General features: G+C 62.3%; 98 protein-coding genes and 3 pseudogenes (2 of these 101 only partly in view). 63 read left to right on the top strand and 38 right to left on the bottom strand.

Annotation, left to right across the window (positions count from 1 at the left end; all coding sequences use genetic code 11):
- Positions 1 to 239: the 3' portion of a DoxX family protein gene (locus FJW03_RS15710; RefSeq protein WP_210240598.1), read on the top strand. The gene continues 202 nt to the left of window position 1, outside the view; only the last 239 of its 441 coding nucleotides appear in the window; the start codon falls outside the window, past its left edge; the stop codon is at positions 237 to 239.
- A 60-nt stretch (positions 240 to 299) separates the two neighbouring features.
- Here the strand turns inward: FJW03_RS15710 and FJW03_RS15705 are convergent, their stop codons facing one another.
- Positions 300 to 1,295, bottom strand: a complete 996-nt coding sequence (locus tag FJW03_RS15705; RefSeq protein ID WP_140764265.1) for a LysR family transcriptional regulator — start codon at positions 1,293 to 1,295, stop codon at positions 300 to 302.
- A 152-nt stretch (positions 1,296 to 1,447) separates the two neighbouring features.
- Between FJW03_RS15705 and FJW03_RS30380 the strand changes: the two are divergent.
- Positions 1,448 to 1,774, top strand: a pseudogene (locus FJW03_RS30380) (NAD(P)-binding domain-containing protein); the annotation flags it as partial.
- Between the two features lie 110 nt (positions 1,775 to 1,884).
- Here the strand turns inward: FJW03_RS30380 and FJW03_RS15695 are convergent.
- On the bottom strand, positions 1,885 to 2,838 hold the full coding sequence (locus FJW03_RS15695) for an alpha/beta hydrolase (protein ID WP_140764262.1): 954 nt from the start codon (positions 2,836 to 2,838) through the stop codon (positions 1,885 to 1,887).
- Positions 2,839 to 3,208: 370 nt separating this feature from the next.
- Here FJW03_RS15695 and FJW03_RS15690 point away from each other — a divergent pair, with 370 nt between their 5' ends.
- The 4 genes from FJW03_RS15690 to FJW03_RS15675 all read left to right on the top strand — a co-directional run bounded on the left by FJW03_RS15690 (position 3,209) and on the right by FJW03_RS15675 (position 8,118).
- Positions 3,209 to 3,982, top strand: a complete 774-nt coding sequence (locus tag FJW03_RS15690) for an SDR family NAD(P)-dependent oxidoreductase (RefSeq protein ID WP_140764106.1) — start codon at positions 3,209 to 3,211, stop codon at positions 3,980 to 3,982.
- A 488-nt stretch (positions 3,983 to 4,470) separates the two neighbouring features.
- Positions 4,471 to 5,685 (top strand): glycosyltransferase family protein, encoded by a 1,215-nt coding sequence (locus FJW03_RS15685; protein WP_140693720.1) that lies wholly within the window; start codon positions 4,471 to 4,473, stop codon positions 5,683 to 5,685.
- A 1-nt stretch (position 5,686) separates the two neighbouring features.
- Positions 5,687 to 6,931, top strand: coding sequence for a glycosyltransferase (locus tag FJW03_RS15680; RefSeq protein WP_140764103.1), 1,245 nt, complete (start codon positions 5,687 to 5,689; stop codon positions 6,929 to 6,931).
- Positions 6,913 to 8,118, top strand: a complete 1,206-nt coding sequence (locus tag FJW03_RS15675; RefSeq protein WP_140764078.1) for a glycosyltransferase family protein — start codon at positions 6,913 to 6,915, stop codon at positions 8,116 to 8,118. Before FJW03_RS15680 ends, FJW03_RS15675 begins: the two co-directional genes overlap by 19 nt.
- Before the next feature lie 93 nt (positions 8,119 to 8,211).
- Here FJW03_RS15675 and FJW03_RS15670 read toward each other — a convergent pair whose 3' ends face one another.
- A complete protein-coding gene (locus FJW03_RS15670; protein ID WP_413466386.1) occupies positions 8,212 to 8,886 on the bottom strand; it encodes a class I SAM-dependent methyltransferase in 675 nt (224 codons plus the stop codon).
- Positions 8,887 to 9,153: 267 nt separating this feature from the next.
- Between FJW03_RS15670 and FJW03_RS15665 the strand changes: the two genes are divergently transcribed.
- The 3 genes from FJW03_RS15665 to FJW03_RS15655 all read left to right on the top strand — a co-directional run bounded on the left by FJW03_RS15665 (position 9,154) and on the right by FJW03_RS15655 (position 13,431).
- A complete protein-coding gene (locus tag FJW03_RS15665) occupies positions 9,154 to 11,868 on the top strand; it encodes an ABC transporter transmembrane domain-containing protein (protein ID WP_140764075.1) in 2,715 nt (904 codons plus the stop codon).
- Between the two features lie 183 nt (positions 11,869 to 12,051).
- Positions 12,052 to 12,501, top strand: a complete 450-nt coding sequence (locus FJW03_RS15660; RefSeq protein ID WP_140610391.1) for a cyclic nucleotide-binding domain-containing protein — start codon at positions 12,052 to 12,054, stop codon at positions 12,499 to 12,501.
- Positions 12,502 to 12,576: 75 nt separating this feature from the next.
- Positions 12,577 to 13,431, top strand: a complete 855-nt coding sequence (locus tag FJW03_RS15655; protein ID WP_140610392.1) for an MBL fold metallo-hydrolase — start codon at positions 12,577 to 12,579, stop codon at positions 13,429 to 13,431.
- A gap of 1 nt (position 13,432) precedes the next feature.
- Here the strand turns inward: FJW03_RS15655 and FJW03_RS15650 are convergent, their stop codons facing one another.
- Both FJW03_RS15650 and FJW03_RS15645 read right to left on the bottom strand, forming a co-directional pair.
- Positions 13,433 to 14,197: a polysaccharide deacetylase family protein gene (locus FJW03_RS15650; protein WP_140764072.1), complete on the bottom strand. Its 765-nt coding sequence runs from the start codon at positions 14,195 to 14,197 to the stop codon at positions 13,433 to 13,435.
- Positions 14,194 to 15,282: a glycosyltransferase family 4 protein gene (locus tag FJW03_RS15645; protein WP_140610394.1), complete on the bottom strand. Its 1,089-nt coding sequence runs from the start codon at positions 15,280 to 15,282 to the stop codon at positions 14,194 to 14,196. Before FJW03_RS15645 ends, FJW03_RS15650 begins: the two co-directional genes overlap by 4 nt.
- Positions 15,283 to 15,374: 92 nt before the next feature.
- Here FJW03_RS15645 and FJW03_RS15640 point away from each other — a divergent pair, with 92 nt between their 5' ends.
- The 8 genes from FJW03_RS15640 (at position 15,375) to FJW03_RS15605 (ending at position 26,434) form a co-directional block, all read left to right on the top strand.
- Positions 15,375 to 16,535, top strand: coding sequence for a DUF3095 domain-containing protein (locus FJW03_RS15640; RefSeq protein ID WP_140764256.1), 1,161 nt, complete (start codon positions 15,375 to 15,377; stop codon positions 16,533 to 16,535).
- A gap of 133 nt (positions 16,536 to 16,668) precedes the next feature.
- Positions 16,669 to 18,012, top strand: coding sequence for a nucleotide sugar dehydrogenase (locus FJW03_RS15635; protein ID WP_140764069.1), 1,344 nt, complete (start codon positions 16,669 to 16,671; stop codon positions 18,010 to 18,012).
- A gap of 262 nt (positions 18,013 to 18,274) precedes the next feature.
- Entirely contained in the window at positions 18,275 to 19,615 is a 1,341-nt protein-coding gene (locus tag FJW03_RS15630) for an adenylate/guanylate cyclase domain-containing protein (RefSeq protein ID WP_140610396.1), read from the top strand.
- Between the two features lie 157 nt (positions 19,616 to 19,772).
- A complete protein-coding gene (locus FJW03_RS15625) occupies positions 19,773 to 21,668 on the top strand; it encodes an ABC transporter ATP-binding protein (RefSeq protein ID WP_140764066.1) in 1,896 nt (631 codons plus the stop codon).
- 26 nt (positions 21,669 to 21,694) lie between these two features.
- Positions 21,695 to 23,563: an ABC transporter substrate-binding protein gene (locus FJW03_RS15620; protein ID WP_413466384.1), complete on the top strand. Its 1,869-nt coding sequence runs from the start codon at positions 21,695 to 21,697 to the stop codon at positions 23,561 to 23,563.
- A 2-nt stretch (positions 23,564 to 23,565) separates the two neighbouring features.
- A complete protein-coding gene (locus tag FJW03_RS15615) occupies positions 23,566 to 24,564 on the top strand; it encodes an ABC transporter permease (RefSeq protein ID WP_140610399.1) in 999 nt (332 codons plus the stop codon).
- Positions 24,561 to 25,742, top strand: coding sequence for an ABC transporter permease (locus FJW03_RS15610; protein ID WP_140693745.1), 1,182 nt, complete (start codon positions 24,561 to 24,563; stop codon positions 25,740 to 25,742). The genes FJW03_RS15615 and FJW03_RS15610 overlap by 4 nt, the downstream gene beginning before the upstream one ends.
- 212 nt (positions 25,743 to 25,954) lie before the next feature.
- The gene (locus FJW03_RS15605) at positions 25,955 to 26,434 is read left to right on the top strand and encodes a class I SAM-dependent methyltransferase (RefSeq protein WP_140610401.1); all 480 of its coding nucleotides are present in this window, start codon (positions 25,955 to 25,957) and stop codon (positions 26,432 to 26,434) included.
- A 21-nt stretch (positions 26,435 to 26,455) separates the two neighbouring features.
- On the opposite strand, the gene FJW03_RS15600 is transcribed toward FJW03_RS15605, so the two are convergent.
- On the bottom strand, positions 26,456 to 27,871 hold the full coding sequence (locus FJW03_RS15600; RefSeq protein WP_140610402.1) for an adenylate/guanylate cyclase domain-containing protein: 1,416 nt from the start codon (positions 27,869 to 27,871) through the stop codon (positions 26,456 to 26,458).
- A gap of 305 nt (positions 27,872 to 28,176) precedes the next feature.
- Between FJW03_RS15600 and FJW03_RS15595 the strand changes: the two genes are divergently transcribed.
- Both FJW03_RS15595 and FJW03_RS15590 read left to right on the top strand, forming a co-directional pair.
- The gene (locus tag FJW03_RS15595) at positions 28,177 to 28,701 is read left to right on the top strand and encodes a GNAT family N-acetyltransferase (protein WP_140764063.1); all 525 of its coding nucleotides are present in this window, start codon (positions 28,177 to 28,179) and stop codon (positions 28,699 to 28,701) included.
- Positions 28,702 to 28,751: 50 nt separating this feature from the next.
- Positions 28,752 to 30,155 (top strand): hypothetical protein, encoded by a 1,404-nt coding sequence (locus FJW03_RS15590; protein ID WP_140764060.1) that lies wholly within the window; start codon positions 28,752 to 28,754, stop codon positions 30,153 to 30,155.
- A gap of 9 nt (positions 30,156 to 30,164) precedes the next feature.
- Here the strand turns inward: FJW03_RS15590 and FJW03_RS15585 are convergent, their stop codons facing one another.
- Positions 30,165 to 31,937, bottom strand: coding sequence for an adenylate/guanylate cyclase domain-containing protein (locus FJW03_RS15585; protein WP_140764057.1), 1,773 nt, complete (start codon positions 31,935 to 31,937; stop codon positions 30,165 to 30,167).
- 240 nt (positions 31,938 to 32,177) lie between these two features.
- Between FJW03_RS15585 and FJW03_RS15580 the strand changes: the two genes are divergently transcribed.
- Both FJW03_RS15580 and FJW03_RS15575 read left to right on the top strand, forming a co-directional pair.
- Positions 32,178 to 35,477 (top strand): ATP-binding protein, encoded by a 3,300-nt coding sequence (locus tag FJW03_RS15580; RefSeq protein ID WP_140764054.1) that lies wholly within the window; start codon positions 32,178 to 32,180, stop codon positions 35,475 to 35,477.
- Positions 35,478 to 35,496: 19 nt separating this feature from the next.
- Positions 35,497 to 36,177: a redoxin domain-containing protein gene (locus FJW03_RS15575; protein WP_140764052.1), complete on the top strand. Its 681-nt coding sequence runs from the start codon at positions 35,497 to 35,499 to the stop codon at positions 36,175 to 36,177.
- An 82-nt stretch (positions 36,178 to 36,259) separates the two neighbouring features.
- On the opposite strand, the pseudogene FJW03_RS15570 reads toward FJW03_RS15575, so the two are convergent.
- From FJW03_RS15570 to FJW03_RS15550, 5 genes and pseudogenes are all read right to left on the bottom strand, one after another.
- Positions 36,260 to 36,727 (bottom strand): annotated as a pseudogene (locus FJW03_RS15570) (polysaccharide deacetylase family protein); the annotation flags it as partial.
- Between the two features lie 175 nt (positions 36,728 to 36,902).
- The gene (locus FJW03_RS15565) at positions 36,903 to 37,247 is read right to left on the bottom strand and encodes a hypothetical protein (protein WP_140764049.1); all 345 of its coding nucleotides are present in this window, start codon (positions 37,245 to 37,247) and stop codon (positions 36,903 to 36,905) included.
- A gap of 27 nt (positions 37,248 to 37,274) precedes the next feature.
- On the bottom strand, positions 37,275 to 38,246 hold the full coding sequence (locus FJW03_RS15560; protein WP_140764046.1) for an SDR family oxidoreductase: 972 nt from the start codon (positions 38,244 to 38,246) through the stop codon (positions 37,275 to 37,277).
- A 125-nt stretch (positions 38,247 to 38,371) separates the two neighbouring features.
- The gene (locus tag FJW03_RS15555) at positions 38,372 to 39,499 is read right to left on the bottom strand and encodes an NAD(P)/FAD-dependent oxidoreductase (protein WP_140764043.1); all 1,128 of its coding nucleotides are present in this window, start codon (positions 39,497 to 39,499) and stop codon (positions 38,372 to 38,374) included.
- 63 nt (positions 39,500 to 39,562) lie between these two features.
- On the bottom strand, positions 39,563 to 40,564 hold the full coding sequence (locus tag FJW03_RS15550; RefSeq protein WP_140764040.1) for an SIS domain-containing protein: 1,002 nt from the start codon (positions 40,562 to 40,564) through the stop codon (positions 39,563 to 39,565).
- A gap of 99 nt (positions 40,565 to 40,663) precedes the next feature.
- On the opposite strand from FJW03_RS15550, the gene FJW03_RS15545 reads away from it, so the two are divergent.
- The 8 genes from FJW03_RS15545 to FJW03_RS15510 all read left to right on the top strand — a co-directional run bounded on the left by FJW03_RS15545 (position 40,664) and on the right by FJW03_RS15510 (position 47,431).
- Complete coding sequence (locus FJW03_RS15545; RefSeq protein ID WP_140764037.1) at positions 40,664 to 41,527, top strand: PfkB family carbohydrate kinase; 864 nt, start codon at positions 40,664 to 40,666, stop codon at positions 41,525 to 41,527.
- A gap of 158 nt (positions 41,528 to 41,685) precedes the next feature.
- Entirely contained in the window at positions 41,686 to 42,522 is an 837-nt protein-coding gene (locus FJW03_RS15540; protein ID WP_140764034.1) for an ABC transporter substrate-binding protein, read from the top strand.
- Between the two features lie 77 nt (positions 42,523 to 42,599).
- Positions 42,600 to 44,129, top strand: coding sequence for an amino acid ABC transporter permease/ATP-binding protein (locus tag FJW03_RS30240; protein ID WP_140764253.1), 1,530 nt, complete (start codon positions 42,600 to 42,602; stop codon positions 44,127 to 44,129).
- Positions 44,130 to 44,241: 112 nt separating this feature from the next.
- Positions 44,242 to 45,342, top strand: a complete 1,101-nt coding sequence (locus tag FJW03_RS15525; RefSeq protein ID WP_140764032.1) for a LacI family DNA-binding transcriptional regulator — start codon at positions 44,242 to 44,244, stop codon at positions 45,340 to 45,342.
- Positions 45,343 to 45,367: 25 nt separating this feature from the next.
- Positions 45,368 to 45,727 (top strand): MBL fold metallo-hydrolase, encoded by a 360-nt coding sequence (locus tag FJW03_RS30375; protein WP_413466382.1) that lies wholly within the window; start codon positions 45,368 to 45,370, stop codon positions 45,725 to 45,727.
- Positions 45,724 to 45,873 (top strand): hypothetical protein, encoded by a 150-nt coding sequence (locus tag FJW03_RS30370; protein WP_413466381.1) that lies wholly within the window; start codon positions 45,724 to 45,726, stop codon positions 45,871 to 45,873. Before FJW03_RS30375 ends, FJW03_RS30370 begins: the two co-directional genes overlap by 4 nt.
- An 86-nt stretch (positions 45,874 to 45,959) precedes the next feature.
- Positions 45,960 to 47,138: a pyridoxamine--pyruvate transaminase gene (ppaT, locus tag FJW03_RS15515; RefSeq protein ID WP_140764029.1), complete on the top strand. Its 1,179-nt coding sequence runs from the start codon at positions 45,960 to 45,962 to the stop codon at positions 47,136 to 47,138.
- Positions 47,139 to 47,173: 35 nt separating this feature from the next.
- Positions 47,174 to 47,431, top strand: coding sequence for an SDR family NAD(P)-dependent oxidoreductase (locus FJW03_RS15510; protein ID WP_281407040.1), 258 nt, complete (start codon positions 47,174 to 47,176; stop codon positions 47,429 to 47,431).
- Positions 47,432 to 47,434: 3 nt separating this feature from the next.
- Here FJW03_RS15510 and FJW03_RS15505 read toward each other — a convergent pair whose 3' ends face one another.
- From FJW03_RS15505 to FJW03_RS15485, 5 genes are all read right to left on the bottom strand, one after another.
- Positions 47,435 to 48,355, bottom strand: a complete 921-nt coding sequence (locus tag FJW03_RS15505; RefSeq protein ID WP_140764026.1) for an ABC transporter permease — start codon at positions 48,353 to 48,355, stop codon at positions 47,435 to 47,437.
- Between the two features lie 31 nt (positions 48,356 to 48,386).
- On the bottom strand, positions 48,387 to 49,481 hold the full coding sequence (locus FJW03_RS15500) for an ABC transporter permease (protein ID WP_140764023.1): 1,095 nt from the start codon (positions 49,479 to 49,481) through the stop codon (positions 48,387 to 48,389).
- On the bottom strand, positions 49,465 to 51,012 hold the full coding sequence (locus FJW03_RS15495; RefSeq protein WP_140764020.1) for an ABC transporter ATP-binding protein: 1,548 nt from the start codon (positions 51,010 to 51,012) through the stop codon (positions 49,465 to 49,467). The genes FJW03_RS15500 and FJW03_RS15495 overlap by 17 nt, the downstream gene beginning before the upstream one ends.
- Before the next feature lie 97 nt (positions 51,013 to 51,109).
- A complete protein-coding gene (locus FJW03_RS15490; protein ID WP_140610418.1) occupies positions 51,110 to 52,204 on the bottom strand; it encodes a BMP family ABC transporter substrate-binding protein in 1,095 nt (364 codons plus the stop codon).
- Positions 52,201 to 53,037: a GntR family transcriptional regulator gene (locus tag FJW03_RS15485; RefSeq protein WP_140764017.1), complete on the bottom strand. Its 837-nt coding sequence runs from the start codon at positions 53,035 to 53,037 to the stop codon at positions 52,201 to 52,203. The genes FJW03_RS15490 and FJW03_RS15485 overlap by 4 nt, the downstream gene beginning before the upstream one ends.
- 251 nt (positions 53,038 to 53,288) lie before the next feature.
- On the opposite strand from FJW03_RS15485, the gene FJW03_RS15480 reads away from it, so the two are divergent.
- From FJW03_RS15480 to FJW03_RS15460, 5 genes are read left to right on the top strand one after another with little or no spacing between them, the layout of a single operon-like run.
- Entirely contained in the window at positions 53,289 to 54,146 is an 858-nt protein-coding gene (locus FJW03_RS15480; protein WP_140764014.1) for an aromatic ring-hydroxylating oxygenase subunit alpha, read from the top strand.
- A gap of 30 nt (positions 54,147 to 54,176) precedes the next feature.
- A complete protein-coding gene (locus tag FJW03_RS15475; protein ID WP_140764011.1) occupies positions 54,177 to 55,067 on the top strand; it encodes an aromatic ring-hydroxylating oxygenase subunit alpha in 891 nt (296 codons plus the stop codon).
- Positions 55,068 to 55,091: 24 nt separating this feature from the next.
- Positions 55,092 to 56,858, top strand: a complete 1,767-nt coding sequence (locus FJW03_RS15470) for a 2Fe-2S iron-sulfur cluster-binding protein (RefSeq protein ID WP_140764008.1) — start codon at positions 55,092 to 55,094, stop codon at positions 56,856 to 56,858.
- 8 nt (positions 56,859 to 56,866) lie between these two features.
- Positions 56,867 to 57,517: a glutathione S-transferase family protein gene (locus tag FJW03_RS15465; RefSeq protein WP_140764005.1), complete on the top strand. Its 651-nt coding sequence runs from the start codon at positions 56,867 to 56,869 to the stop codon at positions 57,515 to 57,517.
- A gap of 57 nt (positions 57,518 to 57,574) precedes the next feature.
- Positions 57,575 to 58,702 (top strand): S-(hydroxymethyl)glutathione dehydrogenase/class III alcohol dehydrogenase, encoded by a 1,128-nt coding sequence (locus FJW03_RS15460; RefSeq protein WP_140693774.1) that lies wholly within the window; start codon positions 57,575 to 57,577, stop codon positions 58,700 to 58,702.
- A 230-nt stretch (positions 58,703 to 58,932) separates the two neighbouring features.
- Here FJW03_RS15460 and FJW03_RS15455 read toward each other — a convergent pair whose 3' ends face one another.
- Together FJW03_RS15455 and FJW03_RS15450 are read right to left on the bottom strand one after the other, a co-directional pair.
- Complete coding sequence (locus FJW03_RS15455) at positions 58,933 to 60,531, bottom strand: DHA2 family efflux MFS transporter permease subunit (RefSeq protein WP_140766266.1); 1,599 nt, start codon at positions 60,529 to 60,531, stop codon at positions 58,933 to 58,935.
- Complete coding sequence (locus FJW03_RS15450) at positions 60,528 to 61,691, bottom strand: HlyD family secretion protein (RefSeq protein ID WP_226890363.1); 1,164 nt, start codon at positions 61,689 to 61,691, stop codon at positions 60,528 to 60,530. Before FJW03_RS15450 ends, FJW03_RS15455 begins: the two co-directional genes overlap by 4 nt.
- Positions 61,692 to 62,134: 443 nt before the next feature.
- On the opposite strand from FJW03_RS15450, the gene FJW03_RS15445 reads away from it, so the two are divergent.
- From FJW03_RS15445 to FJW03_RS15435, 3 genes are read left to right on the top strand one after another with little or no spacing between them, the layout of a single operon-like run.
- Entirely contained in the window at positions 62,135 to 62,767 is a 633-nt protein-coding gene (locus FJW03_RS15445; RefSeq protein WP_140766264.1) for a (2Fe-2S)-binding protein, read from the top strand.
- A gap of 1 nt (position 62,768) precedes the next feature.
- Positions 62,769 to 63,791: an FAD binding domain-containing protein gene (locus FJW03_RS15440; RefSeq protein WP_140766263.1), complete on the top strand. Its 1,023-nt coding sequence runs from the start codon at positions 62,769 to 62,771 to the stop codon at positions 63,789 to 63,791.
- 2 nt (positions 63,792 to 63,793) lie between these two features.
- The gene (locus FJW03_RS15435; RefSeq protein ID WP_140766262.1) at positions 63,794 to 66,073 is read left to right on the top strand and encodes a xanthine dehydrogenase family protein molybdopterin-binding subunit; all 2,280 of its coding nucleotides are present in this window, start codon (positions 63,794 to 63,796) and stop codon (positions 66,071 to 66,073) included.
- 67 nt (positions 66,074 to 66,140) lie between these two features.
- Here the strand turns inward: FJW03_RS15435 and FJW03_RS15430 are convergent, their stop codons facing one another.
- The 3 genes from FJW03_RS15430 to FJW03_RS15420 all read right to left on the bottom strand — a co-directional run bounded on the left by FJW03_RS15430 (position 66,141) and on the right by FJW03_RS15420 (position 70,211).
- On the bottom strand, positions 66,141 to 67,853 hold the full coding sequence (locus FJW03_RS15430) for an HAD family hydrolase (RefSeq protein WP_140766261.1): 1,713 nt from the start codon (positions 67,851 to 67,853) through the stop codon (positions 66,141 to 66,143).
- 253 nt (positions 67,854 to 68,106) lie between these two features.
- On the bottom strand, positions 68,107 to 69,057 hold the full coding sequence (locus tag FJW03_RS15425; RefSeq protein ID WP_226890362.1) for a DUF5996 family protein: 951 nt from the start codon (positions 69,055 to 69,057) through the stop codon (positions 68,107 to 68,109).
- Positions 69,058 to 69,320: 263 nt separating this feature from the next.
- Positions 69,321 to 70,211, bottom strand: coding sequence for a LysR family transcriptional regulator (locus tag FJW03_RS15420; RefSeq protein ID WP_140766274.1), 891 nt, complete (start codon positions 70,209 to 70,211; stop codon positions 69,321 to 69,323).
- A 111-nt stretch (positions 70,212 to 70,322) separates the two neighbouring features.
- Here FJW03_RS15420 and FJW03_RS15415 point away from each other — a divergent pair, with 111 nt between their 5' ends.
- Both FJW03_RS15415 and FJW03_RS15410 read left to right on the top strand, forming a co-directional pair.
- On the top strand, positions 70,323 to 71,069 hold the full coding sequence (locus FJW03_RS15415; protein ID WP_140766260.1) for an SDR family NAD(P)-dependent oxidoreductase: 747 nt from the start codon (positions 70,323 to 70,325) through the stop codon (positions 71,067 to 71,069).
- Between the two features lie 108 nt (positions 71,070 to 71,177).
- Positions 71,178 to 72,587, top strand: coding sequence for a mercuric reductase (locus FJW03_RS15410; RefSeq protein ID WP_140766259.1), 1,410 nt, complete (start codon positions 71,178 to 71,180; stop codon positions 72,585 to 72,587).
- A gap of 429 nt (positions 72,588 to 73,016) precedes the next feature.
- On the opposite strand, the gene FJW03_RS15405 is transcribed toward FJW03_RS15410, so the two are convergent.
- Together FJW03_RS15405 and FJW03_RS15400 are read right to left on the bottom strand one after the other, a co-directional pair.
- Positions 73,017 to 74,345 carry an aspartate aminotransferase family protein gene (locus FJW03_RS15405; RefSeq protein WP_140766258.1) on the bottom strand — a complete coding sequence of 443 codons (1,329 nt, stop codon included), beginning with the start codon at positions 74,343 to 74,345 and terminating at the stop codon, positions 73,017 to 73,019.
- 97 nt (positions 74,346 to 74,442) lie between these two features.
- On the bottom strand, positions 74,443 to 75,438 hold the full coding sequence (locus tag FJW03_RS15400) for a LysR family transcriptional regulator (RefSeq protein ID WP_181173318.1): 996 nt from the start codon (positions 75,436 to 75,438) through the stop codon (positions 74,443 to 74,445).
- A 103-nt stretch (positions 75,439 to 75,541) separates the two neighbouring features.
- On the opposite strand from FJW03_RS15400, the gene FJW03_RS15395 reads away from it, so the two are divergent.
- The 7 genes from FJW03_RS15395 to fghA all read left to right on the top strand — a co-directional run bounded on the left by FJW03_RS15395 (position 75,542) and on the right by fghA (position 86,918).
- The gene (locus FJW03_RS15395; RefSeq protein WP_140766256.1) at positions 75,542 to 77,998 is read left to right on the top strand and encodes a GcvT family protein; all 2,457 of its coding nucleotides are present in this window, start codon (positions 75,542 to 75,544) and stop codon (positions 77,996 to 77,998) included.
- A complete protein-coding gene (locus FJW03_RS15390; protein WP_140766255.1) occupies positions 77,995 to 80,460 on the top strand; it encodes a GcvT family protein in 2,466 nt (821 codons plus the stop codon). Before FJW03_RS15395 ends, FJW03_RS15390 begins: the two co-directional genes overlap by 4 nt.
- A 14-nt stretch (positions 80,461 to 80,474) precedes the next feature.
- Positions 80,475 to 82,037, top strand: a complete 1,563-nt coding sequence (locus FJW03_RS15385; RefSeq protein ID WP_140766254.1) for a trimethylamine methyltransferase family protein — start codon at positions 80,475 to 80,477, stop codon at positions 82,035 to 82,037.
- A gap of 243 nt (positions 82,038 to 82,280) precedes the next feature.
- Complete coding sequence (locus tag FJW03_RS15380; RefSeq protein WP_181165668.1) at positions 82,281 to 83,246, top strand: glycine betaine ABC transporter substrate-binding protein; 966 nt, start codon at positions 82,281 to 82,283, stop codon at positions 83,244 to 83,246.
- Positions 83,247 to 83,343: 97 nt separating this feature from the next.
- Positions 83,344 to 84,378 carry a quaternary amine ABC transporter ATP-binding protein gene (locus tag FJW03_RS15375; protein WP_140766273.1) on the top strand — a complete coding sequence of 345 codons (1,035 nt, stop codon included), beginning with the start codon at positions 83,344 to 83,346 and terminating at the stop codon, positions 84,376 to 84,378.
- The gene (locus tag FJW03_RS15370; RefSeq protein WP_210240609.1) at positions 84,375 to 85,904 is read left to right on the top strand and encodes an ABC transporter permease; all 1,530 of its coding nucleotides are present in this window, start codon (positions 84,375 to 84,377) and stop codon (positions 85,902 to 85,904) included. Before FJW03_RS15375 ends, FJW03_RS15370 begins: the two co-directional genes overlap by 4 nt.
- Before the next feature lie 171 nt (positions 85,905 to 86,075).
- Entirely contained in the window at positions 86,076 to 86,918 is an 843-nt protein-coding gene (fghA, locus tag FJW03_RS15365) for an S-formylglutathione hydrolase (protein WP_140766271.1), read from the top strand.
- Between the two features lie 30 nt (positions 86,919 to 86,948).
- Here fghA and FJW03_RS15360 read toward each other — a convergent pair whose 3' ends face one another.
- On the bottom strand, positions 86,949 to 88,271 hold the full coding sequence (locus FJW03_RS15360) for an MFS transporter (RefSeq protein WP_140766253.1): 1,323 nt from the start codon (positions 88,269 to 88,271) through the stop codon (positions 86,949 to 86,951).
- Positions 88,272 to 88,470: 199 nt separating this feature from the next.
- On the opposite strand from FJW03_RS15360, the gene cyoA reads away from it, so the two are divergent.
- The 8 genes from cyoA (at position 88,471) to FJW03_RS15320 (ending at position 96,771) form a co-directional block, all read left to right on the top strand.
- A complete protein-coding gene (gene cyoA / locus FJW03_RS15355; RefSeq protein ID WP_140766252.1) occupies positions 88,471 to 89,652 on the top strand; it encodes a ubiquinol oxidase subunit II in 1,182 nt (393 codons plus the stop codon).
- A gap of 10 nt (positions 89,653 to 89,662) precedes the next feature.
- Positions 89,663 to 91,666 carry a cytochrome o ubiquinol oxidase subunit I gene (gene cyoB, locus FJW03_RS15350; RefSeq protein ID WP_140766251.1) on the top strand — a complete coding sequence of 668 codons (2,004 nt, stop codon included), beginning with the start codon at positions 89,663 to 89,665 and terminating at the stop codon, positions 91,664 to 91,666.
- 2 nt (positions 91,667 to 91,668) lie between these two features.
- Complete coding sequence (gene cyoC / locus FJW03_RS15345) at positions 91,669 to 92,295, top strand: cytochrome o ubiquinol oxidase subunit III (protein WP_140766250.1); 627 nt, start codon at positions 91,669 to 91,671, stop codon at positions 92,293 to 92,295.
- Positions 92,292 to 92,669 (top strand): cytochrome o ubiquinol oxidase subunit IV, encoded by a 378-nt coding sequence (gene cyoD, locus FJW03_RS15340; protein WP_140766249.1) that lies wholly within the window; start codon positions 92,292 to 92,294, stop codon positions 92,667 to 92,669. The genes cyoC and cyoD overlap by 4 nt, the downstream gene beginning before the upstream one ends.
- Entirely contained in the window at positions 92,666 to 93,487 is an 822-nt protein-coding gene (locus tag FJW03_RS15335) for an SURF1 family protein (protein WP_140766248.1), read from the top strand. The genes cyoD and FJW03_RS15335 overlap by 4 nt, the downstream gene beginning before the upstream one ends.
- On the top strand, positions 93,484 to 94,836 hold the full coding sequence (locus FJW03_RS15330; protein ID WP_140766247.1) for an ATP-binding protein: 1,353 nt from the start codon (positions 93,484 to 93,486) through the stop codon (positions 94,834 to 94,836). The genes FJW03_RS15335 and FJW03_RS15330 overlap by 4 nt, the downstream gene beginning before the upstream one ends.
- Complete coding sequence (locus FJW03_RS15325) at positions 94,826 to 95,362, top strand: response regulator transcription factor (RefSeq protein ID WP_181173317.1); 537 nt, start codon at positions 94,826 to 94,828, stop codon at positions 95,360 to 95,362. The genes FJW03_RS15330 and FJW03_RS15325 overlap by 11 nt, the downstream gene beginning before the upstream one ends.
- A 134-nt stretch (positions 95,363 to 95,496) precedes the next feature.
- Complete coding sequence (locus tag FJW03_RS15320) at positions 95,497 to 96,771, top strand: DUF763 domain-containing protein (protein WP_140766270.1); 1,275 nt, start codon at positions 95,497 to 95,499, stop codon at positions 96,769 to 96,771.
- A gap of 22 nt (positions 96,772 to 96,793) precedes the next feature.
- On the opposite strand, the gene FJW03_RS15315 is transcribed toward FJW03_RS15320, so the two are convergent.
- On the bottom strand, positions 96,794 to 96,982 hold the full coding sequence (locus FJW03_RS15315) for a KTSC domain-containing protein (protein WP_319022890.1): 189 nt from the start codon (positions 96,980 to 96,982) through the stop codon (positions 96,794 to 96,796).
- 141 nt (positions 96,983 to 97,123) lie between these two features.
- Here FJW03_RS15315 and FJW03_RS15310 point away from each other — a divergent pair, with 141 nt between their 5' ends.
- A complete protein-coding gene (locus tag FJW03_RS15310) occupies positions 97,124 to 97,732 on the top strand; it encodes an alpha-ketoglutarate-dependent dioxygenase AlkB (RefSeq protein ID WP_140766246.1) in 609 nt (202 codons plus the stop codon).
- Between the two features lie 66 nt (positions 97,733 to 97,798).
- Here the strand turns inward: FJW03_RS15310 and FJW03_RS15305 are convergent, their stop codons facing one another.
- Positions 97,799 to 98,584 (bottom strand): SDR family NAD(P)-dependent oxidoreductase, encoded by a 786-nt coding sequence (locus tag FJW03_RS15305; RefSeq protein WP_140766245.1) that lies wholly within the window; start codon positions 98,582 to 98,584, stop codon positions 97,799 to 97,801.
- Positions 98,585 to 98,685: 101 nt separating this feature from the next.
- Here FJW03_RS15305 and uxuA point away from each other — a divergent pair, with 101 nt between their 5' ends.
- The 3 genes from uxuA to FJW03_RS30055 all read left to right on the top strand — a co-directional run bounded on the left by uxuA (position 98,686) and on the right by FJW03_RS30055 (position 101,643).
- On the top strand, positions 98,686 to 99,870 hold the full coding sequence (uxuA, locus tag FJW03_RS15300; protein WP_140610946.1) for a mannonate dehydratase: 1,185 nt from the start codon (positions 98,686 to 98,688) through the stop codon (positions 99,868 to 99,870).
- A gap of 260 nt (positions 99,871 to 100,130) precedes the next feature.
- Positions 100,131 to 101,477 (top strand): NAD(P)/FAD-dependent oxidoreductase, encoded by a 1,347-nt coding sequence (locus tag FJW03_RS15295; RefSeq protein WP_140766244.1) that lies wholly within the window; start codon positions 100,131 to 100,133, stop codon positions 101,475 to 101,477.
- A gap of 37 nt (positions 101,478 to 101,514) precedes the next feature.
- On the top strand, positions 101,515 to 101,643 hold the full coding sequence (locus FJW03_RS30055; RefSeq protein WP_264296472.1) for a hypothetical protein: 129 nt from the start codon (positions 101,515 to 101,517) through the stop codon (positions 101,641 to 101,643).
- A gap of 119 nt (positions 101,644 to 101,762) precedes the next feature.
- On the opposite strand, the gene FJW03_RS15290 is transcribed toward FJW03_RS30055, so the two are convergent.
- Complete coding sequence (locus FJW03_RS15290) at positions 101,763 to 101,969, bottom strand: hypothetical protein (protein WP_140766243.1); 207 nt, start codon at positions 101,967 to 101,969, stop codon at positions 101,763 to 101,765.
- Positions 101,970 to 102,013: 44 nt separating this feature from the next.
- Here FJW03_RS15290 and FJW03_RS15285 point away from each other — a divergent pair, with 44 nt between their 5' ends.
- Complete coding sequence (locus FJW03_RS15285) at positions 102,014 to 102,703, top strand: SDR family NAD(P)-dependent oxidoreductase (RefSeq protein WP_140610943.1); 690 nt, start codon at positions 102,014 to 102,016, stop codon at positions 102,701 to 102,703.
- A 398-nt stretch (positions 102,704 to 103,101) separates the two neighbouring features.
- Positions 103,102 to 103,353: a DUF768 domain-containing protein gene (locus FJW03_RS30365; RefSeq protein WP_140766268.1), complete on the top strand. Its 252-nt coding sequence runs from the start codon at positions 103,102 to 103,104 to the stop codon at positions 103,351 to 103,353.
- 52 nt (positions 103,354 to 103,405) lie between these two features.
- Here the strand turns inward: FJW03_RS30365 and FJW03_RS15275 are convergent, their stop codons facing one another.
- From FJW03_RS15275 to FJW03_RS15265, 3 genes are all read right to left on the bottom strand, one after another.
- Positions 103,406 to 104,524 (bottom strand): P1 family peptidase, encoded by a 1,119-nt coding sequence (locus tag FJW03_RS15275; RefSeq protein WP_140766242.1) that lies wholly within the window; start codon positions 104,522 to 104,524, stop codon positions 103,406 to 103,408.
- Positions 104,525 to 104,642: 118 nt separating this feature from the next.
- Positions 104,643 to 106,274 (bottom strand): exodeoxyribonuclease VII large subunit, encoded by a 1,632-nt coding sequence (xseA, locus tag FJW03_RS15270; RefSeq protein ID WP_140766241.1) that lies wholly within the window; start codon positions 106,272 to 106,274, stop codon positions 104,643 to 104,645.
- 82 nt (positions 106,275 to 106,356) lie between these two features.
- Entirely contained in the window at positions 106,357 to 107,313 is a 957-nt protein-coding gene (locus FJW03_RS15265) for a LysR substrate-binding domain-containing protein (protein ID WP_140766240.1), read from the bottom strand.
- Positions 107,314 to 107,490: 177 nt separating this feature from the next.
- On the opposite strand from FJW03_RS15265, the gene FJW03_RS15260 reads away from it, so the two are divergent.
- On the top strand, positions 107,491 to 107,781 hold the full coding sequence (locus FJW03_RS15260) for a DUF1127 domain-containing protein (RefSeq protein WP_140766239.1): 291 nt from the start codon (positions 107,491 to 107,493) through the stop codon (positions 107,779 to 107,781).
- Positions 107,782 to 107,957: 176 nt separating this feature from the next.
- Here FJW03_RS15260 and FJW03_RS15255 read toward each other — a convergent pair whose 3' ends face one another.
- The 4 genes and pseudogenes from FJW03_RS15255 to FJW03_RS15240 all read right to left on the bottom strand — a co-directional run bounded on the left by FJW03_RS15255 (position 107,958) and on the right by FJW03_RS15240 (position 111,969).
- Positions 107,958 to 108,950 carry a DUF937 domain-containing protein gene (locus tag FJW03_RS15255; RefSeq protein ID WP_140766238.1) on the bottom strand — a complete coding sequence of 331 codons (993 nt, stop codon included), beginning with the start codon at positions 108,948 to 108,950 and terminating at the stop codon, positions 107,958 to 107,960.
- A 90-nt stretch (positions 108,951 to 109,040) separates the two neighbouring features.
- Entirely contained in the window at positions 109,041 to 110,414 is a 1,374-nt protein-coding gene (locus FJW03_RS15250; protein ID WP_140766237.1) for a glutamate--cysteine ligase, read from the bottom strand.
- A 142-nt stretch (positions 110,415 to 110,556) separates the two neighbouring features.
- Complete coding sequence (locus FJW03_RS15245) at positions 110,557 to 111,291, bottom strand: 16S rRNA (uracil(1498)-N(3))-methyltransferase (RefSeq protein WP_140766236.1); 735 nt, start codon at positions 111,289 to 111,291, stop codon at positions 110,557 to 110,559.
- A 31-nt stretch (positions 111,292 to 111,322) separates the two neighbouring features.
- Positions 111,323 to 111,969: pseudogene (locus FJW03_RS15240) on the bottom strand (hypothetical protein).
- A gap of 88 nt (positions 111,970 to 112,057) precedes the next feature.
- On the opposite strand from FJW03_RS15240, the gene FJW03_RS15235 reads away from it, so the two are divergent.
- Both FJW03_RS15235 and FJW03_RS30050 read left to right on the top strand, forming a co-directional pair.
- Positions 112,058 to 112,756, top strand: coding sequence for a type 1 glutamine amidotransferase (locus FJW03_RS15235; protein ID WP_140610935.1), 699 nt, complete (start codon positions 112,058 to 112,060; stop codon positions 112,754 to 112,756).
- Positions 112,757 to 113,048: 292 nt separating this feature from the next.
- The gene (locus FJW03_RS30050; RefSeq protein ID WP_264296538.1) at positions 113,049 to 113,180 is read left to right on the top strand and encodes a hypothetical protein; all 132 of its coding nucleotides are present in this window, start codon (positions 113,049 to 113,051) and stop codon (positions 113,178 to 113,180) included.
- A gap of 37 nt (positions 113,181 to 113,217) precedes the next feature.
- On the opposite strand, the gene FJW03_RS15230 is transcribed toward FJW03_RS30050, so the two are convergent.
- The 3 genes from FJW03_RS15230 to FJW03_RS15220 all read right to left on the bottom strand — a co-directional run.
- The gene (locus FJW03_RS15230; protein ID WP_140610980.1) at positions 113,218 to 113,988 is read right to left on the bottom strand and encodes a metallophosphoesterase; all 771 of its coding nucleotides are present in this window, start codon (positions 113,986 to 113,988) and stop codon (positions 113,218 to 113,220) included.
- 62 nt (positions 113,989 to 114,050) lie between these two features.
- Positions 114,051 to 115,187, bottom strand: a complete 1,137-nt coding sequence (locus FJW03_RS15225; protein ID WP_140610933.1) for an alpha-hydroxy acid oxidase — start codon at positions 115,185 to 115,187, stop codon at positions 114,051 to 114,053.
- Positions 115,188 to 115,213: 26 nt separating this feature from the next.
- On the bottom strand, positions 115,214 to 115,343 hold the end of the coding sequence (locus tag FJW03_RS15220) for a FadR/GntR family transcriptional regulator (protein ID WP_140766235.1). Its footprint extends 674 nt past the window's final position; the window shows 130 of its 804 coding nt (coding positions 675–804); its start codon lies beyond the right edge, outside the window; the stop codon is at positions 115,214 to 115,216.

Raw genomic sequence — 115,343 nt, 5'->3', positions numbered from 1 at the left:
CGATAGGGATCGTCATAGAGACAGTCGTGGCGGTGGCATTTTTGGTCGGCTACCGCACGCGCATGATGGCCGCGATTATTGTAGTCTATTGCTTCGCCACCGCCATCTTCTTCCATAACGCCTGGTCTGATGTGAATCAGTTGATGCATTTTTGGAAAAACATGACCATGGCTGGCGGTTTGATGCAGGTCATAGCTTTCGGCGCGGGCCGCTATAGCCTCGATGCATTTCGCAGCTAGAAGTCTGGCGACGCGACCGGTTTCGCCGAACTCAATCGAGGCGAGCCACCTTTGAGGAGGCTAGTCACTGCATCCCATGTCGTCGCCAGTATGCTCGTGTCGTAAAACGATGGGAGCGGCGGCGTCAGTCGATGCAAAGGCCGGCAGAGTACCACCATTCATGCCGTGCGATTGGCGCATGAACTGATTGATCAGGAACGACGCCGCGGGGCCAGGAGGCATGTCCGTTCGGTGAATCGCAAAGAAGCGATAATGGCCGCCTTTGAAATCCGGCATGTCCAGCAGCACGAGCCTGCCGCATGCGAGATCTTCAACGATCATCGGCTCTGGCATCGTACCCCAGCCAATGCCTTCGCGAAGCAGCATATGTTTGGTGGCAAGATCCGCTACACGCCAAGTGTGGGTGCCGATGACGCCGAGATCCGAACCTGCGGTCAGCGGCGAGCGATCGGTAAGGACCAACTGAACATGATGGCGCCCGGCGCCGAGTGCGTTGACGCCCAGTGCCAGCGGATGAGAGGGCGCGGCGACCGGAACAAGGTGAACACAGCCGACACCGATGCGCTCAAGGCCGTCGATTTCGACGTCGGGAGGGCCGCGAACGCCGATCATCGAAGTCCGATCGAGGACGAGTTGGGTCACAGCGCCAAGAGCCTCGGCTCTCAGCCGGAGCGGGACCGTGGGGAACTCATCGTGGAAGTTCCTCAGGGCTTCAACCACGCGGGCCGCGGGTAGCATCACGTCGAGGGCGACGTGAACTTCTGATTCGATGCCTTGATGAAGGCCCTTGGCCTTCGCGCGTAATCGATTGAAGCCCAATGCCACGTCGCGGGCCGCCGTCAGCAACGCGCGGCCATCGCTGGTGAGTTGGGGGCGGCGGGTGGAATCTCGCTCGAAGAGCATGACGCCCAGTTGCGCCTCCAGATTGGTGATTGTGTAACTGATGACGGACGTCGCCCGGTTTAGCTGCCGCGCTGCTCCGGCGAAACTGCCCACGTCGACAACCGCGAGAAACACCCGCAATTGGTCGAAAGTAGGCGTCCCCGGATCAGACATGTCGATTTCCTCCCAACGCACGAATGAGCATTTGCTAATCAATCGGGCAAATACTCGCATTTTGGCGTACAGAGTCAACCGGGCCTGGTTTGCAGGGTCCATAACAAAGCTCGATGAAATGACGAAATGACGCAAGCAATGTCGGGTCCGGCGCGATTGGCCGCGCCCTCGCAATTCAGTTCGCCAAGCACCGAATCGAGGTCATGCTGGCCAACAGCCGCCGCCCCTCCACCCTGACGGATTTGGCCGGTAAATTAGGCACGAGCGTCAGGCCAGTTGCAGCGAGCGAGGCGATTTCCGCGGGCGTAATCTTGGCCATTCCGTTTGGGGCAATTCCGCTTGTCACGCAGGGCGGGACTGCGAACGGCGTCGACTGGAGTGGGCGATTGGATCGAGGCCAGCAACGCGGTCGCGAGGTGCCAGCGTTCAAGCCCGCTGACCTACCTCGGGGACGCCTCTGTCCTCGACATCCTGGTTGAAGGGGGCGGCACCTCCCCCAGGCGGTCCCAGTAACGAGCGGGCTGTGACCGTCTGGGAGTTGGTCCTCGTCTCCCAGCCAGCTGGGAGAATATGCAAAGGCAATATGGACTTACCCGAAACGGGAATTCCATCGATTCAGGGCCGCGCGCCGATCAAGACGGAATTGGCGTCCGAGTGCCGTCTCGCCCATTAAGTCAAACCCGTGAACGGCCCCGGGATAGACATGGCATTCTACGGATACTCCCGCTCGCGAAGCGCGCATGACGAAGTTCACACCCTCTTCAAGGAAGAGATCCAGGGCGCCGATGGCCAGGAACAGAGGCGGGAAGCGGTCAAGACTTCTGGTCAGGCTCGGAGAAAAATAGCCCACCCGATCGTCATCTGCCGAATAGGCTCCTTTCATAGCCGACCACCCGAAGCGATTGTCTTGCGCTGTCCAGACAAATCCGCCGGTCGTCGGATTGGGCTGAACGTCTTGGTCGGACCCCGTCCGGCAATCAAGCATCGGATAGATCAGCATGGCGCCTGCCGGTAGAAACTCCTTTCGATCGCGTGCCAGAAGCGTCGTCGCTGCGGCCAGTCCCCCGCCAGCGCTGTCTCCCATGATAGTGATCCGTCGCGGGTCCACGCCGAGCGAAGCTGAATTTTCGAAGAGCCAGTGAAGCCCGGCATAGCAATCCTCGATCGGGCCGGGGAATGGCGTCTCTGGTGCCAGCCTGTACTCCACCGACACCACAACCACCGTATTCTCTATCGCCATTTGCCAATTCAGACCGTCGATCGAGGCTGCGGAACCTAAGACATAACCGCCGCCATGAATGTTCAGGATTGCTGGCTTTTGTCCCGCACTAGGCGGCGCATAAATGCGCAGTTGAACAGGAGGCGCTCCGTTCATGTCCGCGGTGACAGCGAGCCGAGGCTGCTCGAGCGCCATGCCCTGTTGCTCGAAGTACTGTTGCGCGGTTGCTCGCGCGTCTGCGAGACTGGCGGCGCTAAGACCGACGCTGGGCCCATTTGCGAGAAACGGACGCAGTTCAGGGTCAACCAGACTCTCTCCGTTCATGTTCAAAAAACCTCTCACTAAGAGGCGCAATGGTAACGTCGCCAATCGCTTCAGCCAGCCCGATAGCATCGAACGCCGTGTTCCATGCTTCCGGCATGTGAGTTGCTTCGCCTTCGAATTCCTGCGGCCGCAGCGGCGAAATCGAGCGACCGACCACCTTTGAACCGCAGATGGGACGGGATTCGCCGCTTCGCTACATGCCTACCGGATAGAACGTCGTCATCGACGGAATCTGGCTGGCATGGGAGGCCTCATCCAAGTCAGTGTCGATCAAGATCCGGCAGCCGAAAGGTAAGATCAGAGGATAGGTAACGGGCGGTTTCGTGTGACCTTTGCTGACCGTTCCAGATCGCAGTCGAGGGATTTGACCATGATGGATGATTTCGATGGCAAAGTGGTCTTGGTGACCGGTGCAGGCTCAGGCATCGGACGCGAAGCGGCGTTGGAGTTTGCTGCTCGTGGCGGCTTTGTTTTTGGCGCGGACCTGAACGAGCAAGGCCTTGCAGAGACCCGGCGCCTTATCTTGGGGGCAGGCGGCAGAGCGGAAGTCGGCCGCGTCGATGTATCCTCGGAGGATGATGTTTCGGCCTTTGTCGCGCGCATCGATGCTGAAGCGGGCCGTCTGGACGCCGCTTTCAACAATGCAGGAATTACCGGTGGCGCGCACCGGATCGAGGATTATCCCACGGATGACTTCGACCGCGTTCTACGGATCAACCTCCGAAGCGTCTTTCTCTGCATGAAGCATGAGCTACCGCTGCTGAAGCGGAGCGGCGGCGGTGTCATCTGCAATACGGCTTCGGTCGCCGCGCTTACCGGCCCCGGCGGAATGTGCGCCTACGCAGCATCAAAACACGGCATTCATGGGCTGACACGAGTCGCGGCGATGGAGAACGCCGCACATGGAATTCGCGTGAATGCCCTCGCGCCGGGTTGGACCGAGACGCCGATGGTCATCACCGCAAGTGCTCAGAATCCATCCTTCGCTGCGCAGACGACCAACGCGATTCCCGCCAAGCGAGGCGGTAAGCCAAGCGAAATCGCACAAGCCGCCGTTTGGTTATGCTCAAGTGCGTCAAGCTACGTATTCGGGCAAATGTTGATCGTTGATGGAGGCATGACCATCGGTGGATTCGAGTTCTAATCTCGAAACTTTGCTCCTCCGAGAAGTACACCAAATGTGGAGACTGGATGATGCGCCTAGATGTCTGCAAACACTGTCTCTCGGTTGAGCCGGAGGGCATGACAGACCTGTCTCGGGGATTCTCACAGGTGAGGTAAGCCGGGGCATCTTCATGTTGACCAACAGCCATTATCAGTCGCTTCTCATAACGACGGGCGGAGGCGCCGTTTTGGTGGACGCCCCGAGCCGCTTGTTCAGGACATCGAGCCCGCCGCAAGTGACGTGACGGACGAGCCGATAAGACATTGATCTACTCTCACGGGCGCCAGTCGGCGCAGTGCGCATAGGAGGCGATGAGTTCGCGGATGCGAGGCGATCTGCGTTTTTTGGGTAATACAAATTGAAAATTTCGCCCTCATGTTTCACAACAGGCCGGTAGACCGGGGATGGTTTTGCAGCCCGCGGGTCGCTCACGGTCCTCGAGGCGAGAATTCTAGAGACGTTCAACAATGACCCAGCACGCACAAAACGCTCGAATTCTCATGTACAGCCACGATACGTTCGGGCTCGGCCACTTGCAGCGCTGCCGAACGATCGCGCATTCGCTGGTCGAGGATTTCCGCGGACTTCAGGTGCTTATCATTTCGGGTGCGACTATCGCCGGCGCCTTCGACTACCGCGCCCGTGTCGACTTCGTGAAGATCCCCAGCGTCATCAAACTCCGCAACGGCGAATACACCTCGCTGGAAAAGGATATCGATCTGCATGAGACGCTAAGGATGCGCCAGTCGATCATCCGCCACACAGCCGAGACCTTCCGACCGGACATCTTCATCGTCGACAAGGAACCGCTCGGCCTGCGCGGCGAGATCGAGGACACGCTGTCCTACCTCAAGACGCGGGGCACCACGCTCGTGCTTGGCCTGCGCGAGGTGATGGATGCGCCGCATCTGCTCGAGGCGGAGTGGGCGCGCAGGGATGTGATGCGCAAGATAGGCCTGTTCTACGACAAGGTCTGGGCCTATGGTCCGCCGGATTTCTATGATCCGCTGACCGGCCTGGATGTGCCGCCGGCTGTCAGGGCAAAAATGAGCTTCGTCGGTTTCCTGCAGCGGAGCCTGCCGCGGAACGAGTTGCCCGGCCACCGGCCCGAGGGCGACTATATCCTCGTGACCACCGGTGGCGGTGGTGACGGCGCCGAACTGATCCACGACGTCATCGATGCCTACCAGCAGGATCCGCAATTGCAGCACAGGGCGCTGATCGTGCTTGGCCCCTACATGCCGGCGCGCAAGCGCAACAAACTGCTCAAGAAGGGGGCCAGGATCCCCTACATCAAGATCATCGAGTTCGACAACCGCATGGAAGACTTGATTGCCGGTGCCAAGGCGGTGGTGGCGATGGGCGGTTACAACACCTATTGCGAGATCCTGTCTTTCGACAAGCCGGCGCTGATCGTGCCGCGCGTCGAGCCCCGTGAAGAACAACTGATCCGCGCTCGGCGCGCGGCCGAACTCGGCCTGATCGAGATGCTCTTGCCGGAAGAAGCCAAGGATTCCCAGCGATTTGCCGATGCACTGATGGTGCTGCCGGAGCGGCCCCGCCCATCACAGAGCAATCCGCATCTGACGCTGGAGGGGCTGCCTCATATTTCCGCAATCGTCGCGGAACTGCTCGACCGGCGGGCCGGCCATCACCTTTCGGTCATTGAAGGAATGAACTGAGTTGCGATATCGCAAGATCGTCGTGGTTCTGAAGGGCTATCCGCGGCTGTCTGAAACCTTCATCGCGCAGGAACTGCTCGGTCTGGAGCGTGCGGGGTTCGACCTGACACTCGTCGCGCTCAGGCGACCGACCGACGCAAAACGCCACCCCGTGCATGACGAGATCAAAGCGCCCGTCCATTATCTGCCGGAATATCTGCATGAAGAGCCACTGCGTGTGGCCCGCTCGCTGTTCGCCCATCTGCTGCGGCCGGGCTTCTGGCGCGCGCTCCGATCGCTGGCCACCGATATCCGCCACGACTTTACGCGCAACCGCGCGCGCCGCTTCGGGCAAGCGCTTGTGCTGGCGGCCGAATGGCCGAAAGACGCGGAATGGTTGCATGCCCATTTCGCGCACACGCCGGCATCGGTGACGCGCTATGCCAGCCAGCTTCGTAGCCTGCCTTGGAGCTGCTCAGCCCATGCCAAGGACATCTGGACTTCGGCGGACTGGGATCTGGCTGGCAAGCTTTCCTCGGCGCGCTGGACGGTCACCTGCACGAAAACCGGTTTCGACCGTCTGAAAGAACTCGCCAACGGCAAATCGTCCGTGCATCTGAGCTACCATGGGCTCGACCTTGATCGCTTCGGCAGTTTCGGCGAAGCGCGAAAACGGTATGACGGCTCGGCGCCGGACGAACCGGTCATCATTCTGAGTGTCGGGCGCGCCGTTGAAAAGAAAGGTTACGACACCTTGCTGGAGGCTCTTGCTCTCTTGCCTGGCGATTTGTCGTGGCGTTTCGAGCATATCGGCAACGGCGAGGAACTGGAACGGCTCAGGGCGCTGTCGCAGAAGCTCGGACTGGATGGTCGGGTCTCCTGGAAAGGCGCGCTTGCGCAGGAGGAGGTGCTCGAGCACTACCGCCGTGCCAACATCTTCGCCCTGGCTTGCAGGATCACCGCAAACGGCGACCGGGACGGTCTGCCGAACGTTCTGGTGGAGGCGGCCAGCCAGGGGCTTGCCTGCGTGTCGACCGATATTTCCGGCGTGCCGGAGCTTTTATCGCCTGACGAAACCGGGCTGCTGGTTCCGACGGAAGATCCAATTGCCCTGGCAAAGGCGCTGGAGCGCCTGATCCGTGATCCCGTGCTGCGCGCCCGGCTCGGCGACGCCGCGGAGCGGCGCGTGCGCGGCAATTTCGATCATATGGCCAGCATTGGACAGCTCAAGGAACTGTTCGAGCGTGAGTGGCGGGCCGCCGATTGAAGCGCGTCTTCCTTTATGTCCAGCACCTGCTCGGTATCGGCCATCTCGCGCGCTCCAGCCGCATCGCGGCGGCTCTGGTCGATGACGGGTTCGACGTAACCGTCGTGACTGGCGGAGCGCCGATCGCGGGGTTTCCGGGACCGGGGATAAAATCTGTAACCCTGCCACCTGTCACCTCCGGTGATAAAGGATTTTCCGGACTGGTCGACCTGCAGGGCAAACCCATCGACGATGATCTCAAGAAGCGGCGTTCAGAGATGCTGCTGCAGGCATTCCGGGATTGCAGGCCTGATATCGTCATTGTCGAGGCGTTTCCCTTTGGACGCCGTCAGATGCGTTTCGAACTCTTGCCGCTGATCGAGGCCATCGACGCGACGTCGCCCAGACCGTTGCTGGCGACGTCGGTCCGAGACATCCTTCAGGAGCGCGTCAAGCCTGGCCGAAACGAGGAGACAGTCGATCTCGTCAACAGCCATTTCGACCTTGTCATGGTCCACGGCGATCCGGCTTTCGCAACCCTCGACAAGACATTTCCGCTGGCTGGGGCGATCAGGGCCGAAGTGGCTTACACAGGGCTCGTCGCCGCGCCGCCGTCGCCCGCGGCCTCCGAGCGCTTCGATATTGTGGTGTCGGTTGGCGGCGGGGCTGCCGGAAAGAGCCTTGTCAGATCCACCGTCGCAGCGGCGCGGAATGCCGAGAACGGTTGGAAATGGTGTTTGATCACCGGCCCAAACCTGCCGAAAGATGAATTTGACGCGATCGCACGCGATGTCACGCCGGACCTGTCCATCTTCCGGTTCCGCGAGGATTTCGCCAGCCTGCTAACCGGCGCCCGCCTGTCAGTCTCGCAGGCGGGTTACAACACGGTCTGCGATGTCCTGCGCGCGGGTTGTCGCTCCCTGCTCGTTCCGTTTGCAGCCGGCGGTGAAACCGAGCAAACGGTTCGCGCCCTGATGCTCGAAGAACTCGGCCTTGCGAGGGTGCTGATGGAAAAGGACCTAACGCCCGAAGGTTTGGCGCAAGCGATCGAACAGGCGCTCTTGGCACCGACGCCAACCGCGCATCGTCTCGATCTCGAAGGCGCGCGTCACTCGGCGCAAATCCTGCGCGAGCGGTATCGAACATGGTCCCTGAAAATGGAGCCTGGTTTCGGAAAAGTACACGATGAAACAGGCGATTGGTCCTGACGCGCGTCGCGTGAGATTCGTGCGACGTGCCTCAAGTGCTTGTTTTTATGCGGGTCGTCCCAAAACCGCCACGCACTTTTGGGCGAAATGCATTTAAACCGTTCCAATCAGCATGAAGCGCGTATAATTTTTTGTCGGTAGTTCGCCCGAGAACCTGATCTCCCGCAGTGCTGCCATTGCTTCGAAGGCTGCAAGTGAAGCCACGCAGTTGATGTGCGTAGGCTCACTGAAATAGTCGTTGGATTGCAGCAGCACATTCGTGCCCCGCGGAAGCAGATCAAGCCAGGCGCGCAGGTCGGCTATGTGTTCGCAACTCGTATTGACGATCAGGTCGGAGCGCCCGGCCGCATAGTCGAGGGCGTACATATCCGCCGTCAACGCCTGGAAACGGTCGCCGGCATCCCGGTTGAGGGTCCGGGCGACCGAGGCCACTTCGGAATCGATGTCGATGCTATCGACCGCCGCGATGTCGAAACGGGCGTCGTTGAAAAGCATTGCCGGCAGTATGCCGTACCATCCACCCACGACCCATACGCGCCCAAACCGGCCACCGCAGCTTTCGAATAGCCTGTCGAGCGCCCACATCTTGCAGGCGACCTGCTTGTGGTTGAAGGCGTTGGCGATATCGGCGTTCGGATGCTTGGTGATGACGCGCGCCAGCCCTGCCACGAGAGGGTGGTTGACATAGGCGGCAATCCCCCGCGTGAGGTCCAGGGCCTGCTCGTGCCCGTCCATGCCGGCATTGCGTGGTTGCGTGACATCCATCATAGTTGTCTTCTATGTTGGGATTTGGGGCGACACAACGCAATCTTGCCTCCAGTAATGCTGTTTGGTTCGCGGACGTGACTGTGCCGCAAGCCGCTTCGCCCTTGGCCGGTGCCGGAGAGAGCCTGTTGCATCTGTTCGGACCATCGGCGTCCGCCGGCGGCAGGACAATCCCCGGGCCTCGCTTGGCGGCAAAGACATCGCCGATAACGCCGCTCGCCAACAGGTGCTTTTACATCCGTCCGTCCAACTGAAGGCCCACAGTCGCATATGGAACCCAGCCTAGCCCGCTATATCTGGACGCACACCAAGAAGCAGCAGGTCTGGATATTGATCATCGTCCTGCTTTCGATGATCCCGTATTTCATGTCCTTTGACTTGCCGAAGCTGATCGTCAACGGCCCGATCCAAGGTCGCGGCTTCGAGCAACCGGGCGCGACACGGTCATTCATGAGGCTACATTATAACCTGCCGTTCATTGGCGACGTTCAGTTCTTCTCCGGTTTTCAGCTCGACCGCAAGGAGACGCTGTTTGCCCTGAGCCTCGTGTTCCTCCTTCTGGTCATCATCAACGGCCTGTTCAAACTTTACATCAACACCTACAAGGGCCGCCTCGGCGAACGCATGCTGCGGCGTATCCGCTTCGATCTGGTCGATCTCGTGCTGCGGTTTCCGCCGCGTTACTTCAAGCGGGTGAAATCCGCCGAAGTGGCGACCATGGTGAAGGACGAGGTGGAGCCGCTGGGCGGCTTCATCGGCGACGCCTTCCTGCAGCCGGTACTGCTGGGCGGCCAGGCACTGACGGCCATGCTGTTCATCATGGTCCAGAACGCCTGGCTCGGAATGATAGCGGTCGTGATCGTGGTGATCCAGATAGTGCTCATCCCGCGAATGCGGCGGCGGCTGATCGTGCTCGGGCGCCGGCGACAGCTGACGGCGCGTGCGCTTTCGGGCCGGGTAGGCGAAATCGTCGACGGCATCGGCGCGGTTCATATCCACGACACATCAAACTACGAGCGCGCCGACATCGCTGCCCGGCTTGGGCTTATCTTCAAGATACGCTTCGATCTTTACCAATGGAAATTCATGGTGAAGTTCCTCAACAATATTCTCGCGCAGTTCACGCCCTTTCTGTTCTACATGATCGGCGGATATCTGGTGATCGAGGGGCGGCTGGATGTCGGCCAGCTCGTGGCGGTGATCAGCGCCTACAAGGACCTGCCCGGACCGATGAAGGAACTGATCGACTGGGATCAGGACCGGCAGGATGTCCAGGTCAAGTATCAGCAGGTCGTTGAACAGTTCACCGTCGAGGGTGTCATTGCGCCGAGAATCGAGGCATTGACGATCGAAGATCCACCTCCGATGACCAGCCCGCTGTCGGCGGTCAGTCTGTCCATGGCGGACGATGGCGGTGCAATGCTCCTCGACCGTATCTCGCTCCAGATCAACCCGGGTGAGACGGTGGCGCTGGTCAGTACCGCAACGGGTGGGGCGGAGGCGCTGGCAGAAGCCTTTGCGCGGCTGGACTGGCCGGACGGCGGAAGGGTCGCTTCGGGCGCCGACGACCTGCTTGAACTCCCCGAAGCGGTGACCGGCAGGCGCATGTCCTATGCCTCGTCGGATGTTTTTCTGTTCCAGGCAAGCCTCCGCGACAACCTGCTCTACGGGTTGAAGCATGCGCCGCTGACATCGGTGACCTATGACGGTACCGCGGCCGACCAGCGCCGCTGGGATGTCGAGGAAGCGCGCCGGTCGGGCAATCCGGATATCGATATCCACAGCGACTGGATCGACTATGCTTCCGCCGGCGCCGCCGGCCCGCACGACCTCTTTGAACCCGTGCGCCGGGTGCTCGACGCGGTTGTTCTGTCGCGCGACATTCTGGATCTTGGCTTGCGCTCTTCGGCCGACCTCACGCGTCACAAGGGGTTTGCCGGGCGGATCGTGGAACTGCGTGCGACGTTGCGAACCCGGCTGGAACGCGAAGGCCTGAGCGGCCTGGTGGTTCCTTTCGAACCGGGCGCCTACAACAAGGAAGCAACGATCGGTCAAAACCTGCTCTTCGGCGCCGCCGCCGGCCCCGAACTGGCCGACCGGGCTCTTGCGGCCAATCCGTATTTCGCTTCCGTGCTGAGGCAAGCCGGCCTCGACCGCACACTCTACGAAATGGGCATGGAGATCGCCGAGCAGGCGATCGAACTGTTTGCCGACCTGCCGCCCGATCACCAATTCTTCCAGCAGCTCGCCTTCATGAGCGCCGAAGAGATACCCGCCTACGAAACCTTGCTGCAACGGCTCAAGAACCGTCCCTATGAGACGGTTTCGGAGGCCGACCGCGCCATGATCGTCACACTGAGCTTTGCCTATATCGAGCCCCGGCACCGCTTCGGCCTGCTGAGCGACGAGCTGATGAGCAAGATCGTCGCCGCGCGCAACCTGTTCTATGAAAACCTGCCGCCCGAGTTGCAAAATGCGGTCGAACGGTACGATCCTGCCAAATACATTGCCGCGGCTACCGTCATGGACAATGTCCTGTTCGGCCGTGTGGGCAACAATCATCCCGACGCGCCGGACCGCATACGCTCCATCGTCTATGACATTCTTGACGAACTGGGACTTTATGCCGAACTTTTGAATGTCGGCCTGGACTTCAACGTCGGCTCCGGCGGCAGGCGTCTGACCAGTGGCCAGCGACAAAAGCTCGACGTTGCCCGGGCCCTGCTCAAGCGTCCCGATTATCTTATTCTCAACCGGCCGCTGTCGGCGCTCGACCAGCGTGTGCAGGACAAGGTGCTGCGAAACGTGATCGAGGAAGCCAGACGCGACGGCCGTTCGCCGGCAATCGTGTGCGTCGTGACGAATCCGGCAATGGCAACGATGTTCGATCGCGTCGTCGTGTTCGACTCGGGTCGTTTGGTGGAAGACGGAACTCACGAGACACTTTTGGCAGGGAACGGTATTTTCAAGGAGCTGCTGTCATAGAGCATTTGCACATTCATATCGTTCCGCCGGTGGGAACTTGCCGCAAGGTCAAGGGATTTAGGTTCTGGCCTGTCGGGCACGCCACCTCCGCAGGGTTGGTTTCGCAATGCGGAAACAGAATTGATTCCATCTGGGTGCCGGTTGATCTAGTCTCGCAGACGTGAATTTGGGAAGGTTGCGACGATGCTGCTCAAGGATGAGGTTGGGATGCTGCAACGCGTCCCCTTGTTCTCCGGCATAGAGCCGACAAAGCTCAAGCTGCTTGCGTTCACATCCGACCGCGTCAGCTACGGCGCCGGCCAGATCCTTTTCCGGCAGGGCGATGAAGGGGACGCCGCCTATGTCATCCTTTCAGGCCGGGCGGATATTCTGGTCGATTCCGACAGCGGGCCGATAAAGGTTGCCGAAATGGTGCCAAATTCGATTGTTGGCGAGATCGCCATATTGTGCAACAGTTCTCGCACTGCCACCGTCAGAGCCGCGAGTCCGCTGGAGGTCCTAAGAATCCGCAAGGATCATTTCCTGAGGCTTATGAAGGAGTACCCGGAAATGACCATCGAGATATTGCGGGTTCTTGCCGATCGCCTAAGCCATACGACCGCGGATCTGATCGACGCACGAAGCGCCAAGTAACGAGTGACGTGCGCTTAATCCTGGCCATCGAGACGGTACTGGCTGCCATCTGCGACTGGACTGCGAAGGGGTAGCATGGACGACGACGTTTTCCTGGTCAGGTTTTGGGGTGTGCGCGGCAGCATTGCGGTATCGGGGCCAGAATTCTCTCGCTATGGCGGCAATACGATCTGCGTTGAGATGCGATGCGGCAAGCATACGCTTCTGTTCGACGCGGGCTCCGGCCTGCGGCCTGCCGGCGGGGTACTTCGGGCGTCGGGCGTGACCGATTTCGACCTGTTCTTCACCCATTGCCACTACGATCACATCATCGGGCTGCCGGCTTTCAAGCCGATATACGACCCGAGCGTCAAGATTACGCTTTGGTCCGGACATCTCGCAGGACGCATGACGACCCGGCAGATGGTCGATGCGTTCATACGGCCGCCGTGGTTTCCGGTGAAGCTCGATATCTGCAAGGCAAGCCTCGACTGCCGCGATTTCGTATCCGGAGACGTGCTTAGGCCGCGCGAAGGGGTGGTGGTGCGGACCGGCAGTCTCACCCACCCGGGCGGCTGCATAGGCTACCGGGTCGAATGGGGCGGCCGCGTCGTGGCGATGATCACGGACACCGAGCATCAGCCGGACAAACTCGACCAGGCGGTGCTCGACCTGATCGAAAATGCCGACCTCGTCATTTACGATTGCACTTACACCGAGGAGGAAATGGAACGCCGCCGCGGCAACGGGCACTCGACATGGCAACAGGGCGTCAAGCTCTGCGAGGCGGCCGGTGCGCGGGGGCTTGCGTTGTTTCATCACGATCCGTCACGCACCGACGAGGAACTGGACGAGATGGAGAAACTGGCCAAGGACAGGTTTGCCGGCGCCTTTGCTGCGCGGGATGGCCAGACGCTTGAATTTCCAGTCTTATCGCACAACGGAAGCTGAGCTATTTTCCTTTGCCGGGGCCGCGCCCGATCAATGTGCTGATCGGAAGCCATGCACAGGCCTCGGCCTGTGCGGTGACTGCGAACAGCCGTTCGAGGAAAAGCCAGGCCGATTCATCATGGGCGAGATGGTGGGTAAGCAGGCCGACCGGTTCGCCGCCGTCGAATGCATGCTGCAATTGCGCGACGATAGCCTGAACCAATAGGCCATGATCGCGGCAACCGCGCGTGCCATGCCAATCCATGATGTCGACATTGCTGTTGACGACCGCCAGCGAAGCCGGCTTCGGCGGCCCATAGACCGACAATGCCGCAAATCCTATCGATCCAAGGTCGGATATCAAGCCGGCGTCGATCCTGTTCCAGGGTGGCACCAGCATCGGAACGGCACGCGCGCCATGCAGGCCGGTTACGCGCGACAGCCCGCGAGCCAGATCATCGAGCACCACCCCGCGTGGCCGATGTGGGCCGAGCTCCTGCTTTTTCTGATTCTCGGGCGCATGATTTCGGTGCGCCCAGCCATGGATGGCGACCGTGGCATGCGGCGTCTTGTCAAGCCGGCCGACAAGCTTCCCGTCGGTCAGGGCCGGAATGACGGCCAGGGTGACCGGAACCGCGAATTCACCGGTGAGGTCGAGCAGCCGATCAAGCGCGGGCGTCGGATCCACGGCGTCATCGTCGCGCAGCCACAACTCTACCTTACGGTCCGCCCGTTGCCGGGACGCCAGTTCTTCCACCAAGGGGTCCCAGATCGAATCGGACATCATGAAACCGGGATCCCCGCAAGAAGTTCGGCCAGACGCGCCGCCGCGGCACCGAGGGAGCGCTCTTCGAGGATGAAACGCCTGGCTTCCGTGGCCATGATGGTTCTTTCGTCGTTGCGGGTCAGGAGCCTTTCAATGGCGGAAGCGAACGCCTTCACATCGCCCGGCGGGATGAGAAATCCGGCCTGGCCATCCCGTACGACCTCCGGCACGCCGGCGATGTCCTGAGCCACCACCGGAAGGCCGGCGGCCTGTGCTTCAAGATAGGCAACGCCATAGGCCTCGCCGAAACCCGGCCAGACGTAAATTCCCCCACTGTAGAGGACATCCGGCACGGCGGCGGGCTCAATCGCGCCAAGCCATTCGATACGGTCGACGGGCAAGCCGGCGAATTGCGCTTTGACCTCTTCACGGGCAGGCCCGTCCCCGACGACCGATAGCGTCCAGGGCAGGTGGCCAATCGAACCGAGCGCTTGCGCCAGCATGCGATAGCTTTCGACTTTGTCGCCCGGGCGCATCATGGCGACGGTGACGAGGCGCGTCGGACAACCCCGTGCCGGCGCTTCCCGGAATACCGATGTGTCGATGAAGGGCGAAAGCATGCCGAGCGCGGCGCCGGGTATCGCATCTGCCAGTCCCTGACGGTCCCTTTGCGTGAAGCAGATGTTCAGCGCCGCCTGTTCGACGGCTCGCGCCACCAACGCTTGCGTGTCGGCCCACAAACCGGCGTTGCGCCGCCTCGAATAGGAAGCTTCCGCTGTCACATAAGGGACAGCAAGGGTCGACGCCAGCTCGGGCCCGATCAGGTCGGGCGCCTTGTAATAGGGATGATAGGAGAACCAGAGATCGGGCCTGCCGTCACGATCCCAAAGCTTTGTCAGCCGCACGGCTTCCTCTCGGGCCTCGATCTTGAACGCATCGAAACTTTTCGGCTCCGGTTCGCGTAGATAGAAGCGTAATTCGGATGCCAGTTCGACGGTATGCCCTCCATGCTCCAGCGCCTTGACCAGCGCCCGTGCCATCTGGCGGTCGCCGGATGCAACGGGATGATTGGGTGACTTCAGCGGCGCGTGGAAGGCAATTCGCATCGCCGGACCCTATCATCGGAAAGCCGGCGCAAGTCAATTTCGAAGCACGATCCACTTCACCTTCAAGCAGTGGAATGTGCTATCTGATGCTCATGGAAACAGCTGCCGCGTCCGACCCGTTTGTCGCTTCTCTGCCGGTCTTCGCGAAGTTCGAAAGCGCTGCCTATACCGACAATTATCGGCCTCTCCCCGATGGCTGGGCTCTGGCCACCGCCGACATCGTCGGCTCGACCAAGGCGATCGAGGCTGGGCGCTATAAAACCGTTAATATGGCCGGCGCCAGCGTCATTTCGGCGCTGCTCAATGCGCTGGGTCGGCAAGACCTTCCCTTCGTCTTCGGCGGCGACGGCGCGCTCGTGGCGTTTCCCGGCTCGGCGCTGGAGATCACCCGCAACGCGCTGGCGGCTGTTCAGAGATGGGTGGCGGACGAACTGGACCTCACCTTGCGTGCCGCAATCGTGCCGATAAGGGATATAAGAGCGCAAGGCCTCGACGTTCGCGTGGCGAGGTTCCAGGCCTCCGAAGCGGTCTTCTATGCCATGTTCGCCGGCGGTGGCGGCAGTTGGGCGGAAACCGAGATGAAAGCAGGGCGCTACCGCATCGATCCCGCGCCGGCCGGCGCTCGGCCTGATCTGACCGGCCTCTCCTGCCGCTGGAACCCGATCGAAGCCCGGCATGGCGAAATCGTCTCGATCATAGCTGTACCGGGGCCGTCGCGCGACTTGCGCGGTTTTCAGCTTCTGGCCTCCGACATCATCGCCCTTACCGGCAGGCAGGAACGCGATGGCCACCCGGTGCCGCCGAACGGGCCGAGTTACAGTTTTCCGCCCGCCGGTCTCGATATCGAGGCCCGGGCGATGACGCCGGCAGGACGGCGGTGGCTATCGAAGCTGTGGATATTGTTCTTGATGACGCTCACGGCGGTCAGCGATCGATATGGCTGGACGATCGGCAGTTTCGATCCGAAGATCTACAAACGCGACGTGGCCAGCAATTCGGATTTCCGGAAGTTCGACGACGGCTTGAAGATGACGGTCGATATTGACGCGGATGTGTCGCAACGGATCGAGAACCGGCTGAAACAGGCGGAAGAGGCGGGCATCTGCAACTATGGCCTGCACCGCCAGAAATCGGCCTTGATGACATGCCTCGTCGCTTCGCCGCTGCAGCGCGATCACCTTCATTTCATCGATGGCGCGGCCGGCGGCTATGCGATGGCTGCCGCAAGCCTGAAGGCGAAGGTGCTGGTTTGATGACGGCTTGCGGAAATCGATCTTCCGCAATATGCCTCGGCCATTGTTCTTAGGACGAAGTGAGGTTCTCGGGACCAAGTGAGCCTCTCGATAGGAACGGACAGCCTGTCCGAATTGACGGGAAAGCAGATTTTTGGACGCCTCACGATCGATATATGACCGACTTCTGAACCGGATTTCGACGCGCGCCGCGCAAGTCGGCGTAATCGGACTGGGCTATGTCGGCTTGCCGCTGGCGGTAGCGGTCGCACGCGCCGGCTTCCCGGTTTCCGGTTTCGACATCGAAGCCCAAAAGGTCGAGAGCCTGAACAACGGCCGATCCTACATCGAGGCGGTGACGTCGACAGCCCTTGCCAGCCAGGTGGCGAGCGGACGGTTCCGCGCCACTGCGGATTTTGCCGAACTGGCCGTCTGCGATGTCATCATCATCTGCGTTCCGACACCGCTGACGAAACACCGAGAGCCGGATCTCTCTTTTGTCAGGAACACGGCAGGCACGATCGCGAAACATCTGCGTCTCGGCCAGATGATCGTGCTGGAATCGACCACCTATCCCGGCACCACCGACGACGTGATCAAGCCCATACTGGAAGAAACCGGCTTGCAGTCGAAGGCAGACTTCTTCCTCGGCTTCTCGCCCGAACGCGAGGATCCCGGCAATCGCAGCTTTGAAGTCGCGACGATCCCCAAGGTCGTGGCGGGCGACGGCATGGAAGCGGCGACGCTCGTGCAGGCTTTCTACCAAAGCGTGGTCAAGACCGTCGTTCCGGTTTCCACCACGGCGACCGCCGAGGCGGTCAAGCTGACGGAAAACATCTTCCGCTCGGTCAACATAGCTCTCGTCAACGAGCTGAAAGTCGTGCTCGGCGCGATGGGCATCGACATTTGGGAGGTGATCGAGGCGGCAAAGAGCAAGCCCTTCGGCTACATGCCTTTCTATCCTGGCCCCGGACTTGGCGGGCACTGCGTTCCGATCGATCCGTTCTACCTGACGTGGAAGGCGCGCGAGTACGAACTGCCGACCCGCTTCATCGAGCTGGCGGCAGAGATCAACACGGCCATGCCGCGTCATGTGGTCGATGAACTGGCGAAGGCGCTGGACCGGCGCTGCGGCAAGGCGCTCAGCCGCTCCCGCATTCTCATCATCGGGCTCGCCTATAAGAAGAATGTGCCTGACATCCGCGAAAGTCCCTCATTGCGGCTCATTGAAATCATCGAGGAGTGGGGCGGCAAGGCGGAATTCCACGACCCGCATGTTACCGAGATCCCGACCACACGGGAGCATATGGCGATCAAGGGGCGCCGCTCGGTCGAATTGACAGAGGCGGCCTTGAAGGATTTCGATGCTGTCGTCATCGCAACCGACCACGACGCGATCGACTATCGGACGATCGCTGATCATGCCCTTCTGATCGTCGACACACGCAATGTTTTTGGCCGCCTCGAGCTGGCCCGAGAGACGGTGGTGAAAGCCTGAGGGCGTCTTAGCCGGCGAATTTTTTGCCCCGATGTCGGGATCGTGATTGCACTCCGCCGGCAGCTTCGCCACATATGCCGCAGGATATAGGTGCAGTTACGCCTGCTCCTGGCCACAAGGACAGTCATCCGGGAAATTCTCACCGCTTTTGCCGCTGTAGTCGGCCCTGTTGACTTCCGGGTCTTATCTTTGGCTCGTGGGCAGACTGTGATATGGCGGATCAAAGCATAATGGGTTCGTTTTCGACAGGTTTCGAGATAGCATGAGCACAGCACAAGCAGAAATCTCCACTATTCTCATGGATAAGGTTGCCGATTGGCTGACCCAGTCGGCGCTGGCGGGCAACGACCTGGAAACGTTGATAAAAGGCTTTTGCGAACGGCTGGCTGCTGCCGGCCTGCCGTTGAAGCGGGTGCATTTGAGCTTTTCGATGCTTCATCCGCTTTATGACGCGCTTGGCTTCACCTGGCTTCGCGGCCAGGGCATGGAAGTGGAAGGCTTTCGCAACAAGGCCGGCGCGCCGTCCGACAGATTTCTGACCAGCCCATACTATTATCTGCTCAGCAATAAGCTCGAGCATCTGCGACGTCGGCTCGACCCTTCGGTGCCGTCGGAGTTTCCTGTTTTCGATGAACTCAGGCTTATGGGCATCACCGATTACATGGCTTTCGTCCATCCCTTCAGCGGCAACGCCAGTCAGGGCATGCTGGGGTCTTGGTCCACCGACAGTGCCGCGGGCTTCAGCGACAGCATGATTTCGGCGCTGCTGCGCATCCAGAGCCATCTCGCGATCGCAACCAAGATGGCGGTGCTCACCAAGCTCGCCGACAACATGATGACCACTTATCTCGGCGGCGACGCCGGCAGGCGCGTGCTTGACGGTCAGATCAGGCGAGGCGAGGGCGATACAATCCGGGCCGCACTGGTGATGGCCGATATGCGTGGGTCGTCTAGGCTTGCCGAAACCTCGGGCCGCGAAATCTATATTGATACTCTGAACCAATTTTTCGACGCCGTTGCTGCACCTTTCAATCGCAGAGGTGGGCAGATCATGAGTTTCATAGGTGACGGCTTCATTGCCGTCTACCCTTGCGAAAGACACCGCTCGCAGTCCGAGGTCGCCTGCCAAGCCGCTCTTGCGGCCGCGCACAAGGCCTCCGCGCGCATGATGGATCTCAATCTGCGCAGAAAGGAGCGAGGGTTGAGCGACATACAGTTTGGTATCGGCCTGCATATCGGTAATGTGATGTTCGGCAATGTCGGGCTTACCGACCGGCTCACATTCTCTGTCTTCGGCTCGGCTGTAAACGAGGTCCAGCGCCTCCAGACCCTGACCAAGAAATATCCGCACAGCGTTCTCGCCAGCGAAGACTTCGCCGGCTACTGCGGCGCCAACAGTTGGTTGACGCTCGGCAAGGAGCAGCTGCCGGGCATCAAGCATAAGCTGACGGTGCTTGCCCCCGATCTGTCGGGTGCTCTTGCGCTCGATGAGGACGGTGCGCTGGAGACGATTTACGACCGAATGTCGGACGCCGAGCAGGTCATGCTGCTTCATCGCGATGCCGCGCGGGTGTCGACGGGTGACACCAGGAAGATCCAGTAGCCGCACTCTGATCCGAACGCTTTGGCATGCAGTCCGGTCACGGTTCCGCCAGGGAACTGGCGATCGTTTCGAATCCAAGTTGCTCTAGGCTGGCAATGCGATAGTCTCGTTTACTGGCCCTGCCGCCCGGCAGGCCGCCAGAGTGGGCCTGGTGCGCATGAATTCGGGTGTTGATCTGCTGCGGATCGAAGATGTTGGCATCTCTTTTGCCATTATCGGTGGGCCGTTGCGTGCCGTCAGGCGCGCGAATCTTCGTGTCCTGCCCGGCAGGGTTACCGCGCTTGTGGGCGAGTCAGGTTCCGGAAAATCGGTTCTCAGCCAGGCAGTGATGGGCATTTTGCCGAACACTGCCCATGTTCGCGGCCGTATCCTGTTTTCCGATCCTGAAAAGCCGGGCACGACGCAGGATATCCTGCAGATGTCGCGTGATGGACCCGAAATCCGGGCGTTGAGAGGCAGCCGTATCGGCAAGATCTTTCAGGAGCCGATGACATCGCTGTCGCCGCTGCACACGATCGGCAACCAGGTCAGCGAATCCCTGCAAATTCATACGCCTCTAGCTCGGGCGGAGCGCAAGGCGCGGACCGAGGAAATGCTCAGCCTTGTCGGCTTTCCCAATCCCAAGCGCGCCTACGACATGTATCCCTTTGAACTTTCAGGAGGATTGCGTCAACGCGCCATGATCGCCATGGCTCTTATCTGCAGGCCCGCCCTGTTGATCGCCGATGAGCCGACGACCGCGCTGGACGTCACCATCCAAGCGCAAATCCTGCAATTGCTGCGCGGGCTTCAGACCAAGCTGAACATGGCGATGCTGCTGATCACGCACGACCTCGGCGTGGTCGCCAATGTCGCCGACGAGGTGGTGGTCATGTACCATGGCGAGATCATGGAAGCGGGACCTGTCGAGGCGATATTCCGCCGCCCGGGTCATCCTTACCTGAAGGGTCTGATGGCAGCCGTTCCGCATTTTGACCTGAAGCCCGGCGAAAGACTGAAGGCGCTTCGCGAGGTGCCGGTGAATGTCGGGAACCTGCTCGGCAAGCAGCCGGCGCCGGCATCGAAAGGGCCGGACGACATCCTATTGTCGGTGAGGGACCTGAAAAAGGTCTTCACCATCCGCAAGTCCGGATGGTTCGGCGGGGATCATCAAACCTCTGTTCGCGCCGTGGACGGTGTGAGCTTCGATATCAGGCGGGGAGAGTGCTTGGGTCTGGTCGGCGAAAGCGGCTCCGGCAAAACCACCGTCAGCAAGATTCTCATGCGGGCCGTCACCCCCAGCGGCGGCTCTGTGACCTTCAACGGCCGCGATGGGCCGATCGACGTCTTAAAGGCAGAGGAGGACGCGTTGCGCACACTGCGCGCGAAAATCCAGATGATCTTCCAGGACCCGGTTTCGTCGCTTTCACCCCGCATGACGGTGGAGAACATTTTGAGCGAGCCGCTGGAAATCCATCAACGTGGCAATGCCGCGTCCCGACTCGCCACGGTCAAGAGCCTGATGCAGGCAATCGGGCTCGATCCGCGCTTCATCAAGCGCTATCCGCACAGTTTCTCCGGCGGGCAGCGTCAGCGTATCGGCATCGCGCGCGCGTTGGCGCTGGGGCCTGAACTCCTGATCTGCGACGAGCCGGTTTCGGCGCTCGATGTCTCTGTCCAGGCGCAGATCCTGAACCTTCTGAAGGACCTGCAGAAGGAACTGGGCCTGACCTATCTGTTCATATCCCACAACCTGGCGGTGGTGGACTACATGGCGGACCGCATCGCGGTGATGTGCGGCGGGCGTATCGTCGAGCTTGCGCCGCGCGAAATCCTGCTCAGGAAACCGGTCCACCCCTACACGCGCTCACTGGTCGCCGCGGTGCCTTTCCCCGATCTCGACAGGCCGATGGATTTCAAGACGCTGAAGCTCGGCGGCGCGTCCGACACCAGCGCTTGGGGACCGCAATTCCGCGACGAGGGCGAGGAGAATACGCTGTGGCCGCTCGATCTTGGCGGCGGCCATCTCGTGCTGGCCCGTCGTTCGGCCGATGTCAGCGAGCTGCGCCATTGATCAGCCGGCGCACCGTCCTTGGACTCATGGCTTCGGCGTTTCTGCCGAGCACGTCGCGCGCCGGCGATCTGGAGCCGGAATTTCTTCAGCCCCAGCTGAAGGCCAAGGCGCTGCCGGCACTTGCCGAACGCTTGCCCAAGAGCCCGCGCGCGCTGAATCTCGCCGCGATGGGCCGGCAGCCCGGCCAGTATGGCGGCACGCTGCGCACGATCATCGGTAGCCAGAAAGACATCCGGCTGATGACGATCTATGGATATGCTCGCTTGGTCGGCTATGACGAAAAGCTTGAACTGCAAGCCGACATTCTCGAAAGTTTCAACGTATCGAATGGTCGCGTCTTCACTTTCAAGATACGGGAAGGACATAAATGGTCTGACGGCAGCCTGCTGACGCCGGAGGATTTTCGCTATTGCTGGGAAGATGTCTGGCTGAACAAAGAGCTTTCGCAAGGCGGGCTCCCCCCGGCCCTGATGGCCGACGGCAAGCCGCCACGCTTCGAGATCGTCGATCCGTTAACGGTCCGCTATAGTTGGGACGCTCCCAATCCCGATTTCCTGCCCAAGCTCGCCGCTGCTTCGCCGCTATCGCTTGTCCTGCCGGCCGCCTATCTCAAGCAGTTCCACAGAAAATACCAGGATCCATTCCGGCTAGCCGGCCTGATGAAGGAGAACCGGGCCAAGAAATGGACGCTCCTGCATATCCGGATGTCGCGGCAATATCGCCCGGAGAACCCGGAACTGCCGACGCTCGATCCCTGGCAGAACCGGACGAAGCCGCCGGCTGAGCAGTTCGTCTTCGAGCGAAATCCGTTCTTCCATCGAATGGATGAGAATGGCCGACAACTGCCCTATGTTGACAGGATTGTCATGAATGTCAGTTCGTCGGAGATTATTTCAGCCAAGACTGGTGCGGGCGAGAGCGACCTGCAATGCATGGGAATTGACTTCACCGATTATGCCTTCCTGAGGGATGCGGAGAAGCGCTACCCGGTGAAGATGCATCTCTGGAAACGCACACAGGGCTCGCGGCTGGCGCTGCTGCCCAATCTGAATTGTTCCGACCAAGTGTGGCGCGGCCTTCTTCGTGACGTGCGCGTGCGCCGCGCACTTTCGCTCGCCGTGGACAGGCGCGAGATCAATATGGCCGTGTTCTACGGATTGGCGCAGGAGAGTGCCGATACGGTCTTGCCGGAAAGCCCGCTCTACCGGCCGGAATTCGCGAAGGCCTGGGTCGCCCATGATCCTGACCTGGCCAATGCCCTGCTCGACGAGGTCGGGCTTCAGACGCATGACGATGACGGCCTGCGGATACTTCCCGACGGACGCCCGGCGCAGATCATAGTGGAAACGGCCGGCGAAAGTACGCTGGAAACCGACGCGCTCGAGCTCATCACCGATCACTGGCGCAAGATCGGCATCGCCCTGTTCATCCGGACTTCGCAGCGCGACATATTCCGCAGCCGCGCGCTTGGCGGCCAGATCATGATGTCGATATGGTCGGGCATCGACAATGGCGTGCCGACCGCCGACATGAACCCTTACCAGTTGGCCCCCACCACCGACGACCAGTTGCAATGGCCGCTCTGGGGGGCCCACTACTTGTCTCACGGCACGCTCGGTGAAGCGCCCGATCTTCCAGCTGTGGTCGACTTGATGGCTCTGCTGAAGCGCTGGAACGCATCGACCGAAGCCACGGAACGCGCCGAAATCTGGAATTCGATGCTGTCGATCTACACTGACCAGGTGTTTTCGATCGGCACGGTGAACGGAACGTCTCAGCCGATTCTGGCGTCCTCGCGGCTGCGCAATCTGCCTGACAAGGCGCTCTACGGCTACGACCCGACAGCATATTTCGGTGTCTACATGCCGGATGCATTCTGGCTTGGAGAGTCCTGAGCGTGCTTCGATATATTGTCTGGCGCATCGCCGTAATGGTTCCAACGCTGCTTGTCATATCGGCGCTGGTGTTCACGATCATCGAACTCCCCCCGGGCGACTATTTCGACAGCTACGTTGCCGAGCTTAAGGCTCAAGGCGAAGCGGTGGATTCCGACCGCATCGATATGATGCGGAAGGAATATGGTTTCGACAAGCCGCCGATCGTTCGCTACTTCTACTGGGTAGGCGGGATGCTGCATGGCGATTTCGGTTATTCCTTCGAATATGAGCTGCCGGTTCGCGACGTCGTCGGGGACCGAATGTGGCTCACCGTGCTGGTCTCGTTCGTCACGATCATCTTCACCTGGCTCATCGCCTTTCCGATCGGCATGTACTCCGCCACCCATCAATACAGCTGGGGCGACTACGGCCTGACGTTCTTCGGCCTTCTCGGCCTTGCCATTCCGAACTTCATGTTGGCGCTGATCCTGATGTATTTCGCCAACATCTGGTTCGGCACGTCCATCGGCCATCTCATGGACCAGCAATATCTCGGCGAGCCCATGAGCTGGGCCAAGGCGAAGTCGATCCTCGCCCATCTCTGGATTCCGGTCTTGATCATCGGCACCGGGGGCACGGCCAGCATGATCCGGCGGCTACGCGCCAATCTGCTCGATGAACTACACAAGCAATATGTCGTGACCGCGCGCGCCAAAGGCCTTCATCCCTTCAAGGCGCTGGTCAAATATCCGCTGCGCATGGCGCTCAATTTCTTCATTTCAGACATCGGCTCAATCCTGCCGGCCATCATCTCCGGTGCCGAAATCACGGCGATCGTGCTGTCTTTGGAAACGACCGGGCCGATGCTGATCAAGGCGCTGCAAAGCCAGGACATGTATCTGGCAGGATCGTTCCTGATGTTCCTCGCCTTCCTGACGGTCATCGGCGTTTTGATTTCCGACCTGGCGCTGGCGCTGCTCGATCCACGAATTCGTTTGCAGGGCGGCAGCACCAAATGAACACGCAATCCCCGCTGCCTGCTCCGGGTGCCCCTCTGCAACACTACGTTTCCATAGAGCCCTTTGACCTGCAGTCGGTCGAGGCGATGACGCCGGAGCAGTCGAAGGTCTTTCAGGCGTCGCAGTTGCGGCTGATGTGGTGGAAATTCCGACGGCACCGGCTTGCCCTTATGTCAGGCATATTCCTGGCGGCGCTTTATCTCAGCATACTGATCTGCGAGTTCCTGGCGCCCTACAATCTGCACACGCGCAACATGGACTATATCTATTCGCCGCCGCAGCGGGTGCACCTGTTCCACAACGGCCAGTTCATCGGGCCGTTCGTCTACGGCCGCCAGATGATGCTGGACATGGACACGCTCAAGCGGAACTACGTCGACAAACAGGATGATGTTCAGCGGATCCGTTTCTTCTGCAAGGGCGACAGTTACCGGTTCTGGGGCATGATCGAAGGTGACAGGCATTTTGTTTGCCCTGCCGAAAACGGCCAACTCTTTCTGGCCGGCACTGACAGGCTGGGCCGCGATGTGTTCTCGCGCATCATCTATGGCGCGCGCATTTCACTGACAATCGGCCTCGTCGGCATCAGTTTCAGCTTCCTGCTCGGCATAGTCATCGGAGGACTGGCCGGCTATCACGGCGGCATCTTCGACCTGATCGTGCAACGGATAATCGAAGTTCTGCAATCGATCCCCAGCATTCCGCTATGGCTGGCTCTGGCGGCGATCATGCCGATAACCTGGAGTCCGATCCTGATCTATTTCGGCATCACCGTCATCCTCGGGCTGCTCCACTGGACCGGACTGGCGCGGGCCGTGCGTTCAAAGCTTCTAGCCTTGCGTGAGGAGGATTACGTTCTGGCCGCGCAGTTGATGGGCGCCAGCAGCAGCCGCATTATCCGGCGGCACCTCATTCCCGGCTTCATGTCGCATCTGATCGCGACGGCGACGATCTCCATCCCCGGAATGATCCTGGGCGAGACGGCGCTGAGCTTCCTCGGGCTCGGCCTGAGGGCGCCGACAACCAGCTGGGGCATCCTGCTGACCGAGGCGCGCAGCGTCAATGTGATTGCGTTCTATCCATGGCTGCTTTTGCCAATGCTCCCCGTCATTCTCGTCATCCTGGCGTTCAACTTCCTCGGCGACGGCTTGCGGGACGCCGCGGACCCTTACAAGTGACATCGCTATTCCGCCGCGCGCCGTGCCGCCACCCCACCGGTATGATCCTTGTAGGCAGCCCCTGTTCGGTTCATTGCGGTGTTCATCGTTCGGCTCTATATGCGGCGAGGCTCGATCCGGATTTAAATCCGTCGCGCCCGGGTTTCACCCGCGAACCGTTCCGGTCGCGGGCATTGCCGATCTTTTGAGCTGGTTAGGACACACGAACGCATATGAGTCGCCTCGAGAGTTTCATCCGCAGGATGACCGCACAGCGCGATATTCTCGATCAAGTCTGCGCGGAGGTGGCGAAGATAGAGGGTCCAGTGCTCGAACTCGGCCTGGGCAATGGCCGGACGTACCACCACCTGCGCGAGCGCCTGCCCGGACGCCGGATCGTGGCGTTCGACCGCGCGCTAGCCGCGCACTCAAGTTCAATTCCCGAAGCTGAAAACCTCGTGCTCGGCGAAATACGTGAGACGGCGGGCAGGTTCATTGGCATCGACGCCGCTCTTGTCCATGCCGACATCGGCACCGGCTATCAAGATCGCGATGCGGTGACCGCTACCTGGCTTCCCGATCTGACAGCGCGCCTGCTTCGCGTCGGCGGCATCGCGGTCAGCGGCACGCCGCTCGATCACCCGCTGTTGCAACGCCTCATGCCGCCGCCTTCGGTGCCGGCCGATCGCTATTTTATCTGCAGGCGCGTGTAAGGACCGAGGCGACCCAAGCCCTCAGGGGATCGTATATATCGCTATTTCCCGCTCAATGCCGCGCAGCGAGACCTCGTGGGGCACGGGCGTCAGCGCGTTCCTGTGCAACAGATCGGCGGTGAGAGTGTCGTCGACCACCGCACGAGTGGCGAAGATCGCCTGTGCATTGGCAAGGTTCTGCACCCGCGAGGCTATGTTGACCGTCTGGCCGAAATAGTCCTGTCGCTCGTTCATGGACACGGCGATGCAGGGGCCGGCATGGACTCCGATCTTGAGCAGCAGGTCCTCGCGCCCGCTCTTTTCGTTGAGCCCACGCATGGCTTCGCGAATCCTGAGGGCCGCGGCAATCGCACGATCAGGCGTCGCGAAGGTCGCCATCACCGCATCACCGATCGTCTTCACCACCGCGCCTGCCTCGGCCGCGACGATCTCGTGCAGAACCTGGAAATGCTCGCGCACGAGATCGAAGGCCGAAAGATCGCCCACCCGCTCGTAAAGCGCGGTCGATCCGCGCAGGTCGGTGAACAGGAAGGTCAGGCTGGTGATCTTCAGGCGCTGGTCGATGTCGAGCGTGTCCGCGCGGTAGAGATCGCGGAACGTCTGGTTGGTGAGCAGGCGCTTGGCGGTGAGGAAGGGTCGGCGTTTGCCGAGCAAATCATGCAATGCCTTGCCGGCGATGAAGACCGTCGGCAGCACGCGGGTGTCGGTCCTGTTTTCCAGCGAAATGCGCAACGGGCCGGGTTGCATCTCCAGCGTCTGGCTCTGGACATGATCGCGGTCGAAGACCAAAGAAAGGCTGCGGCGCTCCTTTGTTGGTTCACCCTTCCCGTCGATGAACTGCACTGAATGGGTGACCGGCTCGAAGACGATGACGAATTCGGGCGGCAGCTGTACCGGCAGAACCGCCTTTTCACCGGGCGCAAGCTCGATATCCTCCAGTGAGATCTCTTCCATCTTTTTCGCGAAATCCTCATCCGGCAGATCGACGCCGGACGCCCAGTAGATCTGGCGGAAATATTCCATCAACGGCAGCTCGTGTGGATTGTGGGCGGCAATCCTGCGTATGCGGGGACTGACGGTGAATGTCACCTCGACCATCTCGTCGAGCGTCGGCGAATATCCCTCGGAGCACAGCGTGCAGGTGTATTCGTCCTTCTGCAGGGTCTTCAGCGTGGCGTTGGTGTCGAGCACGCCGCCGCAGCCGGGGCACAGGACGTTCCAGGAAATGTCGAAGATGCCCACCCGCGCCGCATGCAGGAAGGCGCTTATGGCGCGCTCCTCGTCGAGGCCATGCTTGCTGGCGAAGGCTGGCGCATTGATGCGGCAAAGCTCGCGGTCTCCTGCCTCGGCGATGGTTCGCTCAATCGCGTCGATTGCCCTCGGATCGACATCGGTCGATTGCCGCAGAAGCGAAAACAGATCCTGAGCTTCGTTCATGGTGCAGGCTCCGGAAAATGCGCCCCAAGGCGTGTTGACCGAACCGCCCTTTGGTCCGAGTGCTCCATTTTACTTCGAAACGGACCGTACCGCCATTCGAATAGATAAGCCTGGTGACAGTTCAATTCCGTGCGGCGGATTTCACCGGCCACATGCGGCACCACGCTGCATCAGTGGCGTCTTCAAACTCTACGCCACTTAACGGTATCTTGGCACGCAATCGGCATCATGGATTGCAGAGACGGCTGGATTTTCAGGTGAAGTCCGGTACATCGTGGCGGGCCGATTGCCTTTGCCGGAACGCCATGACCAGCACGACCTCGCCATCCTCCGAGAAAATCGAGCCGCTGCTCCGATCCGTCCGGCCAAGCGATGCGGAGGCGCTTTGCGCCATCTTCAGCATGCCGGGCTTCCGCTGGGGCACGTTCAGGATGCCCTTCGAGAGGGTGGAGCAGGTAGAGCGGCGCATCGCCAAGTCCGGCCAGGAAACCACCTGGATCGTTGCGGAGTTGGACGGCAAGGTCGTCGGCCATGGCAGCTTGGTCGTGCAGGGTTCGCCGCGCCGTTCGCATATCGGCGAGATCAATATCGGCCTCGACGATGCCTTTGTCGGCAAGGGCATCGGCTCCGCCATACTTGGCGCGCTGCTTGACGTGGCCGACAACTGGAGGGCCCTGAAGCGGGTCGAATTGGCGGTTTATGCCGACAACGAACCGGCCATCCGCCTCTACACAAGCCACGGCTTCGAGGTCGAAGGTCGGCATGTGAAGGCCGGTTTTACCGACGGGCAGTACCACGACCTCCTGAGCATGGCCCGGCTGCGGTTCTAGGCCTCGCTGTTTCCCTTGGCGTTTGCACCACAAGCGGCTAGACGGGACCAATGACCGCCGCCTTTGACCGAACCCCTACGCCTCCGGCGGAAATTCTGGCTGTGCTGTCGCTGCTCTGCCCGGAAGTCGTGCGTGACATCGAGCAGAACTGGAATGCACCGGTTTCCGACTATGCCCGCCATCTGTGGCGGCCGGTGACAAGGCCTGCATCCGGCCCGGCGATCGCTGCCCGCTCGATCCTGCGTGAAGTCCTGCATCAGCGCCTCGGTGCGGTCATGCAACCTGAGGAGATCGGCAAAGTCCTCGACGAGTTCGAGCACAGACCGGTGATTCAGTCCGGCCTGCACTGCCTGCTTCTGATGGACCGGATCACCTTCGATGCCCTGCTGCTTGCCTGGCTCGGCGCGGTCGAAAACGGACTGTCCGCCTTTGTCGGCTTCATGGGAACGACGATGACCATGGAGACGATTGGCCGGGAGGGGCCGGGATGGCTCGATATCGGCGACGACAAGGTCAACCTGTTTGGCATGGGGCGCCACAAACTGTGCCGCAAAAGCACCTGCGTGGCCGGTCCCGTCTCCCTCAACACGCGCGGGCTCGAAGCAGTGGGCGATGAAACGGATGTCAGCCGCTGGCTGGGCACACTGCTTGCCAGTCAGGACAAGGTGTTTGGAACCGCCGCCGATGCGCTGACAGCCCTCAACGAGGATCTGTTCGCCAATTGGGACCGTTCCGGCATGGCCCTGCCGGTTTTCATCGACGATCGGCTCGCCGGCGCTGCCATGGCGCGGCATCTGGAATCCGACGGCAACCTTCTTTCCAGGCTGCTCATCGAGCCCGCGAGACGCCAGCGTCTCGAACATGCCTTGCAAGAGGCCGCATCGAGCGCATTTGGCAGATTCCTGCCCAATGCGACGGACTATTTCTGGGGCATCCGCGAGGAGCGCGTGCGCAAGCTCGTCCTCGATAACGGGCACCTGATCGAGCCTGAACGGCCGCATGGTCTTTGCATCCCGTTCGAGCGGCCGCATCTCAGGCAGGCGCTGCTGGACGGCGTGCTGCTGCCGAACTTGTTCCTGATGTTTCTCGTCCTTGCCATATTGCCGCGCGTGCGGGTTGTGGGCGGCCTGAGACAGATTGGTTATGTCGCGCTTTTCCACTCGATCCTGATGGCCGTGCTGGATGAAAACGCGCCGGAAGAGCGCGATCTGGCTGCGGAACTGCAGGTTCGGGAAAATGCCTGGGGCATGGGGGTCATCGATGAAAAGATCTCGGTCCGCGAGCAGCTTGCCGGCCTGCCGGAAGGGGCGCTCTTCCCGGACCTGCTCCGGCAATACCGTTTGCGGACATTCGCCGAGACGACCGACGACCTCAAACTGGTTCGCGAAAACCCCCGATGGCGCAAGGTCGGCCGGGCAGTGATACCTGAGCCTCAAGGCCTCATCCGGACCTGACCTCGCCGGTCACTGCACGATTCCGGCCTTGCGCAGCCCGTCCACCACGAGCTCGAAATCGGCAGGGTTCTTGTAGGGCAAGATCTTGCGGCGGTATTCCAGCGAATAGTCGGGATTGACGCGGAGTACCTCCTGCCATGCCGCACTGGCCTCGTCGAAACGGCCCAGATGGCCGTAGCTGGCGGCTAGAAGCGCGCGCGAGACGTCGCTGATGGGGTTGCGGCTCAACCGCTGCTGCAACAAGTCGACGGCCGTTTCGTACTTTTCCAGCTGAAACCATGCCAACGCCTGGAAATGCAGGAGCACGTCCGGAAAATAGGGGTTCAAGGCCGCGCCGCGCTCGAACCACTGTAGCGCCTCCTCGGATCTACCCGAATAGTGGAGCGCCTCGCCCAGGCTTACGTGCGCTTCGGCGAAGTTCGGATTGAGGACTATCGCGCGCTCAGCCTCGCTGATGGCTCCGTCGTGCCGACGTGTGTAAAGGTAGACCAGACCGAGCGCCCAATGTGCCAAGGGGTCGCCATCATCCACTGCTACGGCCCGCGTCGCAATCTCGGCAGCTTGCTCCATCGATCTCGGCGGCGAGGCACTCCACCTGTTCAAATAGTCGAGCCCATGAGTGAGAGCCAGAAAGGCGTGCGCCGAAGCGAAATTCGGGTCCAGTTCCACGGCACGTTTCAGAACGTCACGGGCGGCAATATTCGTTTCCTTCGTCAGCCGGTGCCACAGCTCCCGGCCTCGCAGGAAACAATCATAAGCCTCCACATTGTGGGTGTGCTCGGGCGCCAGCCGCTGCCGGTCGCCATCCGTCAAATTGACCGCGAGCGCGCCGACGATGTGCTGCGTCACGTCATCCTGCACTGCGAAGATATCGGTCAGGTCGCGATCGAACCGCTCCGCCCAAAGATGGCCGCCCGAGGTTGCATCGATGAGCTGCGCGGTGATGCGCACCCTGTTGCCCGACTTGCGTACGCTGCCCTCCAGCACATGCCGGACGCCGAGCTTCCTGCCCACCTCCTGCACATGGACGTTCTGGCCCTTGAAGGTGAACGACGAATTGCGGGCTACGACGAACAGCTGCGACAGCTTCGACAGCGCCGTAATGATATCTTCCGAGATACCGTCGGCGAAGTAGTCCTGCTCGGCGTCGCCGCTCATGTTGGCGAACGGCAGGACGGCGATCGACAGCTTCGGCGGCGCTGCCGCCTCAGAGCGGACCGCCGCGGTGTCCGAAGTCGCGGGCACCTTGGCCCCGGCGGTGCCGACCTGCAGCGAATAGACCCGGATGGGCTCGGCGATGTTCTTGAGCTTGGTGTTGCCGAGATCGTTGACGGAGAGATCGAGCCTCGCCTTGACTTGGCGATAGGCATCTTCTGACAGGCAAATGGCGCCCGGCGCCGCGACGCCCTCCAGGCGCGAGGCGATGTTGACGCCGTCGCCCATCAGATCGCCGTCGCTTTCCTCGACGACGTCACCCAGATGGATGCCGATCCGGAACTCGATACGGCGATCCTGCGACACGCCGGCATTGCGCTCGACCATGCCGTTCTGCACCTCGACGGCACAGCGCACGGCGTCCACCACGCTGCGAAACTCGACCAGCGCCCCATCGCCTGTGCGCTTGATGACGCGCCCGTTGTGCACGGCGATAGTCGGATCGATCAGGTCGCTACGCAGTGCCCGCAGCCTCGCCAACGTACGATCTTCGTCCGCGCTTGCGAGTCTGCTGTATCCGACCACATCCGCAGCCAGGATTGCGACTAGCCTACGATTCTCGCTCATGGGTCCGTTTCCTCATCTCCACGATAGCAGGAACACGGAGGCAGCAGGGAACTTTCGCAAAAACGGCGGCCACCCAGCCGCCCGATGCGCAGCGCTCCGTTGCCGGATCCACACGGATAGTTCGATGCCCATTTGCGCTGCCGCTTGCCGGCCGACGGCTATCGGTTCATCCTTGTGAGATCGTGGCGGTGTAGTGCGCAGCGAGATCATGCCGTCACGGCCCCTAGCGAGGTCTGTTCCATGGACTGTTCGGGCTGCGGTTTCGAGATTGAGGGCGGTTACGCCTTCTGTCCGAGGTGTGGCAGGCGCCAGCCCGTGCCATGCGCCAGTTGCGGCTATCTCTGCGCGCCTGATTTCGAGTTCTGTCCGAAATGTGGGGCAAGCGTTGGTGCGCACGCAAAAGCCGTCGAACGGCCTGCTCCGACACCAAGCCGGACCGTTGTGCCGCCTTCTCGAACCCCGTCGCTGCTTTCGAACATCGAAAGCGAAGAAGGGCTGCATCCTGTCTCCGACGCCGATCGCCGGACGGTGACGGTGCTGTTCGCCGACCTTTGCGGCTTCACGACACTCAGTGAGCAGCTCGACCCCGAGGTCATGCAAACGCTGCAGAACGAATTGTTCAAGGAATTGACGGCGGCCGTGCGAAACTTTGGTGGATTCGTCGACAAATTCATCGGCGATGCACTGCTCGCTCTGTTCGGTGCACCGGTCGCGCATGAGGACGATCCCGAACGTGCGCTTCGCGCCGCTCTCGACATGATCGCCCGGACGGCGCGGCTCGGCGAAAGCGCCCCTCACTCCGGCTCGCCTCTGTTGCTCCACATCGGCATAAACACGGGTCCGGTCGTCACCGGTGGATTGGGCATCGGCACCGCCAAATCCTACTCGGTGACCGGCGACACCGTGAATACGGCGCAACGACTGCAATCGCTGGCCGCACCGGGTGAGGTGCTGGTAGGCGAGCTCACTCACAGGTTGACCCGGCATGCTTTCTCTTACGAGTCGCTGGGTGATGTCGTGTTTCGCGGCAAGGCTGGCAGCGTGCTCGTCCATCGACTGGATGCACCGCTTGCGGCGCCGCGTGCAGCACGTGGGCTCGAGGCGCTCGGCCTCAGTGCGCCGATGATAGGTCGTGGTGCGGAGCTCGATAGAATGCTGGCGAGCCTCGACCAGGCGTGTGGCGGCTCGGCCCAACTTGTCCGCCTCGTCGGAGAAGCCGGTATCGGGAAATCGCGGCTGGTGCAGGAGTTCGTGGCCCGCGTCGGCGACGAGGATCGTTTTCGCAGCGTCGCCGTACGGCGGGTCACATGCTCACCGCTGGGCGAACAATCATTTGGCGCTTTGGGCGCAGTGGTGCGCAGCGCTGCCGGGATGATGCAAAACGACAGTGGGGACGAAATGCGCGGCAAGCTCGCAGGCTTGCTTGGCGATCTCGGCCTGCAGGGCGAGGAGGCGAAGCGGCTGATGCCTTTGCTCTACCATGTGCTTGGCCTTGGCGACCCAGATGCCACCTTGCAGCATGTCGAGCCAGAGCAGTTGCGGCGGCAAATTCTCTACGCAGTCCGCACAATCATCGAACGGCGGCTTGCGTTGTCGCCGCTGTTGATTGTCGTCGAAGACCTGCACTGGGCCGACGCCGTGTCGCTCGAGGCGCTACGTTTCGTAATGGACAGGTTGGAACGTACGCGCTTGATGTTGCTGGTCACGCATCGTCCGGCATCGGACCACGGCCAGCTCGACTCAAGTCGGGTCAGTCACACAGCGCTCAGGCTTTCGCCGCTCAACAACAATGACGGACGCACCCTGCTGGCGGCGCTTTTCGGCGAGAGCTGGGTAAACTCCGCAGGCGGGCTTCTCGACCAGATCCTCGAGCGCGCGGGCGGCAACCCCCTTTTTGTAGAGGAGATCGTTCGCGGCCTTGTCGATCGCGGTGTACTGATGCGCGATGGTCAGCAATGGCGGACTGTGGCAGGCGAAGTCGCAACCGGCATTCCCGCCACTATCCAGGCAATGTTGCTTGCTCGCGTCGACCGGCTGCCCCAAGAGGTGCGCCGGTTGGCCCAGGAAGCCGCGGTAATCGGCCCGCGCTTCGATGCCCCACTTCTGAAATCCGTGACCGCCGACCCCGGCAGGCTGGAAACCGGCTGCGAACTGCTTTGCGATGCGGAAATCATTGAGGAAGTTGCCGGATCAGGCTCGGTCTCGTCGCAAAGCTACCGCTTTACGCAAACGTTGCTGCAGGACGTGATTTACCAGAATCTGCTCCTGCAACGCCGGACCGACATCCACGGGCGAGTCGGTGCTGCCTTGGAGCAACTTTGCGGCGACAAGCCGGAACGGCTCGAGGATTTGACCGTGCTCGGTCATCATTTCGCACAGAGCGCCGAGCGGGAGAAGGGCGCGCACTACCTGCAGGCAGCGGGCGATCGCGCCCGCATGATATATGCCAACGACGACGCCCTTCGTTTCTACGAGCGAGCGCTGACTGCGCTGGGCACGACCGGGCAGGCACCGCTCAAACTGGCTATTGCAGAGCGCATTGCCGATTTGAGCGGCCCGCTAGGTCGCCGCGAGATCGCGCACCACCACTACGAGACGGTGTTGCAGGCATATCGCGAGTCGGCCAACCGTATCGCTTCGGCACGAGTTTTGCGTAAGATCGGTCGGCTGCTCTGGGACGTCGGCAAGCGGGACAACGCAGAATCCCGCTATGCTGAAGCGGCAGCGCTCCTCGATGGGGCGGATGCGCCAGTCGAGCAGGCGCATCTCTGGCAAGAACGTGGCCGACAGGCGTTCCGTGGCGGAGACAACGCTCTCGCGGCAAAATGGGCAGACGCGGCACTGGATTGCGTACGCGATCTGACAACGGAGCATGTCTCCGAGGCAGGGCGGGATGCCACTCTTGTGACCGCCGAGGCACTCAATACCAAGGCTGTTGCGTTGGCTCGCCTTGGGCGAAACCATGAAGCCGTGCGTCAGGTTGAGCGTAGCATTGAATTGGCCGAAGCCGCCGGCCTGCCGGGCGCGGCCTGCCGCGGCTATACCAATCTCGGCGTGCTTTATACGACCATCGATCCGGCACAGGCGATGGAGGTCTGTCGGCGCGGTCTTGAAGTGGCGCGTCGTATTGGTGATTTGGGTTTCCAGGCGCGCCTCCTCGCCAATCTGGCGGTCGCTTGTTGTACTTTCACGGATCGCTGTCCGACGGAGGGCGTGCCCGCTGCCGAGGAGGCCATCGAGATCGACCGGGCGCTCGACCAGCGTGAGCACCTGCCGGTGCCGTTGATCGTGCTTGGGCAGATCCACCAGTGCAACAGCCGCCCGGAGCTGGCGGTTGGGTTGTTCCACGAAGCACTGGACGTAGCCCGCGAAACGGGCGACCCCCAACTGCTGTTTCCGTGCTATGATGGCCTCGCAACGCTTAATCTCGACCTCGACAATCTGATCGAGGCCGAACGCTACTTTTCCCTGGCGCAGGGTATATGCGCCCAGCACGGGCTCGACCCGGAAGCGCTTGTGGTGCTGCCTTTTCTCGACTAGCCGGGGTTGGAGGTTGCAAATGTCCGCGCAGAGTGACTTGGTGCCGCTTCAACCGGGCGACCGTGCGCCGAATGTTGTACTCGACGCCATTACCCAGGAAGGCAAGATCGCGCTGGACGACTTTCGCGGACAAAAACCCGTGCTGGTCGGCCTGTTTCGAGGTCTGCATTGTGCGTTTTGCCGGCGCCATATCGCCGCCCAGGCGCGGCTCGATCCGGAGCTGCGTGAAAAGGGCGTGGGGAGCCTGACGGTGGTCAACACGCCCATCGAGCGGGCGCGTCTCTATTTCCGCTACCACCCGATGCCGAACCTGCTCGCGGCCTCCGACCCTGAGCGCGCTTCACATCGTGCCTTTGGACTGCCCAATCTCGAATTCACCCAAGACGAAACGAGCTGGCCCTACAAGGTTTCGATGGCAACGGCGATGGCTATGCGGGTCGATATGCCAGGCGAGATGCCCGGTCCAATGGATCCTTTTGCAGCCAGCGCATTCCTCGACAAGAAAGACTATTACGAAGTGACCGAAGCCGACGAGCAGATGATGGCAACGGGACACGGACAACTGATCGGTCAGTTCCTCCTGGACCGGCAGGGCATCGTTCGCTGGAGCTTCACGGAGGTTCCAGAGGGTGGGCGATACATGTTCGGGGCGCCAAGCCCGCGGGAGCTGATGTCAGCGGTGTCCCAAGTCGCCCAATAGACTTGCGAACGCGGTAAACGGCGGGACCTGAACAAAGCTGAAGCAATTCAGACGTTGGCCTCGACAAGCCGGACTTCACCGTTCATTCGAGTGCGGCCTCCAGAATGGCGACAAAGTCATCGAGCGAACGGTACCCACGAATCTCGATGCGGGGGAGATCGATGGGATCGCAATCGAGGTTCGCCGGACCGTGCCTGCCGCCGAAGCCGGTTCGATAGCCGCACTCCCTGGCCAGCCGGCCAAGCCGCCGATCGGTGACGGAGAAAGGCGCCGCGAACGTCGTGGTTGGCCGGCCGGTCCATCGCTCGACGAACATGCGGGAGCGCAGCAGTTCGGCGGCCAGGTCGGAGCTCGACAGACCGTCGATGGCGCGATGCGTCGCCATATGGCTTCCGAAGAACGCACCTTCGCCGGCGAGGCGCCGCACCGTCCCGGCGTCCATGAGCGGCGTCGGTGGACCGCAGTCGGCATCCCGCAGCGCGCTTTCCCCCACCAGATCCGTCACCAGGAACACTTCCGCGGTCAGGTCGTTCCCGCGCAAGATCGGCCAGGCATGGTCGGCACAAAGTTCTGGAAGCCGTCATCGAACGTGATCAGCACCGGACGGCCAACGAAAGGGTGACGGTAGGCGATGAACCATTCCAGTTGTTCGGACATGATTCGTGTGAAAGCCGTTGGCGCGCAGCCACCACGATCGAAACCAAGGGATGATGCGCCACGCCGTCTTACCCGCGCCTGGTTCGGAGATAGAACAGGAGCCCCGACAGATAGCCGGCGATTTCCTTCGTCGACCCATCGTCCGCCAGGAACATCGGTACCACACCGCCTACGGTAGCATTGCCCTGGATCATCGAGCTTTCGTTTTTTCGGCAAGAGTCGGCGAATGTTAAACGGATGACGGCATCGGACGGCAGCACAGCCCTGTCAAGATCGGGGCGAATTGGAGGCAGGCAAGAAAGACTTGAAGACAGGCTGGAATGGCAAGCACTCATGTCCGACGGCGTAGAGCTGAGATCGATGCGCCCGTGCATTTCCGCCCGCGCTTTCTCCACCGCTCGGGTGAGGATCATCTGGTCTTCGCCACACCAGCCGCTCTGTCAATATCCGCCGACGACCGGCAATATCTCGCCGGTGATGTAGCTCGAGCAGTGCGGCGAGGCGAGGAACACATAGGCGGGCGCGAGTTCTTCAGGTTGCGCCGGTCGTTTCATCGGCGTGTCGGCGCCAAACTTCGCCACATCATCTGCTTCCTTGTCCGCTGGATTGAGCGGCGTCCATACCGGACCCGGCGCCACGGCGTTCACTCGTATACCCTTGCCGATCAGGCTGCCGGAGAGCGCTCGCGTAAAGGCATGGATGCCGCCCTTGGTCATGGAATAGTCGACCAGCGCCTTCGAGCCCTCGATACCCGTGACCGAGCCGGTGTTGATGATGGCCGAGCCGGGTTTCATGTGCGGCACGGCCTCCTGAGCCATATGAAAATAGCCGTAGAGATTGGTCTTCAGCGTGGTGTCGAAATGCTCTTCGGTCAGTTCGCTGAAATCCTGGGAGTGAATCTGGAAAGCCGCATTATTGACCAGCACGTCGATCCGCCCGAATTTTTCAGCCGTCTCCGCCACCGCCCTCTGGCAATGTTCGCGCTTGCTGACATCGGCCTTCACCAGGATGCAACTTGCGCCCTCCTTCTCGACAGCCACTTTTGTCTCTTGGGCGTCCTTGTCCTCCGCCAGGTAGACGATCGCAATGTCGGCGCCTTCTCGGGCAAACAAAACCGCTACGGAACGGCCGATGCCGGAATCGCCACCTGTGATCAAGGCGACTTTGCCGTCGAGTTTTTTCGATCCGAGGTAGTAGGGCGCGTCGTAAAGCGGAGCGGGCTCGATCGCCCACTCATGCCCAGGCTTTGGCTGGTGCTGCTCGGGGAAGGGCGGTTCGGGGTAATTTCGCGCGCCTGCCTGCATGGCGCCTTGCTGTTTGGCTTTGGGTCTCGATTTGTCCTTTGCATCGATGCTGCGCTGGATGTGGCGCTGCTTGGCCGCCTCGCCGGCGATTTCCGATTTCATCCGCATGGCTGTCTCCTGATCTGGAGAACGAACAACTCCCGTCAGACAAAAAGGTTTACGCCGCTCGCATCATTTCCTTTATCGGTCGCTGCTATCGGCCGCATCGGAGCTGCGGCTCCCTTGTCATCTGTTTAGCTGAAACGGCTGGCGCGGAAGGTTGCGAGCATTGGGTGTGGATTGCCCGAGACGATCTCGCGGGCAAGCAACTCGCCGACAATCAGTCCGAGCGTGGCGCCGCTGTGGCTGAAGGCAAGGTGGAGACCAGGGACGGTCTCGAGTTCTCCAAGCACCGGCTCGCCGTCGCCGGGGATAGGCTTCGGGCCGACGGCGTAGGCGGCGAGCTGGAGACGCGGATTGCCGTCGAGCACTGCACTGGCTTCGTCGAGCAGTCCTTGGACGGTCTTGTCGTGCACGGTGTAGGTGCCGTCCGAGTTGGCGACGACCTCTTCCTCCGACCATGCCGAATCCAAAACAAGCGCACCATCGCGCGTTGGCCGCACCGCCACCCGCGGCGTGTTCAGAACGGCACGAAGGTCAGTCTTGATCGGTTGGGTTTTCAGGAGCAGCGAAATCGGCGTGGCGTCGGGGACATGAACGTCAATCTCGGCGAGCGCGGCGGGAGTGGCTGGTCCAACGGCAAGCAGCACTGAATCCGCCCTTAGTGGCTCGCCACCAGCGGTGACGACGCCGCGAGCGCGGCCCCCCGTAACATCAATCCGCACGGGGCCGGCATCCTCGACAAGCTTGCCGCCTTTGGCGCGGAATTCATTGAGCAGCCGATCGATCAGAGCGGGCAAGTCGACCCATCCCTCGCCAGGATTGAAGATCGCCCCCTGTGGACTGATCGCATCGGCATTGACACCGGGCGTCACGGCGGCAACTTCCGCCGGGCTGAGCAACAGGGCGTCATAGCCGATGTCCTGCTCCAACTGCCAGATCGAGACGATCTGGTTTGTCTCCTCGTCCGCATCCCAGGTCAGGCCGCCGTCGAAGCGGAGCCACGATGCCGTTTCCGGCTTTGTAGCGGCCAGCGTGCGATAGCGGTCGATGCCAGCGAGCCTCAAGCGGTGATAGGCAGTGTCGGCGCGCCGCGCCGAGTTCAACCAGGAAAGTGAACGGCCCGAGGCCCCATTGGCCGGCGCACCATCGTTCACGATCGTCACATCGAGGCCAAGACGAGCAAGATGCAGAGCGGAGGAGACACCAAAGATACCTGCGCCGACGACGATCACCTGGCGCGGCTTTGGGGATGCGGTCATGGAGATTTCCTTCTACGCGGAAGAGGAATGGGGAATGCCGACATTGGGCGAAGAACGGTAGGTCTAGTAGTCCTTCAGCTTCTTCATGTAGCGCCGGCCCTCAAGCATCGGCCGGTCGCGCAGATCGGCCAGCTTATAGGCAAACCGCCATAGAGTGTCGAAGAAGACCAGGGGCACGAGATAAGGCTTGATCCGATCTGCCATGCCCGTGAGGTCGAGTTCCGTTGCGTCCACAAGCAGGATGTTCTCACGGCTACCATATTTGAAAAGAAAGTCGCGTGCGCGTTCGGTGAGGCGCCGCGTCTCGTCCAGACCCAGCATCACGATGAAGCCGGCATCCTCGTCCACCACCTCGAAAGGCCCGTGGAAGAACTCGTTGGCATGGATGGCCTGCGAATCGTACCGCTGCATCTCCATCAAAACGCAGATTGCGTACGAATAGGCCGCGCCATAGCTGGCGCCGCTGGCAAGGGTATAGATTGCCTTGCGCGGCGCGAAGCGGGGTGCAAAGGCCTGAAACCGGTCTTCATAGGTTTGGTGCGCACGATCGATCGCCGGCTGGAGATGGCCGAGGCTGATCAGCAGGTCGGCGGTCAATCCGGCATTCTCTCGATCATCGATCAGCCCAGCGAGCACCATGTAGAGCACTCCGTAGTTGCTGTAGGCTGAATCGATTGTTTTGCCGGTCGTATAGGAAGCCTGGTAGGCGACCGAGTGGTCGACGGCCCGAGCAAGCGGCGATGTTTGGTCGAGTGTCATGCCAATCGTAGTGGCGCCTCGGTCCCGTGCATGACTGGCTGCCCGCACGGTTTCCTTGGTTGTTCCGGTCTGCGAGCAAAGAATGACGAGCGTATCGGGTCCCAAACGCCGCGGATCACGGCAGACGAACTCATCCGCATTGTAGATGTCGCAGGCCATCGTGCCGCTGTGACGGTCGACGAAGTATTTTCCTGCCATCATGATGGAGAGCGAGCCGCCGCACGCCACGAGAAACAGATGCGAAAACCGCCTGCCCGCCGTAGCAGCCAGGGCCTGTTCTACATCGGCGGGCAGTGCGGAAATCATGGGCATCCTCGTCTCGTTTGAAAGCTTGCGATCGGCGCGCAATTGACAAACAGCTGTGCTTGTGTGAACGTTCTCACATTCATAACCGGAAGTTCTGCCATGGTCAAGATTGCCGCGATGGGCGATAACGTTGTCGATTGCTATCTTGCCCGTGGCGAGATGTATCCTGGCGGCAACTGCCTCAATGTGGCGGTCAATGTCAGCCGCTTCGGTGGGCAGGCGGCATATGTCGGAGCGATCGGCAGAGACCGTGCCGGGGACCTGATCCACGCCGCGCTGTCATCGGAGCGCGTCGACGTCAGTCGGCTGCGCCGCCTCGACGGGCCCACCGCCTACTGCCTCATAGGTCACCACAATGCCGATCGGATTTTCCTGACCTTCGATCTCGGCGTGTCGATGTTCACGCCGAACCGAGAAGATCTCGATTTTCTCTCGGGCTTTCAGGCCACCCACATCGGTCAGTCTAGCGGGCTCGATGCATGGATACCGGAGATTGCCAGTAAATCGCTGGTCTCTTACGATTTTTCGACGCGGCGGGAAGTGGAGCATCGCTATTCGATTGGACGCCACTGCTATCTGGCCTCTGTGTCGGGTGACGGTCTCGATGACAAGGAATCGGACGCAATTGCATCCGAATTGCTTGCATGTGGTTCCAAATGGGTCCTTGTCACGCGTGGTCGGGCCGGTGCACTGCTTCGCAGCCACTCCGTCTCCTGCCGCGTCGCGGCGCGACTGGTCGAACCGGTCGACACGCTGGGCGCGGGCGACACATTCATCGCCCGAACGCTGTTCGGCCTGCTTAAGCAGGAGGCACCTGAGAACATCCTCGGCCAAGCCGCAGAGGCAGCGGCGGCTACCTGCCAGCACTACGGGGCGGTCGGCCATGCGGCGGCGATCGATTTAGGCGCGATCACGTCCGAAATCCTCATCCGAGCACGGCGCCTACAAGACGAAACGGCGTAGTTGCCGGATTCTCCAGGACAATTGACGCACAGAATTTCTAGTGCTAATGTGAGAACGTTATCATTCTGAAACCCGGCGCCGCCTGAGAGCGTCGGTCCGTGGATGAGAGCTCAAGCGGGATCGCAGGCCGAGTACGGCTATCAATGAGAGGAGAAGACATGCAAACGAATTCGAGCAGGCGTCGGCTGATCAAATGTGGTCTGGCCGCGACCATTGCGCTGGTGACCGGATTTGCAACTTTGGTCGCGTCAACGCAGTCAAAGGCGGCCGGCAATCCCTACAACCTCATTGATCCTTCGGCGATCAGTGTCGGGACGATGGGCGATGCAAAACCTTATGTCTTCACCGACGCCAATGGCAATTTCACGGGGTTCGACGCGGAACTGTTCCGTGACGTGGCCCACCGGCTCGGTTTCAAGGACGAGCAGGTCGTTTTCACCGGCCAGGAATTCTCGGCGCTGCTGCCATCCGTTGCCAACGGCCGTTTCGACGTGGCCGTTGCCGCCATCGGCACGACCGCGGAGCGCAAGAAGACCGTGGATTTCAGCGACGGCTACCTCGCTGGCTACCTGTCGATCATCTCCGCCGATCCGGCTCTGACCAGCAATGAGAGCACCGCCGGAAAGCGCATCGGCGTGATCCAGGGAACACTGCAGGAAATCTATGCCGAGAAGAACCTGAAGGGTGACATCGTCAAATTTCCCGACAACAACACCGCGGTGGCTGCACTCAATAACGGAACGATCGATGGCCATTTCACCGACTACGAGTCGGCCAAGCAGTATGTCGAGCGCTATAAAAACCTGAAGATAACGATGAACGTGCCGTCCTTCGATGCGCCGGCCGGATTCGTGGTCAAGAAAGGCAACGACGCCTTCCGGGAGGCCCTGAACAAGGCACTGCACGAGGCCATGGACGACGGCACCTGGAAGCGGTTGCATGAGAAATGGTTTCCGGGCACCCCGATGCCGGATCAATATTTGCCCAAGAAGTAAATTCGCGCCTATTCATTGTCGCATTCCGGCCGGGTCCCGTGAGCAGCGGAGCCCGGTCGAACTATAGAAGGCCTGATATGAGCTGGTTCGATACCTTCTCGCGCAGCTTCCTCGATTTCCAGGCGATGGCGGAAGTTCTGCCGAACATGGTCATGGTCGGCCTCAAGAACACCCTGATCCTGGCCCTTGCCTCGACATTCTTCGGCACGCTCATCGGCATCGTGCTGGCCGTCATGGGGATATCGGAGAACCGCCTCCTCAAACTCCTGGCGCGCGTCTACACCGACATCTTTCGTGGGCTTCCCGCCATCGTCACCATTCTGATCATTGGCCAAGGCTTTGCCCGGCTGGGCCGCGATCTGTTCGGTCCGTCGCCCTATCCGCTGGGTATTCTAGCGCTCAGCCTGATTGCTGGTGCCTACATAGGAGAAATCTTCCGCGCCGGCATTCAGAGCGTCGAGCGCGGACAACTCGACGCCACGCGCACGCTCGGCATGACCTATGGCCAAGGCATGAGGCTGGTGGTCATTCCCCAAGGTATCCGCCGCGTGCTGCCCGCACTGGTCAACCAGTTCATCGGCAACGTCAAGGATTCCAGCCTTGTCTACTTCCTCGGGCTTCTCGCTTCGGAACGCGAACTGTTTCGGGTGGGGCAAGATCAGGCCGTCCTGACCGGCAACCTCTCACCGCTTTTGCTGGCGGGCGTATTCTACCTGGTGATCACCGTGCCTTTGACCCACCTTGTCAACTACATCGATGCGCGCATGCGCGTTGGCAAGCGCATCGTTGCTGTGCAGAGCGGACTCAAGGAAGTCGCCGAGCTTGCCGAAGCGGGCGCGCCGGAGCTTGCAAGGTCGTCCGTGGCAGTGACGACCCGGTTCAAGGGCGGCAGCATTGAAGTCAAAAACATCGATATGGCCTATGGCAACCTTCAGGTCCTGTATGACGTCAGTCTGAAAGTAGAGCCAGGGACCGTCACATGCCTCATCGGGCCATCCGGGTCGGGCAAATCAACATTGCTGCGATGCCTGAACCGGCTCGTCGAATGTCGCGCGGGGGATATTCTGCTCGATGGCGAAAGCATTCACAAGTCGACGCCTGATCAGCTTCGCCGGCGCGTCGGCATGGTTTTCCAGCAGTTCAATCTGTTTCCCGATCGCAGCGCGCTCGCCAACATCACTTTGGCACTGCGCAAGGTCAAAGGCGTGTCGCGCGAAAAGGCCGACAGCTTGGCCCAGGAACGCCTCCGGGACGTCGGGTTGCTGGAGCGCAAGGATCACCGGCCGGCCAATCTTTCGGGCGGACAACAACAGCGGGTGGCTATTGCGCGGGCATTGGCGCTCGAACCCGAAGTCATGCTTTTCGATGAGGTCACCAGCGCCCTTGATCCGGAACTGGTGAAAGGCGTCCTGAATTTGATGGCCGACCTTGGGCAAAGGGGAATGACCATGGTTGTGGTCACGCACGAGATGAATTTCGCTCGCAAGGTCGCGAACCAGGTTGTGTTCATGGATGAGGGCCGGATCGTCGAAGCAGGGCGGCCGCAGGATCTTTTCGACAATCCGCAGAGCCCACGGCTTCGGCGCTTTCTGTCCGAGGTGTTGTGATTGCAATGATGTGCGCAACTTCGGGTGAGGTGGTTTTCAACCTTGCGGGACAGGGTCTGCTGCCGCTAGCTCGTCTCTTCACGATGCACCCATGGGCGGCAAGGCTTGGTGAGTGACTTCAAGATCATCAAAAAACCCAACCATCATCGAGGTCGCTCGCCGGGCCGGGGTGAGTTCCGCCACGGCAGGGCGCGTACTTGGTGATTACGGCTACAGCAGCCCCGAAGTTCAGGAGAAAGTGCGCGCCGCCGCAGCCGCGCTGGGCTATCGCCCCAACCGCCTGGCCAAAGGTTTAATCACCGGCAAGACGCAGACCATCGGGGTTGTGGTCGGCGACATCGAAAGCCCATTCTATGCCAGCGTGCTGCGCGGAATTGGGGACGTCGCGCGTAGCGGCGGCTTCGGTGTCATCGTTACGAACAGTGACGAAAATGCCGAACTCGAACGAGAGGCGGTTCAGCTCCTGCTTGAAAAGCAGGTCGACGGACTGATCGTCTCATCGACCTTTGTGGACGAGCCGGATCATCTGCGGGAGGCCATCGCGGCCCGCTGTCCCGTCGTGCAGTTCGATCGCATCGCGGCGGGTCTGGAAACCGATTCAGTCGTGGTCGACAACGTTTCTGCAACGCGCAGCGGCATCGCGACGATGATCGCGGCCGGCCACGGCCGCATCGCCATACTGGCGGAACTCGGGCCCGGCCAGCGCGATGATGTCGGCTCCTTTGTGGCAAACACCGATCTCTCCAGCGCTGATGTTCGCTATCATCATCCAAGCTGGCAAAGGCTATTGGGTTATCTGGAAGCCCATCGTGCCGCAGGCATCAAGCCGGATCTGCGGTTGATCCGTCGCGTGGCGGTTTATTCGAGCGAGGCAGCCCGCAAGGAGGCGCTCGACCTGTTGACGATGCGCGATGCGCCGTCTGCCCTTTTTACCGCCGATGGTGTGATGTCGACAGGGGTTTTGGAGGCGACTTCCGCACTGAAACTTGCGATTCCGGGAGACGTATCGTTGCTTTGCTTCGACGATCTCGACTGGATGCAGTTCGTGGCCCAAGGCATCACCGCCATAGCGCAGCCGGCGCATCTGATTGGAGCGGAAGCCGCGGAACTCCTCTTGAAGAGACTGGCCGAGACCATGATACCTTTCGAGCACCGTGTCTTGACGGCCCGTCTGGTGGAGCGCAGTTCGATCGCCGTCTATACCGACGCATAATCCGCCTTCGCGTCCGACGAGCACGGTGAATTCGTACGCCACGTCCTCGACCGGGATCCAGGAAGAGCATCAGACCATTCCCGGGGCGCTGGCGCTGCTCGGGCTCGAGCCGAAGGACATCGACGTCGTCGTCAACTCGCATTTCCATTTCGACCATTGCGGCGGCAACAAGTATTTTCCGCATGCCAAGAAGATCTGCCATCGCACCGAGGTGCCGCAGGCCTGCAATCCGCAGCCTTTCGAGCATCTCGGCTATTCCGACCTGAGCTTCTCGGCGGAGGCTGCGGAGGCGCGTGGCGCAACCGCGCAGCTGCTGGAGGGCACACGCGCGCCACCTTCGAGGGGATCGAAGGCGATGTCGAACTCGCCAAGGGGGTCAAGTTGATCTCGACGCCTGGCCATTCGATCGGCCATTACAGTCTGCTGGTCGAATTCCCCAAGCGCAAGCCGATCACGTTCACGATCGATGCCGCCTATACCCAGAAGAGCCTCGAGACGCTGTGCCAGGCGGCCTTCCTGGCGCCGAGCTGATGTATTCGCACGACATGGACAACTTCAAGATCTACAAAACCGGCACGCAGTTCTACGGCTGACCGCCGTCAATCGGAGACAAGACCATGCGCTATCTCGAACACGCCGATCCGGTCATCACCCTGACCACGGGGCCGGTGAACGCCTACGCGGAAGTGCTGCGCGGCCTCAGCCGCACGGTGCTCTACGATTACGACCCGGCATTCCAGCTCTTCTACGAGAAGGTGGTCGACAAGGCGCAAGAGGCGATGCGGCTGTCGAACAAGCCCGTCATCCTGCATGGCGAGCCGGTGCTGGGCCTGGAAGCGGCGGCAGCGTCGCTGATCACGCCCGACGACGTCGTGCTCAACCTTGCCTCGGGTGTCTACGGCAAGGGGTTCGGCTATTGGGCAAAACGCTACTCGCCGCATCTGCTTGAGATCGAGGTGCCCTACAACGAGGCGATCGACCCGCAGGCGGTCGCCGACATGCTGAAGGCGCATCCGGAAATCACGATCGTTGCCGTCTGCCATCACGACACGCCATCGGGCACCATCAATCCGATCGACGCCATCGGCGCGCTGGTTTCGGCGCATGGTGGTTATCTCATCGTCGACGCCGTCTCGTCCTTCGGTGGCATGAAGACGCATCCGGAGGACTGCAAGGCCGACATCTATGTCACCGGCCCGAACAAATGCCTGGGAGCACCTCCCGGCCTGACGATGATGGGCATCAGCGAGCGCGCCTGGGTCAAGATGAAGGCCAATCCCCTGGCACCACGCGCGTCGATGTTGAGCATCGTCGACTGGGAGAATGCCTGGTCGCGCGAGAAGCCGTTCCCGTTCACGCCATCGGTCTCCCAAATCAACGGGCTCGATGTGGCGCTCGACCTCTATCTCAACGAGGGGCCGGAGGCCGTGTGGGCGCGCCACACGCTGACGGCAAGGGCCATGCGCGCGGGCGTCGCCGCCATGGGCCTGTCGATCTGGGCGATCAACGACAAGATTGCGTCGCCGACCACGACCGCTGTCCGGACACCGGATGGCGTCGACGAGAAGGCGCTTCGCCAGGCCGCGCGCGCTCGCTACGGCGTGGTGTTTTCGTCAGGTCGCGGCGAAACGCTGAGGAAGCTGACGCGCATCGGCCATATGGGCCCGACCGCGCAGCCGATCTATGCAATCGCGGCGTTGACGGCGCTGGGCGGCGCCATGAACGCGGCCGGCCAGAAGCTTGCGGTCGGCAAGGGCATCGACGCGGCGCTGGCCGTGATCGACGCCGACGCCTGAGCACAAATCAGATTGCACATTGAGGGAGACATTTCATGACTGAACGGCTTGCGGGAAAGACGGCCCTGGTGACGGGCGCCGCGCAAGGCATCGGCAAGGCGATCGCGGCGCGGCTGGCAGCCGACGGCGCGACCGTCATCGTCAGCGACATCAACGCAGACGGCGCCAAGGCGGCGGCCGCCACGATCGGCGGCAAGACGAAGGCGATCGCCGCCGACATTTCCGATCCCGGATCGGTCAAGGCCCTGTTTGCCGAGATACAGGCGCTGACCGGCGGCATCGATATGGGCTAGGTCTTAGTTTGCCGGCCGAAATGGTTTCGCGAGCGAGGCTGGAAAATGCAGTGCAAGCATTTGACGATTTCGCGAAATAAGGACCAATACGACGATCGTCGCCAGATACGGCAGGGCCGACAACAGTTCGGACGGCACCTCCAGTCCCAGCGCCTGTCCCTGCAGCTGGAGGATGGTCATGCCGCCGAACAGCCATGCGCCAAGCAAGACGCGGACCGGCCGCCATGTGGCGAAGACCACCAGTGCCAGCGCGATCCAGCCTTTGCCGGCGGTCATGTTCTCGACCCATAGGGGCGTGTACGCGACCGAAAGATAAGCACCGGCCAGGCCGGCCATCGCGCCACCGAACAGCACCGCCATATAGCGTATCCTGATCACGGGATAGCCGATCGCATGGGACGTCTGTGGCGACTCGCCGATCGTGCGCAGAACGAGGCCGGCTTTTGTGCGGTAGAGAAACCAGCTTATGGCGACGAACATCAGCAGGGCCAGGTAGACCATCGGGTCGAAGCGGAAAAGCAGCGGCCCGACCAGCGGCAGGTCGGACAGAACCGGGATGCTGACGCCGCGCAGCGCTTCGATCGGTTCGCTGCCGAAGCCGCGCCCGAGGAAGGCGGACACGCCGGAGCCGAAAATCGCCAGCGCCAGACCGGCCGCATATTGGTTGGTCAGGAAGGTCAACGCCAGCACGCCGAACAGCAGCGATGCGGCGGCGCCTGCCAACGCGCCGGCAAGGATCGCGACCGGCATGGAATAGCCCGCGGTGACGGCCCAGAAGGCGAGGGCGGCGCCCATCAGCATCATGCCTTCTATGCCGAGATTGAGCACGCCGGACTTCTCGACCACGAGCTCGCCAAGCGCTGCGAATATCAGCGGCGTGGCGGCGATGATGGTGCCGGTGAAGATGGCGATGAAGAGATCCATCAGGCTGTCTCCTGCGCAAACCAAAATTCACTCATCGTGCCATATCGAGTGCATGCGCATCTCGGGCCGGCCGTACCAGGCGAACGCGGTAGAAAATGAAGAAATCGGCGGCGAGCAGGAAGAACAGCAGGATGCCCTGAAAAATGCGCGTCAGCGCCGAGGGCAGGCCAAGCGTCATCTGCACGCCTTCGCCCCCCAGGAAAAGCAGAGACATCAACAGCCCGCCCAACACAATGCCGAATGCGTTCAACCGTCCGATGAAGGCGACGATGATGGCGGCAAATCCGTAGCCCGGCGAAATCTGCGGTGAGAGCTGACCGAGCGGTCCGGCGGCTTCCGCCATGCCGGCGACGCCGGCCGCGGCACCTCCCGCCAGAAGGCCGATCCAGACCGCGGAGGACTCGCGAAAGCCGGCATAGCGCGCGGCAAGGGGGGCCGCGCCGCTGACCGACATCTTATAGCCGAGGAAACTGCGGTCCGTGAACAGCCACATCAGAAACACAGCCACGATGGTGACGAAGATCGACGGATTGAGCCGATAGGCCGGATCGAAGGATCCGAACATCGCCGCCGCCGGCAGCAGCGCGGTTTGCGGATAGTTGAAGCCTGCCGGATCGCGCCACGGTCCATGCACGAGGTACGAAAGGAACAGCGTCGCGATATAGGTCATCATCAGTGTGACCAGGATCTCATTGGTGTTCATGCGCGCGCGCAGGAAGGCGGGGATCGCGGCCCATGCCATGCCGGCACCCATGCCGGCGACGAACATCAGCGGCAACAGCAGCGCGCTCTCCGGGTTCGGCCAGAACAGTCCGACGCCGCTGGCGGCAACCGCGCCCATGGTGAACTGGCCTTCGGCGCCGATGTTCCAGACATTGGCACGGAAGCCGACCGCCAGCCCGCAAGCGATCAGGATCAGCGGCGAAGCCTTGAGCAGCCATTCGGACAGGCCGTTCATCGAGTTCAGCGGCTCGACGAAGAAGGCATAGAGCGTCAGCAGCGGATCGTGCCCGAGGGAGGCGAAAAAGATCGAGCCGACGGCCAGCGTCAAAACCGCCGCCACAAGCGGCGCGGCGATGCGCATCGGTGCGGAAGGCTCGGGTCTTTGTTCAATCCTGAAGCGCAACGTCGCTACTCCCACCTGCCATCGTATCCATGCTCATCGTTCTGCCAGTCATCAGCAGTCCGATCTCTTCACGATCGGTCGTCTTGCGCATCAGCGGTGGTGAAACCCGTCCTTGGCAGATGACCAGAAGCCGGTCGCAAATCTCGAACAGCTCATCAAGTTCCTCCGACACGACGAGCACCGCCGCGCCGGCGCGGCTGAGGTCGAGGATGGTCTGGCGGATGAAGGCGCTTGCACCGACGTCGACACCCCAGGTCGGTTGCGAAACAATAAGAAGTTTCGGCGCCAGCGTGATCTCGCGCCCGACAATGAATTTTTGCAAATTGCCGCCGGACAGGCTCTGCGCGGTCGCTCCCGGGCCGCTGGCCTTGACCTTGAACCTGTCGATGATGCCGGCGGCGAAACCACTGGCCTTGCGCCGGTTGACCAATCCGTTGCGGACGGTGCCGAAGCGACGTGCGGTCAGCACCGTGTTTTCCCATAATGTGTGCGATGGCACCGCACCCCGCCCGAGCCGCTCCTCCGGAACGAAGGCCAGGCCGAGCTTGCGGCGTTCGTCGGGACGCAGGCGGGCGGCAGCCGTCCCGCCAATCCTGATCGCATCGCCTTGCTCATGCGTGCGTTCGCCGCTGAGCAGGGCGATCAACTCAGCCTGGCCATTCCCCGAGACCCCCGCCAGGCCGACGATCTCGCCGCCATTCACGGCGAAGGACACATCCTCCAGGTCAACGCCGAAATGGTCCCTTGCTTTCGCCGACAGGTTCCTGACTTCCAGCACCGGCTTCTCGGTTGGGACAGAGGGGCTGACATGCATTTCCGGCAGCTTCGAGCCGACCATCATGCGGGCGAGCTCGAGCGATGTCGTTTCCTTTGGACGAGCGGTTCCGGTGACCTTGCCGTTCCGCAGCACCGTGGCGGTGTCGCAGAGCTCCTGCACCTCGTCGAGCTTGTGGCTGATGTAGACGATGCTGCACCCCTCGGCCGCGAGCTGCCGAAGCGTCTCGAACAGCTTGACCACGGCCTGCGGCGTCAGCACGGATGTCGGCTCGTCGAGGATCAGAAGCTTCGGCGCCTGCAGCAGGCAACGCACGATTTCGACACGCTGGCGCTCGCCAACCGAGAGATCGTGCACCTGGCGGTGTGGGTCGATCGGCATGCCGTAACGCAGCGAAAGCTCGCGGATCTTGTCGGCAAGCGAGGGCAAGTTAAAGGCGCTGCTTGTCGAGAGCGCTATGTTCTCGACCACCGAGACGGATTCGAACAGCGCGAAGTGCTGGTAGACCATTTCGATGCCGAGCGCGCGCGACATCGCCGGATTGTGCGCGGTGATCGGATTGCCGTCGCAAAAAATCTCGCCGGAATCGGCTTGTGCCGCGCCATAGATGATTTTCATCAGCGTCGATTTGCCGGCGCCGTTTTCACCGAGCACGGCGTGGATCTCGCCGGGCTGGATCGACAGCGAGACGTCGTCGTTGGCGATGACGCCCGGATAGCGCTTGCAGATGTTGCGCAATTCTAGTCGCGGATGCATGGCGGGTCCTGCCGTGGCGTGAAGCGAGGTTGGACGGGAACCAGGCAAGGAGACGCCGAAGGTCAGGCTTCGGCGTCTCCCGGCTCTGCGATGGCGATCAGCTCAGCTTGCCGATCATCCCCTTGACGAACCAGTTCATGCCGCGAATGTCGTCGTCGGTCAAAACCGATCCCGCCGCAACCTTGACCTTGCCGTCCTGGTCCTTCAACTCGCCGGCATAAGGATGCACCTTGCCGCTGCCGATGTCGGCTTCGAGCTGCTTGAGCTTGGCCTTGGTGTCGGCTGGCATGCCGTCATTGTAGGGCGCCATCTTCACGACGCCGGCGGCCAGTCCGTCCCAACGCACTTCCGGCTTCCAGCTGCCGGCGGCGACAGCCTTGGCGGCACCAACATAGTCGCTGGTCCAGTCCAGCACGAAGGAGGTCAGCTGCTTGCCCGAGCCGAACTTGGCCATGTCGCTGGCATAGCCGATCGACCAGGCGCCGCCTTCGCCGGCAACCTGGACGCCTGTCGCGGTATCGGTCATCGAACAGATAACGTCGCAGCCTTGCGAAAGCAGCGTCTTGGCCGCCTCCTTCTCCTTGCCCGGATCGAACCAGGAATTGAGGAAAATGGCGTTGCAGGTGGCGTTCGGGTTGACGCTTTGCGCGCCGAGCAGGAGCGCATTGGCGGGGCCGACGATGTCGGGGATCGGAAAGCCGCCGATGAAGCCGATCTTGCCCGATTTCGACATATAGCCGCCCGCCGCTCCGGCGACGAAGGTGCCTTCGTAGTACTTGGCCTCGAAGGTCCCGAGATTGGCGAGATGGACGATGCCCGAGCAATGTTCGAAGGCGATCTTGGGGAAGCGCGGCGCCACCTTCTGCATCGGCGTGCCGTGCGAGAAGCTGGTGCCGAAGATCAGTTGGTTGCCGGCGCTGGCGAGCTCGCGGAAGATGCGCTCCGCGTCCTGCGGCATGAAGATGTTGTCGATGACGGTCAGGGCGACCTTGTCGCCGAATTGCGACTTGATCGCGTCGACGCCAAGACTGTGCTGCTTGGTCCAGCCGATCTCCGCGACCGGCGAGACATAGACGACGCCGATCTTGAGCACCTCCTGGGCCCGCGCGATGGTGCTCAGTCCTCCAGCGCCGATCGCGGCGCCGATCGCGCCGCTGTATTTGAGGAATCCGCGTCTTGTCAGGTCGTTCATGTTGGTAACCCTCTGTTGGTTTTTTTGGTTGATGCCCGGCTTGTCGATGCCCGGTCTGTTTTGGGGAGATGGACGTGCACGTGCCCCGCGCTGTCGCCATTTCCGGATGTCTTTGCCGGCTTCCTCGATGGCACCAGGGTTGCACCGTCGGCCTTGCCGTCAAGGTAAGGCGCCAGCGCCTCGGCCGGCGTCATCTCCGCAAACACCTCACGGTCCATGATGTAGCCGCGCACCACGGTGCGGTGATGCGTGTCGATCAGGTCCATGGCCTGTTTCAGGCGGCCCTTTTCCAGGAGGTCGACGACCCGCGAATGGTCGTCGAGCAGATTGCAATAGTCGAAATCCGCGGTGATGAGCGAGCGCAGCAGCGTCGTGCGGCGCACGAGCTGTGCATGGATTTCCTGCATCACCTTGTTGCGGCTGAGACGTACGAAAACGGTGTGGAATTCCTGCCCGAGCACATCGGCCAACGCATCGTTGCCGGCAGCAACCGCCTGGCGTTGACGTTCGACATGCTGGCGCAATTCCGCCCATCCGGCCGGACCAAGGCGGTCGCTGAGCTGGGCGGCCACGCCCTGTTCGACAAGCGTCAGGGCGTCGTAGATTTCCATCGCCTCCTGCATGCTCGGCTTGGCGACGAAGGCGCCGCGATTGCGCTCGATCTGGGCCAGTCCGTCGTCGGCAAGCCGTATCAAGGCCTGGCGCACCACGATGCGGCTGACGTCGAATATTTCCGCGAGCTCGCGCTCGCCGAGCTTGCATCCCGGAACCAGACGGTGATCGATGATGGCGCGTGTCAGTGTATCCGCGATCGTCTGGGAACGGCTGGTCAAGGCGCGGCTCTCCGCCATTTCGAGGACATGATCAGCAGGCTTTCCGTGGTGACGACGTGCCTCGTTGGGATGCGACATATCCCGGATTCAGAGTTTCATGCATCGGAAGTCAATCACCGAAATCTGTCAACACAAAAAACGAATTTGGCCAACAAAAAATTATTGATTGATATCCAATCTTGTGATTTCGTCATGTCGAAACGCCGGGCTAGGTTCATGGTGAAGGGCTAGCCGAGTTGGGAGGGAAGCCGATGGCAACCCGCTGCGTCGATCGCGAGCTTCTGAACGACTGGCATGTTGTCGCCGACCAGGAATCGCTCAGCCAGGATATGCCATTTCCGACACGTCTGCTGGGGGTCGACCTCGTGGTGCGCAGGCGTCGCGACAGGACTGATGTCGTGCGCAGCGATACCGGCGCCGCGCTGAAGAGCGCTGAGCGCTACGGCTTCATCTGGGCATGTCTCGACAAGCCCTGGCGCGACATCATCTACATTCCCGAGGCCGACGAGGCCGACCGCCATCTCGTCAGTGGCGGGTCGATCGCGGTCAAGGTATCCGGTCTTCGGGCCGTCGAGAATTTTCTCGACATGGGCCATTTCCCCTTCATCCACACCGGCTGGCTTGGCGAAGAGCCGCATACGGAAGTGGCGCCCTACAAGGTGGAAATCACCGCCCAGGACGAGGTGCTGGCGACCGAATGCAAATTCTATCAGCCCATCGCCTCGCCGACCGCCAGGGAAGGATTTGTCGTCGACTACATCTACAAGGTGATCCGGCCCTATACGGTGGCGCTCTACAAGAGCAATCCGATCCAGAAGGACCGGCTCGATGTGATCACTCTCTTCGTGCAGCCGGTCGACGAGGAGAACTGCATCGCCCATCCCTATCTTTGCTATCTCAAGGAAGGCATGGCGGCGGCAACGGTGCGCAGCTTCATGCAGCTTATCTTCGCCCAGGACAAGCCGATCCTGGAAAACCAGGTACCCAAGCGCCTGCCGCTTGATCCGCGCGCCGAAACGCCGATCCGAGCAGATGCCGTCTCGGTTTCATATCGACGCTGGCTGCGCGATCGGGCCGTCACTTATGGCGCCATACCGGCACAAGCTTGATGACATCCAACGCCATTCAAAGGTAACACGATGACAAAATGCTCCGATCCTGTGATTCTCAATCTCTGGCATCCTGTCGGTGCGATCGCCGAGGCCGCCCCAGGGGTTATTCAGGAAACAGTTTTGCTTGAGGAGCGCCTCAGTTTCGCAGTCGATGGCAACGGAGAGCCGATTGTCTGGCGCTCGCGGCCGGATTTGCGTTGGGCCGATCAGGTTTCGAGCGTCGACAGGCTTCCGGCAAGGAGCGCCTATGGCTACGTCTGGACCTCGCTTGGGTCGCCGCCAGCCGATCTGTTCCCGATCCCCGAATATGGCGAGCCGGATCGCCGCAAGCTCAACGCGGCAACCTTTGGCGTCAATGTCTCGGCGCCCCGCGCCATCGAAAATTTCCTTGACATGGGCCACTTTCCCTATGTGCACACCGACATTCTCGGCGTCGAACCGCATACCGAAGTGAAGGAATACGACGTCGAGATTTCGGTGGATCGTGACGAGATCCTGGCTACCCGTTGCCGCTTCTTCCAGCCGATGGCTTCGACTGCTTCCGATGGCGGCGCCGACGTGGATTACGTCTATCGCGTGCCGCACCCCTATTGCTCGGTGCTCTACAAATCGAGCCCGGTCGACGAGGCCCGGCGCGACGTGATCGCCATCTTCCTGCAGCCGGTCGATCAGGAGCATGTACGTGCGCACATGCTGCTTTGCGTCCTCGACGAGGACAATGAAGACAAGGTGATCAAGCGCTTCCAGCAAACGATCTTCGGCCAGGACAAGCCGATCCTCGAGAACCAGGTGCCGAAACGCCTGCCGCTCGATCCGCGCGCCGAAACCCCGATCCGTGCCGACAAGTCCGCCATCGCATACCGGCGCTGGCTGAGCCAGAAGGGCGTGACCTACGGGGTCATTCCGGCCGCGGCCTGACAAGACATTTTTTGGAGACGACGAATGCTGGAAGTAGCCAAGAGCCAGTGGCATCCGATCGCTGCCGCCCATGACCTGCCGTTTCGCCATGTGTTCCACGGCCAATTGCTCGGCCGGGAATTCGCCGTCTGGCGTGCCGATGACGGCTACGTCAACATCTGGGAGAACCGCTGCCTGCATCGCGGCGTCAGGTTGTCGATCGGCATCAATGACGGCCGCGAGTTGAAGTGCCAGTATCACGGCTGGCGCTATTCGAACCGCACGGCTGGCTGCACCTATATCCCCGCACATCCGGCCGACGCGCCGGCCCGCACCATCACCAACCGCACCTTTCCGGCAGTCGAGCGCTATGGCCTGGTCTGGTCGTCCGAAGAGCCGCGCGGCGAAGTGCCTGCCATTGCCAGCCTCCCCGAGGGCAAGCTTCTTGCATTGCGTGGAATTCCGGTCAACGCGCCGGCCGACCGGGTCGTTGAACGGCTGAAGGCCTACCGCTTTCAGCCGAATGGGGCGATCGATGGCGATGGTGGCGAAACCCTGGTCGAGGCCGCTCAGGATTTTGCCGTGGCGCTGCATTCGCGCGATGGCAACGCGCAGACGCATGGTGTCTTCTTTGTTCAGCCGGTCGATTCCAACCGCTCGGTCATCCGCGGCGTGCTCGATCAGGATGCCGAGGGGGCTGCGCGCATCGCCATCCTGCGCCACCACAATGAACGGCTGTCGAAACTGCGTGACGAGGCGGAGCGCGAGGCGGCGAACGCGTTGGCGCCCGCGCCGCTCGAACCGGTCTATGAAAGGGTGTCGGCCGAGCTTGCCGAAATACCGGAACTGACCACGCATGGCCGCAAGGCGGCGCTGCGCGTCACGGTGGCGAGGAAATGGCAGGCCGCTGATGGGATCGTGGGTTTCGAGCTTCGCCCGATCGAGGGCCTTCTGCCCACTTTCCAGCCCGGCGCGCATATCGACGTACACATGCCAAATGGCGAGGTCCGCCAATATTCGATTACCAACGGGCCGGGCGAGACCGACAGTTTCGTCATCGGCGTCAAGCTGGAGCAGGATTCGAAGGGCGGTTCGAAATGCATGCACGAGACTGTTCGCGAGGGCGATGTGCTGGCGATTTCGGAGCCGCGCAACAACTTCCCGCTGCGCCGCGACTCCATCAGGACGATCTTCGTCGCCGGCGGCATCGGCATCACGCCGCTGCTCGCCATGGCGCAGGCGCTGAAGAACCAGGACCTGACGCATGAACTGCATTATTTTGTGCAAGGCGAAGAGCATCTCGCTTTTGCCGACCGGCTGAAGCAACTCGGCGATGCGCTCAAGCCGCATCTCGGGCTGTCGCCGGATGCGACCGGCGCCGAACTTCGACAGATTCTCGGCGGTTACCGGAACGGCATGCATCTCTACATCTGCGGCCCCGGGCCGATGCTGGAAGCCGCGCGCAAGATCGCGGCCGAGCAAGGCTGGCCGGATACGGCAGTGCATTTCGAGTATTTCAAGAACACCAACAAGATCGACGACAGCTCGAGCTTCGAGATCGCTTTGGCGCGGTCCTGCGTCACGCTGCAAGTACCGGCCGGCAAGACGATCCTGCAGGTCATGCGCGAGAACGGCATCGAGGTGCCGTCATCTTGCGAGCAGGGCGCCTGCGGCACCTGCGTGGCGACGGTGATCGAAGGTGAGCCCGACCATCAGGACGTCTATCTCAACGACGCCGAGAGGAAGGCAGGGACCAAGATCATGACCTGTGTGTCGCGAGCGAAGTCCGCGCGCCTCGTGCTGGACATCTAGGGGGGCCGATGATCACGCTTTACGACTACGAACTTTCTGGCAATTGCTACAAATTGCGCCTGCTGATGAGTTTCCTCGGCATTGAGTACAGAACCGTGCCGGTGGACTTCTATCCGGGCCGCGAACACAAGTCGGAATGGTTCCTGAAGCTCAATCCGCTCGGGCAACTGCCGGTCATCGAGGATGGTGGACTGATCCTGCGCGACGCCCAGGCAATCCTGGTCTATCTCGCATCGAAATACGATCGGTCCGGCACCTGGTACCCGCGAGACAATCCGGACTTGCTTGGCGAAGTCAGCCAGTGGCTGGCTTTTGCCGACGGTATCACCGCAACGGCGTCTGCCGCCCGCCTGCATGATGCGCTGTTCTACGATTTCGACATCGATGCCGCGCGCGCCGGAGCGCATCGGCTATTCCGCATCCTCGACGAGCATTTATGGTTCAGCGAGCAGCAAGGCCGCAACTGGATCTGCCCGGCCGGTCATCCGACCATCGCCGATATTGCCTGCTTCCCCTACATCATCCTGTCGGAGGAGGGGGGCATCCCGCGCCAGGATTATCCGGCGATCCGTCGCTGGTGCGATCGCGTCAAGCGCATCAAGGGATTTACCGTTATGTCGGGCGTGTTCCCGGCAGGACCTGCCAGGGCCGCAGCATAATCATTTTCAGAAGAGTCCGGGCACGGCCTGGCAAATGAAGTTTGGGGAGATGGAAGAATGAAAACCCGCGCCGCTGTCGCCGTCGCCGCCGGAAAGCCGCTGGAGATCATGGAGGTCGACCTCGACGGTCCTCAGCCCGGCGAGGTGCTGGTCGAGATCAAGGCGACCGGCATCTGCCACACCGACGAGTTCACCCTGTCGGGCGCCGATCCCGAAGGCATCTTCCCGGCCATTCTCGGCCATGAGGGCGCCGGTGTCGTGGTCGATGTCGGCAAGGGTGTCACCTCGGTCAGGAAGGGCGACCACGTCATCCCGCTCTATACGCCCGAATGCCGGCAGTGCCCGTCCTGCCTGTCCAGGAAAACCAACCTCTGCACCGCCATCCGCGCCACCCAGGGGCAAGGCCTGATGCCGGACGGCTCGTCGCGCTTTTCCATCGGCAAGGACAAGATCTTCCACTATATGGGCTGCTCGACCTTTTCCAACTTCACCGTGCTGCCCGAGATCGCGGTGGCCAAGGTCAACCCCGACGCCCCCTTCGACAAGATCTGCTATATCGGCTGCGGGGTGACCACCGGTATCGGCGCCGTCATCAACACGGCCAAGGTCGAGCAAGGCGCCACCGCCGTCGTTTTCGGCCTCGGCGGCATCGGCCTCAACGTCATCCAGGGCCTGAAGCTTGCCGGCGCCGACATGATCATCGGCGTCGACCTGAACAACGACAAGAAGGAATGGGGCGAGCGCTTCGGCATGACGCATTTCGTCAATCCGAAGGAGATCGACGGCGACATCGTGCCTTACCTCGTCAACATGACCAAGCGCGGTGCCGACCAGATCGGCGGCGCCGACTACACCTTCGACTGCACCGGCAACACCAAAGTGATGCGCCAGGCGCTGGAAGCCTCGCACCGCGGCTGGGGCAAGTCGGTCGTCATCGGCGTCGCCGGCGCCGGCCAGGAGATCTCGACGCGGCCGTTCCAGCTGGTCACCGGCCGCAGCTGGATGGGCACCGCCTTCGGCGGCGCGCGCGGCCGCACCGACGTGCCCAAAATCGTCGACTGGTACATGGACGGCAAGATCCAGATCGACCCGATGATCACCCACACGCTGAAGCTCGAGGACATCAACAAGGGGTTCGATCTCATGCATGAGGGCAAGTCGATCCGAAGCGTCGTCGTTTACTGAAGACAGCCACACGCCGCCAGCCAAGACCGGGCTCGATCCTACGACTGCCTCCGGGCCCGATGGACGGCCGGCAAGTCCGGCGCCTGCGGGCATAGTCACGGAAACGCCAAGGCTTTTCGCGGCCTCCAGCCTCCCGGCCAGGTCAGCGTGTTCCCAAAGCCCGGCGTCAACCGGCGGCGTCATCGAGGTGCACCCCGATTACGCCGCCGGCGCTGTTTGCGCCCTCCAGGCTAGTGCCCTTGAGGCTTCGGCTTGGGAGATCGGAGCAAAAGCGCCAGCGGAACAAGCAAGGCCGTCGCCACAGCGCAATAACGGAAGACGTCGACATAGGCGAGCAGTGACGCCTGGCGGGCGATGAGCTGGCCGATCCAGCCGATGGCTTGCTGCTTGGCTTCGACCAAGGGCGAGCCCTGGGCGACGAAATGGTCGGTCACCTGGCGAAGAACCTGTTGATACGTCGCGGACGATTGTGCCGTGTGGGCGATCAGATCGGATTGATGCAATTGCGCGTTTTGAGCGATTACGGTGTTGGACAACGACACGCCGACGCTGCCGCCGATGTTGCGGGCGACGTTGATCAGGGCCGAGGCCTGGTTGGTCTGCTGCGGCCGCAGGCCGACATAGGACGCGGTCGAGATCGGAATGAAGAGGAAGGGCAATCCGATCATCAGGAAGACGCGGGCGAAGGCGAAGAAACGGAAGCTGGCGTCCGGCGTCAGCGACGTCATATGCCATAGCGCGACCGCCACCACCGACATGCCGAACATGATCAGGTATTTGGGCTGGACGATACCAGCGGCAAACCCCGAAACCGGCATCAGCACCAGCATGGCGATGCCGCCCGGCATCATCGACAAGCCCGACAGCGTCGCCGTGTAGTCGAAGGCGGTCTGCTGCAGCTGCGGCATCAACTGCGTGGTGGAGAACAGGACGGCGCCGACCGCCATCATCACCAGGAACGATGTGCCAAACTGGCGGCTGAAGAGCAGCCGTATGTCTACGATCGGGTCGTCGCGGCTCAGTTCCCATGGGATGAGCAGCAGGAACGAGATCGCCGAGATCACGGCGAAAATGGTGATGAAGGTCGATGCGAACCAGTCGTTGCGCTGCCCCTCGTCAAGGAAGATTTCCAGGCAGCCAAGCGCCAGGGCGACCAGCAGGAAGCCGACCCAGTCGATCTTCAGGCCGCCGCGCAGCCTCTCCTGGCGTTCGTCCTCGAGTACCTTAGGCTCAACCAGCAACCACTGGACCAGCGCCACCGACAGGATGCCGAAGGGCACGTTGATGAAGAAAATCCAGTGCCAGGAGAAATGGTCGGTCAACCAACCGCCAAGGGTCGGTCCGACCGTCGGCGCGACGATGACGGCGATACCGTAGAGGGCGAATGCCTGCGAGCGCTTTTCCGGTGGAAAGGTGTCGGCCAGGATGGATTGTTCGCTTGGCGCCATGCCCCCGCCGCCGAGGCCTTGCAGGATCCTGAACAGGATCAGCATTTGGAGATTCGGGGCCAGTCCGCACAGCAGCGATGCGAGCGTGAAGGTCGCGACGCAAAACATGTAGTAGCGCTTGCGGCCGACAACGCTGGCCAGCCAGCCGCTGACCGGAATGATGACGGAATTGGCGACAAGGTAGGTCGTGATGATCCAGGTGCTTTCATCCACGCCGGCCGCCAGGCTGCCGGCGATGTTGCGCAGCGCCACATTGGCGATGGAGGTGTCGAGCACCAGCATGAAGGTGGCGATGGAGACCACGATGGCGATGAGCCAGGGATTGCGGCCGCCGGCGGCGGAACGGCTCTCGTCTTGCCTGCGCGTCGCTTCGCCGGTCATCGCACCTTGACCGTCGGCACCACCGAAAGGCCGGGGCCCAGGAGCACGTCAGGCGCATTGTCGAAGACGATCTTGACCGGCACACGCTGCACGACCTTGACGAAGTTGCCGGTGGCGTTTTCCGCTGGCAACAGGCTGAAGGCGGTGCCGCTGCCGGCCTGGATGCTGTCGACATGGCCATGGAACGTCTTGTCGGGATAGGCGTCGATGTCGATGTCAACCGGCTGTCCGGCCCGCATAAGGTCGAGTTGGGTCTCCTTGAAGTTCGCCTTCACCCAGACCTCGTTGGGAACGAACATCATCAGCACCTGGCCCGGCTGGGTATAGGTGCCGATGGCGGCCGAAATGTTTGTTGCCCGTCCGGCGACAGGCGCGGTTATGGTGGTGCGTGCCAACGCCGTACGGGCCTGGTTCTGGGTGGCTTCTGCCTGCCGGAGCTTGGCTTCGCTGGTTTTGGTCTGCGCCTGCAGCACGGAAACCTGGCTCTTCGCCGCGGCCACGTCGGCCACCGTGCTGTCGAGCGTTGCCTGGTCCTGCCGCAGCGTCGATGCCGCCTGCTGTGCCTGCTGTTGCGTCGCTGTCCCCTTGGCCAGCAATTCGCGATTGCGCTGGTCCTCCGCCTTGGCGAAGTCGACGGCCGCCTGCGCCTGGGCAACCTGCTTCTGCGTCGCGTCGATCTTGGCGTTTTGCGCCTCGATCTGGGCCGCGACATTGGCGATGTCGGCTTGCGCGGCGGCCACGCCGGCGTCGGCCTGGTCGAGCGATGCGCGGTAGTCGCTGTCGTCGATGCGCAACAGGACATCACCCTTGCGCACCGGCTGATTGTCGGTGACGGCCACATCGGTGATGCGCCCGGCGATTTCGGCGCTGACGGTGACCGTGCGGGCATCTATGAAAGCATCATCCGTGGATTCGTACTGGCGGGCATTGAGCCACCAGACAATGCCTGCCGCTACGATCAGCAGCAGCACGAGGAAAATGGCGGCCGTCGCATAGGGATGGCGCCTGGGAAAGCCGCGCAGACTGGTGTCCTGCGGCGGAGCATCCGGCTTTGCCGTGCCGTCATCGCGAGGTCCTTTCTCGCGTACTTGGTCTGGCGCGGTTCGCGTCTCATCAACGCGCTCAGCTTTTCGTTCAGCTCTTTCGATTTTTGTGTCCAAGGGAACAGCCTTCGGGCTACCGATGCCTTCGTCGACGCCAGAGGCGGACGCAAATCAACGATGCGTCCCGGCAAAAGGTTCCTGTTCGAAGGGCGTCCTGCGCTCAGCGCCTAACCGATCGCAAAGCGCAGAATGATTGCCAGCACCACGATGCCGACCAGCCCGGCGATGAAGATGATCCGACATGCGCGCGTCTTCAGGATGATTTCGCCTTGCGGGCGTCTTGCGCGGAAAAGATCGGTCCTTCGTTCTCTCGGCGGGTTTCTTGGTCGTTCATACTCGCCTCCTGCTCGGCACAGAACCGCCGCAGAGGGAAGGAGGGAGGTTCCCGCCGGAGTAGGGCTGCCAGAGAGGAATTCAATCACAGAGACGTGAGGCGGGGAACCTTGTGACATCTCGCTGGTTCGGGCCGCTCAAGCCAGCCGCCCAGCCGGGAGCCAGCCATGCCCAAGGTCATATCAACCGGCACTTTCACTGTTTCGAAAGTCAGCCGGCGCAGCTTCATGAGCGGGTCCGTTCTTGCAGCGGCGACAATGCCGATCATTGCCCAGTCGGCGAAAGCCGAGGAGCCGCCATCCGACGGTCAGGACAACGCGCGCGCGCTTGCGGCGGTTTCGCTGCGCGTCAACAGGCAGTCCTATAACTTTGCCCTCGACAATCGCACCAGTCTGCTGGATGCGCTGCGCGACCATGCCGGACTTGCTGGTACCAAGAAAGGTTGTGACCACGGTCAATGCGGTGCCTGCACCGTTCTTGTCGACGGCAGGCGGGTGCTCTCATGCCTAAGCTTCGCGGTCATGAACGAAGGCCGCGACATTACCACCATCGAGGGGCTTGCCGCCGCCGACGGCAGTCTGCATCCGATGCAACAGGCCTTCATCGACAATGATGCTTTCCAATGCGGCTATTGCACGCCGGGCCAGATCATGTCCGCCATCGGCTGCGTCAACGAAGGCCATGCGGGATCGGAAGATGATATCCGCGAATATATGAGCGGCAATCTTTGCCGGTGCGCCGCCTATCCGAACATCGTCGCGGCTATTGTCCAGGCGCGGGACGAAACGAGGAGGTCCTGACATGCGGCCCTTCGTCTACGAAAGACCTACCGACGTCTCCGCCGCGGTTGCGATCGCCTCGCGTTTTGCTGACCAGCAGGATCAGCCGACGAAAGCCGACGTTCAGTTCATCGCCGGCGCCACCAACCTTGCGGACTACATGAAACTCGGCGTTGCCACGCCCAAGCGGCTGCTCGATCTGAACGCCCTGAGAGAACCGACCTTGCGACAGATCAAGATCGGTGACGGCATCATCCGTTTCGGGGCATTGGTTCGAATGGGTGAGGCAGCCGACAACGACGATGTCAGACGAATCTGCCCTCTGCTCTCCGAAAGCCTGAAACTCGCCGCCAGCGGTCAGATCCGCAATATGGCCAGCCTTGCGGGCAACGTCTTGCAACGAACGCGATGCGAGTATTTCCGCGAGACCTCTTGGCCCTGCAACAAACGCGATCCAGGTTCCGGCTGTGCGGCAATGGAAGGGTTCAACCGCCAGCATGCCGTGCTCGGCACAAGCGACAACTGCATCGCCACCTATCACGGCGATTTCGCCCAGGCGTTGATTGCGCTCGATGCCACCGTCGAGATCGAGGGAAAGCGCGGCGCGCGCAGAATGGAGTTCGCCAAGCTTCATCGTCTTCCCGGTGATACGCCCGACATTGAAACCAATCTTGCGCCGGACGATGTCATCGTCGCCATCGAGGTGCCTTTCGCGGCATGGTCACGCCGCTCGCATTATCTGAAGATACGCGACCGCGAGTCCTATGCATTCGCGTTGGCTTCGGCGGCCGTCGCCCTCGATCTGGATGGCAACGTGATCAGGCATGCGCGAATAGCCTTGGGCGGCGTGGCGACGGTGCCGTGGCGGGCAAAAGCCGCGGAAGAGGCGCTGCAGGGCAAAACGCTCGATCAGGAGGTGGCCGAGACGGCCGCCGACGCCGCTTTCGTGGAAGCGAAGCCGAGGCGATACAACGCCTTCAAGATACCACTTGGCAAACGCACTTTGGTGCGGGCGCTGCTCGAAACACGCGATATGAAGGTCTGACCATGAACCAAGCCGCTCCCGCGCCGAAGGAGAATATGGGCCAGCCGGCTCCCCGTATCGACGCCCGTCTGAAGGTGACCGGCCAGGCCGGCTATTCCGCCGACCTTGCCGCAGGGAATGTCGCCTATGCCGCGCTTGCAACCAGCACGATTGCCAAAGGCGCGATCCAGGCTCTTCACCTTGACAGGGCGCGAGCCGTCCCGGGCGTGCTCGACATCGTCAGCATCGGCGACATGGATCAGATCGAAAAGCCGAAATTCGGCAATACCGGCGCTAGTTCGATCGGTCCGTTGCACGACAAGACCGTTTTCCATGATGGCCAGATCATTGCCCTGACGATCGCCGAGAGTTTCGAGGCAGCCGAAGAGGCCGCGATGCTGATTGAGACCGACTACGCGCGGGAAAGCCCGAGCGCAAGCTTCGATTCCCAGGGAACCATGATCGAACCGGCCGCCGGCAAGAGCCCGATGTACAAGGAGGACGCCAAGGTCGGTGACTTCGATTCCGCCTATGCCTCGGCCGAAGTGAAGGTCGATCAGAAATATTCGACACCCACCCAACATCACAATCCTATCGAGCTCTTTTCAACTACGGCATGGTGGCAGGGCGACCAGCTCACCGTGCATGAACCCAGCCAGAACGTCACCGGCTGGAAGATCGAGCTGGCGAGGCAGCTGAAGATCGATCCGGCCAATGTCCGCATCATCAGCCCCTATGTTGGCGGTGCATTCGGTTCCAAGGGACCGATGACGGCTCGTACGGCGATCGTGGCGGTCGCCGCTCGTCGTGTAGGCCGTCCGGTGCGCTGCGTGGTCAGCCGCATGCAGGCTTTCGGCACGCAGACCTATCGGGCAGAAACCCGTCACCGCATTCGCATCGGAGCAGGCAAGGACGGTCACATCACCGCATTCGCGCATGAGGGCTGGGAGGTCACGTCCCGGCCCGATCCCTACGTTGTCGGCGGAGCCTCCGCCACTGCCCGCATGTACAACTATGGCTCGGTGCTGACGCATGTCTCGCTGGTCCATGCCGACCGGAACACGCCGGGTTATATGCGATCGCCGCCCGAGACGCCCTATGTCTATGCGCTGGAAAATGCCATGGACGAAATGGCGGTGGCGCTTGGCATGGATCCGATCGAATTCCGACGCATCAATGAGCCGCAGAAAGAGCCGATCGGGGGAAAACCCTTTTCCAGCCGGTCGCTGCTCAAATGCTACGAACAGGCCGCCGGGGCGTTCGGCTGGTCGAGGCGCGAGGCAAGGGTAGGTTCGATGCGCGACGGGGACTGGCTGGTTGGCATGGGATGCGCGACCGCCATTTACCCGACTGCTGTCGCTCCATGTGCAGCCCGCATTCGCCTGACCGCGGATGGCCAGGTCCGGGTGCAGTGCGGCTCGCACGAAATCGGCACCGGCGTGCGCACCGTGGCCGGCCAGACGGCCGCCGAACGTCTCGGCGTCGACTTGGACAAGGTCAGCGTCGAAATGGGTGACAGTGCCCTGCCGCCAGCACCGGTGTCGGGAGGCTCGATCTCCACCGCCAGTGTCTGCTCCGCGGTTCTCAAGGCGTGTGATGCGGTGCGTCAAAAACTGTTTGCGGCCACCGTGGGCGAGGGTGGTCCGCTGGCCGGTTCCGGCAATGCGAAGCTCGACATGGCAGGAGAAAAGATCGTTGCCGACGACGGCAAGTCGGCAGCTCTGTCGGACGTCTTCAAGACCATGCAGATCGGCGCGATCGAAGAATATGCGGAATTCGCGCCACGGGGTTCCTCGCCGGAGGCGCTGAAGAAACTCTATGCCGGGGAGTCGGAGTTCCACGGCGGCGACCAGGACAAGGATTCGGTGAAATATGCTTTCGGCGCGGAGTTCGTCGAGGTTCGGATCAACAGCTATACGCGGGAAGTTCGGGTACCACGAATGGTCGGCGCCTTTGCCGCTGGGCGCATCATGAACACGCGAACCGCCCGGAGCCAATTGATGGGCGGCATGATCTGGGGCATCGGTCAGGCCCTTCATGAAGCGACGGAGATCGACCAGCGCCACGCTCGTTACGTCAACCGCGACCTGCAAGACTATCTGGTCCCCGTCAACGCCGACATCAAGGAGGTAGAGGTGATCCTGGTTCCGGAAATCGATCACCAGGTCAATCCGGCTGGTGTCAAGGGACTGGGTGAGCTCGGCAATGTTGGAACCGCAGCCGCCGTGGCAAGTGCGGTCTATCATGCAACGGGAAAACGCATTCGCGACCTGCCGATCAGGATCGAGGATCTTATCGCTTGACCACGATGCCGGATTGGCATGCCTTGCCGGCTCGTATCCGTGGCAGCACGCGGATGAGCGGTTGAACCTACTCTTCCGGCGCTGTGGCTGGAGCGGTGTAACGCCGGCGCACCGCGTCGAGCACGACCTTGCGGCTCTCTTGCGGCGATAGCGTCTTATCCTTTTCAGCGGCGGCCGTTTCGCGCGCCAGGTCCTTGTCCCTGATCTGGTGGCGAAACCATTCGGAATAGTCGCCGGCGCGTAAATGATAGTCCCAGGTCTTGTCGTCGATGCCCTCCGCCATCTGGGCGAAAATCATCAGATTGTGCGCCCTCAGGTTCATCGCATTGTCGGGACCTTTGAAATAGAAGCTGCCGGCCTCGTCGAGTTGGCCTTCGGCATATTTGCGGCTGTGTCGCCTGAGCGACTGGCGCGGTTCGATCACCTTCACGGTCATTGGTTTCTTGCCCATTTGCGGGCGCCAGAACAGCACGCGGTCTCCCTTTGGCGAAGGCATTTGCCCTGGCGGTTCGGTTCTCGTCTCACGACAGAATGTCTGGATGACGCTCTTGGCTGTTGGGCCGACGCCGATCACCGCCGTCACCAGGCTTAGAACATCCGCCGAGACCGCCTCCGGATGCACGGTGATGAGGATCGTGCCCGGCAATTCCAGGGACAGCACGGCACGGGTATCGTCGCGCCGGCTGGGCAGAAGATGGTGCGCTTCGTCGATGATCAGCCAATGCGGCCTCGCGGTTCGATAACGGAAATTGCCCAGGCCCGGCAGCAGGTCGGCGAAGAAGTCGGGGCGTTCGTCGACACGCAGAGCCAGTCCGTTGACGATCACATTGGTATCAGGCTTTTCGATCAGATCGAGCACTTGCTGCTTTGTCGGCACGCTCGAACCGTCGCCCAGCCGGACCGCACCTTGAAGGCCGTCATAATCGCCTTCCGGATCGAAAATGCAGAACTGAAAACCGGCCTCGACGAACCGTTCGGTGAGGGCCGTGGCCAGCGTCGACTTGCCGATGCCGGAACTGCCCGCGATCAGGACAGTATCGGTCGGCGACAGATGGATGTCCTTGCCGCCTGCCGTTCCGAGCAAGATGCCGTCGCGGCCCTTTTTCACGATAGCGCGATCCTGCTTGATCAGTTTGCTGATAAGTTCCTCGACGCCCTTGCCGCGTGCGCCGCGCGTCACGAGATCGGCGGTGTCTTTCACCGCCGGCAGCGCGTTGTCGACGGCGACGCTGCAGCCGCAGGCTTTAAGGAAGGCGTGGTCGTTTTCGGCATCGCCAACCGCCACCACGTTTAGCGGCGACAGGCGAAGGTCCTCCAGCACGGCGGCAAGCCCGGTCGCCTTGTTGATGCCGCTCGGCAGGATCATCACCGCGCCCTTGTTGAAGATGATCTCGAGTTCCAGTCCCAGTTTCTTGATGACCTCGAGCACCGTTGCCTGGTGAGGCTCCCAGGTGGCCACGATCGAGCGCCCGACCGAAAGCGGCTTGACGCCGCCCTTTTTCAGCGCGGCGACAAAGTCGGGCGAGGGCGCCGGTGAAATGGTGCGCTCTTCTTCGCTGGCCGGCGTATAGACCAACGCCCCATTTTCGGCGACGACCTTGTCGAACAGCGCCATCTCGGGAAAGACCTGCTTGAGGTCGGGCAATTCGCGGCCGGTGACCAGGATAAGCTTTCGACCGGTCTTTTTCAGCCGCTCAAGCGCGGAGATGGTCTTTTTTGAGACAGTCCCGTTATATGCAAGAGTGCCGTCGTAATCCGTCGCCAAGGCTATGAAATACATCTCACCGACCTTTCACGGCCGCACGCCGACAGGCTGCTGGTCGACGGATCAAAGAGTACCGATGTTGCGCTGGCGTTGCTTGGCGGCCTAGCCGGCGATTTGCGATTTCATCTGGCATGGCTGTCTCCCGGTCTGGCGAACGAACAACGCCTGTCGGACAAAAAGGTTTACGTCGTCCACGCCATTCCTTTGTCGGTCGCCCCTGGCGGCGGTGCCTGGACGCGTGATTGCGCAAGGCATGGCCGCCACCAATCTACAGCGGGCGCGGCCGACAGGGCACGCCGACGGAGCATTCTAGTGCGTCGCGATCCCATTTGCCGAGGTCGGCCGCCACCTCGTACGTGCTCTGCAGAAACAACATGAGCGTGGCTTCCGGATCCCGCGCCCGGCGCACGGCATCGTAGGGCAGGAGGAATTCACCGAACTCCTTGGAAAAGAACGCCTGTGGTGGCTGGACAGCAGCCGATGCATAGCCTTCCGGCGCCGGATAGGCATAGGAATAGAAGGTTAGGTAGTCGATCGGGCCGCCACCCGGCCAAAACCCGGCACTGCACACCTCGTGCGAATATGCTTCGCGGGCCACCGTGTCCGGCAGGCCGGGCACGCCGCCCGGATGCAGCGGAGCCCGCCTGCCGGAAAAGCGCGTGACCGCGAGGTCGAAACCGCCCCAGAAGAAATGCACGGGACTGACCTTGCCCAGGTATCCCGTGCGAAATCGCGAAAAGACCGCGTGCGTCGAAAGCAGGATGCGCCAGAAGCGGTTGGCATAGTCGCGGTCGTAAGCGGCATGAACACGGTCCTGATCGAACGGGATGCCGTCGGCGATCTCGGACGGTTGGGTGAAGATCGGCGTCGTGAGGCCGAGTTCGTCCAGGGCGAGCGTTACTTCGCCATAGAACTCAGCCACGGTTTTGGGCGCGAGCATGATTTGCCGGATGTGACCCTCGCTCGTCCTCAGCCACAGCAGATGGTCTATGAAATCGAAATCGATCTGAAATGCTCGCCCACCCATGGGGATCGGCGAGGTCGTCAAGCCGCGAGCGGTCACGTAAAGCGGCACATGCCAGGAATGGTTCAGCCAAGGCTCGCGCATCAAGCGGATCTTGCCGACGATCTGGGTCCATAAGTGGAGGGTCTCGTAAGTGTCCTTCCAGGCTGCGTAAGGCAGGTCCGGCCAGCGTTCCAGATCATCGGCAGACGACAAGGTCTTCTCCCTTCGTTGAGGCTCCGGACGGGCGCGTGCGGTCTCCCGTCGGAAGATAATCCATCTGCCCGCCACGCCCGCTAGCCGCAAGCTACGATGGAGACACTATATGAGGACCGCCCGACGATTGGCCAGCCCGGCACAACGCGATCGCCACCCAGAACCATGGTGCCGCATTAGCCTCGTTGGTCGGGGAGCAATGCATGTGTTCGCATCTCTTCGGCGTGACTGGCACAGCAATGTGGCCTCAGCGATCGGTTCGATTACCGTTCGGTCACCAGCACCTGCTCGAGGTAATCGCTGAATGCACGCGCTTTCTGCGAAGGGCGCCGCCCTGCCGGGAAGACCACATATGCGGTTGTAGGCTCGAGCCGATAATCGGCCAGGACTTCCACCAATCTCGCGGAGGCGAGTTCTTCGGCGCACATCCATGCCGAGGCGATCGCGATGCCGAGACCAGCGCTCGCTGAGGCAACTGCGCCTGTCGCCGAACGGGTCCGCACCCGCGGATCGACCGGGTGGACCTCGATCACCCCATCGCGATGGGCCGTCCAATTCTGCTCGCCGCCGTCGCCCGGGCCGCCGACGAGATGATGCTGAGCAAGGTCGGCAAGGGTCCTCGGCGTGCCACGGCGCGCAAGGTAGTCGGGCGAAGCGACGAAGAGGCGACGGGCGGTGGCAATCTTGCGCGCCACGAAGCTGGAATCCGGCTGATTGCCGAGACGAAGCGCCATGTCGGCGCCCTCGGCAACGAGGTTCTCGTAGCGATCGGACATCATGAGATCGATCTTGAGCTGGGGATGCCGATCGAGGAAACCAGGCAAGAGCGGCACGATCTGCCTGGCGCCGAAGGTCGCCGGCAGCGCCACACGCAGAACGCCGGACAGCCTGTCCGCGCCGCGCGCGGCGTTTTCCGCTTCCTCGACGCCCGCAAGCGCCTCGCGCGCCCTGGAAAGCAGCGCTTCGCCTGCATCGGTGAGAGAGAGCTGGCGCGTAGTCCGCGTCAGCAGCTTGACGCCGAGCCGCTCCTCGAGCGCCGCCACCGTGCGCGAGACGGAAGGCTGTGACAACGCGAACTCGCGGGCCACTTTGGAAAAGCTTCCGGTCTCGACCGTGCGGACGAAAATCGCAAGTTGCTGAAGCCGATCATTCATACTGGACACGTATATATCATATGATGTGAGCGGCGCTACTCGCTGCCTGATGCATGATTTATCTCCTGACCAACACGCCGATTGGCGGCGGTTTACGGAAGGAGAAAGATCATGGATGAGTTGAAAGGCAAGGTAGCGATCGTGACCGGGGCCTCGAAAGGGATCGGCGCGGCAATCGCGCGGCAATTCGCAAAGGCGGGCGCCGCGGTGGTGGTCAACTACGGCTCGAGCAAGGAAGACGCGGACAGGGTGGTTGGCGACATCCTGCGCGACGACGGCAAGGCCGTTGCGATCCAGGCCGATGTCAGCAAGGGCGCCGACGTGAAGCGGCTCTTCGCCGAGACGAAGGCCACCTTCGGCACACCCAGCATCCTCGTCAACAATGCCGGCGTATACCGTTTCGGGCCGCTGGAGGAGGTGACGGAAGCGGAATTTCATCGCCAATTCGATACCAACGTGCTGAGCACGATCCTGACGACGCAGGAAGCGGCAAGGGCTTTTGACGGCCATGGCGGCAGCGTGATCAATCTCAGTACGATTTCGAGTGCCAACCCAGTACCGAATTCGGTCGTCTATTCGGCCTCCAAGAGTGCGGTGGACACCATCACCAAGGCGCTCGCCAACGAACTCGCCGGCCGCAAGATCCGCGTCAACGCGATCGCCCCGGGCATGACGGAAACCGAAGGCCTGGCGGTCGCGGGCATTGAGGGCGAGACCGCCAGGACCATCGGCGCGACATTGCCGATGGGACGGCTCGGACAGCCGGACGACATCGCACGCGTGGCCGTGTTCCTCGCCTCCGACCAGTCCGCCTGGCTGACGGGCGAACGCATCACCGCCTCCGGCGGGCAGCGCTGACCGCCGGCTCTGATTATCAACCTCGAAAATCCGGCGGCAGGCGAACGGACTCGTCCGCTTGCCGTCGGATGTGTCATTATCCTTTGCGGAGTGCAGCGGAGAAAGCTCATGCCCCAGCCAGAACATTATGATTTCCTGATCCTCGGCAGCGGCCAGGGTGGCAAGGCGCTTGCCTGGCATCTGGGCCGATCCGGCCAGCGCGTCGCGGTCGTCGAGCGCCGCTGGGTCGGCGGCTCGTGTCCCGCCGTCGCCTGCCTGCCCAGCAAGAACGAGGTGTGGAGCGCGCGGGTCGCGCATCTCGTGCGCAACGCCACCCAGTTCGGCACGTCGACCGGTCCCGTCTCGACCGACATGGCCAAGGTCCGCCGGCGCAAGCAGGAGATGGTCGAGCGCGAGATCGCCTTTCATCTCGATGCCTACAAGACCAGCGGCGCGGAGCTGATCATGGGCAGCGGGCGCTTCGTCGGCCCGAAGACGATCGAAGTTGCGCTGAACGAAGGCGGCATGCGCCTGCTCACTGGCGACAAGGTCGTCATCAATGTCGGTACGCATGCGGCGATCCCCAGCATTCCCGGAATTGAGGAAGCCCAGCCGCTCACCCATATCGATGCCCTTGAGCTGGACGCCTTGCCGCCGCATCTCATCGTGCTCGGCGGCGGTTATGTCGGGCTGGAAATGGCGCAGGCCTATCGACGCTTCGGCAGCCGGGTGACGGTAATCGAAGCCGGACCTCAGCTTGTCGGTCGGGAGGACCGCGACATCGCCGAGGAGATGCAACGGCTTCTCGAGGGCGAGGGCATCGAGTTCCATGTTGGCGCCGAACCTCTTGCGGTGCGCGGTCGCTCCGGCGAAGAGGTCAGCGTGACGGTGCGCACCGCTTCGGGCGAGCGGACAATCGAGGGTAGCCACCTGCTCGTTGCCGCCGGTCGCATCCCGAACACCACCGGCATAGGCCTCGACGAGGCCGGCGTCACGCTGGACGCCCGTGGCTTTATCCGTGTCAACGAACGGCTGGAGACGGCCGCACCCGATGTCTGGGCGCTCGGCGAATGCGCCGGCAGTCCGCAGTTCACGCATATATCGGTCGACGACTTCCGTATCATCAGGGATAATCTGGCCGGCGGACACCGCAGCACGCGCGACCGGCTGGTGCCCTACACCATGTTTACCGATCCGCCGCTCGCCCGCATCGGCCTGAGCGAGGGCGAGGCGCAACGCCAGGGCGTCATCGTGCGCGTCGCTAGGCTGCCGATGAGCGCTGTGCTGCGCACCGAGGCGACGGACGAAACGCAGGGGTTCATGAAGGTGGTCGTTGGCGGCGACGATGACCGCATTCTCGGTTTCACGATGATCGGCTCCGAGGCCGGCGAGGTTCTGGCGACGGTGCAGACGGCGATGCTGGCGAACCTGCCCTATCCGAAGCTGCGCGACGCCGCCATCACGCACCTGACGATCGCCGAGGGACTTGGGCCGCTGCTGGCCAATGTGCCGCCGAGGTCCGGGCAACATGTCGAATGAGGACGCCGCGCCATAGTCGAGATCCGCCTTCGTGCAATTCTCGATGCGGCGCTGCCTCCCCTCGGCCCTGGCATTGCCCATCCGAAGTCCACCACGTCAATGCTGGCCCGCCCCGGCTGGAGCCGAGGCAGGCCTCTTCGCCCTGTGGAGATCGTTTCCAGGGGCGCTATTTGTTGGCGTCGCCGAGCACCCTGACCTTGTCGCAGGATGAAGCGTAGGGCTTGCCCGTCGCCGCATCGTTGCATTTCTCCATCAGGAAGTCCTGATCGCTCTTGGACATGCCTCGGCGCTCCTCGTCAGCGGCCCGCACGGTGTTCCGTAAGGATAATGCCGATGGCAGGCCCTTTGGTCCTGGTGCCTCGCGCGACAGGCTGGAACAGGAGAGAGCGTGCGTTCTCATCCTGCCGGACGACGGCGAACGGTTGATCATCAAGCCGTGATGCTCTGGAAGCTCCTGACAAATCGCTCCATCACATCGTCCACGTCTGCCATCGACAGGCAAAGCGGCGGGCACATCCTGATGACGCTTCTATAAGGTCCGGATCGGCTCGCCACGAGGCCGTTGCGCCGGCTTTCTTCGAAGATCGCGAGTGTGGCCTCGGGTGCGGGTTCCTTCGTCCTCTGATCCTTCACCAGCTCGATGGCAAGCATGAGACCTTCCCCCCTGATGTCGCCGATCAGGCGAGAATGGTTCTTGAGGTCCTGCAGCCTTGTCTTCAGTGCGGCGCCGACCGTTCGCGCATTCTCTTGCAAGCGCTCTTCGCGGATCACCTTGAGAACCGCGCGCCCGGCGGCACAGGCGACGGGATTGGCGCCGTAAGTATGGAAAAGAAACTTGTCCGCCATGGATTCGGCGACGTCTCGTTTGGCGATGACGGCGCCAAGCGGGATGCCATTGCCGACGCCTTTGGCGACAACGACGATATCGGGAACGACGCCGTGCGATTCGAATGCCCAGAAGGCATCGCCAGTGCGTGCGACGCCCGATTGCACCTCGTCAATGATGCAAAGGCCACCGGCCGCGCGCACGCGCTCGAATGCGCCGGAAATATAGCCGTGGGGCATCGGCACGATGCCGCCATAGCCTTGTACCGGCTCGATGATCATGCCAGCCAACCTGCCGCTGGTCGAACTGGCTATGGCCCGCTCGACCTCGTTCAAATAGGGTTCGACGCCCTCGCCGTGGATACCACGATACTGGTTGGGCTCGGCCACGAAGGTCACCCCGCCGAGCTGTGGGACGGGATGGCGAAATCCCGATATTCCCGTCAGCGATTGGGCCCCGAAGGTGGCGCCATGATAGCTCGAGGCAAGTGCGAGCATATCGATGTTGCCGGTGTGGCTGCGGGCCATCAGCAAGGCAAGGTCGATCGCCTCGGCGCCGCTGTTGGTGAAATGCACCACCCAATCATGGCCTGCTGGCATCGTGGCCACCAGTTCCTCCGCATATTGCGCGGGAACCGGATGATAGAACATCGTCGTGCAATGTGTGAGTTCGGCGAGCTGCTCGGTGGTGGCCTTCACGACCTGCGGGTGCGCGTGGCCGACGGAAATGCAAAGGTTCATGCCGAGCAGGTCGATGTATTTCCGGTCCTTGTCATCCCAGACATACTGGCCCTTGCCGCGCTTGATGATCAGCGGGTCCTTATAAGGAACGAACTTGCGCTGCGATGCCGCATAGAAGCGGTTTCGCCGGTCGACGATCGCCTCGCTCGACCAGTCGATCTCCAGATTCGAATGAGCGTGAGGAGCATTCATGCCCGTCTCCTGTGTTGGGAACCCGACAGGGATTGAGCACTGAATGAGGGATGTGTGAACCGCCAAAGATATCCATCAGTTTAAATTATGGGGCCGATTAGTCGTGCAATGCGGGGCGGTCGACCACATAGCAATCGGGAGGAAGGCCAGGCAGGCGCGTACGGATCGCATTCGTCAGCACCTCGGCGGTGCGCGTGGCGAAGGCTTCCGGCAGGTTGCCCAGTTCGCGTTCCCGCGCCACCAGCAGGATGTTGCGCGACAGCCCGGTGAACGGCAAAGCGTGCACATCAATCTCCATGCCTTCCGCCAGCCCATCGATGAGCAAGGTCGGTGTCAGGATCGCAAAGCCCATCCCGGCGGCGACAGGCGCCATGACCACGCTCGAACGGTCGCCTTCCATGGTGCGCGGGATTTCGATGCGCAGCCGGCTCAGATGCTGGTCGACCCGCAGGCCGACCGGCGTTTCCCTGGAAAACCGCACGAAGGCCAGCTTCTTGGAGAGCTTGACGATGTCGCCGACATCGCCGGCGAAGCCCTTCGGCGTTACCAGCAGAAACTTCTCCGTCATGATTGGATAACGCGTTAGCCCCTCGATCTCGAAAAGCTCGCCAGAGGTGACGGCAAGGTCGGCGCGTCGGGCCCGCAACAGCGCGACATGATCGGTCGCCAGGCCGGCGAAGAGACTGAGTTCGGGAATGCCGAAAGTGTTTCGAGCCAGCACGGAAAGTGCCGGCGCCAACGTCGTCGCGATCGAGGCCAGAAGCGCGACACGCAGCAGCGGCAGCGGCGCGGCATTGACCCGCCGCGCGTCGGTGCGCAGCCCCTCCACCTCGGCCAGGATGGCAATGGCGCGGCGATGCAATGCGATGCCTGCCTTGGTCAGTTCGATCGGGCGCAGATTGCGGTCGATCAGGCTGACGCCAAGCGCGGTCTCGAGGTTCTTCAGGTGCTGCGAAGCGGCCGACTGCGTCATGCCCAGCATTTGTGCCGCCTGGGTGACATGCCTTGTTTCCACGACGGCCGCAAACACCTCGATGGATCGAAACAGATTGAAATCGAAACCGCCGCTCTTCACCCGCCAACTCCAGTCCACAATGTCTTCATAAGTTTTCCTAATGTTGCAAAAATTCGATTGAGTGCAAGAGGCTTGCCGGGAAAAGATCGCGCCGTTCGATCCCAACAAAGGTATTTGCCCGGTGAATGACAGCGCACGCATCGTGATCATTGGCGGCGGCGTCATTGGCCTCGGCATAGCCTATCATCTCGCCGAACTCGGGGTGACCGACGTCGTTCTGCTGGAGCGTCACCAACTGACCAGCGGCACATCCTGGCATGCCGCCGGCATCGTCGGTCCGCTGCGCGCCAGCCTCAATCTGACAAGGCTTGCGCAATATGCGACCGAACTGTTTCCACGCCTGGAGGAGCGGACCGGCCAGGCCTCCGGCTATCGGCGGACCGGCGGCCTGTGGCTGGCGCGCAGGCCGGAGCGACTGGACGAGCTGAAGCGTATCGCGCATATCGGCGATGTCTGTGGCCTGACGGTCGAGATGATCGACAGCGCTGGCGTTGCCGGCCGCGTGCGGGGCATCGTCCCGGACGGCATCGAGGGCGCCCTGTGGGTCGAGGAGGATGGGCAGGCCAATCCGGTCGACATCTGCGCGGCCTATGCCAAGGGCGCACGCGCCGCAGGCGTCCGCATCCTGGAAGGGGCCGTCTGCACTGGCTTCGTGACGAAGAACGGCAGGGTCGCCGGCGTCAAGCTGGCGTCCGGCGCCACCATCGACTGCGCGACGGTGGTGAACTGCGCCGGCGCCTGGGCGCGCGACATCGGCGCTCTTGCCGGTGTCCCGGTGCCGCTGCAGGCCGTCGAGCACATGTATGTGGTGACGGAGCCGATTGCGGGCCTGCAGGATCCGTTTCCTATCGTGCGCGATCTCGACGAGGGTATCTACATCAAGGGCGATTCCGGCAAGCTGGTTCTGGGTGGGTTCGAACCGAACGCCAAGATCTTCGACGTTCGCGGACCGGCTGGCGATAGGCCATTCCTCGAACTGCCGGAGGACTGGGAGCAGTTCGAGCCGTTCATGTCGGCCGGACTTAAACTTCTGCCGGCGCTGTCGCAAGCCGGCATCAGGCACTTCATGAACGGTCCCGAGAGCTTCACGCCTGATACGCGGCCGTTGATGGGGGAGTCGCCCTACCTGCGCGGCTTCCATGTCGCTGCCGGCTTCAATTCCACCGGCATGATGTCTTCGGCCGGCGCCGGCAAGGCGATGGCCGAATGGATCGTCGACGGCGAGCCAGGGCTTGACCTGTGGGCGCTCGACATTGCCCGCTTCGACCGGTCCGCCGCGTCAAGGTCCTTTGTCGGCGCCAGGATGGAGGAGGCGGTCGCCGATCTGTTCCGTATGCACTGGCCCTACAAGCAGGCGAGTGCGGGGCGCGACGTCAGGTGTTCTGCCTTTCACCAGACTTTCGCGGCTGCCGGCGCTGTTTTCGGTGCGCCGACAGGGTGGGAGCGGCCGCTCTGGTTCGGCCGGGACGAGGCTGCGCGAGCGGTCCGCTATTCGGTCGGCGCGCAGCCATGGTGGGGTGCTGCGAAAGCGGAAGCCGGCCGCATGGCCCAGGGCGTCGGCCTGTTCGAGCTCTCCCCTTTCACCAAGCTCGATATCGTTGGCCGCGACGCAGCGACGTTGGTGCAGAGGCTTTGCGCCAATGACGTCGATGTCGCCGAAGGCCGGGCCGTCTATACGCAGATGCTCAATGCTCGGGGCGGCATCGAGGCCGACGTGACCGTGACCCGCGACGGCGACCACGCGTTCCGCGTGATCTCCGGTGCGGCGACAAGGCAGAAGGATCTTGCCTGGATCAGGCGCCACGCGCAGGATCTTGGCCTCGACGTCTCGGTCTTCGACGCGACGTCTTCGGAAGCCGTGCTCGGCGTCATGGGGCCGCGATCCCGCGACCTGCTTCAAAGCTTGACCGACGCCGATCTTTCCGACGCCGCTTTCCTGTTCTCGACCTCGCGCCGCATCGACATCGGCATGGTCAGTGTCCGGGCCACCCGCGTCAGCTTCGTCGGCGAACTCGGCTTCGAGCTCTATGTGCCGGTCGAATGCGCGCAAAGCCTGCTCGCCACGATAGCCGCGGCGGGCAGCGCCCACGGCCTCGTCTTCTGCGGCCATTATGCGCTGGATGGCTGCCGCCTGGAAAAGGGATATCGCCATTGGGGGCACGATATCGGGCCGAAGGACACGCCGCTGGAGGCTGGCCTGTCCTTCGCGGTCTCCTGGAAGAAGAATGATTTCATCGGCCGCGACGTGCTGCTGGCGCAGAAATCCGAGGGCGTCCGGCGTCGGCTTGTGCATTTCGCGGTCGACGGCGCCAATCCGCTTCTGCTTCATGATGAGCCGATCTATCGAGACGGCAAACTTGCCGGCCTGACCACGTCGGGCGGTCTTGGTTCGCGAACCGGCCTGAGCCTTTGTCTTGGCTATGTCGCCTGCGAGCCGGGCGAGACGAAAGCACAGCTACAGGCTTCCAATTACGAGATCGCGGTGGCCGGCACGCGCCATACGCTGAGGGCGCTCGACAAACCGCCCTATGACCCAACTGGAGCGCGGATGCGCGGCTGCGAGGAGACAGTTTCATGAGGCAGCATGCCCGTGTCGTCATTATCGGTGGTGGAGCCATGGGCGTTTCCCTGCTCTACCACTTGGCCAAGCGCGGCTGGAGCGACGTCGTCCTCGTCGAGAAGCATGAGCTGACCGCCGGTTCCACCTGGCATGCCGCCGGCCTTTGCACGCATTTCGCCCACAATGCGACGATCATGGAGATGCGCGCGCATTCGGTGCGGCTCTATCGGGAAATCCTGACCGCCGAGACCGGGCTGCCGACAGGCTTCCATGCCAGCGGCGCGCTGCGCATCACCCGCTCCCGGGATCGCATGGACGAATTCCGCCATGTGCAGGGGCTCGGCCGGTTCGTGGGCCATGGTTTCCACATCCTGAGCCCGGAAGAACTCAAGCAGATCTATCCGCTTTGCCTGACCGACGGCATTATCGGGGCGATCTACGAGCCCAATGACGGCCATGTCGACCCGACACTGGCGACCAACGCAATGGCGGCCGGCGCGCGCTCGCGCGGCGCCGAGATCGTCCGCCACAATCCCGTTCTGGCGATCGAACGCAAGGCATCCGGCGAGTGGCTCGTCCGCACGACGCAGGGCGACATTGTCGCCGAGCATGTGGTGAATGCCGCCGGCACCTGGTGCCGCGAGATCGGCGCGATGATGGGTCTCGACCTGCCGGTCGTGCCGATGCTGCACCAGTACGTCGTGACCGACACCGTTTCCGAGATTGCCGAGCGTATCGCCGCCGGCGCCAAGGAATTGCCGATCATCCGCGATCCGGAAGAAAGCTGGTATCTACGTCAGGAACGCGACGGCTATATCGTCGGCCCTTATGAAAAGTCAGCCCAGCCCTGGGCAATCGATGGGGTGCCGCCCGAATTCGGCATGGAGTTGCTGCCGCCGGACCTGGACCGCGTCGAGCACATCATCGCGCTGGCTATGGAGCGCGTCCCGGCACTCGCCAATGCCGGCATCAAGACGGTGGTCAACGGGCCCATCACCTTCACCCCGGATGCCAACCCGCTGATCGGTCCAGCATTCGGCCTTGATAACGCCTGGTTGCTGACCGGCTCGAGCATGGGAGTGATGGAAGGCGGGGGCGCCGGCCGCTTCCTCGCCGACTGGATCGTCGATGGTACGCCACCAAGCGATGCGCTTGCCATCGATCCACGCAGGTTCGGCAACTATGCCGATCGGGATTATCGCATCGACAGGGCGGTCGAAGGGTTCGGCCTGCAGTTCGGCATCCACTATCCCTATGAAGAGCGCGAAGCCGGGCGTCCGCGCCGCACCACGCCGGCGCTCGACCTCCAGAAAAGCCAGGGTGCGGTGCTGGGCGCCGCCTATGGCTGGGAACGGCCGAACTGGTTTGCCATCGGCGGGGTCGATCGCAATCCGCCGCTGACCTTTCGCCGGCCCGGCTGGTTTGAAGCGGCGCGCGGTGAATGTCTCGCCGTGCGCGATGGTGTCGGCGCCATCGATCTGTCCGCCTTTTCCAAGTTCGAAGTTGGCGGCCCCGGGGCGAGCGCGTTCATGGCCTCGCTTGGCGCCAATCGTCCGCCAACACGCCAGGGCCGCATCGGCCTCGTTCATGTGCTGACGGCAAAGGGCGGCGTCGCGTCGGAATTCACGGTGACCCGCCTCGGTGATGACTGGTTCTACCTGACCAGCGCCGCTGTGGCGGAGCGGCATGACGAGGACCTGCTGCGCTCCCGCGCCTCGGCCTTTGCGAATGTAACAATCGACAATGTCACCGAAAGGCGCGGCGTGCTCGCCATCATGGGCCCCCGCGCCCGCGATCTGCTCGAAACGGTGAGCGAGGCCGATCTGTCCAACGCGGGATTTCCCTGGTTTTCCGCGCAGATCATCCGGGTCGCCGGCATCAAGGCGGCGGCGCTCAGAGTGTCCTATGCCGGCGAACTGGGATGGGAGCTTCACGTCCAGCTGGCGCAATTCGGCAAGCTCTACGATGCGGTCACCAGGGCTGGCCGGCGTTTCGACCTGCGCCCGTTCGGCATCCACGCCCTGAACGCGATGCGGCTGGAGAAAGGCTATCGTGCCTGGGGTGCCGACCTGACGACGGAGCGGACACCGCTGGAAGCGGGGTTGGATGCCCTGGTCAAAACCGAGGGGCGGGATTTCATCGGCCGCGAGGCCATGCTTGCACGCGTCGGCGATAGCGCCTGGACAATGGTGCTTCTCGAGATCGATGATGACACCGAAAGGCTGCCTTTCTACGCCCATGCGGTGTTGCAGGCGGGCCGGCCGGTTGGGATCGTCACCTCCGGCGCCCACGGCTTCCGCACTGGCAAGACCATTGCCCTTGCCTATCTGCGCCCTGGTGTCTCTGCCGAAGGGCTGAGCGTTTCGATCCTCGGAAAAGAACTGGCTGCGCGGGAACTCCGCGAAGCCCCCCACGATCCTGGCAATCTGCGCCCGCGTGGCGTCCATGCCGCGCAACCCGTTGCCTTCACGCTTGCCTGATGTCGGAGAAAAAGATGAACACGGACGCGACAATCACCACCGAAGCTCACGCACCGCGAACCGGGGGCAGGGCTGGAAGGCAGGGCCAGCGCATGGCGCAGCAGGCACCGCGCCGTCCCTACATCAGCCGCCGGATCGGCACCTTCAACATCCTCGACGAGGAAGGGCTGAGCCTGATCGAGGCGAATGCCGACCGGCTGCTCAAGGAGATCGGCATGGAGTTCCATGACGACCCGGAAATCCTCGACATCTTCCGTGAGGCGGGCGCCGACGTGCAGGGCACGAGGGTACGCTTCGAACCGGGCATGTGCCGCAAGATCATCCGCGCCACGGCACCTTCCCAATTCAGGCAGCATGCCCGCAACCCCGCCAACACGGTGATGATCGGCGGTGACAATACCGTGCTGTGCCCGTCCTGGGGACCGCCCTTCGTCCACGACCTCGATCGTGGTCGTCGCTATGCCACGATCGGCGATTTTCGCGACCTGGTAAAGATCCACCAGATGATCCCGCATCTGCATCATTCGGGCGGCGTGGTTTGCGAGCCTGTCGATCTGCCGGCCAACAAGCGCCACCTCGATATGCTCTACACGCATATCCGCCATTCCGACCGGCCGTTCATGGGCGCCTTCATCGGTTCGAAGCGGGCACAGGACGCCGTCGACATGGCCAAGATCGTGTTCGGCGAAGAGTTCGTCGCCAACAACGCCGTGCTCTACAACGTGTCCAACACCAATGCGCCGCTGGTGCTCGACGCCAACATGTCCGGCTCGCTGAAGGTCTATGCCCGCAACAACCAGCCGGTAGCCTGCACGCCCTGGACTCTGGCTGGCGCGATGAGCCCGTGCACGGTCGCCGGCACGCTGGCGCAGGTGCTGGCGGAAGCGCTCGCCAGTCTCAGCCTTGTGCAACTGATCAACCCGGGAGCGCCCTGCCTGATGGGAAGCTTTGCCAGCACCATCTCGATGCAGAGCGGTGCGCCGACCTTCGGCACGCCGGAAGCAGGCAAGATGGTGCTGGCGTGCGGGCAACTGGCGCGCCGTGTCGGCGTGCCGTTCCACACTGTCGGCTCACTGTCGGCATCCAAGCTTCCCGACGCCCAGGCCGAACAGGAAGCGACCTGGGGGATTCTGATGTCGATGTTTGCCGGCGCCAATGTGATCAACCACGCTACCGGCTGGCTGGAGGGCGGACTGGTCACAGGCTTCGAGAAGACGGTCATCGACGCCGATCTTTGCGGCAAGGTCGCCAGCCTGTTCGAGGGCATCGATTTATCGGCCAACGCACAGGCGATGGAGGCGATCGAAGCGGTCGGACCGGGATCGCATTTTCTCGGCAGCGCGCACACGCAGTCCAACTTCCTGTCGGCTTTCTACCGGTCCACCAGCAGCGACAACAACTCCTTCGAACAGTGGAACGAAGATGGGCGGCTGGACGCGGCCCAGCGCGCCAACCGGCAATGGAAACGGCTGCTCGATGAGTATCAGGATCCCGGCCTCGATCCAGCCGTCGACGAGGCCCTGCAAGCCTTCATTGCCGCGCGCAAGGCCAGCGAGCCGGATCAGGCGTATTTCTAGAGCATGATCCCCAAAAAGTGGGAACCGGTTTTCGGGAAAGATCATGCTCTGGCGAAGAGACAGATCAGGATGGCGAAACGTCATCCTGATCTGGTGCCATTCGGTCTGGAGCATGCGGCTGCGAGGGGGTGACCTTATGCGGCTCATCGTTTTTCCTAATGCGAGGAATTTTGGGATGGATTGGCCGCGCGTTCCGCTAACCTGATGGATAGACTGAACGAAATCAGCGCAATGGGGAACATCATGAAACGCTACCTACTCGAAACGGCATTCGGCGCTCTGTTGCTGATGCCGGTGTCTTCGGCGCTCGCCGCGGACGTGACGATGCCTGATCCGAACTACGCCACCGCGACAGCGGTCATGAACGTCATCAAGGACGCCGCCCAACAGGAGTTGGGGCTGGAGGTTTCGACGGTGACCACCACCGCCGTCCCGGTGATCTGGGAAGCGATGAGCCGCAACAAGGGCGAGGTGGATATCTGGCCGGACGTCTGGCTGCCGAACCAGCAGGGCCTCGTCGACAAATATGTGAAGGGCGCCGGCACCGTGAAGCTTGCGCAAAATGGCTACGAGGCCAAGCAGGGCTATTGCGTCACCCAGGTCACCGTCGACAAATATGGTATCAAGGATGTTTCGGATCTCGCGAACCCGGACAATGCCAAGCTTTTCGACACCAATGGTGACGGCAAGGGTGAAATCTGGATCGGCGCATCAGGCTGGCAATCGACCAACATCGAGAAGGTTCGGGCGCGCGACTACGGTTTTGCCGATTTCTTCGACCTTCAGGTAACCGATGAAGCGGTGGCGGCGGCTTCGCTCGACCGCGCCGCCAAGGCCGACAAGCCATGGGTCGGCTATTGCTACAGCCCGCACCAGAATTTCGCCCGCTATAAGCTCGCCTTCCTGACCGAGCCGAAAAACGATCCGGCGAAATTTGTCGTCGTGCAGCCCAATGACGACCCGCAATGGTTTGAAAAGTCGAAAGTCTCATCCGCCTATGCTGACACAACCGTGCACGTTGCTTATGCTGCCTCGCTTGCGCAACGCCAGCCGGACCTGACCGCGGCGCTGGAGCGCATCGCCTTCAACCCGGACGACATCAGCAAATGGGCGTATTCAATCATCGTCGACAAGAAACCGGCGGACGATGTGGCCAAGGAATGGATCAAGGCCCATCCTCAGGACGTGGCGAAGTGGTTCGGCCACTGACGGTCGCTCGGCGCACGGTTGGCTGCCTTCACCACCTGTTGGCCGCCAGGCGGGATCGATAGACGTGGACGCCGCCGCCGGTCCCGCCGCCATTGTCATGAACGACGTCTGGAAAGTCTTCGGCGCCCGGGCGCCGGAGGCGATGACGGCCATCCTGCGCGAGCACCTCGACAAGGACGAGGTGGTCAAGCGCTTCGGCTGCGTGGTCGGCGTGGCCGACGTCAGCGTCTCGGTCGCGCCGGGGGAGATCTTCTGCGTCATGGGGCTTTCGGGCAGCGGGAAATCGACGCTGATCCGCCATATCAACCGTCTTCTCGAACCGTCGGCCGGCAAGATTTTCGTCGACGGCGAGGACATCATGGCCAAGACGCCGTCCGAACTCAGGGCGCTGCGGTCCCGCAAGATCGGCATGGTGTTTCAAAGCTTCGGCCTGCTTCCACACCGGACGGTTCGCGACAATGTCGCCCTGCCGCTGGAAATCCAGGCGGCAAGCAAGCAGCGTCGCTTCGACGTCGCCGAGGCGGCGCTCGCCAAGGTCAACCTGTCCGGCTGGGGCGATCGCTATTGCCATGAGCTTTCGGGCGGCATGCAGCAGCGCGTCGGGCTGGCTCGGGCGCTGGCCGCGGATTCGGCGATTCTCTTGATGGACGAGCCGTTCAGCGCGCTTGACCCGCTGATAAGGCGGCAGCTTCAAGACGAATTCCTCGCCCTGTCACGATCGATAGGCAAGACGGTCGTCTTCATCACGCATGATCTCGACGAGGCGATCCGCATCGGCGACCGCATCGCGATCATGAAGGATGGTGTCATCATCCAGATCGACACGCCCGAGGAGATCGTCACCGCGCCGAAGCACGAATACGTGGCAAAGTTCGTCGCCGACATTTCGCGCCTGACGGTCATCACCGCGCGGCGCATCATGGAACCCGTCGAGAGCTTCAGGGCACGGGATCGCTCAATGCTGGATATCGATCGGTTGCGCAAGGTCGCCTCGCAGCAGCCGCTGGCCGAGCTTGTCGAACTCGCCGCCCAGGATGCCGCTCCACTGGCGGTAACCGATGGCGGCGGGATTGTCGGCATCGTCGACAGGCAAGCTCTCCTCGAGGGTTTGAGAAAGGGCGCACGACCGTGAACGCTCATGATCCGGTAGCCAAGCCGATGGTCGGGCACGACCGGTCGTCGGAAGAAGGTCTTGTCCGGGATTTCGTGGTCCAGAATTCGGCCTATTACGTCGACATGTTCGCCCGCATCAGGGACGCGCGAAATGCCGTCTGGCCGTTCAACGTCGCGGCGGCGCTGCTGGGTCCGGTGTGGGCGGCCGCCCGTGGCACAATGGTGCTGTTCTGGATCGCCTTCTTCCTCGAGATGCTGGCGGTGGTTCAGATCGGCGTTGGCGCGGCTGGTAATCTGGGCGGAGCGGAGATGGCACGGGCCGAACGGCTCACCAAGCAGGCCGAAGCACGCGCCGAGCAGGCGAAAGCCGCGACGGCGGCGGGAGCCGACAATGCCGAAGGCCTGAAATCGTCCGCAGCGGCCTTGGAGAAGGCCGCGAGCGCCGCCCGGCAGCAGGTCGAAACGGCGAGGGCGAAAGTGCCGCTGCTGATCGGAGCGGGTCTCCTCACGCTGCTTGTTGCCAAGCTCATCACCGGGTTTCTCGCCAACAGGATGCTTGAGCGGCGGTTCGCGCGATGGCGCTCGCAGCCCACGCTGCGGCACGGGCTCGATTATCCGCTCGCCACGGGAGCGCTCGTCTTCTGTCTCCTGGCCTACGGGCTTTCCGTCTATCGCTTCGCCGTCGCGGCACCGGCCGCCTGGCTCACCGTCGCGCCGTCCAATCATGACTGGCAGGCCGCCCTGTCCTCCGGACTGGATGGCTTGATGGCGGCGATATCGCATAGCGGAGAAGGCGTGTTCGGCGTGGTCACGGGGGCGATATCCCTGGTTCTCGACGGCCTGGCCTATGCGCTGACGGGAATGCCCTGGCCGGTGACGATGGCGATCATCCTCGTCCTTGCCTGGCAATTGGCGGGGCCGCGCGTCGCCATCTTCACCGCAGCCGCACTGGCCTATCTCGCCGTGCTCGGCTTCTGGGAAAAAAGCCTTGAAACAGTGGCCTTGCTGGGCACTGCCGCGGTCCTTTGCCTGGCCATCGGCATTCCGCTCGGCATCTGGTGTGGGCGCAGGCCGCGTGTCTACACGGCATTGCGGCCGGTGCTGGACTTCATGCAGACCATGCCCGCCTTCGTCTATCTCATCCCCGTGATCGCTTTGTTTGGCATCGGCAAACCCCCCGGCGTGATCGCCACCTTGATCTTCGGCACGCCGCCCGTGGTGCGTTTGACGGCGCTTGGCCTGCAAGGTGTGCCGCCGGCCGTCCGCGAAGCCGCGCAAGCCTATGGCGCCACAAGGTGGTTTCTGCTGACGCGGGTGGACCTGCCGCTTGCGATGCCCTCGATCATGGCTGGCATCAACCAGACCATATTGATGTGCCTGTCCATGGTCGTCATCGCCTCGCTGATCGGTGCCAAGGGACTCGGCGAGGACGTCTTGAACGCCCTTCAATATGCGGCGGTGGGGCAGGGGCTGCTGGCGGGTTTCGCGATTTTGCTCTGCGCCATGATCATCGATCGGATCGTGCAGGGAAGGCCCAGCCGGTAGCCTCCGGCCCCCTCGCGTTGCGGCTACTTCAGGACATGCAAGATCGCAACACCGGCGGCACTAAAAAATGCTCGCGCCGCCGGCCATGGTCCAATCCACCAGCCTTGCCGTGATCCGGGTCAATGCCTTAGACAGGCGCCCGTGAACAATCCAAAGGCGGAGAAGAACCACATGTCGGACCGGATGAAGACCATCTCCTCTGCCAGGTCGCATGGCGGCGTGCAGGGCGTCTATTCCCACGCTTCCGATGCCTGCTCCTGCGACATGATTTTTGCCGTTTTCGTGCCGCCGCAGGCCCGTGAAAAACCTTGTCCGGTCGTATGGTACCTCTCCGGCCTGACCTGCACCCATGCCAATGTAATGGACAAGGGCGAGTACAGGCGGATGGCCGCAGAGCTTGGCCTGATCGTCGTCTGTCCCGACACCAGCCCCCGCGGCGCCGATATCCCCGACGAGAAGGAGAATTGGCAGTTCGGCAGCGGCGCCAGCTTCTACGTCGATGCGACCCAAGCGCCCTACGCCAGGAACTATCGCATGTATTCCTATGTCACCGAGGAACTGCCGGCATTGATCGCGCAGGAATTTCCGGCCGACATGACGCGCCAGGCGATCTTTGGCCACTCGATGGGTGGGCATGGCTCGCTGACGATCGCGCTAAAAAATCCCGAGCGCTTCAAGAGCTGCTCGGCGTTTGCGCCGATCGTGCAGCCAAGCACCGCCGGCTGGTCGAGGCCGGCCTTCGAGAAATATCTCGGCGCGGACGAGGCGTTATGGCGGAACTGCGATGCCACCTCGCTCATCGAGGACGGTCACCGCTTCCCGGAGTTCCTCGTCGATCAAGGGAAGTCGGACGGATTTCTCAATGATGGGCTGAGACCGTGGCTCCTGGAAGCAGCCTGCGCCAAGGCCGGCATTCCCCTGACATTGCGCATGCAGGACGGCTATGATCACTCGTATTTCTTCATTTCGACGTTCATGGACGACCATCTGAAGTGGCACGCCCAAAGACTCTGATCCGGGGCCAACGTCCGTCGTCGTGCCTGGTCAGTCGGTCCGACGGTCCGCGACTGGGCGCCGCCCGTCGATCCACAGGGCAAGCAATGTGCAGCCCGCGCCCGAGAGCAAATAAGCACCGGCGGCGATGAGGCCGAAATTGCCGGCCAGCAGCAGGGCTGCGAGCGGCGCGAAGCCGGCGCCAAACATCCATGCCAGATCAGAGGTTATCGCCGAGCCGGTATAGCGATACCGCCGGGAAAAGCTCGATGCGACGACGCCGGACGATTGCCCGAAACTCAGCCCCAGGAGGATGAAACCCAGCACCATGAACAGGGCCTCGCCGATGGTACCGCCATCGAGGAGCTGCGGGGCAAAACCGCTGAATGTCGCGATCGCGATCGCCGAGCCGCCGAGCAGCGCGCGGCGTCCGACGCGGTCGGCCAGCGGCCCCGATGCGACGATGGCCGCAATGCCGAACAATGCGCCCACCGCCTCGATCACCAGGAAACGCGCCGGTCCCTCATTGGTGAACAGGAACACCCAGGAGAGCGGAAACACCGTCACCATGTGGAACAGGGCGAAACTCGCCAGGGGTGCGAAGGCGCCCACGACGACGTTGCGGCCTTCGGCCCTGATCGTGTCCCTGATCCGGGTCGGCTGCAGATCCCCGCTCTCGTACAATCTTGCGAATTCGGGTGTGACGACGATACGCAGCCTGGCGAACAGAGCCACGACATTGATGGCGAAGGCGACGAAGAAGGGATAGCGCCAGCCCCACGAGAAGAAGTCGTCGGCCGACAGATTGGCGACGAAAAAGGCGAAAAGGGAACTCGCCACGATGAGACCGATCGGCGCGCCCAGTTGCGGGATCATGGCATAGAAGCCGCGCCGGTTCCGCGGCGCGTTCAGCGCCAGCAGCGAGGGCAGCCCGTCCCATGTACCGCCAAGCGCCAGCCCCTGCCCGATGCGGGCCAGCGCCAGCAGCCAGACGGCGACAGCACCTATGTCGCCATAGCCAGGCAGAAACGCGATGGCGACGGTCGACGTGCCGAGCAGGAACAGCGCGATCGTCAGTTTCGCGCCGCGGCCATGGGCGCGATCGACCGCCATGAACAGCACGGAGCCGAATGGGCGCGCGACGAAGGCCAGCGCGAAGATGCAGAAGGAGTAGAGCGTGCCGACGAGCGGATCGTGAGCCGGAAACATAAGCTTGGGAAATACGATGACGGAGGCGATCGCATAGACGAAGAAGTCGAAGAATTCCGACGTCCTGCCCACGATCACGCCGACCGCGATATCGCCCGCGCTGACCTGGCCATGATCCGAGCCGATCAGCCCGCTGTTCGGTTCGGCACTCGAAGTCTGAGCCATTTGTCCGTCGCCACTGAGTGGAATGAGGTGTCTGGGACCTAATTCCCGGATCCTATTGTGCTGCACACTGTGCCAAAGCCACCCCGGCTGGGCATTGGACAAATTGTCCAATGTCACCGCGCGGCCGCCAGCAGTAGCCCTTTGATCGATACCGCATTGCAACGTGAGTGTTGCCGCGGTCCATCGAGGGCAGCGTTTGATGAAACGATTTGGAGCCTTGCTTCTGTTTCCCGTGGCCGGGCTGTTGAGCGGCTGCGATCTGGTCGTGCTGGCGCCCGCGGGCGACGTCGCGGCCCAGCAGCGCGACCTGCTCGTGGTCTCGACCCTGCTGATGCTGGTCATCATCGTACCGGTCATGGCTCTGACTGTCTTTTTCGCTTGGCGCTACCGGCAATCCAACGCGTCGGCGACCTACACGCCGGACTGGGATCATTCGACGAAACTGGAACTGGTGATCTGGGCCGCCCCCCTGCTCATCATCATATGCCTTGGCGCACTCACCTGGCTTGGCACGCACCTGCTCGATCCATACCGCCGGATCGACCGGATCGGGTCCGGCCAGCCGGTCACACAAAACCACAAGCCGCTCAAGGTCGAGGTCGTGGCGCTCGACTGGAAATGGCTCTTCATCTATCCGGACTACGGCATCGCCTCCGTCAACGAGCTGGCGGCGCCGGTCAACCAGCCGATCGATTTCCGCATCACCTCGTCGGCGGTGATGAATTCCTTCTATATTCCGGCACTTGCCGGACAGATCTATGCCATGCCCGGCATGGAGACGAAGCTGCACGCCGTCATCAACCAGCCGGGCACCTATAGCGGCTTCTCGGCCAACTACAGCGGCGCCGGTTTTTCGGGGATGCGTTTCGCCTTCCACGGTCTGTCCGACCAGGCTTTCGACCAATGGGTGGCGCAGACCAGGACCGCGTCGGCGGCGCTCAACCGCGACAGCTATCTCGAACTCGAAAAGCCGAGCGAGAACGAACCGGTCCGCCACTACGCTTCCGTCGATCCCGACCTTTATGGCGCCATCCTCAATTTGTGCGTCGAGCGCGGCAAGATGTGCATGAACGAGATGATGTCCATCGATGCCAAGGGTGGCCTTGGTCTCGCGGGCGTCCGCAACACGCTGCCGCTGCAATACGACAAGCTCGCCCGGCGCGGCGCGATATTCGGCAACGATCCGTCCTATGTCGCCAGCATCTGTACGGCGGAGGAGGCTGCCGCGGCGGCGCGCGCCGCCGGCGATGCCACGCCGACAAACTGGCCGGCGAAGGATCTTTCCCCACTACGCGGGGCGGGGCTGCTGCGCCCCGGGACCGAGAGCCGCCGCGCCGAAGCGGGTACGCCGCCGCTCGGCCTGTTGCGGCACGAATTGTGAGAGATAGCCGATGCCCGACTCTTTGACCAAGTTCATCTTCGGCCGTCTCACCTGGGAATCGCTGCCCCTGCACGAGCCGATCGTCGTCGCCACCTTCGTCGCGGTCGCGCTCGGCGGCATCGCCCTTCTCGGCGCGATCACCTATTTCAAGCTGTGGGGCTATCTCTGGCGCGAGTGGTTCACCAGCGTCGACCACAAGAAGATCGGCATCATGTACATGGTGCTCGGCCTGATCATGCTGCTGCGCGGCTTCTCGGACGCCATCATGATGCGGCTCCAGCAGGCCATCGCCTTCAACGGCTCCGAGGGCTATCTCAATTCGCATCACTACGACCAGATCTTCACCGCCCATGGCGTGATCATGATCTTCTTCGTGGCGATGCCCTTCGTCACCGGCTTGATGAACTTCGTCGTGCCGCTGCAGATCGGCGCGCGTGACGTCTCCTTCCCCTTCCTCAACAATTTCAGCTTCTGGATGACGGTCGGCGGCGCCATCCTGGTCATGGCGTCGCTGTTCGTCGGTGAATTCGCCCGCACCGGCTGGCTCGCCTATCCGCCGCTCTCCGGCATCGGCTACAGTCCTGACGTCGGCGTCGACTATTACATCTGGGCGCTGCAGGTGGCGGGCGTAGGCACGACGCTGTCGGGCATCAACCTGATCTGCACGATCATCAAGATGCGCGCGCCCGGCATGACGATGATGCGCATGCCTATCTTCACCTGGACGTCGCTTTGCACCAACGTGCTGATCGTGGCGTCCTTCCCGGTGCTGACGGCGGTGCTCGCGATGCTGTCGCTCGACCGCTATGTCGGCACCAACTTCTTCACCAACGACTTCGGCGGCAACCCGATGATGTATGTGAACCTCATCTGGATATGGGGTCACCCGGAAGTCTACATCCTCATCCTGCCGCTGTTCGGCGTCTTTTCCGAGGTCACCTCGACCTTCTCCGGCAAGCGCCTGTTCGGCTACACCTCGATGGTCTACGCCACGGTGGTCATCACCATCCTGTCGTATCTCGTCTGGCTGCATCACTTCTTCACCATGGGCTCCGGCGCCAGCGTCAATTCCTTCTTCGGCATCACCACGATGATCATCTCGATCCCGACCGGGGCGAAGATCTTCAATTGGCTGTTCACCATGTATCGTGGCCGCATCCGCTTCGAACTGCCGATGATGTGGACGGTGGCCTTCATGCTCACCTTCGTCGTCGGCGGCATGACCGGCGTGCTGCTGGCGGTGCCGCCGGCGGATTTCGTGCTGCACAACAGCCTGTTCCTGATCGCGCACTTCCACAACGTCATCATCGGCGGCGTGCTGTTCGGCCTTTTCGCCGGCATTGCCTACTGGTGGCCCAAGGCCTTCGGATTCAAGCTCGATCCGTTATGGGGCAAGGTCTCGTTCTGGTGCTGGGTGGTCGGCTTCTGGTTCGCCTTCATGCCGCTTTACATCCTGGGCCTGATGGGCGTGACGCGCCGCATGCGCGTCTTCGACGACCCTTCGCTGCAGATATGGTTTGTGATCGCCGCCTTCGGCGCGGTGCTGATCGCCTTCGGCATCGCCGCTTTCCTGATCCAGATCTTCGTCTCCATCCGCAGGCGTGCCGAACTCGTCGATGTCACCGGCGATCCGTGGGGCGGTCGCACGCTCGAATGGTCCACCTCCTCGCCGCCGCCGGCCTACAATTTCGCCTTCACGCCGGTCATCCGCGACAATGACGCCTGGTGGGACATGAAGAAGGCCGGCTATCGGCGCCCGCTTTCCGGCTTCAGGCCGATCCATATGCCTGATAACACCGGCACCGGCATCATCCTGGCGGCCTTCAGCGTCGCGCTTGGCTTCGGCATGATCTGGTACATCTGGTGGCTGGCGGCGCTGAGCTTCGTCTGTCTGATCGCCACAGCGATCGGCCACACCTTCAACTATCACCGCGACTTCAACATTCCGGCGGCCGAGGTCACACAAACGGAAGAGGCGAGGACGACGCTTCTCGCCGCTCAGTCCAGGGTTTGAGCATGCTATCGAGGACAATCACGGCCGGCACCGAATCGGTCTTTCATCTGGAAGAAGAGCATGCGCATGCCGAAGGCAGCAGCACCATGCTTGGCTTCTGGCTGTACCTGATGAGCGACTGCCTCGTCTTCGCGATGCTGTTCGCCGCCTATGGCGTGCTCGGCGGCAACTACGCGGCCGGTCCCGCGCCCAAGGACCTGTTCGATCTCGATCTGGTGGCGGTCAACACCGCCATGCTGCTCTTCTCCTCGATCACCTATGGCTTTGCCATGCTGACCATGGACAAGGGTCGCGTGGCCGCGACACAGGCCTGGCTCGCCGTCACCGGCCTGTTCGGCCTGGCCTTCCTGTCGATCGAGCTCTACGAATTCGCCCACATGATCCATGAGGGTGCCACGCCGCAGCGCAGCGCCTTCCTGTCGTCCTTCTTCACCCTGGTGGGAACGCACGGCCTGCATGTCACCTTCGGCACGATCTGGCTGGTGACGCTGATGGTACAGGTCGCGAGATTTGGCCTCATCGAGGCGAACCGCCGCCGCCTGACGTGCCTCTCGATGTTCTGGCACTTCCTCGACGTCGTCTGGATCGGCGTCTTCACCTTCGTCTATCTGATGGGGATGTTGCGATGAACGCTCACGATCACGCCGCCGATCACGGCCACGCGCATGGCGGCGCCGCGCACGGAACGCTGAAAACCTACCTGACCGGTTTCGTCCTGTCGGTGATCCTCACCGCCATCCCGTTCTGGCTGGTCATGACCGGCGCCATCGATAACAAGCAGGCCACGGCCATCGTCGTCATGGCTTTCGCGGCGGTGCAGATCGTGGTCCACATGGTCTTCTTCCTGCATATGAACACCGCCTCGGAAGGCGGATGGTCGATGCTGGCGCTGATCTTCACGCTGATCCTGGTCGTCATCGTACTGACAGGCTCGCTCTGGGTGATGTACCACCTCAACGCCAACATGATGCCGGGGCTTCACGACATGCGCGAGATGCCATGAGCCCGCCGCCGGGCGCGGGGAGGACCACTATCGAGGCACGGGACGGCCAAGCTGGCATCCGTCTGCGCACCGCGCCCCGCAAGGACGCGGGCAGATCGCCCGCGTCGCGTCTTTTCCTCCTGCTGCTCGGGATCCTCGGTGTGCTGGTGTTTGTCGGGCTTGGCATTTGGCAGCTGGAAAGGCGCGTCTGGAAACTCGATCTGATCGCCCGCGTCGATCAACGTATCCATGCTCCCGTCGTCGATGCGCCTGGCCCAGTCGGTTGGAACGGCTTGACCGCGGTCGGGTCCGAATACAGCCATGTGCGACTGGCCGGACGCTTTCTGGGCGGCGCCAGCACGCTGGTGCAGGCGGTGACGGAGCTTGGCGGCGGATACTGGGTGCTGACGCCGATGCGAACCGACCGCGGCTTCGTCGTGCTGGTCAACCGCGGTTTCGTGCCCGTGGAGCGCAAGGCCGAGTTCGAGCGGGAGAGCGGTGATGGCTTCACCGCGCCGGTCGTCATTGACGGGCTGTTGCGCATAAGCGAGCCCGGCGGCGGCTTCCTGCGCAAGAACGACGTCGCGGACAATCGCTGGTACTCGCGGGACGTTGCCGCCATCGCGACCGCGCGCGGCCTGACTGACGTCGCGCCCTATTTTGTCGATGTGGGAGCGTCCGGCACGGATGGCTGGCCGCGCGGCGGTTTGACCGTCGTGAATTTCCGCAACAGCCATTTGGTCTATGCTTTGACCTGGTTCACGCTCGCTGCGATGCTCGCGGCAGCCTTGGCCGCGCCGATATTCGGACGCCGCCGGCGGCAAGGACCGGCAAGATGAGCATCCCGACACAAGCACTTCGCAACGACAAGTCCTTCGCGGCGGCGTCCCCTGTCGGCAAGGGTGGCGCGGTCGCCAATCCCGACGCGGCGAACAGGAAGAATCTTTTCCTGCTCATCCAGCTGCGCTGGTTGGCGGTGGCGGGCCAGGTGCTCACCATTTTGGTGACGGAATACTGGTTCGCCATCCCGCTGCCGTTGCCGGAGATGGCCGGCGTCGTGCTTTTCCTGATCGGGCTGAACATCTTCAGCCTCCTTGGCTTGCGCGGCCGGCGGCCGATCAGCAACGCGCAGCTGTTCGTCGCGCTGATCTTCGACATGGCGGCATTGACGACCCAGCTTTATCTGAGCGGCGGTGCCTCGAATCCCTTCGTATCGCTCTACCTGCTGCAGATCACCCTCGGCGCCGCGTTGCTGACACCGTGGTCCACCTGGATCCTGGTGGTGGCCGCCTCCGCCTGCTTCGTCTTCCTCATCTTCCAGTTCCAGCCGATCGCGATCCCGCATCACGGCGGCAGCGACCTGTTGGCCCTGCATATACGCGGCATGTTCATCTGCTTCGTGCTGGCGGCGGGACTGATCGTGATCTTCATGACGCGCATCAACCGCAATTTGCGTGAGCGCGATGCCTATCTCGCCGATCTGCGCCAGCGCTCGGCCGAGGAGGACCACATCGTGCGCATGGGCTTGCTGGCCTCGGGTGCCGCGCATGAACTGGGCACGCCGCTTTCGACCATCTCCGTCATCCTGTCCGACTGGCGCCAGATGCGGAGCGTCACCCGCAACCGCGAGCTGGCTGGCGACATGGCCGAAATGCAGGCGCAGATCGAGCGCTGCAAAAGCATCGTGTCGGGCATCCTCATGTCTTCGGGGCAGGCCCGGGGCGAGGGCACGATCCGCACCAGCATCCGTCATTTCCTCGACGATCTTGTCCAGGAATGGCGTGTCAGCCGCCAGCCGCTCAATCTGGATTACAGGAACGATTTCGAACCCGACGAGAAGATCGTGTCCGACACGGCGCTGAAGCAGGTCATCTTCAACGTGTTCGACAACGCCCAGGAGGCATCGCAGGATTGGGTCGGCGTCACCGCCGAGCGGCAGGGCGAGAAACTGGTGATTGCCGTGCGCGACCGCGGGCCCGGTTTCGATGAGGGTATTCTGGCCGCGCTCGGCCAGCCCTATATGTCGAGCAAGGGACGGCCCGGCGGCGGCCTCGGTCTTTTCCTGGTGGTGAATGTTGTTCGAAAGCTGGGAGGCGACTTTTCGGCGCGCAACATGGAGCAGGGGGCTTGTGTCACCCTTTCGCTGCCGCTTGCGGCGCTGACCGATGGAGATGATCATGAAGGCTGATCGATCCCTGTTTATCGTCGAGGACGACGCGACCTTCGCGAAAACGCTGAAGCGCTCCTTCGAAAAGCGCGACTACGACGTGATGGTCTGCCATGGCAGGGAAGACCTGGCTCGGGCCCTCGAAACGGCTGTTCCAGCCTACGCCGTTGTCGATCTCAAGCTTGGGGCCGGCGGCTCCGGGCTGGAATGCGTCAAGCTCCTGAGCGCCCGTGATGCTTCGATGAGGATCGTCGTGCTGACCGGCTTCGCCAGCATCGCCACCGCGGTCGAGGCGATCAAGCTTGGCGCATGCCATTACCTGGCGAAGCCCGCCAACACCGATGACATCGAAGCCGCCTTCGGCCGGGCCGAAGGCGACGTTTCGGTTTCGCTGAGCAGTCGTCCCACCTCGATCAAGAACCTCGAATGGGAGCGCATCCACGAAACGCTCGTCGAGACCGGTTTCAACATCTCCGAAACGGCGCGCCGGCTTGGCCTGCACCGGCGCACTTTGGCCCGCAAGCTCGAGAAACGCGTGGTGAGATAGCCGGAACGTTGTGCCAGCGGACCGGCCGAAAACCGTTTTGGCCCATCGACCACTTGAGACGCGAGCACTCAATGCTTCCCTCTGCGGCCTGGGATACTTATCTGTCGGGACAGACACCGGAACGGGCAAGAGGCGTGGCGCAACGATCGGGCAGTGCTGATCTTCCACTTCATGGCGGACGTGTGCCGAAATGGCTGGGCGACCGCATGACGCGTCTTGGCGCCGTGATGTGCGAGGCGATCATCCATCACTATGGCCGCAACGAATTGCTGCGGCGGCTGGCGCATCCGTTCTGGTTCCAGTCCTTCGGCGCCGTCATGGGCATGGACTGGCACTCGTCCGGCATCACGACCAGCGTTGTCGGCGCCTTGAAACGCGGCCTCACGCCGCTGTCTGGCGAACTCGGCATCCACGTCTGCGGCGGCCGTGGCGTGCATTCGCGCAAGACCCCGCACGAGCTTGCCGCCATTGGCGAGCGCATCGGCTTCGACGGCGCGCGCCTGGCCACCGTCAGCCGGCTTGTCGCCAAGGTGGACAGCGCCGCGGTCCAGGATGGTTTCGATCTCTATCTGCACGGCTTCATCGTCACCGATGACGGCGACTGGGTGGTGGTGCAGCAAGGCATGAACGGCGACAGCAAGGTGGCACGACGCTACCATTGGCTATCGGAAGGCTTGAAGAATTTTGTCGATCAGCCTCACGCCGCCATCGAGGGCGCCAACCAGGGCGAAATCGTCAACCTGACCGACCGCCGTGCCGAGGCCTCGCGCCAAGGCCAACTGGACCTGCTGCAGGACCTCGGGCCGGACCGTATCTTGCGGGAGTTCGCTGCGCTGGATTCCGGCACCGCAGCGGCTCCGGAGCAGCCGCTGCTGCCGCATCTGGTCATGCCGGCTCACCATGATGTTCGCGAAAGCGATGTCGTCATGCGCCGCCTGCATGGAAACATGGCGGCGGCGGCCGAACGCGGCCCGGCGGATTTTTCCGAGCTTCTGCTGGTGCCCGGTGTGGGCGCGCGTACGGTGCGCGCATTGGCGCTCGTGGCCGAGGTGGTGCATGGCGCGCCGTGCCGTTTTTCCGATCCCGGCCGTTTCTCGCTCGCGCATGGCGGCAAGGACAGGCACCCGTTTCCTGTTCCTCTCAAGGTCTATGACGAGACGATCGGTGTGCTGAAGTCGGCCGTGCAGAAGGCCAAGCTTGGTCGCGAAGAGGAAATCGGCGCTCTGAGGCGGCTCGACGATCAGTCGCGGCAGGTCGAGCGGTATGTCACCGGCCCCAGCCTGAAGGAGATTGTCGCCGGCGAATTCGACCAGTCGCATCTGCTTGGCGGCCGCAGTGTCTTTGGCTGGGAGCCGGCGCCGGATAATGCGCCCGCCGAGCGGGACAAGAAGGGCATGACAGGGAAGTAGCGGCGGACGCATCGCGTTCGGGTCATGCCACGCGACGATACGTATAATTATCCCGGATGTATTCGTTGAAGAAGCGGCCCTTCGAGGAGGACTTCCTGAAAGCGGTATAGGTCGCGAGAGGAACGCCCATGTAGTCGTAACGATAGCCGGTCGGCACGAACCAGACGGAGAGGACCCTGGTCGCGGGATCGTATTGTGTGTTTTGGATCACTGTCGACGGCATCTTGGCAACCTGACTGCTCAGCCGGATAATCCGCCAGGGCTGGTCTGGTTCCGTGCCCGCCGTCATCCCTCACGCAGGCAAGCGCGAGCCGATATTGCGTTGCGGTCCAGCCCTCACCATCTAGGCGGGATGTCGCCGCTCAAATCGAAAGCCACCGGCCTCGCACTCCAGCACGATCTCTTTGGCGATGCCTCGGATCTGCCGGAGGGTTTCGCCTACCAGGCCGGATTGATCACGCCGCGGGAAGAGACAGAACTCGCCCGGTACCTGGAAGAACTGCCCTTCCAGGCGTTTGATTTCCACGGCTATCTGGCAAACCGGCGCGTCGTCGGGTTCGGCTTGCGCTACGATTATGACCGGCGCGAAGTCGTCGAGGCGCCGCCGATCCCCGACTTCCTGTTGCCTTTGCGCGAGAAGATCGCGGCCTTTGCGCGCCGGCCTGCCGAGGCCTTCGCGCAGGTGCTGATCAATGAATACCGGCCTGGTGCCGGCATCGGCTGGCATCGCGACAAGCCGCATTTCGAAGATGTCGCTGGCGTCTCGCTGCTTGCGCCTTGCGGCTTCCGGCTTCGGCGAAAGAACGGTGACGGATGGGACCGCCGGACCATCCTGGTCGAGCCAAGGTCGGCCTATCTCATGACGGGGTCTTCGCGCACCGAATGGGAGCACAGCATCCCGCCGCTCGCCGAGCACCGCTATTCGATCACCTTGCGGACATTGCGTTCCCAAAACAGCTGAGCCCGACCGGCCAAGCGGAAATCGTCCAGGGCGAACGATCCCCGGCCAGGACCGATCGTCGTGATTCTACTTCACGCCGATCCCGGCGGTCAGGCCGCCATCGATCTTGTAGTCCGCGCCGGTACAGAAGCCTGCCTTCGACGAGCACAGGAAAGCGATGAGTTCCGCCACTTCCTCCGGCTCGCCGATCCGGCCTAGCGGATGGGCGGCGCCGAAGCGCCTGTAGGCCTCTTCGACATCGGCATCGCTGCCATTGTCGCCGCGTGCGGCTCGCTCGAGAATTGGGGTGCGGATCGAGCCCGGGCTGACCGAATTGACCCGGATGCCGGCGGCGGCGTAGTCCAGCGCCAGCGAGCGCGTCAGCGTATGGATCGCGCCCTTCGTCGTGGCATAGGCGGCTACGTTCCGCTGGCAGGCGAAGCCCTGTACCGAGGCGACATTAACGATGGCGCCGCCGCCGCGCTTGACCATCTGCGGGATGCCGAAATGCGCTGTCAGATAGATCGATCCGACATTGACGGTCATCGCCCGGTTCCAGGTTTCCCAGTCGGTCGTCGTCGCGGTTCCGTAGGGATGGACAGCCGCTGAGTTGACGATGACATCGAGGCCGCCAAATCGCTCGACCCCGTCCGCGATCGCGTCGCGGACCTGATCGGAAACCGAGACATCGACGTCCAGGATCCGCGCGGCGTGCCCGAAGCTTTCCAGTTCCGCCTTCATCGCCGCGTTCGCGGCCCGGTCGATGCCGCAGGCGATGATCGCGGCACCTCCAGCCGCAAGGCGTCTGGCGGTTGCCAGGCCAATACCGGTCGTCCCCGTCACCAATGCCACCTTACCGTCGAAATCCTTCATCGTGGGAGCTCCTTCATGCGCTATGGGAAACCGGTTCTTGGTTTGACACTCATCGTGATCAAACAATAGGTTGCCGGTCTCTTGCAAAAAGGAAAGTGGCAATGGAACAGTGTTGGCGCTGGTATGGGCCGGATGATCCGGTGACGCTTGAGCACATCAAGCAGGCTGGCGCCACCGGCGTGGTTTCAGCACTTCACCACATCTACGATGGCAGGGCCTGGCCTGAAGCCGATGTGCTCGAGCGCAAGCGCATCATCGAGGCCGCCGGCCTGACATGGTCGGTTGTCGAGAGCATCCCGGTCCACAATTCCTTCAAGATCGGCGCACCCGAACGCGAGCGGTATGCCGGCTATTATCGTGACAGCATCCGCGCGCTCGCCAGGGCCGGCATCAAGACGATCTGCTACAATTTCATGCCGGTGGTGGACTGGACCCGCACCGACCTCATGTACCGTTTGCCGACGACGGGCTACGCGCTGCGCTTCGACGCCATCGACTTTGCCGCCTACGATCTTTTCGTGCTGCAGCGCAAGAATAGCGCCGCCAGCTATACGCCGGCGCGCATTGCCGAGGGCGAGAAGCGGCTGAAGGTGCTGACGCCAGAGCGGATCGACCAGATCGAGCGCAACCTCATCGCCGGCCTGCCGGCGACCGAGCGCAGCTATAATAGGGACAGTTTTCGCGAGGCCTTGGCTGAATATGATGCGATCGGACCGACGGAGTTGCGCGACAACCTTGCCTGGTTCCTGCGCGAGATCATTCCGGCGGCCGAAGACGAGGGGGTGCGCATGTGCATCCATCCCGACGATCCGCCATTCTCGCTCTATGGCCTGCCGCGTGTCGTTTCGACTGCTGAGGATGCGCGTTTCATTCTCAATGCCGTCGACAGCCCGGCCAATGGGCTGACCTTCTGCACCGGCTCCTACGGCACGCGTGCCGACAACGACATTGTCGCCATGATCAAGGAATTCGCCGAGCGCATCCATTTCGTGCATCTGCGCAACATCACCATCGAGGAGGACGGCTCGTTCTACGAGGCTGAGCATCTCGAGGGTGGCACCGACATGGCGCACGTCATTCTTGCGTTGATGCAGGAAGAGACGCGTCGTCGCGGGAAAGGCCGTGCCGATTGGCAAATCCCGATGCGGCCGGATCACGGCCATCTGCTCGCCGACGATATCGGCAAGAAGAAGATCAATCCCGGCTACTCGTTGATCGGGCGGCTCAAGGGTCTCGCCGAACTGCGCGGCATCATGCGCGCCGTGGAGCGGTTCGGGCTGGCGTGAGCCATAGCGAAGCGGGCTGTTGTCTGCTTCTCTGGCCAGCCTGTTCCATCCCGATCTTCCCAGATTTCCCTTCCGGATCGTGCTCAGCCTGGCTCGGTGGCCAACAATTTCATTGTGCTGGCACGCAAATTTCCGAGTTCGGCGGTGTAGTGCTGACCAGCGCTCTCTGCACGCGTGCCGGCGTCCCAGGGGAGCGACTCTCGCGCCGCCAGGACCAGCCATCGGTGCAGGGCCGTGGCGTACCAAAAGGACAATGCTCTTTGACGACCTTCCCCTTCACCGAAGCCACTCCAATCCAGTTTCAGGCGCCGCTGCCGAAGACGTCGGATGTGGTGATTGTCGGCGGCGGCGTCATCGGCGTGACCGCGGCGCTGTTTCTGGCGCGGCGCAACATACCGGTGACTTTGCTGGAGAAGGGGCGCATCGCCGCCGAGCAGTCCTCGCGCAACTGGGGCTGGATACGCCAGCAGGGCCGCGACGCAGACGAACTGCCCATCGTCATCGAAGCGCAGCGTCTCTGGCGGCAACTGGCCGAGGAAAGCGGCGAAGACATAGGCTTGACACAGACGGGCGTTACCTATCTTGCGCGTACCGACAAGGAAATGGCCGGTTTCGCCAAATTCCTGAAGATAGCCGAAGCTCATGGCGTCGACACGCGTCTTCTCGACCAGGGTGAGACCGCGAGGCTGATCCCGACCATGTCACGCTCCTTCAAGGGCGCCATGACCACGCCGTCGGACATGCGTGCCGAGCCCTGGGTCGCTGTGCCGGCGCTTGCCCGCCTGGCCGCTCGCCAGGGTGTCACCATCATCGAGAACTGTGCCGCACGCATGCTCGATATCTCCGCCGGGCGCGTCAGCGGCGTCTGGACCGAACGAGGCCGCATCGCCACGTCGAGCGTGCTTGTCGCCAGCGGCGCGTGGACATCGCTATTCCTGCGCGCGCACGGAGTTTCGATCCCGCAGCTCAGTGTCCGAACGACCGTCGTGGCGACCGCGCCGATGCCGGAAATCTACGCGGGCGCCGCCGCGGACGAACACATCGCATTCCGGCGCAGAAAGGATGGCGGATACACGCTGGCGGCAGGAGGCAGCCATCTGCTCTATGTTGGGCCGGACGCTTTTCGCCACGCACCGAAATATCTGCCCGCCCTGAAGGAAAATCCGTTCGGCACGCGCTACCGGCCGGCGGCACCCCGTGCATATCCGGACGCCTGGTCGACCCCACGCAAATGGGATGCGGACAAGGAAAGCCCGTTCGAAAGGATGCGCGTTCTCAATCCTGTTCCCGAGGCCAGGGCCCTTCGCGCCATCGATGCCGGCTTCAGGGGACTTTTCCCGCAATTCGACGCGGTGCCGCTCAAGGCGAGCTGGGCCGGTATGATCGATGCGATGCCGGATGTCGTGCCTGTTGTCGACCGCGCGGCCGCGGTTCCGGGTCTCGCAATCGCGACAGGGATGAGCGGCCACGGCTTTGGCATAGGCCCTGGCATTGGCCGTATCCTGTCCGATTTGATCCAGGGCAACGAGACAGGACACAGCCTTCACAGGTTCCGTCTGTCCCGGTTCAGCGATGGCAGCCCGATCCAGTTGGGGCCGTCGCTCTAGACCTCGCTTGTTGACTGGCCTCTGCCAGGATGTCGACATGCTGGCCGACCCTGACGAACCGCGAGACCAGCGCGGCATGATCGCGATCAGCTTTCCCTCGCGAGTGGAAAGAAATATCCCGTCGCGGCTGCAACGAAGGGCTGATTTTTCCTTCCCGGCAATCTGAAGTCGATGAGACTTGCGGGCAATGACGGCCGTCACTACGAGGATCTGCTGGAGCCGGAAATCCGGGCTGGCTGACTTTCTACCGGAAAGGACAGGAATTTTCGCGGTATCGTCAGATCTTTAGAAAATCATTCGTCGTATCCGGCCCGAAATCGGTCCAAAAGAAAAAATCCGTTCGGTGTTTTCCTCCCATTTCGCCGGACGGTGTTCCCCTCTGAAGGTTATGACCTTCTTTTTGGCCGGGCCGCTTTCGCGCCCGGCCATTTTTCTGGGCGCCGTGCACGTTGCCGGCGCCGCGCTGATCGGGCAAGCTTCAATAAAGGCCATGCGCCAGCCATTGGCCGCAATCAGTGGAAAGAAGGAGAGGTCTCATGACATCCAAAGTCGCCGTCATCGCCGGTGCAGGCTCCGGCTTGAGCGCCTCGCTCGCGCGTCTTTTCGCGAAGGAGGGGTTCCATGTGGTCCTGGCTGCCCGCAACGTTGAAAAGCTGGAAGCCTTGCAGGCGCAGACAGGCGCGCAGGCTGTGGCAACGGATGTCTCCGACCCTGCGTCGGTGGCGCGTCTGTTCGATGTCGCCGACAAGGCCGGTCCGCTCTCGCTGGTGGTCTTCAACGCCAGCGGACGCGCCCGTGGACCGATCGCCGAGCTCGATCCCGAGACCGTCCGGCAGGCTTTGCTGGTCGGGGCTTATGGCGGTTTCCTGGTCGGCCAGCAGGCGACCCACCGGCTCCTCGCCCAGGGGGCGGGCTCGATCTTCTTCACCGGAGCGACGGCAAGCGTGAAGGGGTTCGCGGGCTCCGCCGGTTTTGCAATGCCCAAATTCGGCTTGCGCGGGCTGGCGCAGTCCATGGCGCGTGAATTGGCGCCGAAGAACATCCACGTCGCGCATTTCATCATCGATGGCGCCATTGGCTCAGCCGCGTCCGGGCAGGATTCCGAGCCGCAGGATCGCCGGCTGTCACCCGATGCGATCGCGCAGGCCTATCTCTCCATCCATCGCCAGCACCGCAGCGCCTGGACCTGGGAAATGGAACTCAGGCCCTGGGTTGAGACCTTCTGACAGGACTGGCGCAATGTGCGACTTCCGAGCGTCCTGCGGGCTCGGTTCAGAGGAGTCGACATTGCATGAGGATATCACTATATAGCGGCGGCCTCGCGGGCTCGCGCCTTGAAGCGCAACGTCCAAAGGCGGCTGTAGCGACAGCCATTGAGATGCGAAACGGACTGAAAGCCGTAAAAGATAGAAGCAATTGCTCGGAGCGGGACCGATCCCGCCAACGGTACAGTCCTTCAGAACCAGAAAATGTTCTTCATCTCTCGATTTCCTTCGGCTCTGTGGACCTTGGACGGCATCGACTTGCCGGCTGGCCGCGACTCGGCTGGAATGGGAGCATGCATCCTTTGTTGGATGCCGACGTTTATGATTACCAACCGGCTTTGCCGCAAGGGAACAGCAATATGAGTGAACACGCGATCGAATTCTTGCGGGGATGGATCGGCGAAAAGGTCCATTGCCAAGCCCATGCCAGGATCGAGAAGCAGGCCGAGACACTGGCCAAGGAATGCGCCGCCAAGGCGGCCGAGGTCGGCATCCCGTTGGAGGACATCCAGGAGGAAGTCGGCGATATTCAGGAGTTGATCGCCTCCAGGCTCGAGGAAGCCGCCGAGGCCGACGAAAACCAGCAGCCTTCGAGCAAGGCCGCGGAATAGATTGAGGGTCGAAGCTGCCTGAATGCGCGGGCCATCTGGCCCGCGTTTCGTCTCAGCCGAACTTTTCCTTCAGCCACGCCTTCGGCAGTGCCGGCACGAAATTGCCGTCGCGCCCGGTCATGTCGTCATTGGCGACAAGGGTGTTGAGGATCGATTCTTCCACGGTCTGGATCACCGCGTCGAAAAACGGATCGATGTCCGTATCGGGGATGAAATCGGCATTGGCGATGCGGCCCGATGGCGCCAGCGCCGCGTCGGGATTGGCTGTCGAGAAGGCGAGAAAGATATCGCCCGAGCTGTGATAGCCGAAGCCGCCGGTCATGGCGACGCCGAGCGGCACACGGCGAGCCAGCCGCTTCATCTGGTGCGGCAGGAACGGCGCGTCGGTGGCGATGACGGCAATGATGGAGCCCTTTTCGGCGCGCGGCGTTCCCTCGCGGACAGCCGGCTCGACAAGGTCCGGTCCGGCACGCAGGCCACGAAGGGTAAAATTGCGCCGCTTGCCGAAATTCGACTGCACGAAGGCGCCCACCGTGTAGCTGCGCCCTTGCCATGCGACGATGCGTGACGCCGTGCCGGAACCGGCCTTGAAGCCGAAAGTGATCATGCCGGTGCCGCCGCCGACGCTGCCTTCCTCGACCGGGCCGCCCGCCGCGCCATCGAGCGCCTCGGCGACATGCGCAAACGTCAAATGGTGGCCGTTTATGTCGTTGAGGAACCCGTCATAGGTCTCCGCCGCCACCGGCAGGCCCCAGGCACTGTCGATTGCGGCCGGCAGCGCCTGGTTCATCCAACGCAGCGTGCCGTCACGCGAAACCCCGCAGGAATGCGTGTTGGTGATTGTGATCGGGAAGTTGAAAGCACCGGTTTCCTCGACGATATGCGAGCCGGTCAACTCACCATTGCCGTTCTGGCTGAAGATGCCGGCGAAAACTGGCGCGGCCAATTCGGTACGCGGCCTCGGCAGAATGGCGGTGACGCCGGTGCGCACCGGCCCCTTGCCGACGACGAGCGCGCCATCGCCCGATATCAGCGTCGAATAGCCGACCGCGACACCGGGCACGTCGGTGATCGCATTGAACGGCCCGGGCGTTCCGTCAAAGCCGATGCCGACGCTTCGCGCGCGCGGCTTGCCTGACGGCGTTGCCAGGTGATGCGGATTGCCGGTCATGATCTCAGAGCATGATGCCGAAAAGTGTGAAGCGGTTTTCGGATGACATCATGCTCTAACCCTATGATTTAGAGCCGGATTCAGATTGTAGGTCGATTCGACCTGAAATCATCCGGCTCTAGAACAGCGATCCCTGTTTGCCCGGTTCCTTGGTCTTGGCCGCCGGCTTGGCAGCCGGCCTTGGCCGCGCGGCACCGCTGGTTGCCACCGCATCCGCCGTGCCGTCGGCGAACTCCAGCGAAAGCGCCATTCCCGATGCCACGTCGGCCGCCTGCTTGATGACGGCGCCGTCGGCATCTTTCACCAAGGCGAAGCCACGCGCCAGGACGGCCTTGTGCGAAAGCGTCGCCATCAGCCGGTCGGCCTGGCCAACGCGGCTGCGCAACCGCTCCAGCCTGAGCAGCACCGCTTGGCTGCCACGTCTGGTTAGAGCCGTCAGCAAATCCCTCTGCACCCGTTGCCGCCGCGCCGTCGGCTCGATTGTGATGCGGCCTTGCAGCAAAGCCAACTGCTGCCTGTGACGCTGCAACGACGCCTTGGCGCATTTTGGCAACTGATCAGCGGCGCGGTTCAATTCAGCGCGCCGTGCCCTCGCCAGCGCGCGCAGCGCCCCTTGCGCCCGCAAAAGGTTCCGGTCGTTGGTGCGCCGCGCCTCGGCAATCCTCTGCGACAGCATCGCCGGCGTCAGTTTTACGGCAAAGAATCGTGCCCGCTTGCGTTCGGTGGACACCATCAGGCCGCGGCCGAGCCGGCTCGTCGCATCATCGAGGCGCCGGCGCGGCAGCGCCAGCAATTGATCGGGCGAGGGCAGTGCGCGCGCCGCCGCGCGGGCTGCCTGCCGCTTGCGTTCGAAATTGCGCAGCACCGCGGCCTTGAGCCGCGCGCCGAGACTGGCAAGCGTCGCTTCGAGGTCGGCCTTCACCGGCACGGCGATTTCGGCCGCCCCCGTCGGGGTCGGCGCCCGCACATCCGCGACGAGGTCGATCAGCGTCCAGTCCGTCTCGTGGCCGACGGCGGAGATCACCGGAATGCCGGAGGCGGAAACGGCCCGGGCCAGTGTCTCGTCGTTGAAGCCCCACAGATCTTCCAGGCTGCCGCCGCCGCGCGCGACGATCAAAAGGTCGGGGCGCTGGATGGGGCCATCCCATGCCAGCGCGTTGAAGCCGGTGACGGCATTGGTCACTTCCGCGCTCGCGGTTTCGCCCTGCACGCGAACCGGCCAGACGAGCACATGCAGCGGAAAGCGGTCCTTGATGCGGTGGATGATGTCGCGGATGACGGACCCGGTCGGCGAGGTGACGACACCAATGACGCACGGCATGAACGGCAGCCGGCGTTTGCGGCCCGCCTCGAAAAGCCCTTCCGCCTGCAGCCGGCGCTTGCGCTCCTCCAGCAGCGCCATCAGCGCTCCGGCGCCGGCCGGCTCGAGATTGTCGATGACGATCTGGTAGTTGGACTTGCCGGGATAGGTGGTCAGCTTGCCCGTGGCGATCACCTCCATCCCTTCCTCGGGACGGAATTTCAGCCGGCTCATCGTGCCCTTCCACACCACGGCGTCAAGCCGTGCGCGGTCGTCCTTCAGCGCGAAATAGGCATGGCCGGAGGAATGTGGGCCGCGATAGCCCGAAATTTCGCCGCGCACCCGCACATTGCCGAAGACGTCCTCGACCGTGCGCTTCAGCGCGCCGGAAATCTCGCTCACCGTGTATTCGGTGGCGTTGGTGCGTGATTCGGATGCTGCTTCGCTCATCGGCCGATTGGGGGCTGGTTGGCGCCCCACGTCAAGACGCCCATGTCAGGCCAGCCATTCATGACCTGGTGCCTGACCCTTTCTACCAGCCTGGCAGGATCTGGTTCGCCCTGGTCCGCTTCATCTTGGCGAAGGCGAGGGCGGCGAAGTCGAAGGTTCCCGTCTCCTCGCCGAGCGGTACCGAGATATTGTCCAGGCTTTCCGAAATATGGCGGGCAAGCGCGTCGACGATCTCCGGCCGCGGCGTCTGGCCGCGCATGATGCCGATGCGGCAGTCGGGCAGGGCGCCGAAGCCATCGGCTTCGCCCAGCACGCGCATGCCGGGCCTGAGCGCGCATTCCGGCAGCACGGATATCGCGAGGCCAGACAGCACCGCGGCGGTGATGACGGTTGCCGAGAAGCTGGTGAACAGGATGCGATAGTCGCGGTTCTGCTGGTCCAGCACATCGACGGCGGCGCGCCGCCAGATGCAATTCGGCCGGCCAAAGGCCATAGGCAGGATTTCCTGCTCGTGCGTCGCATGGTTGGCCGAAGAAACCCACAGCAGCGGTTCGCGCCGCACGACTTCCGATTGGCCGCGTACATCATTGTGCGTCACCAGCGCCAGGTCGAGATTGCCGCGCTTGATATGCTCGACCAGCCCCGGCGTCGGCTCGCAGATCACGGTCAGTTCGACGCGCGGATTGGAGCGCGTGAAGCGCGCCATGATCTCGGGCAGGAAACGGTCGGCATAGTCGTCCGGCGTGCCGATACGGATCGTGCCTTCGAGCCGCTGGTCATCGAAGGCGGCGAGTGTTTCGCGGTTGAGGTAGAGCAGCCGTCTTGCGTAGGAGAGCAGCTTGTCGCCTTCCTCTGTCAGCCTGTTGCTGCGCCCGTCCTTCTCGAACAGCGGCTTGCCGATCCGCTCCTCCAGCCGGCGCATCTGCATCGACACCGCCGACTGGGTGCGGTGCACTTCCTCCGCCGCGCGGGTGAAGCTGCCGGTATCGGCGATCGAGATGAAGGTCTGCAACTGATCGAGATCGAGCGGCGCTTTCATCGAGATGATCCATCATTGATGTTGATGCCTAGGATTAGAAACATTCGTTGGATTAATCAATCGGTCGATGGCAAATTGGCATTGTCCACATGAAAGCATGTGAATCGAGACCGGAGCGGCACCTGTCACTGGCGCCGCTTGCCCGGCTTCGTCCGCTCGACTCCGAAGGAGGCTGATATGACCACGATCGATTTCGCCACCGAGACCTCGCGCATCATCACGCGTCCGGCCGTTGCGACGCGCGTGGCAAATACCGTCTCCAACGCCTATCGCGCCTGGAAAAATCGCCGCGCCTTCTATCGCCTTGGCGAGATGTCGGATGCCGAGCTCGCCGATATCGGCCTGACGCGCGCCGACCTGCATGTCGCCATCGACGTGCCGTTTGGCCGCGACCCGACGGTGATCTTGCGTGAAATTGCCAGCGATCGCCTCGAAACGATCGAGCACATCGCCCGCAAGGTGGCCTGATTGGTTCAGTTTCGGTCTCGTTGAACCTTTTGAGAGGTCAGCACGACCAAGGTTCTGCAGGCTCCCCACTCCCTGCCGGTTCCCCGCCGGCCTGCCTGCACATTGCCCGGTCCTCCCAAGGATCGGGCTCTTCTTTTTCGGCTTGCTCGAAAAATGGTGGGTTGTAGCGTGGCGCCCTACCGGCGGTCCATGTCCCGCTTGAACTGGTCAAAGATCGTTTCCACGCCTTTCTGGTACTCGTCGCGCTGCTGCGCGCCGGTCTCGAACATCTTGCCGAAGATATCGTCGAATGGATTCCTCGGCCTGCCGCTCGGGTTGGTCTGCGGCTGTGGTGCCTGACGCTGCTGCGGGGCCTCGGACGCCGGCTGTTCGCCGCCAAATCCACCCCCGCCGCGCAGCATCTCCTCGAACATCTTTCCCAGCGGGTTGTCGCCGTAGGGGCTCTGGGTCTGCTGCGGCTGCGGCCGGTTCTGTGGTTGCTGGGCAGCGCCACCGAACATGTCCTGCAGCACCTTGCCGAGCGGATTGTCGCCATAGGGATTGGGAGCCGGCTGCGGCTGGCCTTGCGTTTGCCGCGTGCCGCCAAACATATCCTGCAAGACCTTGCCAACCGGGTTGTCCATCGGGGCCTGGGGCGGCGGGGCCTGCATGTCGCCGCTCTGCCGCATCATCTGCTCGATGATCTGGCCGAGCGGATTGTTGCCGCCGCCGAAGCCGCCTGCGGGCTGCATCGGACCTCCCGTCAACTGGTCCGTCGTCTGCTTGAACAGGCCGCCCATCACCATCGAGGCGATCGCGGGAAGCATCTGCTGCAGGATCTGCTGGCTGACGCCGCTCGCTTGCGCTGCCTGGCTGGCGACGGCGCGCGAAAGCTCTTTCGAGCCGAACAGGTGTCCCAGAATGCCGTTGCCTTCGTCGACGCCTTGCGGCGAGAAGGCGCGCGTCGCGTCCTCGAAATACTTGGCGTGCTGGCCGCTGGCCATCGCGGTCATGAAGGCGCCGAGCCCGTAGGGATCGGCGGTGTTGCGCTGCAACCCTTGCGAAAAAGCCGGCAGCAGCGCGGCGACCGCCGCCTGCGTCTGCTGCATCGAAAGCCCGTATTGCTGAGCAAGCGCCTGCATGCCGTTGCCGTTCTGGGCCTGCGTCAGCATGTCGAACAAGGTGGGCATCGGCTTCTCCTCCGGGAAATCCCCAGCTGAGAGCCTAGTTCGTTTCATCACTCTATTGAAGCGGGTTTTGCCGCTCCTCGACGCGCCGGGTCAGTAGGCGTATTCCATGAACACCGGTTCGATCGAGCCGCCCCAGCGCGTGTGGTAGGCCGACAGCATCTCCTCGGCGCTGGTGGTGCCGCGCGCCACGACCTCGTCGAGCGTGTTGAGGAACGAGGTCTCGTCGTAGCCGTCGCGGTTCTTCTTGCCGCGGTTCTTCAGCCCCAGGCGCGAAATGGCCAGCACATCGCGCGCCATCTCGCGCAGCGTGGCGTTGCGGAAGGGCGCGGAAATACCCAACTCCGGCACGGCGTTGCGCATTGCCAGCACTTCCTTGTAGGTCCAGCTGGAGGTCAGCGCCTCCGCCGCGTCGAGCGCCGCCGGGTCATAGAGCAGCCCGACCCAGAAAGCCGGCAACGCGCAGATGCGCCGCCACGGCCCGCCATCGGCGCCGCGCATCTCCAGGAAACGCTTCAGCCGCACATCGGGGAACAGGGTCGACAGGTGGTTCGCCCAGTCGCCCATCGTCGGCAGACCGTCGGGCACTTCATTGCGCGCGGCGCCGGCCATGAACTGGCGGAAGGTGATGTGCGTCATATCGTGATAGCGGCCGTCGCGAATGACGAAATACATCGGCACGTCGAGCGCCCATTCGACATAATCGGCGAAACCGAAATCGGGCGAGAAGCAGAATTCGAGCAGTCCGGAGCGCTGGTTGTCGGTGTCGCGCCAGATGTCGCCACGCCAGCTCTGCAGGCCGTTTGGGCGGCTCTCGGTGAAAGGTGAGTTGGCGAACAGCGCCGTCGACAGCGGCTGCAGTTTCAGCGACACCTGCATCTTGCGGCGCATGTCGGCTTCGCTCTCGAAGTCGAGGTTCACCTGGATCGTGCAGGTTCGGTACATCATGTCGAGGCCCTTGGTGCCGACCTTGGGCATGTAGCGCGTCATGATCTCATAGCGCGACTTCGGCATTTTCGGCGTCTCGGCCAGCGACCATTTCGGGCTGCCGCCAAGGCCGAGGAAGCGGATACCCATCGGCTCGGCGATCTCGCGCACCTGCGCCAGATGGGCATTGCCCTCGCGACAGGTCTGGTGGATTGTCTCCAGCGGTGCGCCGGAAAGCTCGAACTGGCCGCCGGGCTCGAGCGATATCGCCCCTTGTCCCGTCGGCTCGACCAAGCCGATGATGCGGCCGTCATCGATGATCGGGTCCCAGCCGAGCTTGTTTTGCATGCCTTCGAGGATGGCGCGGATACCGCGTTCGCCGCCATAGGGCACCGGTGCGTTGCCATCGACATAGAACGGAAATTTCTCGTGCTCGGTGCCGATGCGCCACTTGTCACGTGGTTTGTTGCCCTCGGCCAGGTGCTCGACGAGTTCGTCGACGCCTTCGATGGGCCGGAAATCGGTTGTGTCGCGCGCCATGATCAAGCCCTCAAGAGCAGCCGGAGGGCCGCCGGGGGTAAATGGACGAAATGTCAGCAGCCGATCAAGCGAAAAATCCTGAGCCAGAGGTCAAGAGGAATTGAAGAGCGCGCCTTCTTGCTCGGAGGGAGAAAGAAGAGCCTCACCAATCTCCGATCGTTGCCTGCATGACGGCAAGTGCGGCCACGGCCGCCGTGTCGGCGCGCAGGATGCGCGGCCCGAGCGGAATGGCGGTCACGAAGGGCAGAGCGCGCAGCATCTTGCGCTCGTCATCGGAAAAGCCGCCTTCCGGCCCGACCAGCAGCGCCAGCTTCTTCTCCTTCAATTGCCGCAAGGCCGGCAGCGGATTGTTGGTCGAGGCGTCCTCGTCGCAGAAGATCAGCCGCCGCTCCTTGTCCCACCCGGTCAGCAGGCGTTCGAGCTTTTCCGCCTCGCGAAGCTCCGGCACCGCCAGGATGCCGCACTGCTCGGCGGCCTCGACGACATTGGCGCGCAGGCGATCGATTGACGGCTTGGCCACTTGAGTATGCTGGGTGACGACCGGCTGCAAAATACCTGCGCCCATCTCGACCGCCTTCTGCACGAGATAGTCGAGGCGGCCCTGCTTCAGCGGCGCGAAACAGTAGATGAGATCGGGCAGTGGCGGCTGTGGCCGTTGTAGCGTCAGCACTTTCAGCCGCACCGCCCTTTTTGATTTGGCGGCAATGGCCGCCGACCATTCGCCGTCACGGCCGTTGAACAGCAGGACTTCCGCGCCTTCGCCGAGCCGCAGCACATGCATCAGATAGTGACTTTGCTGCTGGCTGGGCTCAAGCTCGATGTCCGCCCCGAGATCATCAGGCACAAACACACGTTGCATCTTGTAATTGGCGCGCATGGCGGAGGAATGGGGGACCCGGCCGCCGGCGTCAAGCCTCGGCGGACGGGTGCCATACCGGCCGAAAGCCCTGTCTCAACACCGAGATTGTGGTCGGCGGCGTCAGGAGCCGCAGTGGGCGGCCGGCGAGGCCGCTGAAACCTTGCGGTTGGCCATATCCAGCGAACGACCAGTCCAACACCTTGCCGGCGCGCAAGCCATAGGCATTGCCGCCGTCGGCAATCATCGCACCGTCAGGCAGGCCAGCAAGCTCATCGGCGGCGATCGCTGGAGGCTTGCCGCCCGACGCCAGTCTCTCCCTATGCAGCCGTTTGTCGACCTGCGGGGCGCGCGGTTCGGCAATGCCGAAGGCTTGCCGAAGTGGCCGACAAAATCCCTGGCCCGTTCGCGCTGGCAGAAGAAGCAGGGCCGGTGCCCCGCAGCCAACGCCGTGACCTCGTCCAGGAAAAACAGCTCGGTCCAGCCGGTCTTGCCACCCGGCCGGTTGCGGCCCATCGGCTCGCGCCGTACGTTGCGGAACTGGCACACGCAGATGATCCAGGCCTGCAGGGCCCAGCGTTTCTTCAACAGGGTCTTCGTTTCGGGATCATGGATGATGCCGCGATTGCCGGTGAACAGGCCGCGCTCTGGCACGGCGCGGATGGCGCCGAACGGATCGACCCGGTTCTGCAGTGGCATAGTTCTCTCCCAGGATACGCATCTTGGCTGCAACGCTGGCGGCATGGTATCGCTCCTCGCATCATTTTCATGTCAGCAGGGTTTGCGGATGCGGGTGCTGGTGGTCCAGAACTACGACAATACCGGCCTCGGCCAGGTTGGTGCCGCCCTTGCGGAAGCGGGTGCCGATCTCGATGTGCGCCTGCCCTACAAGGGCGATCCGTTGCCTGACGATGCAGCCGGGCACGATGCCATGGTGGTGCTCGGCGGCGGCCAGAATGCATTGGCCGACGATGAATATCCCTATTTCCCCGCGCTGCTCGAACTGACCCGCGATTTCGCCGGCAAGGACCGCGCGGTGCTCGGCATCTGCCTCGGCAGCCAACTTGTCGCCCGTGCCTTCGGCGGCGAGAACCGCATCGGCGGCGCCAACGAATTCGGCTGGCACGGCGTTTCGCTGACGCCGGACGCCAAGGCCGATCCGGTATTGGCCGCGCTGCCGGAAAAGTTCCCGATCTTCCAGTGGCACGATGACACGTTCGAACTGCCGGAAAACGCCGTGCGGCTCGCCGGCAATGACGTCGCCGAAAATCAGGCGTTTCGGGTCGGCCGCGCGGTCTACGGCTTCCAGTTCCATTTCGAGGCCGACCGGCCGATGGTCAAGGACTGGAGTTCCTCCTTCGCGCCTGTTATCGCCGCGCGCCATCCCGACTGGGCCGGCAAGCTGGACGGCGAAATGGCCCGTAACGGCCCCGACGCGGATGCCGCCGGCCTTGCCATTGCTCGCGCCTGGGTCGCGACCATCTGAGCATCCGCCCTCCGCAGCCCGCCGCGTGACATAATTGGCACGCGGCCCTGAATCCGTCTGGGAAAACACCTTTCATCCTTGGCTTGTGTCCGCCCGCTATCCTAGAAGGCGCGCGCCCTGCATCGGCTGTGCAACCGCGATGAACCTTTTGTGTGACCCGTGCGACACACCTCCGATACAGAAAATGCCTAGCAGCGCGAAATCGCCGAAAATTTGAAGCGAATTCTCCGTTTCAACGCATTGGTAACTGACCCATGCACAGATGCAGAAAGCTCAACAAGAGATGACTTCCGTGAAAGCAGCGCTTCTGTCCTTTGCCATGCTGTCGGCCATCGTGCTTTGCGGTCTGGGTATCTATACCGCGGATGCAGCCAACAACCACAACGCCATCGACGGCTACGGCGTCACCGCCTCGCTTCGCTAAAGCCGGAGTCTCCCTCGCGTCCTCTAACGCGCGGCGCTCAAGCTTCCTTTATCGCCATTTCCAGGATGCGCTTGTCCGCTCCGTCCACGACGAGCGCGGTAAGCTTGCCTGACTGCCAGGCAAGCGTGTCGACATTGACGCGGTTGACCATCACTTCGGCTTCCGGCACCGGCGTGTGGCCGTGCACCACGATCTTGGGATAAAGGCCGGAATGGTGGTGGAAGAGGTCGCGGATCCAGATCAGATCCGCAGGGCTTTGCTGGTCGAGCGGAACGCCCGGCCTTATGCCGGCATGGCAGAAGAAGAAGTCACCGAAGGTCACTGAAAACGGCAGCGAGCGCAGGAAGTCGATATGGCTCTGCGGCACGGCGTCGACCAGTGCCGCGTGGCCCTGCCGTAGTGCCGCCTCGGCCCTGCCGAACCAGCCATTGCCAGCGGAAAGCGTCACGCCATAGGACTGCGCCGTCTGGATGCCGCCATTGCCCATGAACAGGCCGTCCGGCTCGGGAACGTCGAGAAATTCGAGGAAGCCGATGTCGTGGTTGCCGGCGAGCATCAAATTGCGCGGATCGCGCTTTTGCGCCTCGATCAGGAAATCGATGACGCTTTTGGACTCCGGCCCCCGGTCGGTATAGTCGCCGAGATGGATGATGCGCCAGTCGGACGACGGCGCGTATTCCAGCTCGTTCTCGATCCGGCGATGCATGGCGCTGAGCAGGTCATATCGCCCGTGCACATCGCCGATGGCGTAGAGCCGCATGCCGTCCGGTCCACGCGCGTCGAGAAAATGAATGCCGCTCTGCGTCAAGGCTGGCGTCGTCTCCATGATCGGGCCGTCACGTGGAAGCTACGGCCAACGAATGAACGGTCCTAGCGCCGAAGCTGGTCCTTGCCCACGTCCGTCACCAGCCGCTTTCCGCACAGCGCCAGCGTTATGTCCATCTCCTTGCGGATGATTTCCAACGCTTTGGTAACTCCTTCCTTGCCGAGCGCGCCCAGGCCGTAAAGAAATGGCCGGCCGATATAGGTGCCCTTGGCGCCGAGGCAAAGCGCTTTCAACACGTCCTGGCCGGAGCGGATGCCGCCATCCATATGGACCTCGATCTGATCGCCGACCGCATCGGCGATTTCCTCAAGCACCATGATCGACGATGACGCACCGTCGAGCTGACGCCCGCCATGGTTGGAAACGACGATGGCGTCAGCGCCGGTTTTGGCCGCCATCAGCGCATCTTCCTTGTCGAGAATGCCTTTCAGGATCAGCTTGCCGCCCCAGCGCTCCTTAATCCACGCCACGTCCTTCCACGACAGCTGCGGATCGAACTGCTCTGTCGTCCAGGACGATAAAGAAGAGACGTCGCCGACGCCCTTGGCATGGCCGACGATGTTGCGGAAGGTGCGACGCTTGGTGCCGGCGATGCCCAGGCACCAGCGCGGTTTGAGAGCCAAGTCGATGATGTTGGTCAGCGTCATCTTGGGCGGCGCCGAAAGCCCGTTGCGGACATCCTTGTGGCGCTGGCCGAGGATCTGCAGGTCGAGCGTCAGCACCAGCGCCGAGCATTTCGCCGCCTTCGCGCGGTCGATCAGGTCGAGCACGAAATTCTTGTCGCGCAGAACATAAAGCTGGAACCAGAACGGCTTCTTCGTCACCGAGGCGACGTCCTCGATCGAACAGATGCTCATTGTCGACAGGGTGAAGGGCACGCCGAATTCCTCGGCCGCCTGCGCCGCCAGCATCTCTCCATCGGCGTGCTGCATGCCGGTCAGGCCGGTCGGCGCCAGCGCCACCGGCATCGAAACCTTCTGGCCGATCATGGTCGATTCCAGCGAGCGGTTGCTCATGTCGACCAGCACGCGCTGGCGGAACTTGATCTTCTGAAAATCTTCCTCGTTTGCGCGATAGGTGCTCTCAGTCCAGGCACCGGAGTCGGCATAGTCGAAGAACATCTTGGGCACGCGCCGGCGCGCGAGATCCTTGAGGTCTGCGATGGTGAGAATGTCGCTCATGATGGTCCCCGCTTGAATCGAATTGACTAGGAGCGTCTGCGCGCCGGTTCGGTGTCGCCGGCTTCCGAACGCTGCCGCAGTCTGAGCCGCGACACGCGTTGCCAGTCGCCGCTGCGCTCGGCTTCCGCCATCGACCGCTCGACATAGGTCATATGG

The sequence above is a fragment of the Mesorhizobium sp. B4-1-4 genome (assembly GCF_006439395.2).
Lineage (GTDB): Bacteria > Pseudomonadota > Alphaproteobacteria > Rhizobiales > Rhizobiaceae > Mesorhizobium.
The sequence above is the reverse complement of the archived record's forward strand: the minus strand, read 5'-3'. Positions and strand labels throughout refer to the sequence as shown.

Bases quoted from the DNA above. Each gene is read 5' to 3' on its own strand.
- FJW03_RS30055 (WP_264296472.1), top strand. From the start codon at position 101,515: ATGCTGGCCGACCCTGACGAACCGCGAGACCAGCGCGGCATGATCGCG.
- FJW03_RS15670 (WP_413466386.1), bottom strand. From the start codon at position 8,886: ATGATGGATGTCACGCAACCACGCAATGCCGGCATGGACGGGCACGAG.
- FJW03_RS15445 (WP_140766264.1), top strand. From the start codon at position 62,135: ATGCCCAAGGTCATATCAACCGGCACTTTCACTGTTTCGAAAGTCAGC.
- FJW03_RS15375 (WP_140766273.1), top strand. From the start codon at position 83,344: ATGAACGACGTCTGGAAAGTCTTCGGCGCCCGGGCGCCGGAGGCGATG.
- cyoC (WP_140766250.1), top strand. From the start codon at position 91,669: ATGCTATCGAGGACAATCACGGCCGGCACCGAATCGGTCTTTCATCTG.
- FJW03_RS15250 (WP_140766237.1), bottom strand. From the start codon at position 110,414: ATGGCGCGCGACACAACCGATTTCCGGCCCATCGAAGGCGTCGACGAA.
- FJW03_RS15465 (WP_140764005.1), top strand. From the start codon at position 56,867: ATGATCACGCTTTACGACTACGAACTTTCTGGCAATTGCTACAAATTG.
- FJW03_RS15595 (WP_140764063.1), top strand. From the start codon at position 28,177: ATGACCAGCACGACCTCGCCATCCTCCGAGAAAATCGAGCCGCTGCTC.
- FJW03_RS15585 (WP_140764057.1), bottom strand. From the start codon at position 31,937: ATGAGCGAGAATCGTAGGCTAGTCGCAATCCTGGCTGCGGATGTGGTC.
- FJW03_RS15630 (WP_140610396.1), top strand. From the start codon at position 18,275: ATGAGCACAGCACAAGCAGAAATCTCCACTATTCTCATGGATAAGGTT.
- FJW03_RS15225 (WP_140610933.1), bottom strand. From the start codon at position 115,187: ATGAGCGACATTCTCACCATCGCAGACCTCAAGGATCTCGCGCGCCGG.
- FJW03_RS15325 (WP_181173317.1), top strand. From the start codon at position 94,826: ATGAAGGCTGATCGATCCCTGTTTATCGTCGAGGACGACGCGACCTTC.
- FJW03_RS15420 (WP_140766274.1), bottom strand. From the start codon at position 70,211: ATGAATGATCGGCTTCAGCAACTTGCGATTTTCGTCCGCACGGTCGAG.
- FJW03_RS15460 (WP_140693774.1), top strand. From the start codon at position 57,575: ATGAAAACCCGCGCCGCTGTCGCCGTCGCCGCCGGAAAGCCGCTGGAG.
- FJW03_RS15550 (WP_140764040.1), bottom strand. From the start codon at position 40,564: ATGATTTCCGCACTGCCCGCCGATGTAGAACAGGCCCTGGCTGCTACG.
- FJW03_RS15660 (WP_140610391.1), top strand. From the start codon at position 12,052: ATGCTGCTCAAGGATGAGGTTGGGATGCTGCAACGCGTCCCCTTGTTC.
- ppaT (WP_140764029.1), top strand. From the start codon at position 45,960: ATGCGCTATCTCGAACACGCCGATCCGGTCATCACCCTGACCACGGGG.
- FJW03_RS15360 (WP_140766253.1), bottom strand. From the start codon at position 88,271: ATGGCTCAGACTTCGAGTGCCGAACCGAACAGCGGGCTGATCGGCTCG.
- cyoD (WP_140766249.1), top strand. From the start codon at position 92,292: ATGAACGCTCACGATCACGCCGCCGATCACGGCCACGCGCATGGCGGC.
- FJW03_RS15480 (WP_140764014.1), top strand. From the start codon at position 53,289: ATGGCAACCCGCTGCGTCGATCGCGAGCTTCTGAACGACTGGCATGTT.
- fghA (WP_140766271.1), top strand. From the start codon at position 86,076: ATGTCGGACCGGATGAAGACCATCTCCTCTGCCAGGTCGCATGGCGGC.
- FJW03_RS15690 (WP_140764106.1), top strand. From the start codon at position 3,209: ATGATGGATGATTTCGATGGCAAAGTGGTCTTGGTGACCGGTGCAGGC.
- FJW03_RS15695 (WP_140764262.1), bottom strand. From the start codon at position 2,838: ATGAACGGAGAGAGTCTGGTTGACCCTGAACTGCGTCCGTTTCTCGCA.
- FJW03_RS15285 (WP_140610943.1), top strand. From the start codon at position 102,014: ATGACATCCAAAGTCGCCGTCATCGCCGGTGCAGGCTCCGGCTTGAGC.
- FJW03_RS15305 (WP_140766245.1), bottom strand. From the start codon at position 98,584: ATGAAGGATTTCGACGGTAAGGTGGCATTGGTGACGGGGACGACCGGT.
- FJW03_RS15440 (WP_140766263.1), top strand. From the start codon at position 62,769: ATGCGGCCCTTCGTCTACGAAAGACCTACCGACGTCTCCGCCGCGGTT.
- FJW03_RS15605 (WP_140610401.1), top strand. From the start codon at position 25,955: ATGAGTCGCCTCGAGAGTTTCATCCGCAGGATGACCGCACAGCGCGAT.
- FJW03_RS15495 (WP_140764020.1), bottom strand. From the start codon at position 51,012: ATGCATCCGCGACTAGAATTGCGCAACATCTGCAAGCGCTATCCGGGC.
- FJW03_RS15255 (WP_140766238.1), bottom strand. From the start codon at position 108,950: ATGCCCACCTTGTTCGACATGCTGACGCAGGCCCAGAACGGCAACGGC.
- FJW03_RS15455 (WP_140766266.1), bottom strand. From the start codon at position 60,531: ATGACCGGCGAAGCGACGCGCAGGCAAGACGAGAGCCGTTCCGCCGCC.
- FJW03_RS15245 (WP_140766236.1), bottom strand. From the start codon at position 111,291: ATGCGCGCCAATTACAAGATGCAACGTGTGTTTGTGCCTGATGATCTC.
- FJW03_RS15310 (WP_140766246.1), top strand. From the start codon at position 97,124: ATGTCGCCGCTCAAATCGAAAGCCACCGGCCTCGCACTCCAGCACGAT.
- FJW03_RS15665 (WP_140764075.1), top strand. From the start codon at position 9,154: ATGGAACCCAGCCTAGCCCGCTATATCTGGACGCACACCAAGAAGCAG.
- FJW03_RS15435 (WP_140766262.1), top strand. From the start codon at position 63,794: ATGAACCAAGCCGCTCCCGCGCCGAAGGAGAATATGGGCCAGCCGGCT.
- FJW03_RS15290 (WP_140766243.1), bottom strand. From the start codon at position 101,969: ATGGCCTTTATTGAAGCTTGCCCGATCAGCGCGGCGCCGGCAACGTGC.
- FJW03_RS15260 (WP_140766239.1), top strand. From the start codon at position 107,491: ATGACCACGATCGATTTCGCCACCGAGACCTCGCGCATCATCACGCGT.
- FJW03_RS15610 (WP_140693745.1), top strand. From the start codon at position 24,561: ATGAACACGCAATCCCCGCTGCCTGCTCCGGGTGCCCCTCTGCAACAC.
- FJW03_RS15410 (WP_140766259.1), top strand. From the start codon at position 71,178: ATGCCCCAGCCAGAACATTATGATTTCCTGATCCTCGGCAGCGGCCAG.
- FJW03_RS15655 (WP_140610392.1), top strand. From the start codon at position 12,577: ATGGACGACGACGTTTTCCTGGTCAGGTTTTGGGGTGTGCGCGGCAGC.
- FJW03_RS15415 (WP_140766260.1), top strand. From the start codon at position 70,323: ATGGATGAGTTGAAAGGCAAGGTAGCGATCGTGACCGGGGCCTCGAAA.
- FJW03_RS15590 (WP_140764060.1), top strand. From the start codon at position 28,752: ATGACCGCCGCCTTTGACCGAACCCCTACGCCTCCGGCGGAAATTCTG.
- FJW03_RS15475 (WP_140764011.1), top strand. From the start codon at position 54,177: ATGACAAAATGCTCCGATCCTGTGATTCTCAATCTCTGGCATCCTGTC.
- FJW03_RS15265 (WP_140766240.1), bottom strand. From the start codon at position 107,313: ATGAAAGCGCCGCTCGATCTCGATCAGTTGCAGACCTTCATCTCGATC.
- FJW03_RS15390 (WP_140766255.1), top strand. From the start codon at position 77,995: ATGAGGCAGCATGCCCGTGTCGTCATTATCGGTGGTGGAGCCATGGGC.
- FJW03_RS15575 (WP_140764052.1), top strand. From the start codon at position 35,497: ATGTCCGCGCAGAGTGACTTGGTGCCGCTTCAACCGGGCGACCGTGCG.
- FJW03_RS15650 (WP_140764072.1), bottom strand. From the start codon at position 14,197: ATGATGTCCGATTCGATCTGGGACCCCTTGGTGGAAGAACTGGCGTCC.
- FJW03_RS15490 (WP_140610418.1), bottom strand. From the start codon at position 52,204: ATGAACGACCTGACAAGACGCGGATTCCTCAAATACAGCGGCGCGATC.
- FJW03_RS15470 (WP_140764008.1), top strand. From the start codon at position 55,092: ATGCTGGAAGTAGCCAAGAGCCAGTGGCATCCGATCGCTGCCGCCCAT.
- FJW03_RS15580 (WP_140764054.1), top strand. From the start codon at position 32,178: ATGGACTGTTCGGGCTGCGGTTTCGAGATTGAGGGCGGTTACGCCTTC.
- FJW03_RS15385 (WP_140766254.1), top strand. From the start codon at position 80,475: ATGAACACGGACGCGACAATCACCACCGAAGCTCACGCACCGCGAACC.
- FJW03_RS15565 (WP_140764049.1), bottom strand. From the start codon at position 37,247: ATGATCCTCACCCGAGCGGTGGAGAAAGCGCGGGCGGAAATGCACGGG.
- cyoB (WP_140766251.1), top strand. From the start codon at position 89,663: ATGCCCGACTCTTTGACCAAGTTCATCTTCGGCCGTCTCACCTGGGAA.
- FJW03_RS15620 (WP_413466384.1), top strand. From the start codon at position 21,695: ATGGCTTCGGCGTTTCTGCCGAGCACGTCGCGCGCCGGCGATCTGGAG.
- FJW03_RS15430 (WP_140766261.1), bottom strand. From the start codon at position 67,853: ATGTATTTCATAGCCTTGGCGACGGATTACGACGGCACTCTTGCATAT.
- FJW03_RS15405 (WP_140766258.1), bottom strand. From the start codon at position 74,345: ATGAATGCTCCTCACGCTCATTCGAATCTGGAGATCGACTGGTCGAGC.
- cyoA (WP_140766252.1), top strand. From the start codon at position 88,471: ATGAAACGATTTGGAGCCTTGCTTCTGTTTCCCGTGGCCGGGCTGTTG.
- uxuA (WP_140610946.1), top strand. From the start codon at position 98,686: ATGGAACAGTGTTGGCGCTGGTATGGGCCGGATGATCCGGTGACGCTT.
- FJW03_RS15330 (WP_140766247.1), top strand. From the start codon at position 93,484: ATGAGCATCCCGACACAAGCACTTCGCAACGACAAGTCCTTCGCGGCG.
- FJW03_RS30240 (WP_140764253.1), top strand. From the start codon at position 42,600: ATGAGCTGGTTCGATACCTTCTCGCGCAGCTTCCTCGATTTCCAGGCG.
- FJW03_RS15685 (WP_140693720.1), top strand. From the start codon at position 4,471: ATGACCCAGCACGCACAAAACGCTCGAATTCTCATGTACAGCCACGAT.
- FJW03_RS15235 (WP_140610935.1), top strand. From the start codon at position 112,058: ATGCGGGTGCTGGTGGTCCAGAACTACGACAATACCGGCCTCGGCCAG.
- FJW03_RS15540 (WP_140764034.1), top strand. From the start codon at position 41,686: ATGCAAACGAATTCGAGCAGGCGTCGGCTGATCAAATGTGGTCTGGCC.
- FJW03_RS15625 (WP_140764066.1), top strand. From the start codon at position 19,773: ATGAATTCGGGTGTTGATCTGCTGCGGATCGAAGATGTTGGCATCTCT.
- FJW03_RS15705 (WP_140764265.1), bottom strand. From the start codon at position 1,295: ATGTCTGATCCGGGGACGCCTACTTTCGACCAATTGCGGGTGTTTCTC.
- FJW03_RS15380 (WP_181165668.1), top strand. From the start codon at position 82,281: ATGAAACGCTACCTACTCGAAACGGCATTCGGCGCTCTGTTGCTGATG.
- FJW03_RS15275 (WP_140766242.1), bottom strand. From the start codon at position 104,524: ATGACCGGCAATCCGCATCACCTGGCAACGCCGTCAGGCAAGCCGCGC.
- FJW03_RS15645 (WP_140610394.1), bottom strand. From the start codon at position 15,282: ATGCGAATTGCCTTCCACGCGCCGCTGAAGTCACCCAATCATCCCGTT.
- FJW03_RS30365 (WP_140766268.1), top strand. From the start codon at position 103,102: ATGAGTGAACACGCGATCGAATTCTTGCGGGGATGGATCGGCGAAAAG.
- FJW03_RS15510 (WP_281407040.1), top strand. From the start codon at position 47,174: ATGACTGAACGGCTTGCGGGAAAGACGGCCCTGGTGACGGGCGCCGCG.
- FJW03_RS15600 (WP_140610402.1), bottom strand. From the start codon at position 27,871: ATGAACGAAGCTCAGGATCTGTTTTCGCTTCTGCGGCAATCGACCGAT.
- FJW03_RS15555 (WP_140764043.1), bottom strand. From the start codon at position 39,499: ATGACCGCATCCCCAAAGCCGCGCCAGGTGATCGTCGTCGGCGCAGGT.
- FJW03_RS15335 (WP_140766248.1), top strand. From the start codon at position 92,666: ATGAGCCCGCCGCCGGGCGCGGGGAGGACCACTATCGAGGCACGGGAC.
- FJW03_RS15640 (WP_140764256.1), top strand. From the start codon at position 15,375: ATGGAAACAGCTGCCGCGTCCGACCCGTTTGTCGCTTCTCTGCCGGTC.
- FJW03_RS15545 (WP_140764037.1), top strand. From the start codon at position 40,664: ATGGTCAAGATTGCCGCGATGGGCGATAACGTTGTCGATTGCTATCTT.
- FJW03_RS15505 (WP_140764026.1), bottom strand. From the start codon at position 48,355: ATGGATCTCTTCATCGCCATCTTCACCGGCACCATCATCGCCGCCACG.
- xseA (WP_140766241.1), bottom strand. From the start codon at position 106,274: ATGAGCGAAGCAGCATCCGAATCACGCACCAACGCCACCGAATACACG.
- FJW03_RS15560 (WP_140764046.1), bottom strand. From the start codon at position 38,246: ATGCGGATGAAATCGGAAATCGCCGGCGAGGCGGCCAAGCAGCGCCAC.